A 112,923-nucleotide genomic window follows, 5' to 3' on the forward strand; every position below is an offset into this window, starting at 1 on the left:
ATCAGCGTCACTCCGCCTGGCCGCATCTACATCTTCATTATCCAATGGAGATGCGGTACGCTCAATATACGAGGTCCACCATTTCTACACGAACTCGGCGCTATGCGCGTGTCACCGGCGGCCCATCGATGGCGGATTACGGCGTTCCGCCTAATCCGCCCTACGTATACCCGCAGCGGATTTTCGGCCGCGACGCAAGAAGCAAGTTAAAACACGTGGGGCGGAGGAGCGAAGCGTAATCCGCCAAGCGCCGCCAGCGCCGCCGGCATTCACCACGCGTTAGAGCATCAGCACCGCATACAAGGACCGCACTTCGTGCGCCGATTCGACCATGATCGCATGCAAGGTGCCTTCGCCGACGACGAAGTCGATGGTGCGCGCGGCCGGCAACGTGGTGGCGCCCGGCCGCTGATACAGCGGCGACTGCACCGGCGACAAATCATTGGCCAGCAGCAGCGTGTCGCCCAGGGTTTCCGGCGGCAAGGCGCGCAAGCCCCGCCACATCGCCTCGATCGACTGATACACGCCGTCCGGCACGCCCAGCTGGGTCAGCACGCCGCGGCCGATCTCGACCTCGCCATGCTCGACCCAATCCTCCGGCTCGCCTTCCATCACCTCCGGATACGCGCCCGCGCACGACAGCATGTAGAACCCGGCCACCTCGTGCACGATGCCGGCGAACAGCGCCGTGTCCGGGTCGACATGGGTGACGCGGCGCGCGATGACCTGCGCCAGCGCGGCAACGTGCGCCGTGTGTTCCCACAATTGATTGATCTTGGCCTGAAGGACCGGCTCGGTGACCTGGCTGCCGATCTGGCGCACGATCAGCGCCGCGACCAGCGATTGCAAGGTGCGCACGCCGAGCCGCTGGACGGCCGCGCGCACGCTGGAAATTTCAGTACCGGAACGGTTGTAGGCGACCGAGTTGGCGATGGCGACGCTGCGCGCGGCCAGCAACGGGTCTGCCTGGATCAGTTTGGCCGCCGCTTCGACGTGGCAGTCCGGATCGCTCAGCGCCTGCTGCAGCCGCAGCGAGGCGTTGACGTTGGCCGGGAACGTCAGTTCCCCCCGGCTCGCCTGGGCGGCGATGGCTTTGAAGGCGTCGAGTCTGTCCATCAAAAAAATTATACTCCCGAATATTGCTTTGAGGCACTTTTCGGGAAAATACTTTCATGCCGCGCCACACACGCCAACCGCCGCCAGCCGCCCCGCCAGGGGCGGGATTACTGCTGTTCGCTGAAGATGGCGTCGCAGCCTTCGACGATGTCGTCGGAGTCCTGCAGTTCGTCGGTCAGGCCGAGGTCGAACAGCTCCTCGATGGCGTTCATGAAGCTATTGTGCTTGGTGGCGCCGATCAGGCGGTAGATCTCGCCGTCCTCGTTGCGCACGCCGATCAGCAGCTTTTCCTTGCGCACCTCGTCCGGGGTATCGACGTTGAGCAGCAGGTTGCCGATGATGTGTTTGTCGAATTTGGCTGGCTTTTTGCCTTCGAGCAGAGTCGTTTTCAAATGTTTTCCTTGGTTGGGTCGGGGGTGGACGGGCATCCGGGATGGCTGGCCATGATCACAGTTTTGAGCTTGGACAGGTTTTTTTCAAGGGCCGCGAGATCTTCCTCGCGGTAATCCGCAAACAGCATCCTGCCCATCTCCACCATCTTGGGGAAGGCGGCGTTGAACGTCGCCTCGCCGTCGGCCGTCAGGCGGACAAAGAAAGAACGTTTGTCGCAGTCGTTGCGCTGACGCTCCACCAGTCCTTTCTGTTCCAGCCGTTCGATCACGCCGGTCAGCGTGCCCTTGGTGATCAGCGTCTTTTCGCCCAGCTCCTTATACGACATGCCGGGCGTGTTGCCCAGCGTGGCGATAATGTCGAACTGCGGATGCGTCAGACCGCTCCGGCGCGCCCGTTCGCTGGAGAGCCGTTCAAAGCCCTGCATGCATTCCGCCAGCAACCGGATACTTTTCAGATATCGTTCACCCATAGACCGTGATTATAGCCGGTTCGCAATTTGCGGCCCGGGCGGGTACACTATGCGCCACAATAATTCATAACCGATGACGATCCCCGATGTCCTTCGCTAACCTTTCCCCGCTCGCCCAGCAACGCCCCCTGCGCATGCTGCTGGTGAACGCGGGCGAGGCCGATGCCATCACCTGGGCCGGACTGGTGCAGCCGCTGCGCTTGGCCGCGACCATCCTCGGCAAGGATGCCTTGCATCTGGAAACCATGACTCCGGCGCAGGTGGCGCCGGCCCCACCGGGGCAGCACCACCTGGCGCTGCTGGTGGCCGACGAGAACCAGGCGCCGATGGCGCCCGAGCTGAGCCGCGCCGTGATCGAGCGCTGCCGCTCGGCCGACTACTGGGGCGGCGTCGGCGCCGGCGTATTGTGGCTGGCCGAGGCCGGCTTGATGGCGGGTGTGCGCGTCGCGCTGCCGTGGGCGCTGTACGCCGATACCGAGCACATCAACGACCGCGCGATCCTGACCCCGCACTTGTTCGAGCTCGACGGGCGCCACCTGAGCTGCTGCGGCGGCGCCGCCAGCATCGACTTTTCGCTGACCCTGATCGACTGCCTGTTCGGCGCGACGGTGCAGGCCGCCATCAAGGAAGCCCTGTGCATCGAGCGCGTGCGCGGCCACGAGGAGCGCCAGCGGGTGGCGTTGCAGGCCCGCTTCGGCGCCCTGCAGCCGCGCCTGTCCGAGGCGGTCACCTTGATGGAAACCAATATCGAAGAGCCGCTGTCGACCGACGACATCGCCAACCTGGTCGGGCTGTCGCGCCGCCAGCTCGAGCGCCTGTTCAAGCAATACCTGAACAGCCTGCCGTCGCGCTATTACCTGGAGCTCAGGCTGCAACGCGCGCGGCAACTGCTGCTCGACACCAACCACTCGATCGTCCAGGTCGGGCTGATGTGCGGCTTCTCGTCCGGCTCGCATTTTTCGACCGCCTTCGGCGCGCTGTTCGGCAACACCCCGCGCGAGGAGCGCCAGCGCAAGCTGGCCAACCGGCCCGCCTGAGCCACCCGTCCGGCCGGTGTTGAAGTTGCTTTACTCCCCTTGCCAGAAGTCCTTGAACGTGGCGTTGCGGAACTTGATGTCGGAGAATTGCGCGCTGAACCCGTCGCCGGCCGGCGATTGCGACGAGAAGCCGACTTTCGCGGTGGCCGCCCCCGGCAGGCTGAAGCTGCGCACCATGCTCCAGTCGCGCCCGTCCGGCGAGGTGTAGAACACGAACATGTCCTTGCGCCGCAGCACTTTCAGGAAGACCGCGCCGCCCGGGCGCACGCCATGGTGGGCGTCGTCGCCGACGCCCTTGGCGACGGTGGACGAGATGCCCGCCGCGCCGGTCTTGGCGAACTCGAACAGCAGCTTGCCCCAGTTGGCCTTGTCGTTGTAGACGATCAGCGCGCCGCCGTTGAACGCATGGTTGACGCCGGCGGTGACCTTGGCCGAGAAGATGAAGTCGCCGACCGGCTGGAACAGCACGCGCGGCGTTTTGTCGGCGATCTCGGTGCCGTCCGTGTTGGCGTATAGATCGGTGCCTTTTTTGGCCTGCAACACCAGCGCCTTGTCCTTGACGCTGGCCGCGCCCAGGTCGAGCTGCGATTCGAGCGCGAACGGCAGCGTGTCGATCGCCAGCTGGCCGTCCTTGAGCGTGGCCTCGCTGGCGTGCGCCTGCGCCGCCATCAGCGCCGCCGCCATGGCAACCGCGCCGAGTACGAATTTCTTATCTTGCAACATGATGATGCCTTCCGTTGTGGTTGGCGTCCGCGCGCCCAGGGCCGCCTTCCGGGAATGGAAGCGCTCCCATATGTTAAAAGAAAAATAACATAAGGAGTGTTGCGATGTCAACAAAAGATGGCGCTTCTCCTATGGCGCGGCCGTCGGGCTACGTGGCGAATTTGAAAATGCCTGTCGCGTATCCGAAAGAAGCGTTTTGCCGTCCTGCCTATAATGGCGCAACGTCAGCGGATTTCTGCTGGTCGCCCCACTAAACATTGATAGGGAATGCCATGAACGCCAAGCTAGATACGACCGTAACGACCCGTCCTGTGACTCGTCAGACTTTTGATGAAGTCCTGGTGCCTACCTACGCACCCGCAGCGATGGTTCCGGTCCGAGGCGCTGGCCTGGACCTGTGGGACCAGAATGGCAAACACTATCTGGACTTCACGTCCGGCATCGCCGTGGCCTCGCTGGGCCACTGCAACCCGATCGTGGTCGAGGCGCTGACCCGCCAGGCCAACACCCTGTGGCACCTCGGTAACGGCTACACCAACGAGCCGGTGCTGCGCCTGGGCACCGCGCTGACCGAAGCGACCTTCGCCGACCGCGCCTTCTTCTGCAACTCCGGCGCGGAAGCCAACGAGGCGGCGCTGAAGCTGGCGCGCAAATACGCGCACACCAAATTCGGCGCGCACAAATCGCGCATCATCTCGTGCTACCAGTCGTTCCACGGCCGCACCTTGTTCACCGTATCCGTCGGCGGCCAGTCGAAGTACACCGAAGGCTTCGAGCCGCTGCCGCCGTCGATCGACCATATCGTCTATAACGATATCGAAGCGGCGCGCGCCGCCATCGGCGACGACGTCTGCGCCGTCATCGTCGAACCGCTGCAAGGCGAGGGCGGCGTGGTCCCGGCCGACAAGGCCTACCTGCAGGAGCTGCGCGACCTGTGCACCAAGACCGGCGCGCTGCTGATCTTCGACGAAGTCCAGTGCGGCATGGGCCGCACCGGCGACCTGTTCCACTACATGACCTACGGCATCACGCCGGACGTGCTGACCTCCGCCAAGGCGCTGGGCAACGGCTATCCGATCGGCGCCATGCTGACCACCCACGAACTGGCCGCGACCCTGGGCGTCGGCTCGCACGGCACCACCTACGGCGGCAACCCGCTGGCCGCGACCGTGGCGCTGACGGTGCTCGAGACGATCAACCAGCCGGCCTTCCTGGCGCGGGTGAAGGAAGCCGGGGCCAAGCTGCGCGGCACGATGGAAAAGCTGATCGCCGACTACCCGCAAGTGTTCACGCAGGTGCGCGGCGCCGGCCTGTTGCTGGGCATGGTCGTCACCGACGCCTGGAAGGGCCGCTCGAAGGATATCCAGAAGGCCGCCGAAGCCAATGGCTTGATGGTGCTGATCGCGGGCATGGATGTGGTGCGCCTGGCGCCGGCGCTGATCGTCTCCGACGCGCAGATCGCTGAAGTCGACCGCATCCTGCGCCTGTCGCTGGACGGCATGATCGCCGCAGCCTAGGAAGTACTTGCGGCGGACCTGGTTCCGCCGCTGTTCATTTGGGACCCGGCGCATTCCGATGCGCCGGGTCGCTTGCGTTGAATTACCGAAGGAGCTCCCATGTATGTAGTCCGTCCGGTCGAACTTGCGGATATCGCTGCCCTCGAAGCACTGGCGGCGGTGCCCATGCCGGGAGTGCATACCCTGCCGAAGACGCGCGAGAAAATCCTCGCCATGATCGAGCGTTCGATCGCGTCGTTCGCCGCCCACGTGGATATCCCGAGCGAAGAGGCGTATCTGCTGGTGCTCGAGTCGTTGGGCGATGGGTCGCCGGCCGATAAAACCATCGTCGGCACCGCCGCGATCTTCGCCGCCGCCGGCTCCAACGGCACCTATTTCTCGTTCCGCAACGACGTGATCCAGCAGGTGTCGCGCGACCTGAACATCAGCCACAGCGTGCACGCGCTGACGCTTTGCTCGGAGCTGACCGGCTATTCGCAGCTGTCCAGTTTTTACGTCGGCGAGCGCGAATACGGCACGCCGGAGGCGGCGCTGCTGTCGCGCGCGCGGCTGATGTTCGCCGTGCTGGCGCCGCACCGCTTCTCCGACCGCTTCTTCGTGCCGCTGGCCGGCGTGACCGACGACGCCGGCGGCTCGCCGTTCTGGGACGCGCTGGGCCGTAAGTTCTTCCAGATGGATTTCCTCGACGCCGAACGCGTGATCGGCGGCGCCCGCAACCGCACCCTGATCGTCGAGCTGATGCCGCACTATCCGGTCTACGTGCCGCTGCTGCCGGGAGACGCGCAGGCGGCCATGGGCCAGATCCATCCGTCGGGCGAGCTGGCGTTCAACCTGCTGACGGCCGAAGGCTTCGAGGCCGACGATTACATCGACATCTTCGACGGCGGTCCGATCCTGCAGGCGCACAAGAATTCGCTGCGCACCTTCAGCGGCGCGCTGCAGCGCCGCGTCGGCACCGCGCCGGAGTCGCGCGACCGTGGCCGCGAACCGCAGCTGCGCTACGCGGTGTCGTCGGGCGCCGAGCATAACTTCCGCGCCGTGATCACCCATTGCGCCGCGCTGGAATCGCAAGTCACCGCCGCGCTGCCGGCCGATGTGCTGGAAGCGCTGCAAGTCGCCGACGGCGACACCGTCATCTGCGTCAGAATCTGAGAGTGGACAACCTATGCTAGTAGTACGCGCAATCAAAGCCGACGACCTCGACGCCCTGTACGTGATGGCCACCCAGGTCGGCAGTGGCATGACCACCCTCAAGCCGGACATGAAGATGATGGGCGACCGCGTGGCGATCGCCGTCGCCTCGTTCGCCGAAACCATCCCGCCCGAAAAGCGCGACTACATGTTCGTGATGGAGGATACCGACTCGGGCCGCCTGGCCGGCGTGTGCGCGATCAAAGGCGCGGTCGGGCTGAACGAGCCGTTTTATAACTACCGCATCGGCACCCTGGTGCATTCGAGCCGCGAGCTTGATGTGTTCACGCGCATGGAAACGCTGTACCTGTCGAACGACCTGACCGGCAGCACCGAACTGTGTTCGCTGTTCCTGCACCCGGACTACCGCACCGGCAACAACGGCAAGTTGCTGTCGAAAAGCCGCTTCCTGTTCATCGCGCAGTTCCCGCATCTGTTCACCGAAAAGCTGATCGCCGAAATGCGCGGCTACCAGGAGGAGGGCGGCCGCTCGCCGTTCTACGAGGGACTGGGCCGCCATTTCTTCAAGATGGATTTCGACCACGTCGACGACCTGACCGCCGTCGGCAAGAAGTCCTTCATCGCGGAGTTGATGCCGCGCCAGCCGCTGTACGTCGCCTATCTGCCGGAGGACGCGCAGCAGGTGATCGGCAAGGTTCACACCTCGACCGCGCCGGCGCGCCGCCTGCTGGAGCAGGAGGGTCTGTACTTCGAAGGCTACGTCGACATCTTCGACGCCGGGCCGGTGCTGCAGGCGCGCGTGTCGGAGCTGCGCGCCATGCGCGACAGCACGCTGGCCGAAATCGGTCCGGTCTCCGATCTGGCCTCGGCGTGCGCGCCGGAGGCGCCGGCGGATGAACCGATGCTGGTGTCGAACACCACGCTGAGCGATTTCCGCATGATCCTGTCGCAGTCGGTGCCCGTCAACGGCACCCTGGAGCTGCCCGTCGCGGAGCAGGACGCCTTGTGCTGCAAGGCCGGCGATACCGTCCGCACCCTGACTCTCAATTTGAGGAAGAATCCCCATGTTTAACGCATCGCCCAACGCATCGAACACCGCACTCAGTAACTTCATCAACGGCGAATGGCTGCCGGGCAGCGGCGCCGAAATTTCGACCATCGATCCATCGAACGGCCAGCAGACCTGGGCCAGCAATGAATCGATGCCGCAAGACGTGGCGCAAGCCTGCGCCGCCGCGCGCGAGGCCTTCGAAGCCTGGGCGTTGACGCCGCTGGACGAGCGCATCGCCGTCTGCACCCGTTTCCGCGACCTGCTCAAGCAGGATGCCGAGGCACTGGCGCTACTGATCTCCGAGGAAGTGGGCAAGCCGCTGTGGGAAGCGCGCACCGAAGTGGCGACGATGGCCAACAAGATCGATATCTCGGTGCAGGCCTATGGCGCGCGCACCGGCGAGTCGCACAACAAGGTCGCCGACGGCGAGGCGGTGCTGCGCCACCGTCCGCACGGCGTGTTCGGCGTTTTCGGTCCGTATAACTTCCCCGGCCACCTGCCGAACGGCCATATCGTGCCTGCGCTGATCGCCGGTAACACGGTGGTGTTCAAGCCGAGCGAATACGCGCCGCGCACCGCCGTCAAGACCGTGCAGCTGTGGGAACAAGCCGGCGTGCCGAAAGGCGTGATCAATCTGGTCAACGGCGGCCGCGATACCGGCGTCGCGCTGGGCCAGAATTCGCTGCTCGACGGCGTGCTGTTCACCGGCAGCTGCCAGACCGGCTCCGCGCTGCACAAGCAGTTCGGCGGCCAGCCGGGCAAGATGCTCGCGCTGGAAATGGGCGGTAACAATCCTCTGGTGATCTGGGACGTCAAAGATATCGACGCCGCCGTTTTCATGGCGATTTCGTCGGCCTTCATTTCGGCCGGCCAGCGCTGCACCTGCGCGCGCCGCCTGATCCTTCCGGCCGGCGCGGCGGGTGATGCGATCGTCGCGCGCCTGGTCGACGTGGCCAGCCGCCTGACCATCGGCGCCTCGAATGCCGAACCGGCGCCGTTCATGGGCCCTGTCGTGTCGTCGGCGGTGGCCAAACGCCTGGTGCGGGCGCAGGAGGACATGGTGTCCAAGGGCGGCAAGCTGCTGCTGGAGATGCGCCATCTGGACGCCGCCAGCGGCTTCGTCTCGGCCGGCATCGTCGATGTCACCGACGCCGAGGGCATCCCGGATGAAGAGTGGTTCGGTCCTCTGCTGCAGGTGATCCGCGTGGCCGATTTCGACAGCGCCATCAACGCCGCCAACGCCACCGAGTTCGGCCTGGCGTCGGCGCTGATCTCGAACGACGAAAACCTGTGGAAGATCTTCCAGGTGCGCGCACGCGCCGGCATCGTCAACTGGAACCGTCCGACCACGGGAGCCGCCAGCACCGCGCCGTTCGGCGGCGTCGGCAAATCGGGCAACCATCGTCCGAGCGCCTACTACGCGGCCGACTACTGCGCCTATCCGGTGGCGTCGATCGAAAACAATGTACTTGAAATGCCTGCGAAGCTTTCGCCGGGCATGCACTTCTAAGGATCTGAAATGCGCGCACGCGAATTCAACTTCGACGGCCTGGTAGGTCCATCGCATAACTACGCCGGTCTGTCGTTCGGCAATGTGGCTTCGTTCAGCAACGTCAAGAGCGCGTCCAACCCCAAGCTGGCGGCGTTGCAGGGGCTGGCCAAGATGCGGGCGCTGGCAGCGCGCGGTTTTGGCCAGGCTTTGCTGCCACCGCAGGACCGGCCGAACTTCCGCCTGCTGCGCAGCATCGGTTTTACCGGCAGCGATGCGGATGTGCTGGCGAAGGCGGCCAAGGAAGCGCCGGTGATCCTGGCGTGCGCGTATTCGGCCTCGCCGATGTGGACCGCCAACGCTGCGACGGTCAGCCCGTCCGCCGACAGCGCCGACGGCCGCACGCATTTCACCGCCGCCAATTTGAACAACAAGCTGCATCGCGCTTTCGAGCACGCGCAGTCGGCGCGCAGCCTGCGCGCCATCTTCCACAATATCGACCACTTCGCGGTGCATGATGCGCTGCCCGGCACGCCGGCTTTCGGCGACGAGGGCGCGGCCAATCACACCCGCCTGTGCAAGGACCACGGCAGCGCGGCGGTCGAGATGTTTGTGTATGGCCGCACCGAGTTCGACGCGTCGGCGTCGGCGCCTAAGAAGTATCCGGCGCGGCAAACGCTGGAGGCTTCGCAGGCCGTCGCGCGTTTGCACGGCCTGTCGGCCGAGCGCACCGTTTATATCCAGCAGAACCCGGACGTGATCGACCAGGGCGTGTTCCACAACGACGTCATCGCGGTGGGCAACGGCAATGTGCTGTTCTATCACGACCAGGCGTTCGCCGACGAAGCGGGCAGCCTCGATCAACTGCGCCGGGCGATGGACGGCGTTGGCGCGGAGTTGAACGCGATTCGCGTCGACACCGGCGCGGTGTCGGTGGCCGATGCGGTGGCCAGCTATCTGTTCAACAGCCAACTGCTGTCCAAGGACAACGGCAAGATGGCGCTGGTGATCCCGCAGGAGTGCGAGGAGAACGCCGCCGTCGCCGCGTACCTGCAAGGACTGGTCGCCAGCGGCAACGCGGTCGACGAGCTGATTCATTTCGATCTGCGCCAGTCGATGCGTAACGGCGGCGGGCCGGCGTGCCTGCGCCTGCGCGTGGCGCTGACCGATGCCGAAGCGGCCGCCATGCATCAAGGCGTGGTGATGACCGAGGCGCTGTATCACACGCTGGTGGCGTGGGTGGAGAAGCACTACCGCGACCGGCTCGATCCGTCCGACCTCGCCGATCCTTCATTGGCGATCGAAGTGCACACCGCGCTGGAGGACTTGAGCCGGATTCTTGGACTGCCAAACCTCTACGATTTTTAAAATTGAGACGCTCGAATAATCGTGCTCCATTGATTCGATTTGTAATGCACTATTTCGTCCCCATCTGGTTTAATAGTGCCCGTATCGCCCGACCCTACGCCGCGTAGCCACAAGCCGGCGCGGCGTCCTGCAACATAAAATACTCATAACGTATTGGAGAAGCAACGATGAAACAAATGCCACAAGACCTGCGCGTTCAGACGCTGGATTTGATCAACGCCAGCAAGCCGGCCAGCGACACCAGCCAAGTCCCCGCGCTCATCAGCGCCTGGCTCGGTTCACTGGACGACGAAGACCTGACCGGCACCGTGCCCGGTAGTTTGGCGCCGGTTTTGTGGGACGGTTTCACGCAAGCCTCCAAGCGCGCCGGCGGCGGTGCGCAAATCGCCAAGCTGCGCTACGAAGATGGCCGCGGCGGCATGGCCACCGCGCTGCTGATCCTCAACGACGACATGCCATACCTGGTCGATTCGATCGTCATGGCCATGCGCAAACTGCGCATCGTCGCCAACGGCGTATTGAACTCGGTGCTGCCGGTCGCCCGCAACGCCGAAGGCGTGATCACCGCCGTCGGCCAGAGTGGCGACAAACTCGAATCCTACGTCCTGTGCCTGCTGGCCGACGATTTGTCGGAAGCGGAACTGGGGATGCTGGTCGACCGCATCGAGATGGTGTCGCGCGACGCCGCCGTGGTCCGCCGCGACAAGGCCGCGATGCAGGAACACTTCAGCCGCATCGGCGCCGAGGCGGCCGCCAACGGCGAAGAGGGCCAGGAAGTCGCCGCCTTCCTGGAGTGGGCGCGCACCGAAGGCTTCGAGCCGTTCGGCTACGCCTACTACCAGGTCAAACCGGGCGTGCGCGAGCTGGAACGCGACATCCCGAGCCGCATCGGCGTGCTGCAGGACACCACGCACCCGGTCTACGGCACCTGCCTGGCCAACATCCCCGGCGACTTCGACACGCTGTCGAAACGCGCGCACACGCTGTCGATCGTCAAGGCCGACGTCGAAGGCACCTTGCACCGCGACCAGGCGCTGGACTTCATCGGTATCCGCCATACCGATCCGCAAGGCGCCATCCTCGGCGAATACTGCTTCGTCGGCCTGTTCACCCGCGCCGCCACGGCCACGCCGCTGAACCGCCTGCCGTTCGCGCGCGGCCGCATCGCCAAGGTGCTGAGCATTGCCGGCGTGCGCCAGGAAGGCTTCCGCGCCGAGAAATTCATCGAGATCCTCGAATCGCTGCCACGCACCGAAGCGCTGGAAGCCGAGCCGGAATGGCTGGCCGAAGTCTGCGGCGCCGTCGTCTCGCTGTACAAGCAGCCGCGCACCAAGGTGTTCGCCCGCCGCGACGTCTACGCGCGCCACCTGAATGTGCTGGTGTACCTGCCGCGCGAGCGTTACAGCGCAAGCGTCGCCTCCGCGCTGGCGAAGGCGCTGCAAGCCAGTTCCGGCGCCCATCACGTCAGCTCGCAGACCCTGGTGGCCGACGGCCCGTTGGCCCGCGTGTACCTGATCGCCCACGGCGCGCGTTATCCGCTGGATCTGGAAACCGATATCCAGCAACCGCTGTTGTCGGTCCTCGACGGCTGGCATGACAGCTTCTCGAAGCTGGCGGACGCCGTCTCGAACGTTCCGATGCGCGCCCACCTGCGCAAAATGTGCGCGACCCTGCCGACCGATTACGTCGCCTCGACCCCGCCCGTCGCCGCCTTCTACGACCTGCAAACCATTTTGCAGAACACCGATCCGTCGCGCGTCGACGTGCGCGTGGACGCGGCGGCCGACGCCACCACCATCCGCCTGTACTCGGTGGACCGCGTGCCGTCGCTGTCGACCATCCTGCCGGCGCTGCACAATGCCGGCGTGGCCATCGACCGCGAACAGGCGCACTCGATCCGCATGGACGGCAAGCGCCACTTCGTCACCAGCCTGTCGGTCGATGAAGCCAGCGCCGCCAGCCTGGCCAAGCCGGAAGTGATTCCGGTCGCGCAGGAGCTGTTCGCGTCGCTGTTCAACAACGAAGCCGAAGACGGCCGCCTGAATGGCCTGGTCATCGAAGGCGGCTTGAGCCTGCGCCAGGTGCAACTGGTGCGCGCCTACATGAGCTACTGGCGCCAGACCGGCAGCCAGTTCTCGGTGCGCTACATCGCCGAGACGCTGCGCAAGCAGCCGGCCATCGTCAAGCAACTGGTGGACGCCTTCCTGCAGCGTTTCAATCCCGCGCTGGACCAAGCCACCCGCGAAGCCGCGCTGGAATCGCTGGCCGCCATCAAGGGCCGCCTGCCGTCGATCAACCACGCCGACAGCGAAGAAGTGCTGGGCGCCCTGACCGACCTGATGACCGCGACCCTGCGCACCAACTACTTCCAGAACAATCAAAAGGGCGACAAGATCATCTTCAAGTTCGACACCAGCAATCTGTCGCTGGTGCCGGAGCCGCGTCCGTTCCGCGAGATCTTCGTGTTCTCGCGCCGCTTCGAAGGCGTGCACCTGCGCGGCGGCCCGGTCGCCCGTGGCGGCTTGCGCTGGTCGGACCGCATGGAAGACTACCGCACCGAGGTCCTGGGCTTGGTGAAGGCGCAGATGGTGAAGAACGCCGTTATCGTGCCGGCCGGCGCCAAGGGCGGCTTCGTGTGCAAGCAGATGCCGAAGGACGCCGTGCGTGAAACCATCGCGGCCGAAGGCGAAGCGGTCTACCGCCTGTTCATCTCCAGTCTGCTGGAAATGACCGACAACCGCGTGCTGGGCAAGATCGTGCCGCCGGCGGATACCGTCTGCTACGACGGCGCCGATCCGTACCTGGTGGTGGCCGCCGACAAGGGCACCGCGACCTTCTCCGACATCGCCAACGGCATCGCCGTGCAGCGCGGCTTCTGGCTGGGCGACGCCTTCGCGTCGGGCGGCTCGAACGGCTACGACCACAAGAAGATGGGCATCACCGCCAAGGGCGCGTTCGAAGCCGTCAAGCGCCACTTCTACGAAATGGACCACGACATCCACGCCACCCCGGTGACGATGGTCGGCGTGGGCGACATGTCGGGCGACGTATTCGGCAACGGCGCGCTGCTGTCGCGCAAACTGCAGATCATCGCCGCGTTCGACCACCGCCACATCTTCCTCGACCCGACGCCGGACATGGAAAAATCCTTCGTCGAGCGCGAGCGCATGTTCGCGCTGCCGCGCTCCTCGTGGGACGACTACAACAAGGAACTGATCTCGGCGGGTGGGGGCGTTTATCCACGCACCTCGCGCACGATAGAGCTGTCGCCGCAGATCCGCGCCGCGCTGGACATCGAGGAAACCTCGCTGCCGCCGGAGGAACTGATGCACCGCATCCTGAAGGCGCCGGTCGACCTGTTCTACAACGGCGGTATCGGCACCTACATCAAGGCGTCGACCGAATCGCACGCGCAGGTCAAGGACCGCGCCAACGACAACATCCGGGTCGACGGCAACCAGCTGCGCTGCAAGGTCGTCGCCGAAGGCGGCAACCTGGGCGCCACGCAAGCGGGCCGTATCGAATTCGCGCTGGCCGGCGGCCGCATCTTCACCGATGCGATCGACAACTCGGCCGGTGTGGATTGCTCCGACCATGAAGTGAACGCGAAGATGTGGCTGGACGTGGAAATGAACGCCGGCCTGCTGACCGAGGCGGACCGCAATCGCACCTTGAATGAAATGACCGCCGACATCGAGCGCCTGGTCCTGCGCGACAACACGCTGCAAACGCAGTTGCTGGTGCGCGAGGCGCAGGCGCAGACCGACGCCGCGGTGCAAGACGGTTACGCCTCGCTGATCGCCTTCCTGGAAGAAGAGGGCGCGCTGTCGCGCGATCTGGAGCAGCTGCCGTCGGTGGCCGAACTGGCGCGCCGCAAGGCCGACGGCCGTGGCTTGACGACGCCGGAACTGGCGGTCGTCATCGCCAACGTCAAGAACCGCTACAAGCGCATCCTGTCGGCGCTGCCGCTGACGGAAAACAGCTGGGCCGAATCGGTGCTCAAGCCGTACTTCCCGGACCTGCTGGTGGCGACGCGTCCGGCGCTGGCGCACCCGCTGGCCAACGCCATCCTGGCGACCGTGCTGGCCAACGAATCGGTCAACCGTTGCGGCCCGCTGATGCTGCGCCAACTGGCCGGCGAACATGGCGTGGACGAAGCGGACGTCATCCTGGCGTGGGGCCAGGCATGGTCCGCGCTGAACCTGGCGCCGATCTTCTCGACCCTGGACGCCGACGCGCTGAAAGTGCCGCGCGCCGTCTCGATCAAGGTCGATGGCCGCACCCGCGTGCTGCAAAAAGCCGTTATCGAAGGCGCGCTGACGGTGCCCGCCGACCAGTTGAAGGACGGCGTGGCCGAGTTGACCCGCCTGTTCGCCAAGCCGGAGACGCTGGTCCAACTGAGCTCCGACGACGGCCAGTCCGATGCCGAGCTCACCGCCGGCCTGCGTCCGGAATTCGTCGCCGCCTGGAAGGCGGTCGACGCGATCGAATCGGTGGCGGCGTTTGTGTTCGCGGCGCTGTCGGTCACGCGTCCGGCCGGTATGGACTTGCCGGCCTTCTTGCAAGTCGGCCTGGCGCTGCGCGCGCAGGTTGGTATCGACACGCTGGAACGCGGCCTGAAGTTGCCGGCCACCAGCCGTTCGCAGGAACAGCTGCGCAGCTACGCGCAGAACGCGCTGCGCCGCACGCAGCAACGCCTGTTGTCGCAGGTGCTGCAGCATGCCACCGGCGACCATACGGGGGCGGAGGCGGTCGAGGTGGTCGCCAACACGCTTGGCCTGTCCGGCTACGCGGTGGCGACCGATCTGGAACAGGCGATGCTGGACGTGTGGGCGCTGTCCGAGGCGACCAACTCCGGCAACACCACGCTGGCGGTGTAGGCGTATGAGCGAGCGTATCGACGCTTTGCCGACAGCTTTACCGGAGGCGGTGCGTGCGCTCGCCGAAGCCGATTTCAGCGCCGTGGCGCGGCGCTTCTCGGCTGCCGGCTTCGCTGTCACGCAGCCGGCCGACGGCATCCTCACCATCAAGGGGGCGGGCGACCGTCCCGCGATGCTGATCTCCGTCGGTGTGCACGGCGACGAGACCGGGCCGATCGAGATGGTCGCCTACCTGTTGGACGCCTTGTCGCGGCAACCGCAGGCGCTGGCAGTCAATCTGATGCTCTGCGTGGGTAACATCGGCGCCATCCGCGCCGGCAAGCGCTTTATCGACGCGGACTTGAACCGCATGTTCCGCGCCGAACGCGGCACCCTGGCCGGCACCGCCGAAGCCACGCGTGCCGACGTGATGATCGCCGCCACCACGGCCTTTTTCAGCGACGCGGGGCCGGTGCGCTGGCATCTGGACCTGCACACGGCCATTCGGCCGTCGGTGTACCCGACCTTCGCCATCGTCCCCGAGATCATCGCCGAGCATACGCGGCGCGCGTTGATTGAATGGTTGGGCCTTGCCGGTATCGGCGCGGTGATCATGAATCCGGCCTCGGTCGGCACTTACAGCTATTACTCGGCCGAGCATCATGGCGCCGCCGGCACCACGGTGGAGCTGGGGCGCATCGGTACCCTGGGCCAGAACGATCTGGCGCAATTCGCCGACGCCTCGCTGGCGCTGGACGATCTGCTGCGCGGCGCGCCCAAGCGCGAAGCGAAACAAGCTCCGCATGTCTTCAACACGGCGCGCCAGATCATCAAGTTGAGCGACAAGTTCCAGATGGCGTTCGGGAAGGACACGCACAACTTCACGGCGCTGAAGCAAGGCGAGGAGATCGCCCGCGACGGCGACACCGTTTACACCGTCCAGCATCCGGAGGAGCTGGTGGTGTTTCCCAATCCCGATGTCCGGGTCGGCCTGCGGGCTGGCTTGATGGTGGTTCGGGTCGATTGACCCCTTCGTCTTAACGCCGCTTTACCTCCCTTTACATTCCGCGCACTCATAGTTGGACGATTAAGTACGTTAACAGGTACAGCATTGTCCTTAACTATGGAGTAAGCACTATGACGACAGCAATCAGCGGTATTTCGGGAAGCCCCGGCGCGCAGGCGTTCGACCCTGCCAAGGGTGCGGCGCGTCTCGCCAACAAGGTGTTCGGCGAGATGGATGCCGACAAGGATGGCAAGGTAAAGAAGGAGGAATTCGTTTCCGGCCTGGAGTCGAAAGGCGTGTCTGCCGATGACGCGGCCAAGCAGTTCGACGCGATCGATAAGCAGAAGACCGGTTCGATCACGAAGACGGATCTGGAGACGGCGATCAAAAGCGGCGACTTTGCGCCGCCACGTCCTGCCGAAGGCGGCGCGCCCGCCGCGCAAGGAGGCGGCAAGGCGCAAGGGTCGGGAGGTGGTGGCGGGGCAAGCGCCGCCAGCAGCGCCACCAAGACCTACGAGGCGGCCGACACCAACGAGGACGGCACCGTGTCGCAGCAGGAGGAGCTGGTCTACAGCATCTCGCATCCATCGGAGAGCGCCTCGGACCCCAGCAAAATCGGCGGCAACATCAACGAAATAGCCTGACGGCCAGGGCGTCGAATAAACCGGCATATCACGTAGGGCGGATTAGCGAAGCGTAATCGGCCATGTATGAGTCGTCGGCGGCCCATAAATGGCCGATTACGGCGTTCCGCCTGATCCGCCCTACGTGTATCCGTGGTATCTCGTATATCCTTTAATTACGCGCGATGAGCACCGCCAGAATCGTCGCGGCGACGCCCAACACGGCGACCGCCGCGCCGACGACCGGATGAAAACGCCGCGAGACGGTAGGGATTTTTTGAACCGGCATGGATACTCCTTCTTGTCAGACTGTAATGTTGACTAAGATTAGCGTGCGTCCAGTATCCAATCTATACGTCGGCCTGTATCAAAAGTAAGCAACTGTAACCAAGCCTTGGTGGCGAGTGCGAATAAAGTTGTATTTGTGGCACAAATTACTTTGTGGCGATGGGGCTGGAAAGCCCTATAATCGCTTAGTTTTTTTGCCCCTATTTTCGCCCACACATCTCCCACAAGGATAGCCTGTGAACCAATCGCTGGTCCAGAAACTGACCCGTACCAAGCCGGTCGATACTACAGTTGAACACTTACCAGCTGAGCACACCCCAACCAGCAATGGCCTGCACCGCTCGATCGGCCTGTTCCCGCTGACGATGATCGGCGTCGGCGCCACCATCGGCACCGGCATCTTCTTCACGATGGTCGAAGCCGTGCCCAAGGCCGGCCCCTCCGTCATCCTGTCCTTCCTGATCGCCGCCATCACCGCCGGCCTGACGGCGCTGTGCTACGCCGAGTTGTCGTTCCGCATACCGGCGTCGGGCTCGTCGTACTCGTTCGCATATGCGACCGTTGGCGAATTCGCCGCCTTCATCATGGCCGCCTGCCTGCTGCTCGAATACGGGCTGGCGGCAAGCGCCACCGCCATCGGCTGGTCCGATTACCTGAACAACTTCCTCAACAACGCCTTCGGCTGGCACATCCCGGAGATGCTGCGTTCGCCGATGATCGTCTCCACCGCGCACGGCATTGAGATACGCGGCGGCCACGTCAACCTGCCGCCTATCATGCTGGTCGTGTTCTGCGGCCTGTTGCTGATACGCGGCACCAAGGAATCGGCCACGACCAACGCCATCATGGTGCTGATCAAGCTGGCGATCCTGATCTTCTTCATCGTCATCGCGTTTTCGGGTTTTGACATCAACAACTTCCATCCGTTCTTCAGCCCCGACAACGGCGTGCATTACACCGGCATGGCCGGGGTGACGGCGGCGGCGGCCACGGTGTTCTTCTCGTTCATCGGCCTCGACACCGTCGCCACGGCCGGCGAGGAGGTGCGCAACCCCAAGCGCAACGTGCCGATCGGCATACTGTCGGCGCTGGCGATCGTGACGGTGTTTTATATGCTGGTGGCGGTGGCGGCCATGGGCGCGCAGCCCGCGTCGAAGTTCGCCGGCCAGGAAGCCGGCCTCGCGGTGATCCTGCAAAACGTCACCGGCAAGACTTGGCCGGCGCTGGTGCTGGCGGCGGGCGCGGTGATTTCGGTGTTCAGCGTGACCCTGGTGACGATTTACGGCCAGACGCGGATTCTGTACGCGATCTCCAAGGACGGCCTGATTTCGAAATCGTTCCAGAAAGTGAATGCGAAGACGGCGTCGCCGGTGCAGAACACTTTGATCGTCTGCATCGTCGTCGGTCTGGTGGCGGGTTTTGTTGATGCGACCTTCCTGTGGGACATGGTCAGCATGGGTACGCTGACGGCCTTCATCGTGGTGTCGCTGGCGGTGCCGGTGATGCGCAAGAAGGAAAACGGTAAGGGCGTAAAGGGCTTCCGTGTGCCGTTCGGCCCGTATGTGGTGCCGGGCCTGAGTATCAGCGCCTGTCTGTATCTGATGTTCGGTCTGTCGCTGACGACTTACACGATCTTTATCATCTGGATGTCGGCCGCCGTCGTGACCTACTTCCTGTATGGAATGCGCAATTCGAAATTGAATCTGCTGAAATAACTTATTTAGACTATCCGCTACAAACTGAAAAGCCCCGGCACCGCGTTAGCGGCCGGGGCTTTTTGCTGTGGCGCGCACGGCTTATTCTGCGTCTTGGGTTGGCTTCGAGCCCAGGTACAGGCGCAGTACGATACCGGTTACGGCGATAGCGGCAGGCAGGTTTTCAATGATGGTCAGCATGGTGATTCTCCAGTGAGTAGTTAGTTGAGTGAACCGCGATTAACCGAAACGGGCTGCGATGTAGCGCAGTTCGGCGGCCAGGTTAGGCGAGTGGGCTTCCACGTCTTTAGCGGTGCTGCTCAGCCACCAGATGGTTTCATCGGCGCGTTCGGTGGTCGCTTCTGCAACAGCGGCTGGCTTCCGGGCAAACAGCGCAGCGAACAGTTGACGTACGGCGTTGGCGACATTGCCTGCGTAGTTGGCGTTGGTGTTAGTGTTGAAAGTAGTCGAGTTCATGAGAAGCTCCTGTAAATGTTCAATGTTCGTTTGATGCAGTGCAGTATGCGCCGTTTTCAGAAATAAAAAAAATTTTGATTTGTGATAGTCGCCATTAGTTTTTGGTATAACTTGATGTTTTCCCTATGAAACATCAGTTCTGAGTGGCAATAATTCTGTGAGGATTTTTTTCATGAGGAAGCAGCATTCGGTCATTGGAATGTGTGAATGGCAATAGTGGCTGTGACGCGCCGCCGGGAGTGATGGAGATATGCGCTATGCTGATAGCGGATATCGATTTGATTTGTCAGAACAATGACGGAGGCGGATGGGCGAGCATGGAATACACCGAACAACTACAAAACTAAAAAGCCCCGGCTCCGCGTTAGCGGCCGGGGCTTTTTGCTGCGGCGGGCACGGCTTATTCGGCGTCTTTGCCGGGACGGGCACCCAGATAGAGGCGCAGTACGAGGCCGGACACGGCGATAGCGGCAGGCAGGTTTTCGATAATGGTCAGCATGTGATTCCCCTTAAATAATTGTGTGATACCGCGATCAGCCGAAGCGGGCTGCGATGTAGCGCAGTTCGACGGCCAGCATAGGCGAGCGGGCTTCCAGGTCTTTAGCGGCGCTGCTCATCCACCAGCTGGCTACCTCTACGGGTTCCGCAGTCGCTTCGCTCGTCACTGCGACTGGCTTTCGTGCAAACAGCGCGGCGAACAGTTGACGTACGGCGTTGGCCACATTGCCCGCGTAGTTGGCGTTGGTGTGAGTGTTGAAAGTGGTCGAGTTCATGAGGAGCTCCTTGTAAATGTTCGTTTGATGCAGTGCAGTATGCGGCGCTTTCAGAAATAAAAAAAATTTTAATTTATGATACGTGCCATTCAAATTTTGTATAACCAAGTGTTTTGCCTATGAAACATTCGTTCTGAACGGTAACTTTTTATTGTGGTTTTTTTTCGGGGCTACACTGCCTTGGGCTATTATTGCTGTCCTATTGGCAATAATTGGATGGAGTTGGGATGTCCCTGCGTACGAAATTCATGCTGGCACTGCTGTTGACCGGATTGGCGGCGGTGGCGATGGTCGGCGGGCTCGCCTATGTGGGGATGACCAAGAAAGTCGACACCATTCGGCGAGAGCGGGCGGCGGAGCACTTCTACACCGCCGTGAGCGGATATTTGCACGCCTACGGCAGCTGGCAGGCGGCGATCGCCGTCGAACCCTTCGACAACTATATGCGGCGCTACCAGGATCTGCGCGGGGATCGGCGTCCGCCGCCCGGCGGGCAAGGGCCGGATGACGGGCGTGGCGCGGACCAGGGGCCAAGGCCCGAGCCCGGCGGCGAACCGGAGGCGGACGGTCCGCCGGACGCCAACGCGCGCCTGCCGCAAGCGCCGTTGCCGGGACAGGCGCCGCCGGTCGGCCGCCGCCCGCCACCGCCGCGCACCAATGGCGAGCCGCCGTTCCACTTCATCCTCGCGGATCAGGACTTCCGCGTTCTGCTGGGGGCCGGCGTGTACCGCCATGGCGAGGCGCTGCCGCCCGCCGCGCGCAAGAATGCGCGGCCGATCGAGGTGGACGGGCGCGTTGTCGCCTACGTCTCGCCGGAAGGCGTGATCACGCCGAGCAAACAGGAACTCCAGTATCTGCAGGCGATGCGCGAGGCGCTGCTGGCCGGCGTGACCGGCGCCGCCGCGCTGGCGCTGCTGCTGGGCGTTTTGCTCAGTCGCGGCATGAGCCGCAAGTTAAGCCATCTGACCGGCGCGGTGCGGGCGATGCATGGCGGCTCGCTGCTGCAGCGCGTGCCGGTCGAGGGCCGCGACGAGGTGGCGACGCTGGCCAGCGCCTTCAACGACATGAGCGAGAAGCTGGCCCGCACGCACGAGGAATTGCAGGCCTCGCACCAGACCATCCTGGCGCAGGCCGAGCAAATGCGTGAGCTGAGCGTGCGCGACGCGCTGACGAAGCTGCATAACCGCCGCCATTTCGACGAAAGGGCGACCACGCTGTTCAGCCACGCGGTGCGTCACAAGCAGCCATTCACGATGGTGATCGGGGATATCGACTTCTTCAAAAAGATCAATGACCAGTTCTCTCACGCCACCGGCGACGCCGTGCTGCGCCACGTTGGCGAGATCCTGCGCAGCCACATGCGCCTGAGCGATCTGGTGGCGCGCTACGGCGGCGAGGAATTCGTCCTGGCCTTGCCGGAGACCGAGCTGCCGCAGGCGGCGGCGCTGTGTGACAAGCTGCGCCACATGATAGAGCACTTCCCGTGGCACGAGGTCCATCCCGATCTGAAGGTCACCATGAGCATGGGCGTGTATGCCGACCTGGCGGCGGGGACGGCGGAGGCCATGCTGCAAAAGGCCGATGCGCTGCTGTACCGCGCCAAGCAGACGGGCCGCAACCGCGTCTGCTTCGGCTAGCGCGGTCGCGGGTCAGCTCCGGCGATCGAGCCAGCGGCCGCCGAACATGGTGCACATCAGCGACAGCACGATCAGCGCGATGCCGGCCCATTGCCAGCCGGTGACGACGTCGCCCAGCAGCAGCATGCCGGCGCTGATGCCGACCACCGGCACCCCAAGGCTGAACGGCGCCACGCGGTTGACCGGGTGGCGCTTGAGGAGCCGGGTCCACATGGCGTAGCCGAGGATGGTGGCCATCCAGCCCAGGTAGGCGACCGAGGCCCAGGTGGTCCACGGCGCGCCGGTCCAGTGCCAACGGGTGGCCGGGTCGTCGAACACCAGCGACAGGCCGATGAACGGCAGGATGGGCACCAGGCTGCACCAGACCATGAAGCTGACCACGTCGAATTCCGGCGTGGCTTGCTGCGCGCGGCGCACGACGATATTGGAGGCGGCCCACATCGCCGCCGCCATCAATGTCAGCACGAAGCCGCCGGCGGTGGTGCCGCCCGCGTGGCCAGGTTCCATATAGTTCATGCCGAAGCAGACCAGCCCCACGGCGGCCAGCAGCAACCCGCCCTTCAAGGCGCGGCTGGCGCGCTCGCGCAGCAAGACGAAACCGAAGAGGGCGGTGAAGAACACCTGCGTTTGCAGGATGACCGACGCCAGCGAGGCCGACATGCCGACCTTGAGCGACAGGAACAGCAGTCCGAACTGGCCGACGCCCTGGCACAGGCCATAGGCGATGATCCATTTGACGGGGAGTTTGGGCGGACGCACGATGAGGATCAGCGGCAGCACCGCGAACACATAGCGGGCGGCGCCCAGCTGGAATGGCGTCAGGTCCTTGAGGCCGATCTTCATCGCCACGAAGTTGGTGCCCCAGATCAGGACCACGGCCAGGGCCGAAGCGAGGTCGCGGGTGCTGAATGGGGCGGATGAAGAACTCATCGCCCCATGGTAGCAGTGTTAGGCGACGTTGCGGACGATGGCTTCACTGTGGACGATGATTTTTGCCGCATCGGCCTGCAGCAGGCGGATGCGGCGCTGCACCAAAGGCCAGCCCGACCACGGCACGGCGGTGGTGTCGGCTGCGCCGTGGGCCGGCGCCGGTGGCGCCAGCGCAGGCATAGGCGCCGGCGTCTGGACCGCATGCCGGTCGAGCGCCTGCGACAGGATGCCGACCACTTGAGCATGGCTCTCGTCCAGCATGGCGTTGACCGGCTCTTTCGGCAGCTCCGTCACATGGCGGCGCAGGATCGAGCGCAAGGCCGCCACGTGCGCCACCAGCAGATAGTTTTGCACGATGAACAGGTTGATGTCTTCCACCGCGCGCTGCTTGCTCGAGGGCTCGTCGAGCATGCGCACCAGCGCCGAGCTGAGCGAGGCGAGACTGTCCATCAAGCGTTTGCGCTCGATGCGGTAGGCGAAATCGTCCTTGCCTTTGCCTTGCAGCAGATCGAAGCTGGCCTGCATGTAGCGCAGGTTCACGTCCAGCACTTCGCGGATCAGGCGCGGGAGGGTTTGGTATTCCCAGTTGGCCAGCACGAAGCTGAAGGCTGTCGCCACCGCCGCGCCGATGAAGGTGTCGACCAGGCGCTCCATGATCAGGTCATTGTTCCCCGGCGCGATCAGGTGCATCTGCAGCAGGATCATGATGCTGACCGCGATGGCGGCGTAGCGGTAGCGCAGGTAGATGAAGGTGGGCGTGGCCACCGTCGCCAGCACCAGGATGCCGAGGATGAACGCGGGGTGGTTCAGGTAGCGGATCACCAGCGCGGTGATCACGCAGCCGATGACGGTGCCGATGATGCGGTCGCTGCGGCGCTGCTTGGTCATGCTGAAGCTGGGCTTGAGGATGATCACGATGGTCAGCACGATCCAGTAGCTGTGCGCCGCGTACGGCAGCCACGCGGCCACCGCCAAGCCGACCGAGATCGCCATCGCCACCCGCAGCGAGAAGCGGAAGATCGGCGAATCCATACGCAGGTGCGACAGGATCATGCGCAGCTCGTACTTTTGCTGCGACAGGAACGGCCCCATGTCGGCATCGACCCAGAACGGCGTGGTGTCGTAGGCTTTCTGGCTGGCCTGATGCAGCTCGCCGATCATCTTGATGATGGCGCGGATCTTGTTGCGCTGGGCGCGCAGCACCGCCAAGGCTTCCTGCTGCGGCTTGCCCTCGTCGATACGGCGCTGGATCGCGGCCAGTTCCGCCTCCACGGCGTCCAGCTCCGGCGTGTAGCTGATCTCCGCATACGAGGCCTTCTTGCGGGTGACGTCGTACGCCACCGATTCGATATCGCGCGCGGCCTTGTAGGCCAGGTCGTGCAAGGTGGCGAGCACCGGCGAATCGGCCAGGTGCATGCGCAGCTGCGCGTAGTCGGTGTGGGTCGACAGGATCAGCTCATACAGGTCCAGCATGCAGACGTGGACCTGCACGACGATGGCGTCCTTGCTGTTCTGGTGGGCGCGCAGGATCAGGTCGCGCGAGGCTTGCTGGCGGTCGGCCAGCACGCTTTGATGGCGCACCAGCTTGTTGAATTGTTCGTTCAGGTTGTAGCGGGTGTCGTAGAAGTCGGCCTTGATGTCGATGTAGGCGGCCAGCTCGAACAGCGCCTCGGCCAGCACCTGCTGCTTGATGCGGTGGCGCAGTATCCACGAGATGCCCATCGCGTACGCGAGATAAGCCACCGCGCCCAGCGTGAACAAGCCGGTGTGGATGAACGACTGCTTGACCGTCATCGAGTGTTCCATCGACATGGTCATGATGAACAGCGTGGCCAGTTGCAGCGGCATCGATTTTTTGCCGTAGACGACCATCATGCAGGCGAGGAAGCTGATTATCACCAGCATCGTCATCAACAGCCAGTGCAGCGGCGCGCATAGGCTGATCAGCAAGGTGACGGCGCTGCACAGCAGCACCGAGGCGCTCATCTCGTTGAACTTGTGGCGCAGGGGGCTGGGCATGTCCATCAGCGCGGTGCACAGGGCGCCGATACAGACCGTCATGGCGGTGGCCATGTCGGCGAACTGCAAGGTGATCAGGGTGACGCCGACCAGGCCCGCGGCGAAGCGCAGCCCAAGATAAAAATAATGGCTGTAGAAGAAAGTGCGCAGATTGAGTGCGTAGTGCATGGCTGTGACCTTGTGGGCAGCGGGTGCTCAAATGCTCATGTGCGCGCGGCGGGATCGCCGCCGCGCGCACGGGGAACGCGAAGTTAATTTATCAGGCTGTCTTTAGAAGACCGACAGCACCGGGTAACGGCGCCATTCCGGCTCCGCGTGGCGCTTGCCGTTTTCGAAGATGAAGCCCAACACCTTTTCCTGGTCCGACAGCAGCGCCGGATTGGCGGCCTTCCACGATTCGAACTTGGCCTTCAGTTCCGGCTCCGCTTCGAGCATTTCCAGCGCCAGGTCTTCGAACACGTAGTCGGAGAACGCTTCCTTCTTTTCCAGCACGCTGTTGAAGAAGCCCCAGCGGAAGAAGGAGTCGTGGCCTTGCGGTTCCAGGGTCTCGACGGCGTAGCGGGCGTTGGCCTGCTTGAGCGGGATGAACCAGTCGCCCGGCTGCACGGTGAAGCTACCGGTGCGCGCTTCCAGTTCCACGGCGTCGTGGTACATATGGCCTTCGTAGGCGTGCGGGCGCGAGGTCACGGACGCGATGTGATAGTACTGCGCCTCGATGGTCGACGCTTCGTCGAAGGCCGCCATCTCGACGCCGTTCCACTGCAGGCGCTCGATGGCTTCGCGCCAAGCCTGCGGCACGATGTAGCCCTTCGGCGCACGCACGGTGGCCGCCGGCACGAAGCTGTTGTAGTAGGCGATGTCCTTTTCCCACGGCTCGCTGCGATCGTAGGACAGGCGCTGGTAGTTGCCCAGCAGGCTGGCGCTGCGCTTGGCGGCGTAGCCCTTGAAGCGGAAGGTCGACGGATTGGTTTCATCCATTTTCCAGTTGACGGTCCATGCGCTGGCGTTGGCCGCCTGCTCTTTGGCGTCGGCGCGCAGCGCGCGGATTTGTTCGCCGTGGGCGACGGTGAAGGCCAGCGTCACGTCCAGCAGCGCGCGCATCGAGTCGTAACGGTCCTTGAAAGGCTTGAGCATGTGCGTCTCCGGCATGAAGCCGATGACGTGGTGCAGGGCCGCGAAGCCGGTCGAGAAGCGCGGCACTTCCAGGAATTCGGCGATGCCGTCGTCCGGGCTGTCCTTGACCGGGTTGACGTAGGGGCAGGTGGGCCAGCCCTTCGCTTCCATCTGCGCGTAGATGTGCGGCAGCATGGTCTCGCGCAGGAAGGGGCCGAGGCCGTAGCCCAGCTTGTCCGCCTGCGTGTGGATCAGGGTCATCGTGTACGGATAGTCGGCGCCGTTCGACGTGTGCGTGTCGACCATGACGTCCGGATCCCAGCTGGTCACCAGCTGGTTGAACAGGCGGGCGTTGAGCGTGTCGCACTTGATGAAGTCGCGGTTCAGGTCCAGGTGGCGGCTGTTGCCGCGGAAGCCGAACTGCTCCGGGCCGTCCTGGTTGACGCGCGAGGTGTTGGCGCGGTTCAGTGCGCCGTCGACGTTGTAGAGCGGCACGAACAGCAGCACGGCGTCGCCCAGCGCCGCCAGGCGGGCCGGATCGAAGCACAGGTCGCGCACGATGGCCATGCAGGCGTCCACGCCCTCGGGTTCGCCGGGGTGGATGCCGTTGTTGTTGAAGAAGACGGTGCGGCCCTCGGCCTTGATCTGCGAGCGGTCGAACACGCCGTCCGGGCTGACGATGCCGGCGTGCACCGGGATGCCACCGTCGGACACGCCGATCTGTTCAAACCGCAGCACCTGCGGGAAGCGCTGGGCCAGCTCCTCGTAGAACGCGATACATTCGGTCCACAGGGTGGTTTGATTTTGATTGCCTTTTTCATAAGGCGTCGGCATATCTGGGTGCATGGCAGTCTGGATCTCAGAGGAACGATGTGAAATTGCGCGCCACGCCTTGTGAGCGCATCGGCGTGCTGTCGAGGGCGCGATTGTATCATTCGTGCCCGCTTTTTGAGCGGGGGCAGGCCGCTGGCGAAGACCGGTTGAGTTGGTTCAAGGAAATAAATTGGGGTGATGGTCTACTGGAATTCTCGTCATGAACCAGGAGCCAGCGATGTGGAACGCGAGTGGACAAGGTGCGGTGCTGGTCGCTTTGCTGCTGGCGCTGGTGTGCAGGGCGGGGCTGGCGCAGATCGGGCCGCGCTATGTGATCGATGTGAAATCCGCCGGAGGGGTGGCGGTGGTCGGACCGGCCCAGGGCAGCGTGCAGCTGGTCGGCAAGGGACTGGCGCTGGTCCGCTTCCAGGGACTGCGCCTGCTGACGGTGGGCGCGGACGCCGATGCCTACAGCGCCGAGGCGGTGCGCGACTGGCCGCCGGTCGACCTGGTGCTGGTGACACCTGCCAGCGCGGGACGTTATGGCGGACTGGCGCCGCTGGCCGCTTTGCGCGGGCTGCCGGTGATCCTGGTGGAGCCGTCCGCCAGCGCGACGGTCCCGCCCATGCCGCTGCCATCGCCTGCGCCCGGCAGGAACGACGGCCCGCACTACTATCCGTTGCAAACCTGGGACGCACTGCATCTGCGCAAGGGCAAAGCGAAGAGCAAGGATAAGACCTGGCTGAGGGTGACGGCCATGCCCGGTCAACCGGGAACGGCGCATGTGGCGGGGTTTGTGCTGGAAATGGGCAACCGCCGCACATCGTACCGGCTGTACGTCAGCTGCGCGGCGCTAGCCGCCGACGAGATCGAAGGACTGTCGTTGCGCCTGCCTGGCGTCGACCTGGCGCTGTTGCCGGCGCGCGATGGGCCGCAGTTGTTGCCGCTGCACGCGGCGCAGGCGGCCGACAAGCCGGCCGCGCTGACGGTGGCCGGTTACGCGTTCAGGGCAATTCGGCGCTGACTACTTCCTGGCGTTGGTTTCCACCCAGGCCGCGAAGGCGTCGGCGAATTTCTTCAGGAACTCTTTGGTGCGGTCGTTGTTGATCTTGCCGTCGTCGCCCAACAGGCCGCCGGCGTTGCCGATGTAGGCCTCCGGCTGTTGCAGCACCGGCATGTCGAGGAACACGAGCGACTGGCGCAGATGATGGTTGGAACCGAAGCCGCCGACCGCGCCCGGCGAGACGGTGACCACGCCGGCCGGCTTGCCGCTCCAGGCGCTGTCGCCATACGGGCGCGAGCCGATATCGATGGCGTTCTTCAGCGGCGCCGGCACCGAGCGGTTGTACTCGGGCGTGACGAACAGCACGGCGTCGGCCTCCTTGATGCGCTGGCGGAAATGGGTCCACGCCTGCGGCGGCGTAACATCCTTCCCTTCCAGATCCTCGTTGTACAGGGCCATCTCGCCGATTTCAACGATGTTGAACTCCAGCGACGGCGGCGCCAGCGCGATCAGTTCGTGGGCGAACTTGCGGTTGATCGACTCCTTGCGCAGACTGCCGATCACTACGGCGACTTTTTTGGCGGGCATGACTTCTCCTGGTCTTGATGGGGGGAATGGAAATGCTACTGTACCGCAGCCGCAAAAAAAACCACGCCGCGTTGCCGGGGCGTGGTTTCGTCTGGCCGCCAGGAATTACTCGGCGTTCATTTCCTTCAGCAGATTGTCGGCGTGGTCGACGTGTTTCATGTTCCACAGGATGTAGCGCAGATCGACCTGGATGTCGCGCGTCATCGCCTTGTTGAAGTCCCAATCCGAGATGATCGAATCGAGCGTGCCGTCGAAGGCCAGGCCGATCCACTCGCCTTTGCTGTTCAGCGCGGCCGAGCCGGAGTTGCCGCCGGTGATGTCCAGCGTCGCCAGGTAGGCGACCGGCACCGACTTCAGCACCGGATCGACATACTTGCCGAAGTCCTTGGCCTTGATCGCATCCAGCTGCGCCTTCGGCGCGTTGAACTCGCCTTCGCCGGTGGCCTTGGCGGCGACGCCGGCCACGGTGGTAAAGGCTTTCCAGCTAGAACCATCGGCGCCCGGATCGCGGCCGGCGATCTTGCCGAAGGTCACGCGCAGGGTGCTGTTGGCGTCAGGATAGACCGCGCGGCCCTGGCTGTTCATGTAGGCGATCTTGGCCTTCATATAGTTGCCGTAGGCTTGTTGCAGTTTGCCGCCCAGTTCCTCCTCGGCCGCTTCTTCTTTCAGGTCGTTGTCGTACAGCGCCACGGCGGCCTTGACGAAGGCGTCGTCGCTGGACTTGAAGTCCTGCGGCTTCTTGTCCAGCCAGGCGGTACGGGCGGCCGCGTCGCCCAGCTTGCTGCCGGCGTACAGCTTGTCGAGCGCCGCTTGCAGGTCGGCGCGGCTCATGCCGTCCTTGATGCCGACTACGGCGTCGAAGGCGGCGCTGCGCTGCGCGGCCGGCTGGGCGGCGTACTTGGTCAGGCTGTTCATGACCAGCGCCTTGTCGACCTTCTCGTCGTAGTTGCGCAGCAGCGCGGCCACGCTGGACTTGATGCGCGGCACGTCGCGCACTTGATAGCCGGACTTGCGCTCGACGTCCGGCTTGGCGTTCTCGTTGGCCAGGCGGTACAGCACGCGCGCCGTGTTCAGCAGGCGCGGTTTGGATGTCGACAGGTAGTAGTCGCGTTTGGTCTCGGCGTCGCGCTGGGCGATCAGCTTCTCGACCAGTTCGATGTCGGACGCGTATTCCTTCTTGCGGGCGGCGTCGGCGTTGATCCAGGTCTTCAGCGCTTCGTGCTCGGCCGTTTTGCGGGCCAGCATATCGCTGTTGGCATACGAGTTCAGCATGCCTTGGCGGTTCTTGTAGTAATTGTTGATGCTGGCCACCTGGGACGCGTACTTCAGCGCGGTATCCTTGTCATCCTTGGTCATGGCGGCGATGGTCGCCAGGTTCTCGGCCGATGTTTTCACGAAGGCCGGATAGCTCCAGTCGAAGGTGAAGGCCACTTCCGACGGCAGGCGGTGGCGGTTGGTGCGGCCGGGGTAGCCCAGCACCATGATGAAATCGCCTTCCTTGCTGCCTTCCTTGGCCAGTTTCAGGTAATGCTGCGGCACGTAGGGGACGTTGTCCTTGCTGTAGTCGGCGGCCTTGCCGTCCTTGCTGACGTAGGCGCGGTAGAAACCGTAATCGCCGGTGTGGCGCGGCCACATCCAGTTATCGGTATCGCCGCCGAACTTGCCGACGCCCTCAGGGGGCGCGTGCACCAGGCGCACGTCGCGGATCTCGAGCTGCTTGCTCAGATAGAATTCCAGGCCGCCATAGAAAGACGACACGGTGCAGCGGTGGCCGGCGTCTTTTTCGCACTCGGCGGTGATGGCCTTGCTGTTTTTCTCGATCGCATCGCTGCGCTTCTTGCCGCTCAGTTTGGCGACGGCCGGCGTGACCACCTGTTTGGTCACGTCGGTGACGGCCTTGGTCACGAAGATGCGGCTGCCGGGGGCGGCCGGCAATTCCTCGCCGAAGTTCTTGGCCAGGAAACCGTTGGCCAGCAGATTGCGTTCCGGCGTCGAATTATGCGCCACGCTGCCGTAGACGCAATGGTGGTTGGTGGCAACGAGGCCTTGCGGCGACACGAACGACGCCGAGCAGCCGCCCAGGCTGACGATGGCGCCGGCCGGAAACTCGGTCAGCTTGGTCAGATTGGCGGGGTCGAGTTCGAGGCCGGCGGCTTTCAATTCCTTAGCCACTTGTGGCAGCTGTTGCGGCATCCACATGCCTTCGTCGGCATGGGCGGCAGTGCTCAGGATGGCGAGCGCGATCAGAGTCTTATGCATTTATATCGTTTCCAAAGTGGTGACGTGGGACAGCGCTGAGAGTATCCGCAGCATTGCCGTATACGTCAACCAGATTTTGACGATCTGAAAAGCAACTGCGGGGTCAAGTCTGTCATTCGGACACGAGCTCATCCGTGTGCCAGAGCCGATCGTAGTTGCCTTATAATCAATTCTCGTTATGGCGCCGGTAGCGAAGCCCGCTGGCATGTATGCACTCAACAGAAAAGTCCAAACCGCTATGAATGAACACGTCGAACACAATTGCCGCGACATCATCGAAATGCTGAGTTGCCACTACGCCGAACCCGAGGACGTGGAAGAGTCGGTGCCCACGCTATTGATGGCGTTGACCGATCCCGGCGCGTATATCGCAGCGTTTCCCGATTACGCATGGTTGGCCGAGACGTATGAGCGCGCGCTAACCGACCCCAAATTAGCTGAAGATTTGTTCGCGTGCGCATTATCCTGGGCCGTCAGTGGCTTTGGGGTGTCCGGCGACAAGGGGGACGAGATTTTTGAAGCCGTCGTGGATGTGCTTGACGACATGGACATCGAGATCGGCGAGCCTGATTTCGATAGGGGGAATTGGGCTGATTATGCTGAATTTATCGAAAACCAGTTGCTCAAGCTAAACGCGAATAAGCGATTGGTCGCTTTGGATATGGATTTTTCAGACAGTATCAGTGTGTTCGTTGTTGAAAGTGCCGACTACGACAAAATTCTGGGGTTGGTGCAATTCTTTAATTTGAAATTCGTCGATAGCGCCGCGCTTCCAAAATTCAATTCATAGCAAAACGGGGTCAAGTCTGTCATTCGGACATGAGCTCGTGTCCGAATGACAGACTTGACCCCGACGGTTTAGTCGGCTTTGATGGCTTCGATCTGGATCGCCAGTTTGACTTCCGGGGCGAAGGCCGGGGTGGCGTAGTTCAGGCCGAAATCGGTGCGCTTGAACTCGGCCGAGGCGTCGGCGCCGCACACTTCCTTCTTGTAGCGCGGGTGCATGATGCATTTGAATTTGTCGACCTTCAGCGCGACCGGCTTGGTCACGCCCAGCATCGTCAGTTCGCCGTCGACGCCGACCAGCTTGTCACCGTCGAATTTGAACGATTTGCTCTTGTAGGTGATCGTCGGGAATTTCTCGACGTTGAACATGTCCGGACCGCGCGCGTGGCTGTCCATCTTGTCGAAACCGAAGTTGATCGAGGCCGGGTCGATGGCGATGTCCAGCGAACCGGTCTTGGCCTTGGCGTCCAACGTCACGGTGCCGCTGGTTTTGTTGAACTTGCCGCGCCATACCGACAGACCCATGTGGTCGGCCTCGAAGCTCGGGAAGGTGTGCGTCGGGTCGATGTTGTAGGTGGCGGCGATGGCGGACGTGGCCGAGGCGGCCAGCAAGGTGGCGATCAAAATCTGCAGTTTCATGCGGTGGGTCTCCCTGGGTGGATAGGTGTAGAACTTATTGCGAACTTATCGATTAATTGCTTATTGGCCTGCTACTACGTGGAATTTGATGGTGACGTCGTCGGCCACCATGCTGGTGTCCTTCCATTCGCCTTCGCCGATGTTGTACGTCAGGCGTTTGATCGGCAGCGCGCCGTCGAACACTTGCTTGCCGCCCTCGGTCTTGACCGTCAGCGGGAACGTGATGTCGGTGGCCTTGCCTTTGATGGTCAGCTTGCCGGTGACGGTGAGCTTGCCGGCGCCGGCGCTTTTGATGGCGCTCGAGACGAAAGTGGCTTTCGGGAACTGTGCCGAGTTGAACCATTCTTTCTTGGCCACTTCCTTGTTGTACTCCGGATCGCCCATGTCCAGGCTGGCCGTCTCGACTTCGACCGTGGCCTTGGAGGCGTCCGGCTTGGCGGCGTCGTAGTCGATGGCGACCGTGTATTTCTTGAACTTCGATTCGATCGGCACGTTCATTTGCTTGAACGTGGCCGAGACCGAGCTCTTGGCCGGGTCGGTCTTCAGTACGGCGGCGCTGGCGGCCAGCGCGACACCCATCAGGGAGACGAGGGCGATTTTTTTCATGGTTTTCATTGTGGCTCCGGTAGGGTGGGGATTAGGGCAGCATGCGCTTGAGCGTGATGTCCCGGTCGATAAAGTGATGCTTCAGCGCGGCCAGCGCGTGGGCGACCACAACGCCCGCCATCGTCATGACCAAAACATAATGAACGGTTTTTAAAATTGCCTTAAGTTCAGGGTCCGGTCCGATCAGCGCCGGCAAGGTGACGAGCTTGAGGTAGACCACCGGCACGCCGGCCGCGCTGCCGTACAGGTAGCCGGAGATCGGCGCGGCGAACATCAGGAAATACAGCAGGTAGTGGACGCCGTCGGCGACCTTGTGCTGCCACGGCGGGATGCTCACCAGCGGCGCCGGCGGCTTGTTCGCCAGGCGCCACAGCAGCCGGACCGCGGCCAGCGCGAGCACCGTCACGCCCAGCCATTTGTGCCAGGAGAAGTATTTGAGCTTGGTCGGCGTGAAGCCGGGAATGGCGACCATCGTCAGGCCGAGGAAGAAGGCCGAGACGATCATCAGCGCGATCAGCCAGTGCAGCAGCATTGCCGTCTTGGTATAGCGTTGCATGGGGTGGTGCTCCGGAAAGTAGTACGTGTTAGGACCAATATACCAAAGAAACGCGGCGTGTGCTGGAGGGCAAGAAAAAAGCCTCCGGGACTGGCGTCGCGGAGGCTAGTGTATGACATATTGCTAATTTACATTAGATGGCTTTTGCCAGAGCAGGGGCGATGCCGATGTAATTGGCGGGCGTCATGTCCAGCAACAGGTCTTTGGCTTCCTGAGGGATGCTCAGGCCGAGGATGAACTCGCGCAGCGCGTCCTTTGAGATGCCCTTGCCGCGCGTCAGTTCCTTCAATTGCTCGTACGGATTCTCGATGCCGTAGCGGCGCATCACCGTTTGCACCGGCTCGGCCAACACTTCCCAGTTGGCGTCGAGGTCGGCGGCCAGGCGGGCGTGGTTCACTTCCAGCTTGTTGAGGCCGCGCAGGCAGCTGTCGTAGGCCAGCAAGGTGTAGCCGAAGCCGACGCCGATGTTGCGCAGCACGGTCGAGTCGGTCAAATCGCGCTGCATGCGCGAGACCGGCAGTTTTTCCGACAGGTGCTTGAGCACGGCGTTGGCCAGGCCCAGGTTGCCTTCGGAGTTTTCGAAGTCGATCGGGTTGACCTTGTGCGGCATGGTCGACGAGCCGATTTCGCCGGCCTTGGTCTTTTGCTTGAAGTAACCCAGCGAGACGTAGCTCCAGATGTCGCGGTTCAGGTCCAGCAGGATGGTGTTGACGCGGGCGAAGGCGTCGAACAGTTCGGCCATGTAGTCGTGCGGTTCGATCTGGATGGTGTACGGGTTGAACACCAGGCCCAGGCGCTGCTCGATGACGTCCTTGGAGAACGCCGCCCAGTTGAACGACGGGTAGGCCGACAGGTGGGCGTTGTAGTTGCCGACCGCGCCGTTCATTTTACCGAGGATCTCGACCTGCTCAATGCGCTTGATGGCGCGCTGCAGGCGGGCGACGACGTTGGCCATCTCCTTGCCCAAGGTGGTCGGGCTGGCGGTCTGGCCGTGGGTGCGCGACAGCATCGGCACGTCGGCGTTGGCGATGGCGATCTCGGTCAGGCGGGCGATGACGTTGCGCAGCGACGGCAGCATGACGCCGTCGCGGGCGGCCTTGAGCATCATGCCGTGCGAGGTGTTGTTGATGTCTTCCGAGGTGCAGGCGAAGTGGATGAACTCCGACGCGGCGACCAGTTCCGGCACGTCCTTGACCTGTTCCTTGAGCCAGTATTCCACCGCCTTGACGTCGTGGTTGGTGACCGCCTCGATTTCCTTGATGCGGGCGGCGTCGCTTTCCTTGAACTCGTTGGCGATCTTGTCGAGCAGCGCGGTGCCGGCGGCCGAAAACGGCTTGATCTCGGCGAAACCGGCCAGCGACAGCGCTTGCAGCCAGGAGATTTCCACTTTGACGCGGTGGTGCATGAAGCCCGATTCGGACAGGATGGGACGCAGCAGGTCGGTTTTGCCGGCGTAGCGGCCGTCCAGCGGCGACAGCGCCGACAACGTGGAGTAAGCAGGTGTGGTCATGATCGAGGAGGGGAAGTTGAAGAAGGCAAAACGTGATTTTACCATTGGCCGCCGGTGACCCCGCCGATGTTATACTGTCCGCTAACCTTCTACTCTGTGCATCCATGAAACTAATCGGTTCCCTCGCCAGTCCTTTTGTTCGCAAAGTCCGTATCGTCCTGGCCGAAAAAAAGCTCGATTGCCAGTTCGAGCTGGAAAACGTGTGGGCGCCCGATACGACCATCAGTACCGTCAATCCACTCGGTAAGGTGCCGGCCCTGGTCATGGAGGACGGCAGCGTGATGATCGATTCGCGCGTCATGGTCGAGTATCTGGACACGCTGACGCCGGTGTGCAAGCTGCTGCCGCCCAACGGTCGCGACCGCGCCGACGTCAAGTGCTGGGAGGCGCTGGCCGACGGCATCATTGACGCGGCCGTCATCGCGCGCCTGGAGCGCACCCAGCGTCCGATCAAGCTGCAGAGCGAGGACTGGATCGCGCGCCAGATGCGTAAAGTCGACCTGGGCCTGGCGGCGCTGTCGGAAAAGCTCGGCGAGCAGGCCTACTGCGCCGGTAAGAACTATTCGCTGGCCGACGTGGCGGTCGGCTGCACCCTGGGCTGGCTGTCGTTCCGCTTCCCCGAGATCACCTGGCGCGACGACCACGCCAACCTGGCCAAGCTGTTCGACAAATTGTCGGAGCGCCAGTCGTTCAAAGACACCGTGCCAACCGCCTGATTCCCGAAGTTAGCCATGCCTAAAACGATGCCGCCCGACGCGGACAGCGCCTCCGCGCAACAGCGGCGGTTGCAAATGGCCGATATCGCCCGGCTGGCCGGCGTCTCCACGTCGACCGTCTCGCGCGCGCTGGCCGGCAGCAAATTGGTCAGCGAGGAGACGCGCGTGCGCATCATGGAGCTGGCGCGCTCGCTCAAATACACCATCAACATCGGCGCGCAGAACCTGCGCATGAAGCAGAACCGCACCGTCGGCGTGGTGATCCCGTACGACCCGACCACGCGCCAGCATTTGTCCGATCCGTTTTTCCTGGGGATGCTGGGCAGCCTCGCCGACGCGCTCACCGAGCAGGGTTTCGACATGCTGGTCTCGCGCGTCAATGCCGAGGAGCTGGACGCGGCGGCCGGGCCGTTCGACACCGGCCGCGTGATCGGCATCGTGTTGATCGGCCAGTGGCGTCACCACGAACAATTGAACCAGCTGGCGGCGCGCCATGTGCCGATCGTGGTGTGGGGCGCGCAATTGCCGCAGCAGCTGTACTGCACGGTCGGCGGCGACAACCTGACTGGCGGCGAGCTGGCCGTCACCCATTTGCTGGAGGAGGGCCGCAAGCGCATCGCCTTCTTCGGCGATATCAACCTGCCCGAGGTCGGGCAGCGTTATGAGGGCTATTGCGCCGCGCTGCGCAAGGCCGGCATCGAGGTCGATCCGGCGTTGCAGGTGTCCGTGTCGTTCTTGCCCGAGGGTGGACGCGAGGCGGTCGACACGCTGCTGGCGCGCGGCGTGCCGTTCGACGCCATCTTCGCCGGCAGCGATCTGCTGGCCATGACCGCCATTAATACGATGCGCGAACATGGATTGTTCGTGCCGGGGCAGGTGGCCGTCGTCGGCTATGACGATATCGAGCTGTCGACCTATTTCCATCCGCCGCTGACCACCGTGCAGCAGCCGATCCGCGAGGCCGGCCAGGCGCTGGTGGCGTCGCTACTGGAGCTGGTCGAGGGCCGGCCGTCGCCGTCGCTGCAACTGCCGACCAAGCTGGTGGTGCGCGCGAGCAGCCGCACCGTCTGACGCGGTGGCGCGCCCAAGCGCCGTCGGCGCCTCATGGCGGATTACGGCGTTCCGCCTAATCCGCCCTACGAAATGCCAATTGTCTTATTTCCGCAACCGATTGCATAAATATTGTGCTGCGACGCAGCATTAATCTCTCGTTGCGCGCAAATTTTTCTTAAGTTGTCAGATTCCATCTAGTGCAGAAAATGCCCAGAAAACATATTGCGCCGCACATATGCAATCGATTGCATTAAATTCGTGTTCAAGGAATAATGGCGTACCTGCTCAACGAAACAGCAGGGCAAAACGACAATATCTGGAGACCACCATGAAACACCGCACCATCAGACTGGCCGCCATGACGGCCGCCGTCGCCGCCGCCGTCCTGCACATGGGCGTCGCCGCCGCGCAGGAAGCCGCCGCTCCCGCCTCCGCCGCCGCACCCGCCGACGGTTTGAACATGGAACGCGTGGTGGTCACGGGCACCACCACCGGCTCGTCGAAAATGAAAACCAGCGTTTCGATCAGTACCATCGAGGGTGACGTCATCAAGAATTCGGCGGCGCTGAGCGCGGCGGAAGTGCTGCGCGCCGTGCCTGGTGTGCGCGCCGAATCGTCGGGCGGCGAGGGCAACGCCAACATCACCGTGCGCGGCGTGCCGGTATCGGCCGGCGGCGCGCGCTATGTGCAGATCCAGGAGGACGGCCTGCCGGTCCTGCAGTCGGGCGACTTCAATTTCATCACGCCGGACAGCTACGTCAAGATCGACGGCACGCTCGACCACCTGGAAGTGGTGCGCGGCGGCTCGGCATCGACCCTGGCGACCAACGCGCCGGGCGGCATCATCAACTTCATCACCAAGACCGGCGAGGAGAAGGGCGGCCATATCGGCATCAGCCGCGGCCTCGGTTACGACGAGACCCGCTACGATTTCGACTACGGCTCGCCGATCTCGGACAAGACCCGCTTCTTCATCGGCGGCAGCTACCGCACCGGCGAGGGCGTGCGCGATAGCGGCATGAGCACCGCCAGCGGCGGCCAGATTCGCGGCAATATCACGCATGACCTGGACAATGGCTTCATCCGCCTGTCGTTCAAGCACGTCGACGACAAGTCGCCGACCGCGTTGCCGGTGCCGGTGCGCGTGGTGAACCGGAAAATCACCGAGATCCCGGGCATCGATCCACGCACGGTGAGCTTCTATTCGCCGAACTGGGTGCGCGATGTCACGCTGGGCAAGAACAACACGCCGGTGTCGACCGACGTCAACGACGGCCTGCATGTGAAGAGCAATTCGATCGGCCTGGAAGGCTCGTTCGACCTGGGCGACGGCTGGAACCTGAGTAACAAGTTCCGCGCCTCCGACAATAGCGGCCGCTTCACCGGCGTCTTCGCCGGTAACAACGGCGTGAACGGCAACTACACCTTCGCCACCGGCCCGAATCGCGGCCAGGCTTACAACGGCGCCGCCTTCTCGGCGGTGGTGTTCAACACCTCGATCGACGACGCCGGCAATACGCTCAACGACACCAAGCTGTCGAAGACCTTCAAGCTGGCCGACGGCTCCAAGCTGACCACCACCGCCGGCCTGTATCTGTCGAACCAGAAGCTGGCGCTGACGTGGAATTTCAACGAGTACCTGATGCAGCTGAGTGGCGACAAGCCTTCGCTGCTGCAAACGGCCAGCACCACGCCGGGCCTGGTCGGTCCGGCCTTCGGCGGCTGCTGCATGCGCGCGGTCGACATGGAATACAAACTGACGTCGCCTTACCTGAACGTCGGCTACGAGGCGGGCCCGCTGAACCTGGACGCGAGCGTGCGCCAGGACCGCCAGGAAGCCAACGGCACCGCCAACATCGCCACCGGTGGTCTGCGCTACGATCCGGCCACCGAGCAGATGGTCAACTACAAGATCAACCACACCTCGTATTCGGTCGGTGGCAACTACCGCATCACCAACAACCTGGCTGCGTTCGCGCGCGTCAGCGATGGCGTGGCGTTCAATGCGGACCGTATTCTGTTCGGCACCCCGCTGGATGGTTCGGCGCCGATCAACATCAACACCGTCAAGCAGTTGGAGGGCGGTGTGAAATGGCGTAGCGGCGGTTTGAGCACCTTCGTGACGCTGTTCCAGGCCAAGACCGACGAGAGCAACTACGAGGCGACCACGCAGCGCAGCACCTCCAACAAGTACGACGCAAAGGGTGTGGAGCTGGAAGGCGCATATTCGATCGGCGACTTCCGCATCAGTGGCGGCGCGACATATACGCATGCCAAGATCACCGGCACGGCCGCCGCCGACGTGGCCAATATCGGCAATTCGCCGCGCCGCCAGGCCAAGTGGATTTACCAGATCGCGCCGACCTACACCATCGGCGACGCGACAATTGGCGCCAGCGTGATCGGCACCGGCAAGTCGTGGGGCGACGATGCGCACACCATCGAGATGCCGGCGTATGCCGTGGTCAACGCATTCGTCAACTACCGCGTGACCGAAAAGGCCACCGTGTCGCTGAGCGCCAATAACCTGTTCAACAAGATCGGTTATACCGAAGTGGAAGGCGACGGACATGCAGCACGCTCGATCACCGGCCGCGCCGCCAAGGTCACGCTGTCGTATGCCTTCTAAGCAGGACCGGGCGTCAATCTGAAACACGTAGGGCGGATTAGCGCAGCGTAATCCGCCATGCATGCACCGTCGACGGCTCATGCATGGCCGATTACGGCGTTCCGCCTAATCCGCCCTACGTGTCTTATCAACGGCTCATGGACCACGAATCAATCACCAAGCTTTTACTATGCCCTCTCAAGTAACCCCAAACCGCCTGCTCGCCGTCCTTCCCGAAGATCTCCGGCCGCAGGCGGCCGAACGCCTGAAAACGGCCGAGCCGGTGCTGCGCCGCCTGCTGGCCGGCCTGTACGGCGGCCACGCCGGCTTCGACGCTTGGCTGGGCAAACTGATGGAATCCCTGGGCAAGCTGTACGCCGAGCGCGCCCCCGAGCTGCGCGCGCTCGACCTCCAGCGCGCCGCGCAACCTGATTGGTTCCTCAACCAGCGCATGCTGGGCTACTGCGCCTACGTGCAGAACTTCGGCGGAAGCTTGAACGGCGTCGCGGACCGCATCCCGTATCTTGAAGAGCTAGGCGTCAGCTACCTGCACCTGCTGCCGTTCCTGCGCCCGCGCGCAGGCGAAAACGACGGCGGCTTCGCCGTCACCAGCTTCGACGAAGTCGATCCGGCGCTGGGCACCAACGCCGACCTGCACGCGCTGACCACGCGCCTGCGCACCGCCGGCATCAGCCTGTGCTCCGATTTCATCCTGAACCACGTCGCCGACGACAATCGGTGGGCGCTGGCCGCGAAAGCCGGCGATGCCAAGGCGCGCGCGATGTTCCATGTCTTCCCCGACCGCGACATGCCGGACCGCCACGAGCGCACCCTGGGCCAGGTGTTCCCGCAAGTCGCGCCGGGCAATTTCACCTTCGTCGAAGCGATGGGCGGCTGGGTATGGACCACGTTCTACCCGTACCAGTGGGACATGAACTGGTCCAACCCCGACGTTTTCGCCGAGATGGCGGCGGCCATGCTGCGCCTGGCCAATCGCGGCATCGAAGTGTTCCGCCTCGATTCGACCGCCTTCCTGTGGAAGCGCGAAGGCACCAACAGCATGAACCAGCCGGAGGCGCACCAAATCCTGCAAGCGCTGCGCGCCGTCGTCGACATCGTCGCGCCGGGCGTGCTGCTGAAGGCCGAGGCCATCGTGCCGACGCGCGAGCTGCCCGCCTATCTGGGCAGCGCCGCCGCGCCGGAATGCCATATCGCCTATCACAGCAGCCTGATGGCGGCCGGCTGGGTCGCGCTGGCCGAACAAAACACCGGCGTGCTGCGCGAGGTGATCCGCAATACGCCGGCGCTGCCGTCGGCCGCGACCTGGCTCAGTTATGTGCGCTGCCACGACGACATCGGCTGGAACGTGCTGCGCGCCGAAGCGGAAGCCGGTTCGACCGCCGGCAGCGCTGCGCGGCTGGCCGGCGCTGCGCGCTTCTTCAGCGGCGCCGAGGGCAGTTACGCCAGCGGCGCCGCCTTCCAGAGCACCGATCCGAACGCGGCCCACGGCAGCAACGGCATGGCCGCGTCGCTGACCGGCTTGCAGACCGCGACCAACGAGGAGGAGCGTTCGCTGGCGCTACGCCGCATGCAGTTGCTGCATGGCCTGGCGTTGAGCTTTGGCGCGCTGCCGGTGCTGTACATGGGCGACGAGCTGGCGATGGAAAACGACTACAGTTATCTGGATCGCCCGCAGCACGCGATGGACAGCCGCTGGCTGCAGCGACCCGTGTTCGACGAGCAGCGCTGGAAGCACCGCTACGATAAAAGCAGCGCGCCGGGCATCATGTTCCAGGGCCTGGCCAATCTGATACGTGTACGCCGCAAGCAGGATGCGCTGGCCGCCAACGCGCCGCGCGCGCTGCTGGCAGACGCGCCGGATGGCGTGCTGGCGCTGGCGCGCGGCGACAGCTTCCTGGCGTTGATGAACTTCACCGGGCAGCCGCGCGACTACCCGCTGCAAGGCGTGTGGAGCGATTGCGCGGCGCCGGACCGTGTCGAAGGAACGATCACCCTGGCGCCTTACGCGATGCACTGGCTGGCACGCGAATAATATAAAATCGCCCGAGAGGGCGTGGAGACATGCATGAACCATAAAACCATAGCCGTATTCGGCGAAGCGCTGGTAGACGATTTCATCACCGAGCAGGTCGTCGGTGGTGCCCCCTTCAACGTCGCGCGCAATCTGGCGGCGTTCGGCGTGGCCACGTTGATGGTCACGCGCATCGGAGAGGACAAGAACGGTGCGCTGATGCGCGCGGAGTTCGAGCGCTTCGGCATGAGCCAGGCCGGCTTGCAGGTCGATCCGAACGAGGCCACCGGCCGCGTGGTGGTCGAGCGCAACGAGCAGGGCCACCGTTTCATCATCCTGCCCGACCAGGCGTACGACTATGTGCAGACGGGTCCCGCGCTGGCGGCGCTGGCCGAGGCCAGGCCTGGTGTCATCTACTTCGGCACGATGGCGCAGCGCCACGAGTGTTCGCGCAAGACTGTGCGCGAGATGCTGCGCAATTCCGACGCCACGCGCTATCTGGACCTGAACGTGCGCGACGGGCAGGTGACGGAACGCTGCGCCTTCGAGTCGCTTCACCTGGCCGACATCGTCAAGGTCAACGAGGAAGAGCTCAAGGATTTATTCAGCTGGTACACGCACACCAAACCGGGCACGAAGGCGATCGACAGCCCGGAGATGGTGGAGGCCTGCCAGGCGCTGATGCGCATCTTCTCGCTCAAGGGATTGATCGTCACGCTAGGCGAGCGCGGCGCGCTGCACTTCGGCGCCGACGGCGCCGTCACCGCCAACCAGGAATGCCACGCGCCGGCGCGCATCGTCGATACGGTCGGCGCGGGCGACGCCTTCTCGGCAGTGTTCCTGTTCGGCCGGTCGCAGGGCTGGTCGCTGCCGCTCACCCTGGCGCGCGCCAACGCCTTCGCCGGCGCCATCTGCGGCATTTCCGGCGCGGTGCCGGACGATGTCGCCTTCTATCAGCCGTGGATCGCCTGCTGGCACAGCGGCGGCGTGTTGCCGTCGCAAGCCGGGGCGGTGGTATGAGCGGCGGCGCGGGCGGCATGAAGCCGCATCTGTCGTTCTGGCAGATCATCAATATGAACATCGGCTTCTTCGGCATCCAGTTCAGCTTTGGCCTGCAGCAAAGCAGCATGAGTCCCATCTACAAATACCTGGGCGCCGACGAGGCGAGCCTGCCGTATCTGTGGCTGGCCGGGCCGATGACCGGGCTGCTGGTGCAGCCGCTGATCGGCGCGATGAGCGACCGCACCGTGACGCGTTGGGGGCGGCGCACGCCGTACTTCCTGATCGGCGCGATCCTGTGCAGCCTTGGCCTGCTGGCGATGCCGTTCAGCCCCACGTTGTGGATGGCGGCCAGCCTGCTGTGGATTTTGGACGCGGCCAACAACGTGACCATGGAGCCGTACCGCGCCTTCGTCAGCGACAAGCTGGCGCCGAAGCAGCACTCATTGGGCTTCCTGACGCAGAGCGCCTTCACCGGCCTGGGGCAAACGCTGGCCTACCTGACGCCGTCCTTGCTGGTCTGGCTGGGCATGAACAAGGACGCCGTCAACGGCAGCCATATTCCGCACATCGTCATCGTCGCCTTTTTGATCGGCGCGGTGTTCTCGATCAGTTCCGTGCTGTGGACCCTGAAGACGACGCCCGAACATCCGCTGACCGAGCAGGAACTGGCGGAGATCCGTTCGCGGCCCGCCGGCTGGCGCCATACCCTGGGCGACATCGCCAGCGCGGTGCGCGAGATGCCGTCGACGATGAAGCAGCTGGCGTGGGTCAAGCTGTTCCAGTGGTACGCGATGTTCTGCTACTGGCAGTACATCATGCTGTCGCTGTCGACCACTTTGTACGGCACCACCGACCAGGCGTCGCAGGGGTTCCGCGATGCCGGTTTGCTGGCCGGGCAGGTGGGGGCGTTTTACAACTTCATCGCGTTCATCGGCGCGCTGGCGCTGGTGCCGTTCACGCGCAAGTACGGACCGAAGCTGACGCACAGCGTTTGCCTGATGCTGGCCGGTTTCGCGATGCTGAGTATTCCGATGATCCACTCCCCGGCGCTGTTGTTCGTGCCGATGGTCGGTATCGGCCTGGCGTGGGCTTCCATCATGGGCAATCCGTATGTGATGCTGGCCGGGTGCATTCCGCCGGCGCGCACCGGGGTTTATATGGGCATCTTCAATATGTTCATCGTGATTCCGATGATCATCCAGATCTTCACCTTGCCTTTGTACTACCGCAGCCTGCTGGGCGGCAATCCGGAGAACGTGATCCGGCTGGCCGGTGGCCTGATGCTGTGCGGCGCGGTGGCCGTGTTGTTCGTGAAATTGAAAAAGCCGCAGGCGGAGGGCCTGCGGCTTGATGATGGCAAGGTGACCGGCGCGGCGTGACGGCGCTGGTCGTTATGCTGCCATTTACTCTTCGATGATCTGGCTTTGCAGGTAGTTCTGAATGCCGATCTTGCCGATCAGGTCCAGCTGCGTTTCGAGCCAGTCGATGTGCTCTTCGGTGTCTTCCAAAATCATCAGCAGCAGGTCGCGCGAGACGTAGTCGCCGGCCTTCTCGGCGGTGGCGATGCCTTCCTTGACGGTCAGCTGGGCGCCTTTTTCCAGCGCCAGGTCGCAGCCGATCATTTCCTCGGTGTGCTCGCCGATCATGATCTTGTGCATCGCTTGCAGGTTCGGCAGGCCGTCGAGCATCAGGATGCGGTCGATCAGCTTGTCGGCGTGCTTCATTTCGCCGATCGATTCTTCGTATTCTTTCTTCGCGATCTTTTCCAGGCCCCAGTGCTTGTACATGCGCGCGTGGAGGAAATACTGGTTGATGGCGGTGAGTTCGTTGGTCAGCTGTGCGTTCAACAAACGGATGACTTCTGGGTCGCCCTTCATGGCTTGCTTTCTAAAATGGTGTCGAATACCCGCATTCTGCCACGAACGGGCTTACGAGGCGTAGCGCCACGGCCATAAATCGTGCTCGGCGGCGTAAAACTGTATCAATATCCCCGGAGTGAGATTGTTGGCGTTAATGAAAACAATTAACATTCGCACCATCACGTGGCGCCAGTGTGTGGCAACCCACCGAATGCTGGCGCCGCCAGGGCTAACATGGGTGTTCCACTTATCAGCACTTATCAGGAGCGCGCCATGGATTCGATCAATGCCAACCAGCCGGAACAAAACCATCAGGATCTGATCGGCGAGGATGCCGTCAAGAAAATCAAGGACTTCGTCGATAGCACGTCGGGCTGCTTCTTCTGCACCAACGATGGCGACGGCGGTCCCGGCGACGCGCGGCCCATGACGGCGCTGCAGGTCGACGATCTGGGTAATATCTGGTTCATCAGCGCCAGCGACAGTTTGAAGAACCAGGAGCTGGCGATCGATCCGTCGGCCACCTTGTACTTCCAGGGTTCGGCCCATTCGGAGTTCATGCACATCGAGGGCGTGGCCACCGTGCTGCGCGACCGCGCCAAGCTCAAGGAGTTGTGGAGCTTTACGATGAAGACGTGGTTCACCGAGGGCGAGGACGATCCGCGCATCACGCTGATCAAGTTCGCGCCGACGTATGGTTATTATTGGGATACCAAGCATGGCCGCGCGGTGGCGGGCGTGAAGATGCTGATCGGCGCGGTCATCGGCAAGACGCTCGACGATTCGATCGAGGGACGGTTGGATCTTTGATTGAGGGGCCGCTGGCGGAGCGTGGCGGATTACTCTGCGCTAATCCGCCCTACGTGGTTCAGATTTCGGACCGGGCGCGTTGCATCCGCGGAGACACGTAGGGCGGATTAGCCGAAGGCGTAATCCGCCACGCGCCGCCGGCATCGGCCACCGATCAACCCAACTGGAAATTGATCGGCACCAGCGCGTACACCGGAATGGCCTTGCCATCCTCGATATACGGTTTGTACAGCGCGCGCATGACGGCCTGGCGGCCGGCTTCGTCGAGCTTCTCGGAGCCCGACGATTTTTGGATCGTCACTTGCTCCGCCTGGCCTTTTTCCCCGATCAGCACACGCAGCATCACCACGCCGCTCTCGCCCATGCGACGGGCCATGCTCGGGTACACCGGCTGCGGGGCGCGGATATATTCCACTCCTGTGATGGTTTTGGGCGCGGCGGGCGCCGCCGGCGCCGGCGTCGGCGGCGCCACCGGTCCGGCGACGGCCGGCGTGGACGGCTGGTTGGTGCGCGGCGTCGGCGGCGCGACGGTGATCGTCGGCTCGACCTGCGGCGTGGCCAGTTGCGGCATCGGTGGAATGTACGTCGGCGTCAGCTTCACGACCGGCACCGTCTTCGGCGGCGGCGGGGCCGGCTTGAGCGGCTCGGGCGAGGCGACGAAGGTCACCGTGACCACCTTGGGCATGACCGCGACGGCGATCTTGCTCATCATCCCCGAACTGATCGCGTAAAACATCAGCGCATGACCCACGACGATCGCCGCCAGCGGCGCGAACCGGCGTCCCCGCGCCTTCAGTTGGCGCAGTCCGGCGTCGTTCACGGACAGCGAGGGCGCCGTCCGGCTATAGGTCATGGTGTTCATAATTAGTTGGTGAAGACGGGGCGCTTCAGCACAGTTTCTTTGATCTCTGCGGTGGCCTGGATCGTTGCCAGATGCTCGTTGAGGATTTGTTCGGCGCAGTCGAAGCATTGGCCGCAGCAGGTCGACACGCCCAGGTCGCGGCGCAGTTCTTCGATCGAGGCCACGCCCAGCTCCACGGCTTGACGAATTTCACGATCAGATATGTTGTTGCAGACACATACAATCATTGACGCACCTTCTGGCTAGCTGCTGAAACGGTCGGTAAAAAACCCACAAGAGCAATAAAGACATGATTGCAAGTAACTTAATGCGAATCATTATCATTAATCGTATACTGCCTCAACTCGGCGGCCGATGCAAGCGTAAATAGTAGTAATTCGCATTACCGTTTATAATGCTAGTATCTTATTTCCGGCGAGAACGCGCTCTTGCGAACCGCCGGGCGCGTCGCCGCCCACCGGCGGCGCATCCTGACCGGACTTAGCCCATGACGCCTGCTGTTCCCCTGATCACCCTGGACGCGCTGACGACCGGCGCCGCCGCCACCGTGGTGCGCGTGTCGCCCGGCGGCGACGCCGATGACGGCGCCGGCCTGGCGCGGCGCCTGATGGAGCTGGGCTTCGTCCCCGGCGAAAAGGTCCGCCTGCTCAAGCGCGGCATGCCCGGCGGCGAGCCGCTGGCCATCAAGGTCGGCAACTCCACTTTTGCGTTGCGCCGCTTCGAAGCCGCGCTGATTTCGATTCAACCGGACCAATAAACAATGGGTGCAGTAGAAACAGCGGCGCCGCGGGCGCCAATGACGTCCCAGGCGCCCATCGTGGCCCTGCTGGGCAATCCGAATTGCGGCAAGACCGCCTTGTTCAACCGTCTGACCGGCTCGCGCCAGAAGGTCGCCAACTACGCCGGCGTGACCATCGAGCGCAAGGAAGGCTCGTTCAGCTCGCCCAGCGGCCACGCCTTCCGCGTGCTCGACCTGCCGGGCGCCTATAGTTTGTCGGCCCACACGCCGGACGAGGAAATCACGCGCGACGTCGTCGCCGGCCTGCGCGCCGGCGAGGCCGCGCCGGACGTCGTGGTCTGCGTGGTCAACGCCACCAACCTGCGCCTGAACCTGCGCCTGGTATTGGAGATCAAGCGTCTGGGCTTGCCGATGGTGCTGGCGCTGAACATGGTCGACGTGGCCAAGAAGCGTGGCATCGAGATCGACGCCGACCTGCTGGCCGATGAACTGGGCATGCCGGTGGTGGAGACGGTGGCGGTGCAGGCCGGCGGCGAGAAGTCGCTGGTGCGCGCGCTCGAACTGATGCTGCCGCTGCCGGCCACGAAACCGAATCCGCTGTCGGCGATCGACGCCGTCTCGGTCGAGGATACGCAGCGCGAGGTGCGCCGCATCCTGGCCGCCGTCAGCAACGACGTCCACGACACCGGCAACCTGACCGAAAAGATCGACAACGTGGTGATGCACCCGGTGGTCGGCCCGATCATCCTGGCGCTGCTGATGTTCCTGGTGTTCCAGGCGGTGTTCAGTTGGGCGGCGGTGCCGATGGAGATGATCTCCGGCGGCGTCGAAAGCCTGGGCAAGGTGCTGGGCGACTTCCTGCCCGACGGCATGCTGCGCAGCCTGCTGGTGGAGGGCATCATGGGCGGCGCCGGCATGGTGCTGGTGTTCCTGCCGCAGATTTTGATCCTGTTCTTCTTCATCCTGATGCTGGAGGACTGCGGCTACCTGCCGCGCGCGGCCTTCCTGCTGGATCGGCTGATGGGCGGCGTGGGCCTGTCGGGCCGCGCCTTCATCCCGCTGTTGTCCAGTTTCGCGTGCGCGATCCCGGGCGTGATGGCCGCGCGCACGATCCAGAACAAACGCGACCGGCTGGTGACGATCATGATCGCGCCGCTGATGACGTGTTCCGCGCGCCTGCCGGTGTATGCGCTGGTGATCGCCGCCTTCATTCCGGAGCGCGAAGTGGGCGGTTTCATGAACCTTCAGGGGCTGGTGCTGTTCATCCTGTACTTCGCCGGCATCATCTCGGCGATGGCGGTGGCGTACTTCATGAAGCGCGCCATGGGCTCGACGCACAAGCAGCCGCTGATGTTGGAGCTGCCGGCCTATCACTGGCCGCACATGCGCAACCTGGCGCTGGGTCTGTGGGAGCGCGCGCGCATCTTCCTGACGCGCGTCGGTACCGTGATTCTGACGTTGATGATTTTGGTCTGGTTCCTCAGCACCTTCCCGGGCGCGCCGGAAGGCGCCACGCATCCGCCTATCTATTACAGCGTCGCCGGCATGATCGGCCGCGCGTTGGAGTACGTGTTCGCGCCCATCGGCTTCAACTGGCAGATCTGCATCGCGCTGGTGCCGGGCATGGCCGCGCGTGAAGTGGCGGTCGGCGCGCTGGGCACCGTGTACGCGTTGTCGCAGAGCGGCGACGACCTGGCGCAGTCGCTGACGCCGATCATCGCCGCATCGTGGGCGCTGCCGACCGCATTGTCGCTGCTGGCGTGGTACGTGTTCGCGCCGCAGTGCTTGTCGACGTTGAGCGTGGTGCGCCGCGAGACCAACAGCATCCGCTACGCGTTGCTGATGGCGGGTTATATGTTCGCGCTGGCTTACGTGGCGTCATTCCTGACGTACCGTATCTCGATGGCGCTGATAGGCTGACAGGAGGCTGATATGTGGCAGCAGATTATTGTTGGATTGATCGTCGCGGCGGCGGTGCTGCACTTTTGCACCAAGTACCTGCCGGCGGCCTGGCGCCAGCAGATCGTGTATTTCCTGACGCGGCGCGGCTTCGATCAAAACAAGATGGCCAAGTTGTTCAAGACGCAGGCCAATTGCGGCGATGGCTGCGGCAGCTGCGGGTCGTGCGAGACGTCGGCGCCGGCGGCGTCGTCCACTCCATCGCCCCCGGACTCCTCGACGCCGCACAAGCGCGTCATCAAGCTGCACGTCCAGCGCTGACAGGCGGGGAGGGGATATCGTCCCGGCCACCACTATCTCGAATTTCGCGGAAACACGTAGGGCGGATTAGGCGGAACGCCGTAATCCGCCATCCATGCGCCGCCAACGGAGCACGCATTGGCGGATTACGCTGCGCTAATCCGCCCTACGTGGAATCCGTGTCGTTCAGCATAACGGATTGAACGACTCCGCCTGCGCCATCGGCCAGTACAAGCCGAACACCGGCGGCAGGCGGGCCAGCTGGCTCGGGTCGAGCAGCTGTCCGGCCTCCAGATACGGCAGCAACTGCGACACCAGCTTGACCTGGTTGGGCGAAATGCGCCGCACCAGGTGGCGTGGCTTGAGCTGCGACGGGTGCGTCAGGCCGGCGGCGGCGATCAGCTGCGCCAGCGCGGCCATGGTGTTTTGATGGAAGTGCGTCACGCGCCGCATCTTGTCGGGCACCACCAGCGCCCGTTGCCGGTTCTGGTCCTGCGTGGCGACGCCGGTCGGGCATTTGTCGGTATGGCAGCTTTGCGACTGGATGCACCCGAGCGCGAACATGAAGCCGCGCGCCGAGTTGCACCAGTCGGCGCCGATGGCGATGATGCGGGCGACGTCGAACGCGGTGATGATTTTTCCCGACGCGCCGATCTTGATCTTGTCGCGCAAATTGGCGCCCACCAGCGTGTTATGCACCAGCAGCAGCGCCTCCTGCAGCGGCGTGCCGACATGGTCGGTGAATTCCAGCGGCGCGGCGCCGGTGCCGCCCTCGCCGCCGTCGACGACGATGAAGTCCGGCGTGATGCCGGTCGCCAGCATCGCCTTGACGATGCCGAAAAACTCCCACGGATGGCCGATGGCGAGCTTGAAGCCGGTCGGCTTGCCACCGGACAGATTGCGCAGCCTGTCGATAAACGCCAGCATTTCGAGCGGCGTGCTAAAAGCGGAGTGGCTCGACGGCGAGACGCAGTCCACCCCCAGGGTGACGCCGCGCGTGGTGGCGATTTCGATGGTCACCTTGGCGCCCGGCAGTACGCCGCCGTGGCCCGGCTTGGCCCCCTGCGAGAGCTTCAATTCGATCATCTTCACTTGCGGGGAGGTGGCGTTGGCGACGAAGTTCGCCTCGGAGAAGCGGCCGTCGGCGTCGCGGCAGCCGAAGTAGCCCGAGCCGATCTCCCATACCAGGTCGCCGCCGTTCTGGCGGTGGTAGGGGCTGATGCTGCCCTCGCCGGTGTCGTGCATGAAGCCGCCGGCCTTGGCGCCGCCGTTGAGCGCCAGGATGGCGTTGGCCGATAACGCGCCAAAGCTCATCGCCGAGATGTTGAACACGCTGGCCGAATAGGGTTGCGCGCGCGGGCAGTCCGGGTGGTTGCCGATCTCGATGCGGAAGTCGTGGCCCTGCTCCTGGGCCGGCACAATGGCGTGGTTGATCCATTCGTAGCCGGGCGCGTAGACGTCGAGCTGGGTGCCGAAGGGGCGCTTGTCGGTGTCCATCTTGGCGCGCTGGTAGACGATGCTGCGCTGGTTGCGCGAGAACGGCGCGGCCACCGTGTCGTCCTCCAGCAGGTATTGGCGGATCTCGGGGCGGATCGCCTCGAAGAAGAAGCGGAAGTGCGCCAGGATCGGGTAGTTGCGGCGCAGCGCGCGCTTGGTTTGCAGCAGGTCGGCGACGCCGACGACGGTGAGCGCGGCGGCGATCAACGGGATCCACCACGGCGCCCCCAGGGCCAGCGAGGCGAGCAGGGTGACGACGGCGGCGACGAAGGCGAGGTAGCGCGGGGAAAACATATTCATGGGCGGTCCGGATGGCGGCGGCTGAGAAGTCGAGTGTACTGCTGTTTCTCGCAGGAATCCATTACCGAACGGTCAGCGACGCCTGCCGGCCAATAATGCTAAGCTAGCGCGTCGCGGCGCACGGCCGTTCTTTTTTCGGGAAACCACCATGATCGTCGTCCACCACCTCAACAATTCGCGCTCGCAGCGCGTGCTCTGGCTGCTCGAGGAACTGGGGCTGGACTACGAGATCGTGCGCTACCAGCGCGATCCGAAGACGATGCTGGCGCCGCCGGAGCTGCGCGCGGTGCACCCGCTGGGCAAGTCGCCGGTGATCACCGATGACGGCGTCGTCGTGGCCGAGTCGGGCGCGATCGTCGAATACCTGGTCGAGACCTATGGCAACGGCCGCCTGGCGCCGCCGGCCGGCACCGCCGAGCGCCGCCGCTGGACCTATTTCCTGCACTTCGCCGAAGGCTCGGCGATGGCGCCGCTGCTGATGAAGCTGGTGTTCGACCGGGTCGAAACCAGTCCGGCGCCGCTCTTCGTCAAGCCGATCGCCAAGGCCATCGCGCGCAAGGTCAAGGGCAGCTATATCCTGCCGCAGATCGAGGCGCAGCTGACGTACCTGGAAAACGAGTTGGCGGCGTCGCCGTGGTTCGCCGGCGCCGAGTTCAGCGCGGCCGACATCCAGATGAGTTTCCCGCTGGAGGCGGCCGCCGCCCGTGGCGGGCTCGACGCCAGCCGCCCCAGGCTGACCGATTTCCTCAAGCGTATCCACGCCCGCCCGGCCTTTCAGCGCGCGATCGAGCGCGGCGGGCCGTATGAGCTGTTGAAGTAAGCTTAAGCCACGTCGGGTAAAATGGCGGCTTGATCAAGCCCGGATGATGTTGAACATGGGTAGACTCCTTGCCATCGACGGCCTCAATATCGTGCGCCGCGTCTACGAAGCCAGCCCCGAACCCGATAGCGCCGAGAAGGCCGACATCGCGCTGCGCCACGCGCTGTCGTCGTTCCGCACCCTGCTGCACGACCACGAGCCGACCCACGTGCTGCCGGCCTTCGACTTCGGCGGGCGCACCTGGCGCCACGACCTGTACGCCGGCTACCGCGAGGGCCGCGCGCCGATGCCGTCGCCGCTGCGCGAGGCGCTGCCGGCGTTCTACGACAAGCTCGCCGGCTTCGGCATGCACGTGGTCTCGCTGCCCGAGGTCGAGGCCGACGACGTCATCGGCACCGTGGTGCTGCGCTGGCTGGCCGACGGCCGCGGCGAGGCCACCATCGCCACCACCGACAAGGACCTGCACGGCCTGATCGCCCACGGCGCGCGCGTGTGGGACCATTTCAAGAGCGAATGGCACGACCACGCCTGGGTCGAGCGCAAGTGGGGCGTGCCGGCCGAGCAGTTGCCGGACCTGCTGGCGCTGATGGGCGACGTCACCGACTCGATCCCCGGCGTGTCCAAGGTGGGCGTCAAGACGGCGGCCCGACTGTTGCGTACTTACGGCAATCTGGACGCCATCATGGCCGGGGCCGGCATTCTGAAGGACACGCTGGGCGAAACTCTACGAAAAGAGCGCGAAATGCTGTATCTTTCCAGACAATTGGTGCAATTGAAAACAGACGTGCGGGTCGGCGTGACCTGGAATATGCTGGCCTGGGACCGGCGATAACCGGTGGCGCGCGCACTCAACAGAACAAGGTTTGCAAGATGTTAAAAGCGGTCATTATCGATTCCAGCGCGGTCGCGCGCGGCCTGCTCAACACGGTGCTGCTCGACGGCGGCTACGACGTGGTGGGCCAGAGCCACACCTGCGCCGCCGGCTTGGCGCTGCTGATCAAGTTCAATCCGCACATCGTCTGCATCGCCCGCGAGCAGATGGAAAACGGCGAGGACGTGGTGCAGGAAATCAGGACCAAATGGCCCAAGACCTTGATCTTCATGGTCTCGAGCGAATTCGACGCCGCCACCATCCAGGCGGCGCACGCGATGGGCGTGAGCGGCTTCATCGTCAAGCCGTTCAAGGCCGACACGGTGCTCAACACGATCCGCAACGTGGTCATCGCGATGGTCAAGCGCCAGCGCGCGGCGATGGCGGGGAAGGACGCCGCGCCCGACGCCGGCGAGGCCTAACCCGCGGCGAAGGTCGAGCTGTCGATGATGCCGCCGCCGAGGCACACGTCGCCGTCGTACAGCACGGCCGACTGGCCCGGCGTGACCGCCCATTGGGCATCCATGAATTTCAACGCGAAGTCCGAGTCGCCCTCGGGCGCGATCTCGCACGCCACGTCGGCCTGGCGGTAGCGCGTCTTGGCCGCCATCGCGCGCGGCGACGGCGCCTCGCCGGCGATCCAGCTGGCCTGGTCGGCGCGCAGGTCCGACGACAGCAGCCACGGATGCTCGTGGCCCTGCACGATGTACAGCGTGTTGTTGGCCACGTCCTTGCGCGCCACATACCAGGCGTCGCTGCTGCCGTCCGGGTTCTTGTACGCCTTCATGCCGCCCACGCCGATGCCTTTGCGCTGGCCCAGCGTGTAGAACGACAGCCCGACATGCTCGCCGACGGTCTTGCCGTCGTCGGTCTTCATCGGTCCCGGCTTGTACGACAGGTAGCGGTTTAAAAATTCGCGGAACGGACGCTCGCCGATGAAGCAGATGCCGGTCGAATCCTTCTTGGCGGCGTTGGGCAGCTTGAGTTGCTCGGCGATGCGGCGCACCTCGGTCTTGGGGATCTCGCCCAGCGGGAACAGGGTCTTGGACAACTGCGCCTGGTTCAGGCGGTGCAGGAAGTAGCTCTGGTCCTTGGTGTGGTCGACGGCTTTGAGAAGCTCGAACTTCTGGCCGTTCTGGCGCACGCGCGCGTAGTGGCCGGTGGCGATCAAGTCGGCGCCCAGGTGCATCGCGTGGTCGAGGAAGGCCTTGAATTTGATCTCGGCGTTGCACAGCACATCCGGGTTCGGCGTGCGGCCGGCCTGGTACTCGCGCAGGAAGTCGGCGAACACGCGGTCCTTGTATTCGCTGGCGAAGTTGACCGCCTCGATGTCGACGCCGATGACGTCGGCCACGCTGGCCGCGTCGATCCAGTCCTGCCGCGTCGAGCAGTATTCGGAGTCGTCGTCGTCCTCCCAGTTCTTCATGAACAGGCCGACCACGTCGTAGCCCTGTTCCTTCAGCATCCAGGCCGCGACCGAGGAATCGACCCCGCCCGACATGCCGATCACGACTTTTTTCTTGCTCATGCTACTTCCTATCTCTGCCTATCCATTGGCGGTGCTCACCGCCTCCTTGAACACGGAGGCGTGTGTTTGTATCAGTTCCAGCGGGGCGCGGCGCCCGGCCAGGTATTCGTCGACGCATTGCAGCACCGTGGGGCTGCGGTGGCGGTCGGCGCAGGCGGCCAGTTCGTCGCGCGTGAGCCACATCGTGCGCAGGATGCCCTCGTCGAGCGGGCGGTCGTGCTGCGCGCCGGGCGTGCCGCAGAACGTGAAGCGCAAATACGTGACCTCCTCGCCGGTGCGGTTGGAGGTGTAGCGCGACATGTACATGCCCACCAGCGCCGTCGGCGTGAAGTCGTAGGCCGTCTCCTCCAGCGTCTCGCGGATCACGGCCTGCTCGAGCGACTCGTGCGGGTCGAGGTGGCCGGCCGGCTGGTTGATGCGGATGCCGTCGCTGGTCTCTTCTTCGATCAGCAGGAATTTGCCATCTTTTTCGACGATGGCGGCAACAGTAACAGAGGGTTTCCAGATACGCGGCATGAGTCATCCTTGAAAGAGCCGACATTTTAGCCTGTTCCGGACGTTTGGTTTGAAACCCCGATGCCTAAAAGATGAGTTCGTGTTGAACAAAAACAAGGTTTGTTCGGATAAACCGTGATTGACTGGGTGGTTTGCGCCAGATCCAGCATTTTCGACGGTGTTTCATGACAAATAGTCATGAATGAAGTGATAAAAGGGCTATGTATTGATAAATACACATTCAGTATGATGGTTCCCCGGACGGCCGCAGGCCCGCATTTCCGTGTTAGATTCTAGTCAGTTTGTTAATCATTGGAGGCACCATGAGAATAAGCGTACCGGCCGAGACAAGGCCGGGGGAGACCCGGGTCGCGGCCACACCCGAAACAGTCAAGAAGCTGGCGGCCAAACATGAGGTGCTGGTGCAAGCGGGCGCCGGGCTGGCCGCCTCGGTCACCGACGAGGCCTACGTGGCGGCCGGCGCGCGCATCGTCGACGCGGCCGAGGCCTACTCCGCCGACGTGGTGCTCAAGGTGCGCGCCCCCAATGCCGAAGAACGCGCGCAGATCAAATCCGGCACCGTGTTGATCGGCATGCTCAACCCCTTCGACGCCGACAACAACGCGGCCATGGCCACGGCCGGCCTGCAGGCCTTCGCGCTCGAGGCGGTGCCGCGCATCACGCGCGCGCAGTCGATGGACGTGCTGTCGTCGCAGGCCAACATCGCCGGTTACAAGGCGGTGCTGGTGGCGGCCAACACCTACCAGCGCTTCATGCCGATGCTGATGACGGCGGCCGGCACGGTCAAGGCGGCGCGGGTGCTGATCATGGGCGTGGGCGTGGCCGGGCTGCAAGCCATCGCCACGGCCAAGCGGCTCGGCGCCGTCATCGAGGCGTCCGACGTGCGCCCGCCGGTCAAGGAGCAGGTCGAATCTTTGGGCGCGAAGTTCATCGACGTGCCCTTCATCACCGACGAGGAAAAAGAGATCGCGCAGGGTGTGGGCGGCTACGCGCGGCCGATGCCGGCCGACTGGATGCGCCGCCAGGCGGAGCTGGTGCACGAACGCGCCAAGCTGGCCGACATCATCATCACCACCGCGCTGATCCCTGGACGCCCGGCGCCGGTGCTGATCTCCGAGGAGACGGTCAAGGCGATGAAGCCCGGTTCCGTGATCGTCGACCTGGCCGTCTCGCAGGGCGGCAACTGTCCGCTGTCGGAGCTCAATAAAACGGTGGTCAAGCACGGCGTGCACATCGTCGGCGAGCCCGATCTGGCAACGCTGGTGGCGGCCGACGCCTCGGCGCTGTACGCGCGCAACGTGCTCGATTTCCTCAAGCTGATCATCGACAAGGAAGACAAGTTGGTGATCGACCGCGAGGACGAGATCATCAAGGCGACCCTGCTGTGCGCCGGCGGCGAACTCTTAAGAAAATAACGAAGAAAATACAACGGAGAACATCATGGAAGTCAGTCACACCATCATCAATCTCATCATCTTCGTGCTGGCGATCTACGTCGGCTACCACGTGGTCTGGACCGTCACGCCGGCGCTGCACACGCCGCTGATGGCGGTGACCAACGCCGTCTCGGCGATCATCATCGTCGGCGCCATGCTGGCCGCCTCGCTGACCGAGGGCGTGATCGGGCAGGTCGCCGGCACCGTCGCCGTGGCGCTGGCCGCCGTCAACGTGTTCGGCGGCTTCCTGGTCACGCAGCGCATGCTGGAGATGTTCCGCAAGAAGGAGCCGAAGGCCAAGCCTGCGGCGGCCAAGCCGGGAGATCACGCATGAATTTCATCTCCATGAACCTGGTGACGATGATGTATCTCATCGCATCGGTGTGCTTCATCCAGGCGCTCAAAGGGTTGTCGTCGCCGGGCACGGCGCGCACCGGCAACGCCTTCGGCATGTCGGGCATGGCGATCGCCGTGGTGACGACGATCGCGCTGATCCTCAAGCTGCGCGCGGACGCGGTGGCGGCGGGCGTTGGAACGGGAAGCGGCATGGGACTCGGCCTGGTGCTGGTCGGTGTGGTGGTCGGCGGCGGCATCGGCGCGGTGCTGGCCAAAAAAGTCGAGATGACCAAGATGCCGGAGCTGGTGGCGGCGATGCATTCGCTGATCGGTCTCGCGGCGGTGTGCATCGCCGTGGCGGCGGTGTCGGAGCCGCACGCCTTCGGCATCGCGGCCGTCGGCACGCCGCTGCCGTTCGGGAACCGCATCGAACTGTTCATCGGCACCTTCGTCGGCGCGATCACCTTCTCCGGATCGGTGATCGCCTTCGGCAAGCTGTCGGGCAAATACAAGTTCCGCCTGTTCCAGGGCGCGCCGGTCAGCTTCGCCGGCCAGCACATGCTCAATCTGATCCTGGCCATCGTCATGGTCGGCCTCGGGCTGGTGTTCTGCTTCGCCGGCGGCGTCGAACCGGCGTGGACGCCGTTCCTGGTGATGACCGCGATCGCCTTCGTGCTGGGCGTGTTGATCATCATCCCGATCGGCGGCGCCGACATGCCGGTGGTGGTGTCGATGCTGAACTCCTACTCCGGCTGGGCGGCGGCGGGGATCGGCTTCTCGCTCAACAACGCGATGCTGATCATCGCCGGTTCGCTGGTCGGCTCGTCCGGCGCGATCCTGTCGTACATCATGTGCAAGGCGATGAACCGCTCGTTCTTCAACGTGATTTTGGGCGGCTTCGGCGGCGCGCCGGCGGAGGCGGGCGGCGGCGGGGCCAAGGAGCAGCGCCCGGTCAAATCCGGCTCGGCGGACGACGCCTCCTTCATCATGGCCAACGCGGAAAGCGTGATCATCGTGCCGGGCTACGGCTTGGCGGTGGCGCGCGCGCAGCACTCGCTCAAGGAGCTGGTCGAGAAGCTGACGCACAAGGGCGTGAGCGTGAAGTACGCGATCCACCCGGTGGCGGGGCGCATGCCGGGCCACATGAACGTGCTGCTGGCCGAGGCCGAAGTGCCGTACGACCAGGTGTTCGAGATGGAGGACATCAACGGCGAATTCGGACAGACCGACGTGGTGCTGATTTTGGGCGCGAACGACGTGGTCAACCCGGCCGCCAAGGATCCAAAGTCGCCGATCGCCGGCATGCCGATCCTGGAGGCGTACAAGGCCAAGAGCATCATCGTCAACAAGCGCTCGATGGCCTCCGGCTATGCGGGCCTCGATAACGAGCTGTTCTACCAAGCCAATACGATGATGGTCTTTGGCGACGCCAAGAAGGTCATCGAGGACATGGTCAAGGCTGTCGAGTAGTGGATTCAATTCATATTTTGTGAATGGTCTATTGTTGTTTGGCCGATTGATGGTTGGGTTAGTGAATCTTATGATGGCTTCACTAACCCACCACAAGGAGTCTCAAAATGAACCGCTTACAAAACAAAGTCGCAATCGTCACTGGCGCTTCCTCCGGCATTGGCCGCGCCACCGCCAAACTGTTCGCCGCCGAAGGCGCCAAGGTTGTCGTCGCGGCGCGCCGCGAGGCCGAACTGGCCACGTTGGTCGCTGAAATCGAAGCCGATGGCGGTCACGCCATCGCGCTCGCCGGCGATGTCACTTCGGAGGCATTCAACGCGCAACTGGTCGCCGCCGCCGTCGAGGCGTATGGCCGGCTCGATATCGCCTACAACAACGCCGGCACCTTGGGCGAGATGGGCGACACGACCGGCGTGTCGGAGCAGGGCTGGAACGACACCTTGGCCGCCAACCTGACCAGCGCCTTCCTCGGTGCCAAGCACCAGATTCCAGAGATGATCAAGCATGGCGGCGGTTCGGTGATTTTCACCTCGACCTTTGTCGGCTACAGCTTCGCGTTTCCGGGTGTGGCGGCTTACGCGGCCAGCAAGGCGGGGTTGATCGGGTTGACGCAGGCGCTGGCGGCGGAATATGGACCGAAAGGCGTGCGCGTGAATTCGGTGTTGCCTGGCGCGGTCGATACGCAGATGTACCGCGACATGAACGACACGCCGGAAGCGGCGTCCTTCATCACCAATCTGCATGCGTTGAAACGCGTCGCGCAACCGGAGGAATTGGCGCGCTCGGTGTTGTACCTGGCGTCGGACGACTCGTCGTTCGTGACCGGCACCGCGTCGCTGATCGACGGCGGCGCCTCCATCACCCGCACCTGATGAGTCACCTCGGTGACACGTAGGGCGGATTAGGCGGAACGCCGTAATCCGCCAATGCGTGAGCCGTCGAAACGCACGCATTGGCGGATTACGCTGCGCTAATCCGCCCTACGTGATTCCGGGTTACGCAGGCCAGCAGGCCATAGCGGCCACTGTGGTAAACCTTCGCTTTTCTCCTCTCCTTTCTTCTATTTCTTTCTCTTTTCATCGCTAATTTTGAGAAGAGGGGGAAAGCGCGAAAAATAGAAGAAAAGAGAAGTCGAAATAGAAGGTTTACCACACGGAGCCGCGTGGGGAGGCGCCACCCGCAGCTCTCAGCGGCGGCCGTACATCATCAGCTCGGCCAGCACGCCGCGCGCGGGGCCTGCCATGTCGATGGCGGCCAGCGACAGCCCCAACAGCGCCTGCGCCGGCGAGTCGTTGGCGAAGATCCTCGCCATCGTGTCGGTCAGTCGTACCGTTGTGGTCCGGTCCTGCCGGCGAAGTTCGGTGAACTGTGACAGCATCGCCGGCGTAGCGCCTTGCGCCAGCAGTCGCGCCAGCACGGCGACGTCGCGCAGGCCGAGATTCAAGCCCTGTCCCGCGACCGGATGCAAGGTCTGTGCGGCGTTGCCGATGGCGACCGTGCGGGCGGTCGCGCGCGGATCGGCATTCAATCCAAGCGGGAAGGCCAGGCGTGGCGAAGCGTGCGTAAAGCGGCCGACGCGCTCGCCGAAGGCCTCGCCCAGCGCCGCCAAAAAGGCGGTGTCGTCCAATGCCTGCAACGTCGCGGCAAACTCGGGACGCACACACCACACCAGCGAATACTCATCCCCCTGCGGCAGCAGCGCCAGCGGTCCTTGTTCGGTGAACCGTTCGAAAGCACGGTGCGCGATCGGCCGGCTGCTGCGCACCTGCGCGATGATCGCCGTCTGTTGGTAATCACGCCGCTGCGGGCGGTTTTCCTGGTCGTTGAACAAGCCGCCTTCGGCCTGCACGACGATGGAAGCGCTCAACGACTTCGCTTCCGCGGTCGCGGTGTCGGTGATGGTCAGTACCACCGAATCGGACAGCTCGTCGAGCGCTTCCACCCGGGCGGGACGTAGCGTCGCGATGCCGGCCCGTTCGCAGGCTGCGCCCAATGCCGTCACCAGATCGCCGTAGCGGGTGACGTAGCCGAGCGCCGGCAGTTTGTGTTCGTCGCGGTCGATCAGGCTGCGGCCGAACTGACCGCGCCGCGAGACGTGGATCTGATGGATGGCCGTCGCCGGCACCGGCCAGGCGCCGATTTCCTCGAGTATCTGGCGGCTGCCGTAGGACAACGCGATCGAGCGCGGGTCCTTGCCGGCCTGCGCCAGCGACTTGGCGTCGACCAGCGTGATGCGCGAGGCGGTCATGCCGCGTTTGGCCAGCAGCGCGGCCAGCGCCATGCCGGCCGGCCCGGCGCCGCAGATGGCGACGTCGCTGTCGTTTTGAAAATCCGTCATCGCTGCTGCATTACTTCTTCAATCTCCGCCACCGTTTTCGGCGCGGCCGCGCTCAGGATGGTGTGGCCGTCGGCGCCGACCAGCACATCGTCCTCGATGCGGATGCCGGTGTTCCAGTATTCCTCCGGCACGCGGTCGGCCGGACGCACGTAGATGCCCGGTTCGACCGTCAGCACCATGCCCGGTTGCAGCGCGCGCGAAGGTTTGCCGGCCGCGTTCACGTCGCGATACAGGCCGACATCGTGCACGTCCATGCCCAGCCAATGCCCGGTGCCGTGCATGTAGAACTGCATATAGTGCTTGCTGGCGATGACGTCGTCCACGCCGCCGTGGACGTCCGTGTTCAGCAGGCCCAGATCGAGCATGCCTTGGGACAGCACGCGCAAGGCGGCGTCGTGCGCGCCGGAATACGGCAGGCCGGGCGCGATGGCCTCGAGCGCGGCCGATTGCGCCGCCAGCACCAGTTCATACAAACGCTTTTGCGGCGCCGAGTAACGGCCGTTGACCGGATAGGTGCGGGTGATGTCTGAGGCATAGCCATCGAGCTCGCAGCCGGCGTCGATCAGCACGAGGTCTCCGTCGCGGGTCTGGGCGTTGTTGGCGCTGTAGTGCAGCACGCAGGCGTTGGCGCCGGCGGCGACGATCGAGTTGTAGGCCGGCGCCTGGGCGCCGTTGCGGCGGAATTCGTACAGCAGTTCCGCTTCGATCTCGTATTCGTACATGCCGGGGCGCGAGGCGCGCATCGCCCGCGCGTGCGCCGCGCTGGAGATGGTGGCCGCGCGCAGCATGGTGGCTTGCTCGCCGTCGTCCTTCAACAGGCGCATCTCGTCGAGCAGCGGCAACAGGTCGACCGCGCTGGCCGGCGGCGTCACGCCGGTGCGCGCCATGCGCCGCACATTGCCCAGCCAAAGCTTGATCTGCGCGTCGAGCGACGGGTTGCTGGCCAGCGCGCAGTACAGCGCCGGCGCGTCGGCCAGCAGCTTGGTGATTTCGCCGTCGAGGTCTTCGATCGGGAACGCCGCGTCGAAGCCGAAGGCCGCGCGCGCGGTATCCGGGCCGTAGCGGAAGCCGTCCCAGATTTCGCGCTCGACGTTCTTCTGGCGGCAAAACAGGATGGCGCGCGCCGGCGCGTCGTCGCCGCGCGCGGCCACCAGCACCACCACGCTTTCCGGCTCGGCAAAGCCGGTCAGGTAATAGAAATAGCTGTCGTGCCGGTACGGATAGTCGCTGTCGCTGTTGCGCGCCACTTCCGGCGCCGTGCCCAGCACGGCCACCGCGCCGGCCGGCATCGCCGCCAGCACGCGCGCGCGGCGCGCGGCGTATGCCTCCATCCCGCGCGGCGAGGTGGCCGACATCAGCGCGCGCCCCTGGCGCCGGACGCCATCGACGCCAACGGCGCGTTCAGCTTCTCCAGCTGTTCGACGGTGCCGACGTTGTGCCACTCGCCCTCATACACTTCGCCGCCGACCTGCTTGCTGTCGATGAACGCGCGGATCAACGGCCCCAGCTTGGCGTGCTCGCCCGGCGCGATGCCGTCGAACATGTCCGGCCGGTAGACGCCGATATTGCCGAAGGTCCACTTCGGCGCGCCGTCGGCGGTGTCGTTGGTCAGCGAGTACATCGTCAGGCCGAAGTCGCCCTCCGGATGGAAGTCCGGATTGGGCACCAGGTACAGCCAGCAAACGTCGCGCTGGTCGGCAGCGTAGGGCTTGCCCCACATGTCCTCGTCCTTGAGCACGTCCTTGACCTGCTCGAAGTCGAAGTACGGGCAGTAGATGTCGCCCGACACGGCCACGAACGGCTCCTCGCCCAGCAGGTGGCGCGCGGTGGCCACGCCGCCGGCCGTCTCCAGCGCCGTTGCTTCGCGCGAGTACAGCAATTTCGCGCCGTACTTGCCGCCGTCGCCCAGCTCCCGCTCGATGACATCGCCCAGGTGGGCGGTGTTGATGACGATCTCGGTGATGCCGGCCCGCACCAGATTGACGATGTGCCAGACGATCAGCGGCCGCCCGCGCACCTTGAGCAGCGGCTTGGGGCAGCTGTCGGTCAGCGGGCGCATGCGCTCGCCGCGGCCGGCGGCGAAGATCATCGCTTTCATACGCGCCCCGTCATCAGAACGTGTAGCCGACTTGCGGCTGCTTGTCCTCGAGCGTGTCGAGCAGGCGCACCAGCGGCTTGAGGTCCTTGTAGCGGTTGGCCGTCTTGCGCACGTAGTCCATCACCGTCGGCAGGTCGCCCAGGTACTGGGCCTTGCCGTCGCGGTGGTACAGGCGGCAGAACAGGCCGAGGATCTTCAGGTGGCGCTGCAGGCCCATGTACTCGAAGTCTTTATAAAAGGCGTCGATGTCCTGGTTGACCGGCAGCCCGGCCGACTTGGCGTGCTGCCAGTAGCGGATCGCCCAGTCCAGCACCAGCTCCTCGTCCCACTGCACATAGGCGTCGCGCAGCAGCGAGGCCAGGTCGTAGGTGACCGGACCGTACAGCGCGTCCTGGAAGTCGAGCACGCCGGGGTTGCCGGCGTCCATCCACATCAGGTTGCGCGAGTGGAAGTCCCGGTGCACGAACACCTGCTGCTGCGCCGTCACGTTGGCCAAGATCGCCTCGAACACGCCCTGCAGCTCGGCGCTTTGCTTGTCGGTCAGCGTGGCGCCCAGGTGCTTGCCGATGTACCACTCGGGGAACAGGTTCATTTCGCGCAGCAGGAAGGCGCGGTCGTATTCGGGCAGCACGTCCGGCGCGCTGGTGGCCTGGAACCGCACCAGCGACCCGAGCGCCTCGGCGTACAGCGTCGAGGCGTTGTCGTGGTCGAGCACCTGCAGGTAGGTCGTCACGCCCAGGTCCGACATCAGCATGAAGCCGCGCTCGTAGTCGGTGGCGACGATGCGCGGCACCGTGACGCCGGCGTGCGTGAGCATTTCGTCAACCTTGACGAAGGCCAGCACGTTTTCGCGCTCCGGCGGCGCGTCCATGACGATCAGCGTGGCGCCGAGCGCGGCGCGGTGCGCGGCCAGCACGTCGACCCGGAAGTAGCGGCGGAAGCTGGCGTCGGCCGAGGCCGGGCGCGCCGTTGCCACATCGACCACGTCCAAGGTGGCCAGCCAGGCGGTCAGTTGCGCCAGGCGGGGATCGCCGGGCGGGGTTGCTCCAGATGTATCTGAAGTTAAATTCTGTAATAAAGACATTAAGCGAACCGTGGAAACCGGCGTAAGGTGAAGATTCCCATATAATAAGGGATTCAAATCAAAAAATCGCCTGTCATGGTGTTATCCCTCTTCTTTTCATGAGCTGCATGCGCTGGCTACTGGCCCCCCCCACTTCGCACCGCTGGGCATATGCCCTGACCGCCATCGTCACCGTCTCGGCGGTGCCGTCGCACGCCTACGCCCAGGCCGGCGCGCCCAAGCCGCGCGCGCCGCGCGTAGAGGACCCGAACGCCGTCACCACCGTCATGGCCGAGGACATCAGCGGGCGCCCGGAGCGCGAGGTCGTGCTCGAACGCAACGCCGAGGTCGTCAAGGACAAGACCAAGGTGCAGTCCGATTACGCCTGCTACCGCCAGGTCGAGAACGAGGTCGAGGCCAAGGGCGCCGTCAAGATCTGGCGCTACGGCGACTACTACACCGGCACCGAGCTCAAGCTCAACATGGACACCGGCAAGGGCTACATGCTGCAGCCGACCTACCGCATGGAGGCCAACAACGCCCAGGGTAGCGCCGAGCGCATCAACTTCATCAACGAGGACGAGGCGGTCGTCGTCAACGGCACCTACAGCACCTGCGAGGGCACCGATCCCGACTGGTACCTGCGCTCGAGCACGCTCAACCTCGATTCCGGGCGCGACGTCGGCACCGCCAGCCACACGGTGGTGTATTTCAAGGACGTGCCGATCCTGGGCACGCCGGCGCTGTCGTTCTCGCTGTCGGGCGCGCGCCGCTCCGGCTGGCTCTCGCCGACCCCCGGTGTCGGCTCGCGCACCGGCCCCGAGCTGGTGGTGCCGTATTACTTCAACATCGCCCCCAACCGCGACCTGACCCTGTTCCCGAAGATCATCACGCGGCGCGGCTTCCAGCTCGGCGCGCACGGGCGTTACATGGGCGAGACCGAGGGCGGCCTGTATCAGGGCGACACCTACGCCGAGTACCTGCCGCACGACAAGAAATACGTGCCGGAGAAGCCGGGCGGCTCGACCGACCGCTGGACGGTGCGCTCCAACCACAAGCAGGACATCACCGAGGACTGGGCGTTCTCGTGGAACCTGCGCGCCTCGTCGGACAACAACTATCCGAACGATTTCTCCAAGACCGTCTCGAGCTCGACCGAGCGCCAGCTGCTGCGCGAATTGCGCACCGACTACCACGGCGACATCTGGACCCTGACGGCGCGCGTGCAGAAGTACCAGGTGCTGCAGGACCCGGCCTCGGTGACCGATTCGTCGCTGTTCGTCACGCGCCCGTACGACCGCCTGCCGGCGATCAACTTCCACGCCGCCCAGTACGACGTCGCCGGCGGCTTCGACTGGGCCTTCGACAGCGAGCTGACCCGCTTTAGCCACCCGACCCTGATCAACGGCACGCGCCTGGTGGGCATTCCGCAGCTGAGCTATCCGATCGTCGGGCCCAGCTACTTCATCACGCCCAAGGTCATGGTCAACCTGGCCAGCTACTCGCTCGACAGCTATGCCGGACAGGCGTCGCGCAACGATTCGCGCGTGGTGCCGACGGTGTCGCTCGACTCGGGCCTGGTGTTCGAGCGCGACGTCACCTTCCAGAACAAGGCGATGACGCAAACGCTCGAGCCGCGGCTGTTCTATGTCAAGACGCCGTACCGCGACCAGAGCCGGCTGCCGACCTTCGACACCGACGCGGCCACGTTCAACTTCAGCCAGATCTTCAGCGAGAACCGCTTCGTCGGCTCGGACCGCATCGGCGACGCCAACCAGCTCACCGCCGCGCTGGTGTCGCGCTTCCTCGACGCCTCCGGCGCCGAGCAGCTGCGCCTGGCGTTCGGCCAGCGCTTCTATTTCGAGGACCAGCGCGTGCAGCTCGACGCCAGCACGCCGGTGAGCCAGTCCCGCTCCGACATGCTGCTCGCCGCCAGCGGCCGCATCTCCGAGCACTGGGGCTTCGACAGCGCGGTGCAGTACAATCCGAGCCAGAGGCAGGTGGTGTCGCAAAGCTACACGGCGCAATGGATCCCGGCGCCCAAGAAGGTGCTCAACGTCGGCTACCGCTACCTGCGCGACAATTTCAAGAACATCGAGCTCTCCAGCCAGTGGCCGATCTTCAAGCGCTGGTACGGCGTCGGCCGGGTCAGCTACTCGCTGCAGGACAGCAAGATCCTCGAGAGCCTGATCGGCCTCGAATACAAGGCCGACTGCTGGGTGTTCCGCGTGGGCGGACAGCGCTTCGTGACCACCTCGACGACGGCGTCGACGCCGATCTTCTTCCAGCTCGAGCTCAACGGCCTGTCGCACCTGGGCGTGGGCAGCCCGATCGAGGCGATGAAAAACAGTATTCCGGGGTATCAGCGTTTGAACGAGGGCTACGGCCGCTAAGCAAGGCATCCGGGCGCGCGCCGCCGTTCCCCTGTTCGGGGCGCGCGCCTTTTGATTTTTTTACACCTGACTCATGAGCGTTCTACCATGCGTAATGCCAGTATGTACCAAATGAAGCTACTCGCCGTCCTGTTGTGCACCACCGCCTTGGGCGGTTGCAGCCTGTTCTCGAAGAAGCCGGCGCCGGCCGCCCCCGCCACCACCGCGGCCCCCGCCGCCAACGCGGCCACCGCCGCCACACCCGGCGCGGCCGCCGCCAAGCCGGACGCGAAAGCCGACGGCAAGGGCTTCATTCCGCCCGGCTCGTCGAGCAACGTCGCCATCGACTCCATCGTCGTCGTCGTCAACGACGACGTCATCACCCAGCGCGAGCTGGCCAACCGCATCAAGACCGTCACCGCCCGCATGAAGGCGCAGAACGTGCAGATGCCGGCCGCCACCGACCTGCAGCGCCAGCTGCTCGAGCGCATGATCGTCGAGCGCGCGCAACTGCAGATGGCCAAGGAAATGGGCGTGCGCGTCGACGACACCCAGCTCGACCGCGCGATCGGCCGCATCGCCGAGGCGCAAAAGCTCAGCGTGCAGGACTTCCGCAACCAGATGGAAAAGGACGGCACGCCGTTCGCCGCGTTCCGCGAGGAAATCCGCGAAGAGATCATCATGCAGCGCCTGCGCGAGCACGAGGTCGACTCCAAGATCCAGATCTCCGACGCCGAGGTCGACAGTTTCATCGCCGCCGAGAAGGCCGCCGCCGCCGAGCAGTTCGAGATCAACATCGCGCAAATCATGGTGCGCATCCCGGACAACGCCACGGCCGAGGTGATCGCCCAGCGCCGCGCGCGCGCCGAGGAAGTGATGCGCCAGCTGCGCACCGGCGCCGACTTCGCCAAGATGGCCGCCACCTACTCGGACGCCAGCGACGCGCTGGAGGGCGGCGCGGTCGGCTGGCGCCTGCCCGAGCGGCTGCCGCCGGTGTTCGCCGAGGCGCTGGTCAAACTCAAACCGGGCCAGGTCACGCCTATCATCAAAAGCACCGGCGCCTTCCACATCCTGAAGGCGGTGGACCGCCGCAGCGTGGCCGAGGCGCAGGCCGCCCAGTCGGTGCAGCAGACCCACGCGCGCCACATCCTGATCAAGGTCACGCCGACGATGAGCGCGGCCGACGCCAAGCGCAAGCTGGCCGAACTGAAGGAACGCCTCGACAACAACGCCGCCAAGTTCGAGGACCTGGCGCGCCTGGTGTCGAACGACGGCTCGGCCGCCAAGGGCGGCGACCTGGGCTGGCTGTACCCGGGCGACACGATGCCCGAGTTCGAGGCCGCGATGAACAACCTGAAAATCGGCGAGGTGTCGCAACCGGTCGAGACCAGCTTCGGCGTGCACCTGATCGAGGTGCTCGAGCGCAAGAGCGACGACGTCTCCAAGGAGCGCGAGCGCAACAACGCGCGCCAGGCCATCCGCGAGCGCAAGATGGAAGAGGCGGCCGAGAGCTGGCAGCGCGAAGTGCGCGACCGCGCCTACGTCGAGTTCCGCACCGAAGAGGGCGCCGCCGCCGCGGCGGCCGCGAAACAGTAACCACGCCGCGACAGGGGAGCACATGAGCGCCACTTCATCCACCGGGCGCGCAGAAGCGGCCCCCCTGCCCGGCGCCGGCGCCGGCCCCCGCGTCCGCGCCCGCCGCCAGGGGCGGCCGGTGCTGGCCGTCACCGTCGGCGAGCCGGCCGGCATCGGCCCGGAAATCTCGATCCGCGCCGCCTGGGCGCGCCGGCACGAGGTAGACTGCGTGCTGCTGGGCGACGCCGCCTTCCTCTCCATGATCGCCGCCGACATCGACCCGGCCATCCGGCTGTCGGCGCTGTCCTTGCAGGCGGTGCGCAACGGCGGCCTGCCGCGCTTCGGCCCCGAACGGATCAGCGTGATCGACGTCCCGCTCGACGCCCACGTGGTGCCGGGCAAGCTGGACAAGAACAACGGCCGCGCCGTGCTGGCCACGCTGGACGCCGCCATCGAAGGCGTGCGCGCCGGCTGGTTCGAGGCGGTGGTCACCGCGCCGCTGCAAAAGAGCACGATCAACGACGCCGGCGTCAAATTTTCCGGCCACACCGAATACTTCGCCGACCAGACCGGCACCGCGCAAGTGGTGATGATGCTGGCCGGCCAGCCGCAGGCGCCGGCCGGTGGAACGATGCCGCCGCCGCTGCGGGTGGCGCTGGCCACCACCCACCTGGCGCTCAAGGACGTCGCCGCCGCCCTCACGCGGGACGGCCTGGCGCGCATCCTCGACATCATCGACGACGATCTGAAGACCAAGTTCGGCATCGCCGCCCCGCGCATCCTGCTGTGCGGCCTGAACCCGCACGCGGGCGAGGGCGGCTACCTGGGGCGCGAGGACATCGACGTCATCGCGCCGGCCATCGCGGCGGCGCAAGCGCGCGGCATCGACGCGCGCGGCCCGTACCCGGCCGACACGCTGTTCCAGCCCAAATACCTGAAGGACGCCGACTGCGTGCTGGCCATGTACCACGACCAGGGCCTGCCGGTCCTGAAATACGCCACGTTCGGCCAGGGCGTCAACATCACGCTCGGCCTGCCGTTGATCCGCACCTCGGTCGACCACGGCACGGCGCTCGACCTGGCCGCGCAAGGGCTCGGCCTGGCCGACTGCGGCAGCATGGAGGCGGCCATCGCCACCGCGCTGGCGATGGCCGACGCCGTCGCCGGCCTTTAAAATTCACTCGATAAAAGAACAACCATGAAACACGTAGCCCGCAAACGCTTTGGCCAGAACTTCCTGCACGACAAATACGTCCTGTCGAGCATCACCGAGGCGATCGCGCCGGCGCCGGACGACGCCATGGTCGAGATCGGCCCCGGCCTGGGCGCCATGACCGAGCAGCTGATGCGCACGCTCAAGATGATGCACGTCGTCGAGCTCGACCGCGACCTGGTCGCCCGCCTGGAAAAGACCTACAACCCGGCCAAGCTGACCATCCACGCCGGCGACGCGCTCAAGTTCGACTACGGCACGATCCCGGTGCCGGAAGGGCAGAAGCTGCGCATCGTCGGCAACCTGCCGTACAACATCTCCAGCCCGTTGCTGTTCCACCTGGCCACGTTCGCGCCGCTGGTCAAGGACCAGCACTTCATGCTGCAAAAAGAGGTGGTCGAGCGCATGGTGGCCGAGCCGGGCAGCAAGACCTACGGCCGCCTGTCGGTGATGCTGCAATGGCGCTATGACATGTCGCTGTTGTTCGTGGTGCCGCCGGAAGCGTTCGATCCGCCGCCGAAGGTCGAATCGGCGATCGTGCGCATGATCCCGGTGGCCGAGCAGCTGCCGTGCGACGGCCCGACCTTGGAAGCGGTGGTATTGAAGGCGTTCTCGCAGCGGCGCAAGGTGATCCGCAACTGCCTGGCCGGCATGTTCACGGAAGCGCAGATCGTCGCAGCGGGCATCGACCCGACGCACCGTCCGGAAACGGTCGGGCTGGCCCAGTACGTCGCCCTCGCCAACCTGCTCAAATAACCCCCACCACCCCGGGGTCAGTGCCGACATTCGGACACGACCTCGTCCTTAGAACCAGCGGTAAGGTTGAGTCCGTGTCCGAATGTCGGACCTGACCCCGCTGTTATTTACAGAACGACAGGCAAAAAAAAGCCCGCTGGTTAAAGCGGGCTAAATCCAATTCCTTTGCAAGAAGTGGAGGAGACAAGTACAGTATGCTGCGTCGCGGCATATCACGCCACTTTATTTTTCACATATCAAACATCAGATATGTGAATATCTGTCGTCTCCCCTTCCGCTTTATTTCGGATTGCACTGCACCAGCAGATTGGTCACGGCGGCCTCGCCCATGACGCCCACGCCATTTTTCACCGTGCAGGTGATGTCGGCCGAGGTCAGGGTGGCGTCCGGATGGATCGTCACGCCATACGCCTGGCCGTCCGCCACGGTGGTGGGGAACGCGAAATCGCCGGCGCCGCTGCCATCCGCCGGGCTGGTCAGGGTGACCGCGCCGCCGGCCGAGCCGTTCAACAGGGTCACGGTGCGGTTAGCGACGGCGGTCGCGCCGGACGCGGGAACCTGGAACAGGCCGGTGAACTGGCCACCCACCGTGTAGACCCTGCGCGCACACGCGATCCCCACCGAGATCGATACCGTCTGGCCGGCCGAACCGGTGTTGATGGAGGTGAACTGGCAGACCATATGTTCAGGCTGCTGGGCGAAGCCGACGTTGTAGCTGGTGCCGTAGCCGATCTGGCGCGGGAAGGTGAAGGTGGTCGCGCCGGCCGGCACGGAAATGGTTTCGCCGCCATTGGTCAGCATCAGTCCCGGCGTGGCCAGCCCGCTAATCGTGCCCTGCACCGAGTACTGCGCCTTGCCGCCGCAACCGGCCACCAGGGCCGCCGCCACGCTCACCGCCAGGATGGCGCCCAGATACGATAATTTCATGTAATTCTCCAAAGATTTAGCAGACGCGCGCGGCGCGTTTATTTTGCGACGCAAGTGATGACCAACTTGTCGTAGTTACCAGCAGGCATCAGGCCGGTGCTGGGGGCCGCGACCGTGCAGGTCCGGCTGGCCGGCTGCGCCAGCACGGTCACGCCGAACGGCGAGCCGTCGCCGACGAAGCTGGCAAAGGAGAACAGCACGTCGCCGCCGGCGACGGTCGTCGATGGCGCGACATACACGGTGTCCGGTCCGTTGGCCAGGGTTACGCCGTCGGTGTTGCCGGCCACGCCGTCGTCGGCCAGGCCCTTCACCACGCCGCCGAGCACCCAGGGGTTGACCTGGCAGCTGATCTGCACGCGGACGGACGTGAAGACGTTGGCCTTGTTGATGTTGTCCGTGGCGATGCATTTGGCGCCGGTTGGCTGCGTGTCGATGTCGACGTTGAAATTCTCGTCGGTCGCCAGGTAGCGGGTGAAAAGGAAGCTGTTCGCGCCGCTGGCGACGGTCAGTTTTTCGCCGGTGTTCTTGTTGATCAGCACCAGGCCGGGCTTGGTCAGGCCGTTGATGCTGCCCGCCAGTTGCAGGTTACCGTCATTGCCGCCGCCGCAGGCGCTCAGAATCACGGCACACAGCAGGGCCAGGCCCGCACGCGGATACACACTTTTCATAAAATCTTCTCCAAAACGAATAGGGCCGGCAGCACGCACGGGTGCAGCATCTTACACGGATTTGCCCCGTATTTTAGTGCATTTGGTAACACCAGTGCCCCCAATGGATGTAACAGCTTGTTAGGGACGCGTCGGGACGCGCACGGCGACGGCGCCCGATCGGTGCGACAATAGCCCGGAGTCCACTTATTTTTTCCGCCCATGACACCACGCCCACCGCAAGCCCTGCTGTTCGATCTGGACGACACCCTGTGGCCGATCGGCCCGGTCATCGCTGCGGCCGAAACCGGCTGGCATGCCTGGCTGGCCGAGCGCGCGCCGGCCGTCACCGGCAAGTATTCGGTCGAGGCGCTGCGCGCGCTGCGCCTGGCGCTGCTGGAAAAACAGCCGGAGCTGACGGCCGACCTGTACCGGCTGCGCCGTGTCGCGCTCGAGGCGGTGTTCGCCGAGACCGGCGAGGACACGGCCCACATCGACGGCGCGATGCAACACTTCAACGTGCTGCGCAACGCTGTCACCCTGTTCGACGACGTGGCGCCCGTGCTCGCCGAGCTGGGCGGCATGCTGCGGCTGGGCGTGATCACCAACGGCAACGCCGACCTTGAAGTCATCGGCCTGCACCACCATTTCGAGGTGGCGCTGGCCTCGGCCCGCTTCGGCGTCGCCAAGCCCGACCCGTCCATCTTCCTGGCCGCCTGCGAGGCGATGGGCGTGGCGCCGGCCGACGCGGTCTATGTCGGCGACGACCTGCGCCTGGACGTGCGCGGCGCGCAGGCGGTGGGCATGCGGGCGGTGTGGATGAACCGCACCGGCAGCACCGCCCACCTCGACGCCGGCATCGCGCCGGACGCCATTTGCGCCGATTTCCACGCGCTGCTGGCATGGGTGAGGCAACAACTGGGTGATTGATGTCACACGACAGCCCCCGGCCGGCGCGGAGCGTGCATAATAGACAAATACGGCAACTCTCGGCAAATAAGATATACAGTATGCAACTCGACACACGCGCTCAAACCCTGCTCAAAGCCCTGGTGGAACGCTATATCGCGGACGGCCAGCCGGTCGGCTCGCGCGCGCTCTCCAAGATCTCCGGCCTTGACCTGTCGCCGGCGACGATCCGCAACATCATGGCCGACCTCGAGGAGCTCGGCTATGTCGCCAGCCCGCACACCTCGGCCGGCCGGGTGCCGACGCCGCGCGGCTACCGTATCTTTGTCGATACCTTGCTGACGGTGCAACATCTGGACGAGCAATCGGTCGAGGGCCGCATGCGCCTGCAAGCGCCGCAGCCGCAGAAAATGATTTCCAACGCGGCGCAGATGCTGTCGTCGCTGTCGCAGTTCGCCGGCGTGGTGCTCAGCCCGCGCCGCGAATCGGTGTTCCAGCAGATCGAATTCCTGCGGCTGGGGGAGAAGCGCATCCTGCTGGTGATCGTCGGCCCCACCGGCGACGTGCAAAACCGCCTGCTGCTGACCGATGTCGATTACAGCCCCACGCAGCTGATCCAGTCGGCCAACTACATCAACCAGAACTACGGCGGCCTGGCCTTCGACGAGGTGCACACGCGATTGCAGACCGAGGTACGCCAATTGCGCGACGACATGGGCCGGCTGATGCAGGCGGCGGTGGAGGCGGGCAGCGAGGCGATGGCGGACAACTCGGACGACATGGTCATCGCCGGCGAGCGCAACCTGCTGTCGGTGAGCGATTTGTCGTCGAACATGACGTCGCTGCGGCAGATGTTCGACATGTTCGAGCAAAAGACGGGCTTGATGCAGCTGCTCGACGTGTCGAGCAAGGCCAGCGGTGTGCAGATTTATATCGGCGGAGAATCGAGCCTGGTGCCGATGGACGAGATGAGCGTGGTGACCGCGCCGTACATGGCCAACGGCAAGATCGTCGGCACCCTGGGGGTGATCGGCCCCACCCGCATGGCCTATGAGCGCGTGATACCGATCGTCGATATCACGGCCAAGTTGTTGTCGAACGCCCTGAGTCATAATTGACACCGATAGCGTATCTGACCACGTAGGGCGGATTAGCGCAGCGTAATCGGCCATGCATGCATGCCGGCGGCTCAAAGATGGCCGATTACGGCGTGCCGCCTAATCCGCCCTACGTGTTTTCGTGGTTTTACGCGGCGATTACGGCCGGTGCGGGCAGGCCGTCTTGATGCAATTGCCATAAATCGCCAGCGCGTGCTCGGCGATCTTGAAGCCGCGCTCCTTGGCGACCATCTGCTGGCGCGTTTCGATCTCTTCGTCGAAGAACTCCTCTACCCGGCCGCAGTCCAGGCACACCAGGTGGTCGTGGTGCGATCCCTCGTTGAGCTCGAAGATGGCCTTGCCGGTTTCAAAGTGGTTGCGGTTCAGCAGGCCGGCCTGTTCGAACTGGGTCAGCACGCGGTAGACGGTGGCCAGGCCGACGTCCATATTGTCGGCCAGCAGGATCTTGTAGACATCCTCGGCCGTCAGGTGGCGGACGTCGCTGTTCTGGAAGATGTCCAGGATTTTAAGGCGAGGCAGGGTGGCTTTGAGGCCGCTGGCCTTCAGATCGGTTGGATTGTTACCCATGTTGGACACTCTTATTCTGGTTGGCGATAGCTAGCCCACAGTTTAACGCACTCCGCGCCGCGCCGCACTCATTGCCTCCACTTATTGCGGCCTTTATCGCGGCCCTTATTGCGGCATCGGCGGGCGGACCGCGTTTGCAAACATTTACACTTGCGCCTTGCAAAACAAGGACATATCCCGGGTTTTACAGGATAATGCTGTCACTTCGCGTGCCCGCGCGGCCCCATCTCGCACCATGTGCTTTATGATATAGCGTTTTTCGGCATTTCCGCTCGACCAGATTGAGGACACTTATGCGCGTCACCCCGGCTTTATTGCAGTCTTTGTCGCACCGTTTTACCCGCCGTGCTCCGTTGCTCGCAGGCGCCGTCTGCGTCGCGCTGGCCGCCGGCGGCTGTGCTTCCAACACCACCTTGGGCGAGAAATCGAACCAGGTCAAGGAAACCGGGATCACCCTGGACGCCAGCAAGGGCGCGCAAACGACCACCATCACCCCGCTGCAAAAGTTCATGTGGTTCTTCTCGCCATACCGTCCTGATATTCAGCAAGGCAACTTTGTATCCGAGGAAATGTTGGCGCAGTTGAAAGTTGGCATGACGCGCGACCAGGTCCGCTTCATCTTCGGCACCGCGCTGCTGACCGATCCGTTCCACGCCAACCGCTGGGACTACGCGTTCCGCATGGCCAAGGGCAACGGCGAAGTCACCACCAGCCGCGTCATCGTCTTCTTCGACAACGACGGCAAGGTCGCGCGCTGGGAAGGCGGCAACCTGCCGACCGAGAAAGAATACATCGCCCGCATCGCCGGCCCGGCGCCGAAGATCAAGAAAAACCCGGACGCGCCGGAGAACAAGCCGTCGCCGACGGCGCCGCCTCCGACGACGGGGACCGACAACGCCGCGCCCGCGCCGGTTGGCGTCACGGTGGGCAACCAGAACAAATAAGGAAGCACGCATGACCGCAATGAATATCGCCATCGCCGGCGCCAGTGGCCGCATGGGCCGCATCCTGATCGAAGCCGTCGAGAACGCGCCGGACGCGCGCCTGGCCGGCGCCCTGGACCGCGCCGGTTCGGCCGGCGTCGGCGGCGACGCCGCCGCCTTCCTCGGCAAGCCGGGCGGCGTGCTGGTGCAGTCGGACCTGGCGCAAGGCTTGGCCGGCGCCCAGTACCTGATCGACTTCACCCGTCCCGAGGGCACGCTGGAGCATCTGGCCTACTGCGCCGAGCACGGCATCAAACTGGTCATCGGCACCACCGGTTTCGACGACGCCGGCAAGGCCGCCATCGCCGAAGCGGCCAAGAAGACCGCGATCGTGTTCTCGCCCAACTTCAGCGTCGGCGTCAATGTCACGATGAAGCTGCTCGAGCAGGCCGCCAAGGCGCTGTCGAACGGCTACGACATCGAAGTGATCGAGGCGCACCACCGCTTCAAGGTCGACGCGCCGTCCGGCACCGCCCTGAAGATGGGCGAAGTGATCGCCGGCGCGCTGGGCCGCGACTTGAAAGAGTGCGCCGTCTACGCGCGCGAAGGCGTCACCGGCGAGCGCGATCCGTCGTCGATCGGCTTTGCCACCATCCGTGGCGGCGACATCGTCGGCGACCACACCGTGCTGTTTGCCGGCATCGGCGAGCGCATCGAAATCAGCCACAAATCGAGCAGCCGCGCGACCTACGCGCACGGCGCGCTGCGCGCCTGCCGCTTCCTGGCCGACAAGCCGACCGGTTTGTTCGACATGTATGACGTGCTGTCGCTGAACGGATGACGCCCGCCGTCGCCAACCAGTTCACCCTGGCCCATTACTGGGAGCAGGGCGACGGCATCAGCCACGCGGTGGCGTTCGTGCTGCTGGCGATGTCGCTGGTGAGCTGGTTCTTCATCCTGTCGAAGGCCTTCGCGGCCTGGCGCGTGCGCCGCAGCTCCCCGGCCGTGCAGGCCTTCTGGGAAGCGCCGACGATGGGGGACGGCGTGGCCGCGCTGGAACTGGCCGACCCGGAAAAAATCTACCTGCCGCTGGCGCAGCAGGGCGCGGCGCAAATCAAGGTGGCCGAACGGCCGTCGCTGGGCGGCGAGATGGACCGCGCCGCGCAAGTCACGCGCGTGCTGCGGGTGGCGATCCAGCGCTCGACCAACCGCCTCGAAGGCGGCCTGACCGTGCTGGCGTCGATCGGCGCGACCGCGCCGTTCGTCGGCCTGCTGGGCACCGTCTGGGGCATTTACCACGCGCTGGCCAATGTCTCGGCCAGCGGCACCGTGCAAATCGACAAAGTGGCCGGCCCGGTCGGCGAGGCGCTGGTCATGACCGCCATCGGCCTGACGGTGGCGATTCCGGCGGTGCTGGCGTTTAACGCCTTCAACCGCGTCAACCGCCTGACCCTGGCGGAGCTGGACGCGTTCGCGCACGACCTGCACGCCTATCTGACCACCGGCGCGCGCGCCGGCAAATAACTGTTCAATTTGAGCCGGGAGCAAGCATGAGCTTTGGCGCATTCAACCACCACCGCCAGCCGGGGCCGATGGCCGACATCAACGTCACGCCGATGGTCGACGTGATGCTGGTGCTGCTGGTGATCTTCATCCTGGGCGCGCCGATGTTCACCAGCGCGGTCAAGCTCGACCTGCCGAAGGCGCAGGCGCCCACCAGCCAGCAGCAGGCCGAGGCGGCCACCGTCACCTTGGCCATCGACGGCAAGGGCAAGATCTTCTGGAACAACGAGCCGCTTGAACGGGAGGCGCTGGAGGCGCGCCTGGTCGAAGCGGCCGGGCAGGACCCGCAGCCGGAGCTGCAACTGCGCGCCGACAAGGACACCCGCTACGAAGTGGTGGCGCAGGTGATGGCGGCGGCGCAGACCAATGGATTAACGAAACTGGGGTTCGTCACCGACCCGAAGAAAGTAGAGAAGAAATAATGGCAACCGCAGAATTGAACGGCGCGGCGATCACCGATATGGACAGCTTCCACGCGGCCTGCAAGGCGGCGATGGGCTTTCCCGACACGTATGGCGCGACGATGGACGCGTGGGTCGATTGCCTGAGCTATCTGCGCGACGACGACGGCATGAGCAAATTCCGCCTCAAGCCCAACGAGGTGCTGGAGATCGTCATCAAGGACGCCGATGCGATGAAGGCCGCCGCGCCGGATATCCTGGAAGAGGTGACGTACTGCGTGGCCGGCATCAACGAGCGGTATGAGGATTACGGCGAGAAGCCGGCCTTGAAGCTGACGTTGAAGTAAACGAAGCGCCGCCACTAAAACACGTAGGGCGGATTAGCGCAGCGTAATCCGCCGTGCATGCGCCGTCGGCGGCTCAACGATGGCCGATTACGGCGTTCCGCCTAATCCGCCCTACGTGTCTCCGTTGTTTAGCCCACGATCGGGATCTGTGCCTTGGCGCCGGTCTCGCCGGGCGCCAGGGTCAACACCTCGAACCCGGTCTCGGTCACCAGCACCATATGCTCCCATTGCGCCGACAGCGATTTGTCGCGCGTCTCGACGGTCCAGCCGTCGTCCAGTTCCTTCGTGGCCGCGCGGCCGGCGTTGATCATCGGTTCGATCGTAAACAGCATGCCCGGCTTGAGCACCACGCCCTGGCCCGGACGGCCGTAGTGCGTCACTTGCGGCTCCTCGTGGTAGACCTGGCCGATACCGTGGCCGCAATAATCGAGCACCACGCTGAAGCCGGCCTTCTCCGCCACCGTCTGAATCGCGAAACCGACGTCGCCCAGGGTCGCGCGCGGCTTGACGGCGCGGATGCCGGCCCACATCGCCGCATACGTCGTCTCGACCAGCTTGCGCGCCGCCTTCGACGGCTCGCCGACGTAGTACATGCGGCTGGTGTCGCCGTGCCAGCCATCCTTGATGACGGCGACGTCGATGTTGATGATGTCGCCGTCCTTCAGCACTTCCTCTGGCGAGGGGATGCCGTGGCAGACCACGTGGTTGATCGAGCTGCATACGGTGGCAGGGAAGCCGCCGTAGCCGACGTTGGCCGGGATCACTTGCTGCACGTTGACGATGTAGTCGTTGCACAGCTGGTCGAGGTAGGCCGTGGTCACGCCGGCCTTGATGTGCGGGCCGATCATCGTCAGCACGTCGGCCGCCAGCTGGGCGGCGACGCGCGCCATGACGATTTGTTCGGGCGACTTGATCATATTGGCGTTACGGCGGGACATGGACTACCTTTTTCTTTTCGAAGGGGCGTAGTTTGCCACAAACTGGCGGTAAAGCCGAACCACGGAAACACGTAGGGCGGATTAGCGAAGCGTAATCGGCCAACGCGTGCTTCGTCGGCGGCTCATCGATGGCCGATTACGGCGTTCCGCCTAATCCGCCCTACGTGGAACAGCGGTAATTTGGATGGCACCGGCCTTAGCGTACCTCTTTCACGTCGAAATGCGGGTTGTAAATCAGGCACAATAAATTGCCGAACGGGTCCGCCAATTCGACCGTTTTGATGTTTTCGCCGACATCCTGGACGGCGCCGTGGATGGTCGCGCCCAGCGCCACGATGCGTTCGACTTCCGCCTGGATGTCGTCGACGCCCCAGTACACCATGCCGCCGGCCGTGGCCGGCCGCCCATCCGGGATCAGGCCCAGTTCAAAGCCGCCGACGCTGAAGCCGACATAAAACGGCTGGTCGAAGTAGGGCGCGGTGTCGAATACTTTTGCGTACCACTCCTTGGCCGCCGCCAGATCGGCCACCGGATACACCAATGTGCGTAGTCCCTTGATCATGATGATAGTCTCCATAACGATGTCTAAAACATCATCTTGGCATATCCGCGGCGGCGGCGATTGTAAAAATGGAAGCTGAGCGCCTAGCCGGCCCGCAAAAAGCCTTCCGGCGCGCTGCCGGCGAATTCCTGGAAATCGTGGATCAGGTGGGACTGGTCGAAGTAGCCGCATTCGAGCGCCAGCCGCGCCCAATCCGGCGCCGGCGACGCCTTGAGTGCCGCCGTGGCCCGCCGGAAGCGGCAGATGCGCGCGTACAGTTTGGGCGACAGGCCGACCCGCGTGCGGAACTGCGCCGCCAGGTGCTGGCGCGAGACGCCTAATCGCGCCGCCAGATCGTCGATCCGCACGTCGCCGGCACTGGCATCGAGCACGCCCAGCGCGCTCCGCACCAGCGCTCCCCCGCCGGGCGTCGACCCGACATCGCGCAGCCGCCGCAATAATTGTGTTTCAATTAATGCAATGCGCTCGCGGTCGGAGAGTTCATGGGTCCACAGCGCGTCGGCCAGCCGGTCGGCGTCGCCGCGTCCCCACAGCAGGTCGATATCGGCCCGCTGATCGGTCAGCGCATGCAGCGGCGTCGCCAGAAAGGCCCCGGCCGCCCCCGGCTTGAAGCGCACCGCCACCGTGCCCACCGGCCCGGCGCTGGCCACCACAATGGCGCTGCTCATCATGCCGACGGCGAAAGCGGGCCGGCCGCCGTCCTGCCACAGGATGTCGACGCAGTTATCGGGCAGCACCCGGTGCGTATGCGCCCGCCCGGGCGCGACGGCGAGCACGCGCGCCGTCCACATGCAGTCGACATGGGCGCTCAACGCCGGGTGGGGAGGGTATTCGCGGTAAAGCATGCGGTTATCTTACCGTCCGGACGGCGCCAAGGGGCCACTCTCGTGCGCTGGAGGCGGTTGAGCCAGTATAATGTCCGGTTCATATTCCTTTTTTGCCGGGCCACGCCGGCCGCACACCACCATGCAAGATAAATATAGTCCCGCCGACGTTGAACAAGCCGCGCAATCCCACTGGAAGGCCATCGACGCCTATAAAGCCGTCGAGCACGATCCGCGTTTCCCGAAAGGGAAGTACTACGCCTGCTCGATGCTGCCTTACCCGTCGGGCAAACTGCACATGGGCCACGTCCGCAACTATACGATCAACGACGTGATGTACCGCTACCTGCGCATGAACGGCTATAACGTGCTGATGCCGATGGGCTGGGACGCGTTCGGCATGCCGGCGGAAAACGCGGCGATGGCCAACAACGTGCCGCCGGCGCAGTGGACCTATTCGAACATCGCCCACATGCGCGAGCAGATGGAGTCCATGGGCCTGGCGATCGACTGGTCGCGCGAGATGACCGCCTGCAAGCCGGAATACTACAAGTGGAACCAGTGGATGTTCCTCAAGATGCTCGAAAAAGGCATCATCTACAAAAAGACCGGCACCGTGAACTGGGATCCGATCGACCAGACCGTGTTGGCCAACGAGCAGGTCATCGACGGCCGCGGCTGGCGTTCGGGCGCGCTGATCGAAAAGCGCGAGATCCCGATGTACTACGCCCGCATCACCGACTACGCCGACGAGCTGCTCGAACACGTCGACAGCAAGCTGCCCGGCTGGCCGGAGCGCGTGCGCACCATGCAGGCCAACTGGATCGGCAAGTCGACCGGCGTGCGTTTCGCCTTCCCGCACCAGATCAAGGACGCCGACGGCCAGTTGATCCAGGACGGCAAAATGTACGTCTTCACCACCCGCCCGGACACGATCATGGGCGTGACCTTCTGCGCCGTGGCGGCCGAGCATCCGCTGGCGATCCACGCCGCGCAGACCAACCCCGAGCTGGCGGCCTTCAACGCCGAGTGCAAACTGGGTTCCGTGATCGAGGCCGACATGGCGACGATGGAGAAGAAGGGCATGCCGACCGGCCTGTTCGTCACCCATCCGCTGACCGGCGAGCAGGTTGAGGTCTGGGTCGGCAACTACGTGTTGATCACCTACGGCGACGGCGCCGTCATGGGCGTGCCGGCGCACGACGAGCGCGACTTCGCCTTCGCCAAAAAATACAAGCTGCCGATCAAGCAGGTCATTCAGGTCGAGGGCCAGCAATTCTCGACCGACGCATGGCAGGAGTGGTACGGCGACAAGGCCGTCTCCATCGTCACCAACTCGGGTAAGTACGACGGCCTGTCCTACGCCGACGCGGTCGACGCGGTGGCCGCCGACATGGCCGCCAAGGGCCTGGGCGAGAAGAAGATCACCTTCCGCCTGCGCGACTGGGGCATCTCCCGCCAGCGTTATTGGGGCACGCCTATCCCGATGATCAACTGCGCCGATTGCGGCTCGGTGCCGGTACCGGAAAAAGACCTGCCGGTGGTGCTGCCGGAAGACTGCGTACCGGACGGCAGCGGCAATCCGCTGAACAAATACGAAGCCTTCCTCAAGTGCGATTGCCCGCAGTGCGGCAAGCCTGCGCGCCGCGAGACCGACACCATGGACACCTTCGTCGATTCGTCGTGGTACTACATGCGCTATACGTCGCCGGGCGCCAACGAATCCATGGTCGATGAGCGCAACGATTACTGGATGCCGATGGACCAGTATATCGGCGGCATCGAGCACGCTGTTTTGCACTTGTTATATGCGCGCTTCTGGACCAAGGTGATGCGCGACTTCGGCATCGTCAAGTTCGACGAGCCGTTCACCAACCTGCTGACGCAGGGCATGGTGCTGAACGAAACCTACTTCCGTGAGGATGAAGCGGGCAAGAAGACCTGGTTCAATCCGGCCGACGTCGAAGTGACGCTGGACGACAAGGGCCGTCCGCAAGGCGCCGTGTCCAGGGACGACGGCCAGCCGGTGCAGATCGGCGGCACCGAGAAGATGTCGAAGTCGAAGAACAACGGCATCGATCCGGCCGCGCAGATCGGCCAGTACGGCGCCGACACCGCGCGCCTGTTCACGATGTTCGCCTCGCCGCCGGAGCAAACGCTGGAATGGTCGGGCAGCGGCGTCGAAGGCGCCAACCGCTTCCTGCGCCGCGTTTGGGCGTTCGGTTACGCGCAGGCGTCGCGCATCGAAGCGGCATTGAACGGTCCCGCCGCTCCTGTCGCCACCGAACCGCAGAAAACCCTGCGCCGCGAACTGCACAAAATCCTGCAGCAGGCCGACTATGACCTCAAGCGCATCCAGTACAACACCGTCGTTTCGGCCTGCATGAAGATGCTCAACACGATCGAATCGGCGAAGCTGGACGACAGCGCCGAATCGAACGCGCTGGTGGCCGAGGGCTTCTCGATCTTCCTGCGCTTGCTGAATCCCGTGGCTCCGCACATCACCCACGTGTTGTGGGAGGAGCTGGGTTACGGCAAGGCGCATGGCGACATCCTCAACGCGCAGTGGCCGCAGGTCGATCCGGCGGCGTTGGAACAAGCCGAGATCGAGATGATGATCCAGGTGAACGGCAAACTGCGCGGCAGCGTGGTCGTCGCCAAGGGCGCCGACAAGGCCACCATCGAGGCGGCGGCGCTGGCCAGCGAAGCGGTACAGAAATTCATCGAGGGCACGCCGAAGAAGGTCATCGTCGTGCCGGGCAAATTGGTCAACATCGTTGTTTAACAGATTAGCGGACGGATCTCGGATGACTAACATGGCAAGCAGGTCCCGGTTGTTCCAGCGCGCGCGCCTGTGCGGTGTTGTGCTGGCGGTGTCGCTGACGGTGTCGGCATGCGGCTTCCATCTGCGCGGCGACGGCGGCCACTACACGCTGCCGTTCCCGACGATGTACGTGGGACTGCCCGAGTCGTCGCCGCTGGCGGTCGATTTGAAGCGCAACATCAACGCCAACGGCAGCACCACCGTCGTCAAGACGGCGAAGGAGGCCGACGGCATCGTCGAGGTGATCTCCAATCCGGAGCACACCAAGACCAAGACCATCCTGTCGCTTAACAGCAATGGTCGCGTGCGCCAGTACCTGCTTCAGTACAGCATCGTGTTCCGCGTGTTGGACAAGCAGGGCGCCGTGCTGCTGCCGCCGACGTCGATCGCGCTGAGCCGTCCGATCGACTTCAACGAAACCCAGTTGCTGGCCAAGGAGCAGGAAGAGGCTTTGCTGTACAAGGATATGCAGACCGACCTGGTACAGCAAATGATGCGCCGTATCGCCGCCATTAAATTGACGCGCATGTCGGTGCCGGCATCTACGCCGAATCCGGCGCCGACCCAGTCGGCACCGGCCGTGCCGATCCTGTAAGGGCACGTTATGCAATTGCGGTTGGAAGCGCTGGACGGCCATTTGACGAAGTCGTTGTCCCAGCTGTACGTCATCACCAGCGACGAGCATCTGCTGGCGCTGGAGGCGGCCGACAAGATCCGCCGCGCCGCGCGCGCGCAGGGCTATTCGGAGCGCGACGTGCTGACCGTCGAGCGTAGCTTCAAATGGGGCGAACTGCTGGCGGCCAATCAGGCGCTGTCGCTGTTCGGCGATAAGAAGCTGATCGAGCTGCGCATCCCGACCGGAAAACCCGGCAAGGACGGCGGCGCGGCGCTGCAGAACTATGTGAAGGATCTGAGTCCGGACAACCTGACCTTGATCACCCTGCCCAAGCTGGATTGGCAGACGCAGAAGGCGGCCTGGGTGGCCGCGCTGCAGCAGGCGGCGGTGTATATCGACATCGCGCAGATCGAACGGGCACATTTGCCCAACTGGATAGGCCAGCGCCTTGCCGCGCAGGGGCAAAGCGCGGACCGGCAAAGCGTGGACTTCATCGCCGACCGTGTCGAGGGCAACCTGCTGGCGGCGCACCAGGAGATCCAGAAGCTGGCCCTGTTGCACGAACCGGGCAAGCTGACCTACGAGCAGGTGCACGACGCGGTGCTCAACGTGGCGCGCTACGACGTGTTCAAGCTCAGTGAGGCGATGTTGTCGGGCGATCCGGCGCGGCTGGTGCGCATGCTCGAAGGCCTGAAAGGCGAGGGCGAGGCGCTGCCGCTGGTGCTGTGGGCGGTGTCGGAGGAGATCCGCACGCTATTGAAACTGAAGTCGGGCATGGCGCAGGGCAGGCCGCTCGGCGCGCTGCTCAAGGAATACCGCATCTGGGGGCCGAAAGAGCGCATGATGGACCCGGCGTTGCGGCGCATCTCGCTGCCAACCCTGGAGGCGGCGATGAAGGACGCGGCACAGGTGGACAAGATGATCAAGGGCCTGCGCGCCAAGGCGCACAACGGCGATGCCTGGGACGCCATGCTGCAGCTGGCGTTGAAAGTGGCGCGCGGCTGAAGTTTTAAGAACGCAGTGAACATCGTGGGATGAACATGGATATCAAGCACTACATGGAACAACTGGGCCAGCAGGCGCGCAAGGCATCGCGCGCGATGGCCCGTGCCGACAGCGCCACCCGCAACCGCGCGCTGACCCTGATCGCCGACGCCATCGAACGCGACGCCGACCAGCTGCGCGCCGCCAATCAGCTCGACATGGACGCGGCGGCCGCCAACGGCCTGGCTCCGGCGATGCTGGACCGCCTGGCGCTGTCCGACAAGGCGATCGCCACGATGGTGGAAGGCCTGCGCCAGATCGTCGCGCTGTCCGATCCCATCGGCGAGATCTCCGGTTTGAAATTCCGCCCCTCGGGTATCCAGGTCGGCCAGATGCGCGTGCCGCTGGGCGTGATCGGCATCATCTACGAATCGCGTCCCAATGTCACCGTCGACGCGGCGGGGCTGTGCATCAAGAGCGGCAACGCCACCATCCTGCGCGGCGGCTCGGAAGCGATCCACTGCAACCGCGCCCTGGCCAAACTGGTCAAGGAAGGACTGGCCGGCGCCGGCCTGCCCGAAGACGGCGTGCAGGTGGTCGACACCACCGACCGCGCCGCCGTCGGCGCGCTGATCACCATGCCGCAGTATGTGGACGTGATCGTGCCGCGCGGCGGCAAGGGCTTGATCGCGCGCCTGATGGAAGAGGCGACCGTGCCGATGATCAAACACCTGGACGGCATCTGCCACGTCTACATCGACGCCAAGGCCGATCTGAAGAAGGCCGTGGACATCGGCTTCAACGCCAAGTGCCACCGCTACGGCACCTGCAACACGATGGAAACCCTGCTGGTCGCGCGCGCGATCGCGCCGACGGTGCTGCCGCAACTGGCCGCGCTGTACGCCACCAAGGAAGTCGAGCTGCGCGCCGATGCCGAAGCGCTGGCGATCCTGTCGGCGGCCGGCTACCCTCATCTGGCGGCCGCCACCGAGGAGGACTGGTCGACCGAGTACCTGGCCGCGATCCTGTCGGTGAAAATCGTCGACGGCATCGACCAGGCGATGGAGCACATCAACCAGTACTCGTCCAAACACACGGAATCGATCATCACCGAGGACCACAGCGACGCCATGCGCTTCCTGCGCGAAGTCGATTCGGCGTCGGTGATGATCAACGCCTCGACGCGCTTCGCCGACGGCTTCGAATATGGCCTGGGCGCCGAAATCGGCATCTCGAACGACAAGCTGCACGCGCGCGGTCCGGTCGGGCTGGAAGGTTTAACGTCGTTGAAATACGTGGTATTCGGTCACGGTGAAGTTCGTCAATAAAGGATAGCTATGCTCTGGATTAAGGCGCTGCACATTTTCTTCGTCATCTGCTGGATGGCCGGCGTGTTCTACCTGCCGCGCATCTTCGTCAACCTGGCGATGGAAACCAACGCCGCCACCACCGAGCGCCTGACGCTCATGGCGCGCAAGTTGTACCGGTTTTCGATGTGGTTGTCGGTGTTCGCCGTGGTGTTCGGCGCGATCCTGGTCTACATGCAGTACGGCGCGAAAATGCCGGGCTGGATGCACGCCAAGCTGCTGCTGGTGGTGCTGGTGGTCGGTTATCACCACGCCTGCGGTTCGCTCCTGAAGAAGTTCGAGAAGGGCGTCAACACGCGCAGCCACAAGTGGTTCCGCGTCTTTAATGAAGTACCGGTGTTCATGCTGTTGGCCATCGTGATCCTGGTTGTCGTCAAACCGTTCTGATCGGAGCATCATGAGCAAAGTCTGTCAGTATTTTTTCGCCATTCATTCGCCGTGGACCTATCTGGGACATGAGCGCTTTATCGCGATCGCGCGCCAGCACGCGGTGCAGATCGAGGTGCGTCCTTTCGATCTGGGCAAGGTGTTCGGCGTCTCCGGCGGCCTGCCGCTGGCCAAGCGCGCGCCGCAGCGCCAGGCCTACCGGCTGGTCGAACTGACGCGCTGGTCGGAGTTCCTCGGCGTGCCGATGAACGTGCAGCCGAAGTTTTTCCCGGTGTCGCCCGACCTGGCCAACCGCATGGTGATCGCCGCGCGCCTGACGCACGGCGTCGACGTCGCGCTGGAACTGGCCGGCGCCATCATGCGCGGCCTGTGGGCAGAAGAGAAGAACATCGGCGACGAGGACACGCTGGCGCAGATCGCCGGCGGTTGCGATCTCGATGGCCGCGCGCTGATCAAATCGTCGGAGACGGCCAGCGTGCAGGCCGAGTACGACCGCAACACCGAGGACGCCACCGCCGCCAATGTATTCGGCTCGCCGTGGTATGTGCTCGATGGGGAAAGCTTCTGGGGCCAGGACCGCCTGGACTTCCTGGAGCGCGCAATGCGGAAGTAAAGCAGCACCGTAGCAAACGAAGTAACGGTTTTTGGTTTTTCAACGGACAAAAGGTACACCTATGGCATCCTATTTTTGCCCATGCCCGCGCGGCATGGAAGCGGCGCTGGCCGAAGAACTGGGCGAAATCGCCCTTCTGAGCACCACCATGAAGGTGCACAACCAGGTCCCTGGCGGCGTGCACTGCTCCGGCGACCTGCTTGACTCCTACCGCATCAACCTGCACTCGCGCATCGCCTCGCGCGTGTTGATGCGCATGGCCGTCACCGGCTACCAGAACGAGAACGACATCTACGACCTGGTGCTGGCGCAGCAGTGGGAAGACTGGTTCACCTACGACCACACGATCCGTGTCGACGTCACCGCCGTCAAATCCCCGCTGAAAAGCCTGGAGTTCACCACCCTGAAGATCAAGGACGCGATCTGCGACCGCTTCCGCGACCAGTTCGACAAGCGTCCGTCGGTCAACACCAAGGAACCGGACATGCGCATCGTCGGCTTCCTCGACGCGCGCCAGTTCATCATCTATCTGGATACCTCGGGCGAGGCGCTGTTCAAGCGCGGCTGGCGCGAGGAAACCGGCGACGCGCCGCTGCGCGAGAACCTGGCCGCCGGCCTGCTGCGCGTGTCGGGCTGGAAGCCTGGCATGCCGCTGTTCGACCCGATGTGCGGTTCCGGCACCATCCTGTGCGAGGCGGCGCAAATGGTGCAGGGCATCCCGCCGGGCGCGCGCCGCCGGTTCGCCTTCGAAGCGTTCAACGACTTCGATCCGGCGCCGTGGAACGAGATGAAGAATTCGATCAAGGCCAATCCGCTGCCGGCATCGCCGACCATCTTCGGCTCCGACATCTCGGGCGACATGGTGGCGATGACCCGCCACAACCTGAAGTGCGCCGGCATCATGTTCGACGTGCCGCTCAAGCAGATCGAGGCGCAGGAAGTGAAGGCGCCGACCGAGCAGCCGGGCATCCTGCTGACCAATCCTCCGTACGGCGAACGTATCGGCGTGCGCGGCGACAGCTCGCTGCCCGAGGATGAACTGGCCAGCGGCTTCTATTCGGCGCTGAGCACCACGCTCAAGCAGCGCTTCGCCGGCTGGACGGTGTTCCTGTTCACCGCCGACCTGGGGCTGCCGAAGATGCTGCGCCTGAAGGAGTCGCGCAAGACGCCGTTCTTCAACGGCGCCCTCGAATGCCGTCTGTTCCGCTTCGATATGGTGGCGGGCTTCAACCGCCGCGAAGCGGCCAAGCCCAAAGAAGCGTAAAACAAGGCCCCAACGATGTTCCCGACACCTCCCGCCAACCTCCCGCCCGATCCTGTCGAGGACATCCCGCCGCCGCCGCCGTCGCACATGAAGGTGCTCAGCGCGGCCGGGCTGGCGACCATGCTGGCGGCGATGTCGATGCTGGGGCCGTTCTCGATCGACGCCTACCTGCCGGCCTTCCCCAACATCCAGGCCTCGCTGGGCGCCACGCCGCTCGAAGTGCAGCAAAGCCTGACGTTCTACATGCTGGCCTTCGCCGCCATGGTGCTGTGGCACGGCGCCCTGGCCGACGCCTTCGGGCGCCGCAACGTGGTGCTGGTGTCGCTGGTGATGTTCGCCATCGGCACCCTGGGCTGCGCCTCCGCGCACACGGTCCATTACCTGTGGGTGTTCCGCGTCATGCAGGGCGTGTCGGCCGGCGCCGGGGTGGTGGTGGGGCGCGCCATCATCCGCGACCTGTACGATGACGCCGCCGCCGCGCGGCTGCTGTCGCTGGTGACGATGATCTTCTCGATCGCGCCGGCCATCGCGCCCATCCTCGGCGGCTGGATCGTCACCTTGTTCGACTGGCGCGCGATCTTCCTGTCGCTGCTGGCCTACACGATCCTGCTGTTCATCTACTGCTACCGGCGCCTGCCGGAGACGCTGCCGCCGCACAAGCGCCAGCCGTTCAATCCGCGCTACCTGGCGCGCAACTATGGCGACATCCTGCGCTCGCCGCTGTTCCTCATGAAGTCCGGCGTGGTGGCGCTCAACTTCGCCGGCCTGTTCGTGTACATCGCGGCGGCGCCGGAGTTCCTGCCCCAGCACCTCGGCCTGGGGCCGTCGCAATTCGGCTGGCTGTTCATTCCGGCGGTGTCCGGGATCTTCCTGGGCGCGCTGGCGGCCAACCGCATGGCCGGGAAAATGACATTCTCGCGACAGATCGGCATCGGCTTCTGTTTCCTGATCGCGGCCCCGGTGGTGAACGTTTTGTATCATCTGTGGCTGCCGCCGGCGCTGCCATGGTCGGTCGCACCTCTGCTTTTCTACAATTTCGGCATGTCGGTCGTGGCGCCCGCCGCCACGCTGCTGGCGATGGACCTGTTCCCGCACATCCGGGGCACCGTGGCCTCGTGCCAATCGTTCGCGCTGACCATGCTCGGCGCGCTGGTGGCGGGCGTGATCGCGCCGTTCCTATCACACTCCGTGCTCTGGTTAGCCGCCGGACAGCTGGCTTTTAGTGCCTCTGCTCTCGTTTTGTGGTTGACGTCGCGCCATTACCGGCGCATGCTTCTACGCCATCCAGGTTAACACTTATTTACGGTGGGAAATTGAATTAGTTTAGAATGAAAGATTGATATCCGCTTGATAGCTGCTAAGTTATCATGATACTTTATGCTAATATAACTTTTCCAGACGTAATTTCAAGCCTAAAACCTGCCTGAAATACTGATGAAAAAATAACTTTTTGCGGTACTGAGCCGTTGAGTACCTCCCCTTATTCGACGACCACTGGCGGCAAAGCTGGATACGATGCATCAACCTGACCATGATATTCGCAATCGATTGCTGATTGCCCGTCTGCCGGCCATGCCGCAGATACTCATTAAGTTGATCGAGCACTTGCAGGCGGATGACGCCGGCATGCCGGAGCTCGCCGCATTGATCGCCAAGGACGCGGCGATGACCAGCAAGATCCTCACCGTCGCCAACAGCTCGGCCTTCCACCGCAACGCCCGCACGGTCGGCCTGGAGCAGTCGCTGGTGTCGCTCGGCACCGACATGATCAAGACCTTGGTGATCAGCGAATCGGTGTTCCAGACCTTTAACAGCTTCCCCCATTCCGGCAGCACCGACTTGCGCGGTTTCTGGAAAGGCTCGCTGACGACCGCCGTCATCGCGCGCGACATCGCCCGCAAGATGGAGTACCCGCACGTCGAGGAGGCCTACCTGGCCGGCCTGCTGCACAACGTCGGCCGCCTGGCGCTGCTGGCGACCGCGCCCAAGGAATACGGCTTCAACTTCATGGCGCGCGACGACGAGGACCTGTGCGCCGTCGAACAGCGCACCTTGCAGATCACGCACGCGGAGGCGGGCGCCTGGCTGATCGAGCGCTGGCACCTGGACTCCTTCCTGGCCGACAGCGTGCTGTATCACCACGAGCCGCTGGCGCGCCTGGAGTCTTCGCATCCGCTAATCCGCATCGTGCGCCTGGCGCACCTGCTGTGCGGCCATGAAGACCAGCAGGAGGCGATCGAGAGCGGCGCGCATCTGTGCGGGCTCGATGGCGAGGTGCTGGAGCAGATCATCAACAACGCCGCGCGCCAGGTGGAAAAGTCGGCCGATTACCTGGGCATCGACCTCACCGGCGTCGACGACGTGCCGGTGCCGGCCGCCTACGCGCCGCCGGTGGTCGATCCGGTGCAGCAGCGGCTGTCGGAAGAGGTGCGCAACATGGTGCTGGTGTCCGAGATGGGCCAGTCCTTCGCGCGCCAGAACGGCGAGGCCGGCCTGCTCGAATCGATGACGCGTTCGGCGCGCATCCTGTTCGACTTCGAGAACGCGCTGGTGCTGCTGGAGAATCCAACCGGCCACGCGCTGCACGGCACCGCCACCGGCGACCAGCAGCTGCGTTTTTCCGAATTCATCATCCCGCTCAACAAGGGCGGCTTGGTGGCGGCGTGCGCGCTGGAACGCAAGCTGGCCATCATCAGCCGCGACGGCCAACAACAGCCGCCATTGAGCGTGGCCGAGGACCAGTTGTTCCGCATCCTCGGCACCGAGAGCATGGTATGCCTGCCGCTGGTGGCCAACCAGCGCTGCCTCGGGGTGCTGATCGGCGGCGCGCCGGCCTGGCAGATGGCCAGCTACCAGAAGCGCGCGCGCTTCCTTCAATCGTTCGGCACCCAGGCGGCGGCCGCGCTGGAGACGGCCATCAGCGAGCGCGGTCACGCCAAGCGCCAGATCGCCCATGTCGCCGAAGAGTACCGCGAAGCGTCGCGCCGCGTGGTGCACGAGGTGAACAACCCGCTGTCGATCATCAAGAACTACCTGTCGGTCCTCGACAGCAAGCTGGCAAGGCGCGAGCCGGTGGTCGGCGAGATGTCGATCCTGAACGAGGAGATCGACCGCGTCGGACAATTGATCAACGGCCTGGCCGACCTGCAGCCGACCGAAACCACGCGCGCCACCGATGTCGCGCGCGTGGTCGACGACGTGCTGCGCCTGTTCCGCGCCACCGACTTCGTTCCGGCGTCGGTGCAGATCGTGGTGCGCATGCAGGAGGAGCCGGCCGACATCGAGGGCGACGCCGACCTGCTCAAACAGATCCTGGTGAACCTGATCAAGAACGCGGTCGAGGCCATGCCCGACGGCGGCAAGATCGAAATCGCCAACCGCGGCCACGTCAACCGCGAGCGCAAGCTGTATCTGGAGCTGGTCATCGGCGACACCGGTCCGGGGCTGTCGGCCGACGTGCTGGCCAACCTGTTCTCCCAGGTGCGCAGCACCAAGGAAGGTCCGCACCATGGCTTGGGCCTGTCGATCGTCCACGGCCTGGTGAAGAAGATGCAGGGCCTGATCACCTGCCGATCCGGCAAGGCGGGAACCACTTTCGAAATTTTGCTGCCCGCGCGTAGCAGTTCCAGTCCCGTCGGCGGCGTGCAAACGCGGTTGATGGATTCAGTTTAAGGCCATGATGAACCTGACTCCCGCCGGCCACGCCGCCCCAGAAACGAGTTCGGACGACCTAACCCCCGTCGCCCACGCCGCCGATAATTGGCCCCGCATCCTGCTGGTGGACGACGAGCCACGCCTGCTGTCGTCGTTGTACGAGCTGCTGCGCGATCGCGACTACCACCTGGTGACCGCGACCTGCGGCAGCGAGGCCCTGGCCCAGCTGACCAAACTGAAATTCGATCTGATCCTGCTCGACCTGCGCCTGCCCGACATGAGCGGCCACGAGATCATGGACTTCATCAACGCCAAGGGCATCGACGGCGACGTCATCGTCATGAGCGGAGAGGTCGGCATCGACGCCGCCATCGGCGCGCTCAAACGCGGTGCCTACGACTACCTGCGCAAACCGTACAGCCGCGAAGAGCTGCTCAAGACGGTGGAGAACGCGCTGCAAAAGCGCCGCCTGGCCGTCGACAACGAGCGCATCGCCTCCAAGCTGGAAAACTCGGAGAAGATGTACCGCTACCTGGTCGACAGCTCGCCGGACATCATCTATACGCTGAACCACGAAGGCAAGTTCACCTTCATCAACGACCGCGTGCAGCAGCTGCTCGGCTTCACCCGCGAAGAACTGATCGGCAAGCACTACTCGATCCTGGTGCACGACGAGGACCAGGAGCGCGCCCGCTACGCCTTCAACGAGCGCCGCGTCGACGAACGGGCTTCGCGCAACGTCGAACTGCGCCTCAAGTGCAACACCGGCGGCGGCATCGAGCGCACCTTCAACAACACGCTGATGACGATTTCGCTCAACGCCATCGGCATGCACGTCCCCGACCACAGCGTCAAGAAGCATGAATTCTTCGGCACCTATGGCGTCGCCCGCGACATCACGGACCGCAAGCGCGCCGAGGAGGTGATCTCCTACCAGGCCTACCATGACATCCTGACCGACCTGCCGAACCGCATGCTGTTCAAGGACCGCCTGGGCTTGGCCGTGATCCAGGCCAAGCGCAAACTGACCGAGCTGGCGGTGATGTTCATCGACCTTGACCGCTTCAAGCTGGTCAACGATACGCTGGGCCATGTCAAGGGCGACGAACTGCTGCAGCAGGTGTCGCAGCGGCTCAAGGAATGCCTGCGCCGGGGCGACACGCTGGCGCGCCAGGGCGGCGACGAATTCACCATCGTGCTGCCGGAGCTGCGCGACCGCCAGGACGCCAAGGCCATCGCCGACAAGTTCCTCGAAAGCCTGCACGAACCGTTCGACCTCGATGGCCACCAGGTGCACATCTCCGCCTCGATCGGCATCGCCATCTATCCGAACGACGGCGAGACCATCGACGAGCTGCTGCGCCACGCCGACATCGCCATGTACCAGGTCAAGGCGCTGGGCAAGAATGGCCACAGCTTCTATCACGATTCGATGCTCGACGTGTCGCACCAGAAGATCGCGCTGGAACAAAGCCTGCGCAAGGCGCTGGAGTTGAACGAGCTGGAAATGTACTACCAGCCGCAGCTCGACGTCGCCACCGGCCGCATCATCGGCGCCGAGGGCCTGATGCGCTGGAACCATCCGCAGCGCGGGTTGCTGTCGGCCGGCGAGTTCCTGCCGTTCGCCGAGGAAAACGGCTTGATGCTGCCGATCTCGGACTGGATGCTGGGCGCGCTGTGCCGCGACCTGCTGCAGTGGAACGCCGCCGGCGGCGAGGCGATACGCCTGTCGCTGAACCTGTCGCCGCAGTATCTGGACCGGGGCGACTTCTTCGAGAAGATGCGCGGCGCGCTGACGCGCTACGGCATCTCGCCGGCGCAGATCGAAGTCGAGATCACCGAAAACATCTGCATCCGCAATCCGCAGTACGCGATCGAACAGTTGAACAAACTTTGCCAGCTGGGCGTGTCGGTGGCGATCGACGATTTCGGCACCGGTTATTCGTCGCTGTCGTATCTGCACCGCTTCCCCATCCACACTATCAAGATCGACCAGTCGTTCGTCAAGGAGATCCACGACGAGAACGGCCACTACCCGGTGATCCTGGCGATCATCTCGATCGCGCGCGGCCTTGGCCTGCATCTGGTGGCGGAAGGCGTGGAGACCGACGTGCAGGCGCGCTACCTGCAGGCCAACGGCTGCACCACGATGCAGGGCTATTTCTACCACCGCCCGATCTCGCTGCTCAGTTTTATCGACGTGCTGCTGGACCAGAACCGCTTGTCGGCTTCCTCCGCGCCGTCACCCAACGCGGCGAAGACGCCGACTACAGACACCCAACCGGCCATGGTCGCAATCCAGGCTTGAACAATCAGTGAAGCAGCATGACGAAATACACGCCTGACGGACCCGATGCCAATAAAGGCGGCACCTACACAGCCGAGTTCCTGCGTGTCAAGCAGCAAGCCGAACGTGGTATCGCCAACGCCCAGCACAGCCTGGGCTTTATGTACTTCAACGGCCAGGGCGTGGCGCAAAGCTTCGAGCTGGCGGTGGTCTGGTATCGCCAGGCCGCGATGCAGGGGCTGGAGCACGCGCAGTACAACCTCGGCGTGATGTTCCAGAAGGGCCAGGGCGTCGAGCAGAATTACGAGGAAGCGGCGGCCTGGTACAAGCTGGCCGCCGAGCAGGGATACGCCGCAGCCCAGTACAACCTGGGCTGGCTGTACGCCAAGGGCCAGGGCCTTGAGGCGGATACGCAGAAAGCCATGCACTGGTTCAGCAAGGCCGCCGAGCAGGGCGACGCCGGCGCGCAAAACAATCTGGGCATGATGTACGACACCGGCAAGGGCGTGCCGCAGGATTTCAAGCAGGCCATCGCCTGGTACCGCAAAGCGGCGGAGCAGGGCTATGCGCGCGCGCAGTTCAACCTTGGCCTGCGCTACGATAACGGCCAGGGCGTGCCGCAGGACGTGGGCCAGGCGATGTCGTGGTACCGCAAGGCGGCCGACCAGGGTTACGCGCCGGCGCAGTTCAATCTGGCGCTGCGCTTCGACAAGGGCGACGGCATCGCGCAGGACAGCCAGAAGGCCATCCTGTGGTATCGCCGCGCGGCGGAACAGGATCACGCCAGCTCGCAGTTCAATCTTGGCCTCATCTACGACAACGGCCAGGGCGTGCCGCGCGACGAGCAGAAGGCGCTGGACTGGTACCGCAAGGCGGCCGAGCAGGGTCACGCGGGGGCGCAGAACAATCTGGGGCTGCGCTACGACCACGGCCAGGGCGTGCCGCAGGATCATGGACAGGCGCAGCTCTGGTACCGCAAGGCGGCGGAACAGGGCTATCCCGGCGCGCAGTACCATCTTGGATTGCTGTACGACGCCGGCCACGGCGTGCCGATGGATCACCAGGAGGCGATTTTCTGGTATCGCAAGGCGGCCGACCAGGGCCACCTGCGGGCGCAGTTCGACCTGGGCCTGCGCTACGAGACGGGACGCGGCGTGCCGAAGGATTTGCGCAAGGCGATGCTGTGGTACCGCCGCGCGGCGGAGCAGGATTACGCGGCGGCGCAGTACAACCTCGCGCTGCTGTTCGATAACGACGAGGGACCGCAGCCCGATAGCGCGCAGGCCAACGGCTGGTATGCCAAGGCGGCGGCGCAGGGGCATACCCTGGCGCAGTTCGCGCTCGGTCTGCGCTACGACAACGGCCAGGGCATGCCGCAGGATTATGCGCAGGCCCACCATTGGTATTTGCAGGCGGCCGGGCAGGGGCACTTGCGCGCGCAGTTCAATCTTGGATTGATGTATCTTGTGGGGCAGGGCGTGCGGGCCGACGTGGCGCAGGCGTGGTTATGGCTGGCGATGGCGGAACGCGGCGGCTTCGGCGCCGCCGAGCGGTATCTGAAAACGGCGGCGTCGCGCATGGACGGTGAACAATTGGCGCAGGCGCGCCAGCGGTTGCAGGCGCCGCACCTCACGTAAAATTGCGACCATGAACGATCTCGAATTCGCCGAGCTGGTCTCCACCCGAATCGCATCGGTCTACGGCGTCGCCAAACGCAGCCAGCATCAATTCCCCGCACACGCGCTCATTCAGACGCGGGCGCTTGCCAGTTTATGCTGCGACATGCTCTATCCCTACGACAGCGAGTGGAAGCTGGGCTTGGAGGGAAAGATCAATATGCTCGTCAAGTCGCATTTGATCAACGCGGACATTCAAGAACTTCTGCATAAGTTGCGGCGTTGGGGAAATTGGGCGGCGCATCCGGAGGAAAGTCTGCGGCGCGAGGAACAACTGCAAGCCATGGCCAATCAGGCGCTCGTCGACGTGATGGCGCTGCTGGAAGTTGTCTATCGTCAGAAAAATCGCGGGGCTAAAGTACCAGACTACCTCATCGTCGATGAAAGCCCGGACGAACTGAGCGCGGTGTGCTACCGGGCGTTGTTTGAAAGCCGCCCCACGGACCAGTACCGGGCCGCGATGCTGCTGCTGAAGCAGTCGGCGTCCAACTCCTCGATGACGGAACGGGCGCTTGACCTGCTCCGCTACGCCAGCGACGCTGGCTACACCCCGGCGCGCTACCAATATGGGCTCGCATTGTCAGAGGGGAAAAGCGGGCAAGAGAATATCGGCCGAGGCGTCGATCTCATCGAGATGGCCTGCCGGGATGGCGACATAGATGCCCTCGCATGGTGCGGTCGCTCGGCACTGTTGGGCCTGCATGAGGGACCAATTGACCATGCCCGGGCCAGGGATTATTTAGAGCGCGCGGCCGCTGAAGACCATCCACTTGCACTCGTTCTGCTTTCCACGATCTATCGGGAAGGGCAGGGCGTGGCGGCCGACGTCAAGACCGCGTTCGATTTGACATTGCGCGCCGCGGAGGCGGGCTACCCCATCGGCCAATATCAAGCGGGCCAGGCTTTGTATCACGGCGAAGGCGTGGCGGCGAACCAACCGGCTGCGCTCACCTGGCTCCAACGGGCAAGCGATGCGGGCCTTCACATCGCCCAGCGCGCGGTTGGCGTCCTTATCCGCAATGGCTCATTGCCGGGGGGATTCACCAAAGCAGAAGAGCTCCTCCAACGCGCCATGCCAAAAGTCAACCAAGCCCACCTGGACCTTGCCGACCTTTATATGTCGCGGGAAGAGCCGGGAAAATGGATCGAAGCGCTCGCTTTGGTACAGAGGGCTTTCGAGAACGCGGTCGGCGACAAGGACGAGGCGACCGCCGATCAAGCGTTGCAGATGGCACCGGGCTTGATCGACAGACTCGTGGCGTCGCGCGTCAAGATGTCCGCTGCGGAGCTTGAGAGTTTTGCGTTGACGCGCCTCTTGTTCGACGAGCAGGGACGGCCGTGTCCGAACCGCGAAGCGCGTATGCGCGATTTCGTCACTAACGCAATCTCGTTGTCACGAATCCAAAGCGACAATGCAAAGGAAGAAACAAGCGCGTTGCGTCCGGCCGAGCTGGCGGCCGTCAAACAACGCATCACCCATGAAAAGGTTGGCCGCAACGAGCCTTGCCCTTGCGGTAGCGGGAAAAAGTACAAGGCTTGCTGCGGCTTATAGATTAGCATCGGGGCGGCTATTCGCGGACATATGCCTGCCTTAAAAAAGTCATGTGGGATGGGCGTTTCCTTGTTATTATTGATTGCCAACTTAATAAGTTAAAAACCACAAGTCAGGAGAGTTTATGAACAAGATGATTTTAGCCGCGGCACTGATGACGATGTTCGTCCTGACGGGATGCGCCGCCACGGACCGGGCCGAGGAAACGCCGGCCGCCGCCGAGGCCGGCCCGGTCAAGCTGCGCGACCAGCCGGTGGTCACCGGTAGCCGTATTCCCGGCGTGCGCAGCGCGGTGGTCTCGGCCACCGATGCCGCCGACGCCAACCGGCAGATGCGCGACAACGCCACGCCGTTCGCCCTCAAACAACAGTAGCCTGTTCCCGGGCCGCTACCGCCCCGGCGCCGACACGTGGCCGACGCGGTAATGCAGCGCGTCGCCATCGGCCGGCTGCGCATCGCGCCACAGGCACAGGCGCACCACGCTCCACCTCACGGGCTCGAAGCCGATCACCACCGCCAGCGCGCCACGTTCCAGCGCCTGGCGCGCATAGTCTTCTTCCTTGACGCGCAGCGCAGCCAGATCGCTGTGCGGCATGATCGACACCGTGGCGCGCGTGGCATGGCGCGCCTCGCGCACCTCGGCGTCCACATCGGCGAGCCACGGCGTCCAGGTGCGCACCGAAGGCCAACCGAAGGCCCGCGCCACGCCCGCGAACCCGGCGCCGTTGAGGAAGCCATGCATCGATTCCTCGTCGCGCCACAGGTAGAACGGCGCGTACAGGTTTTCGGCCGATTCGCCGTGCTCCGCGTACAGGTAGGCCTTGAACACCAGTCCCGGCAAATTATCCAGCAGCGGCCCCTTGGTGGCGATCCGTTCGCGCACGATGGCCATGTCGTAGTCGGCCGGCAGCACAAAGCTGTACTGCATCGCGATCATGATGCAACTCCCCGCAGCAGCGGCGCCGCCGGCGCGCCGCCACTGAACGACCACTCGTCGCCGAGCGTGGTGGTGATGACCACCATCACATCCCTCGGGTTGATCCCCGGCGCCTCGGCCAGGCGCTCCACCAGCCGGCGGTAGAACGCCTGCTTGACCTCCGTGCCGCGTGGCTTGCCGGCCGTGATCGCGATCAGCACAAAGTCGTCGGAGCGCGGACCACCCTCGCTTTCATAGTCGCGGTCGAAAATCAGTTCGTTCGGCTCGTGCTGGTGGACGATCTGGAAGCGGTCCGTTGGCGGCACGTTGAAGGCCTCCACCATGGCGGCGTGCAGGCCGTCGCTCAACGCGCGCAAATAGTCGGGCGACTTTCCTTTTAGCAGGGAGATGCGGCTCATGGGCATGATGTCCTCCGTTTGTTTGATTGACAGCCTCACGATACCGGATTAAATTAATACTGAAAATCAGGAATATTTTGATTGATGCTTCGATAAAACGGGATGGTTATGCGAAAGATCACCTTTGACCTTGATGTGCTGCGCACCTTCGTCACCGGCGTGGAGCTGGGCAGCTTCGCCAAGGCGGCGGACCGTTTGGGGCGCTCCACCTCCGCCGTCAGCGCCCAGTTGAAAAAGCTGGAGGACCAGTTGGAGGCGCCGGTGCTGCGCAAGGCCGGACGCGGTATGGAGCCCACACTGGCGGGCGAGACCTTGCTGGCCTACGCGCGCCGCCTGCTGGAATTGAACGACGAGGCGGTAACGGCGTTGCGCGGTGCCGATCTGGCGGGCACCGTTCGCCTCGGCATGCAGCAGGATTTCGGCGAGCATCTGTTGACCGAGGTGCTGGGCCGCTTTGCCCGCGCGCACGCGCAGGTCAGCATCGAGGCGCGGGTGGGGCGCAACGCGCAATTGATCGAACAAGTGGGGGCGGGCCAGCTCGATCTGGCGCTGGCGTGGGACAGGACGGGCGATTGGCCGTACGCGCATCGTCTGGGTCAGCTGCCGATGCGCTGGCTGGCGGGCGCGCACGTCGAGCTGCCGGCGTACGGCCACAGCACGCCGCTGCCGCTCGTGATGCTCGACGCGCCTTGTCTGATGCGCTCGGCGGCGATCGACGCGCTGGACCGGGCGGGCATCGCCTGGCGCATCGTCTTCACCAGCACCAGCCTGTCGGGTGTGTGGGCGGCCGTCGCGGCCGGCCTGGGCGTGACGGTCCGGACGTCGGTCGGCATGCCGGCCGGCTTGCGCCTGCTCGATCCGGCGTTGCTGCCGCCATTGCCGCACATCGGCTTGAGCCTGCTGCAATCGGAAGCGCAACTCAAGCCGGTGGCGCAAAGGCTGCGCGAGATCGTGCTGGAAGCGGTGGCCCCGGCGTTAAGCTAGAAACCCGGCACGGGATTGGCGATGCGCCGTAGAAACACGTAGGGCGGATTAGCGCAGCGTAATCCGCCAAGCTGCTCCGGCGGCTCATGTCGGATTACGCCGTGCCGGCTAATCCGACCTACGGTTCTCCGCAGCGGATATTACGTAGCGTGACTATTGGAGAGATTTCCGGCGCCACAAACCCCTATAATTGCCACGAAGAAATTTACTTGCAAAATATCAATTTGCAGACGACTTTGGTCCATTCACCACTTAGGGGCAACATGAATACTCTGAACACCGGCAAATTGCTGGCCGCCGCGCTGATCGTTTCGGCCTTGGCCGGCTGCGCCACCGAATCGTCGCGCGCCATCGCCGTGCCGGCCGCCGCGAGCGCCGCGCGTCCATATGTCGGCCCGCGCACTTTGGTCGCCGTCGGCAAATTCGACAACCGCTCCAGCTTCATGCGCGGCATCTTCTCGGACGGCGTCGACCGTCTGGGCAGCCAGTCGAAAACCATTCTCATCGCGCAACTGCAGCAGACCAACCGCTTCAACGTGCTTGACCGCGACAATATGTCCGAGCTCAAGCAGGAATCCGAGTACAAGAAGCAGGGCCAGAACATCAAGGGCGCCGATTTCATCATCACCGGCGACGTGACCGAGTTTGGCCGCAAGGAAGTGGGCGATCATCAACTGTTCGGTATCGCCGGCCGTGGCAAGACCCAGGTCGCTTATGCCAAGGTGACGCTCAACGTGGTCAATATCGCGACGTCGGAAGTGGTGTATTCGACCCAGGGCGCCGGCGAATTCAGCCTGTCGAACCGCGAAGTGCTCGGCTTCGGCGGCACCGCCAGCTACGATGCCACGCTCAACGGCAAGGTGCTGGACCTGGCCATGCGCGAGGCGGTCGACCGCCTGGTCTCCGGCGCCGAAGCCGGTGCATTGACTGCGCCAAAACAATAAGGACCGCCATGAAACCGACGAAGAACCTCAAGCGCGCGGCCCTGCTGGCGCTGGCCGCCGCCGTGCTGACCGGCTGCGCTACGCCGCCCAAGACCCTGTACCAGTGGGAAGGCTACCAGCCGCAGGTCTACCAATACCTCAAGGGCGAGAGCCCTGAGCAGCAAATCGCCGCGATGGAAAAGGACTTGCAGACCATCAGCGCCAAGGGCAACAACGTGCCGCCGGGCTTCCACGCCCATCTGGGCATGCTGTACTCGGTGGCCGGCAAGCCGGACCAGGTGGTGACGCAGTTCGAGGACGAGAAAAAACTGTTCCCGGAATCGGCCGCGTATATGGACTTCCTGCTGGGTAAAATGAAAAAGGGTGAGAAATTATGATGTCGCGTTTTCTGAAAATGGCCGCCTGCCTGGCGCCGGCGGTCTTCCTGTTCGGCTGCGCGACCAAGGCGCCGTCGTATGACTACACCGCGTTCAAGGCGGCCAAACCGCGCTCGATCGTGGTGCTGCCGCCGCTGAACAATTCGCCGGAGGTCAACGCCGGCAACAGCGTGTACGCGCAGGTGACGTATCCGCTTGCCGAGGCCGGCTATTATGTGTTGCCGGTGGCGGTGGTCGCCGAGACCTTCAAGCAAAACGGGTTGACCGGCGCCGCCGATATCCAAGGCGTCGATCCGAAGAAGCTACAGGAGATTTTCGGCGCCGACGCCGGGCTGTACATGACGATTTCGAAGTACGGCTCCACCTACAATGTCATCAACAGCGTGTCGGTGGTCGCGGTCGACGCCAAGCTGGTCGACCTGAAAACCGGCACGGTGTTGTGGACGGGCGCGGCCAGCGCGTCGGACAACGAAGGCGGCAACAACAGTGGCGGTGGCCTGATCGGCGCGCTGATCACGGCGGCCGTCAAGCAGATCATCAACACCACCACCGACGCGTCGCACCCCGTGGCGGGCGTCGCCAACGCCCGCCTGCTGAGCGCCGGCTACAGCAACGGTCTGCTATACGGGCCGCGCTCGAAGAACTACGCGGCCCAGTAACTACTTCGTGTAGTTACTCGTGTAGCTACTTTTTGACTCGCACACCGGCCAGCTGGGCCACGCCCGCCAGGGTGGTCTGCGCCGCGTTCAAGCCCAGCAGGAAGTCCTTGTCCGAGAAGTTGGCGTACAGGTCGGTCGGCTGGTGCCAGTGCGGGTCCCAGCCGGAGCCGATCTGCTGGCCGCGCTCGTTCTCGCGCAGCGAAATCGACGGCACCAGATCCATGAACGGCGTCGAATCGGTGTTGGTCATGTGGAAGCCGACGGCGGCCGGATAGTGGGTCGCGTACTTGTCGTTGGCGGCGCGGAAGGCCCAGGCCAGTTTGGCCGAGGCGTCGGCCTGCTTGGACACCGACTGGTATTCGATATTGACGTCCGCCTCCAGGCGCTGCTCGGGCGGCGCAACGAACACCGGCTTGCCATGCTCGTCGACCACCGGCTTGCCGTAGCCGTCGATCCGTTGGAACGGCATGCCGTGATCGAACAGCATCATGTCGTGCTGGATCATGCCCAGCCATTTAGGTTCCGGATATTTGCCCGACCCCTTGGGCGATTCGATCCCCTGCAAATCCTTGCGCTGGTTGACGTAGGCGGTCGCGCCGTTCAAGCCGCTCTCCTCGTTGTTGAACAAGATGAAGCGGATCGAGCGGTCGGTCTCGACACCGGGCGCGCTGAAGATGCGCGCCAGCTCCATCACCAGCGCGGTGCCGGAGCCGTCGTCGTTGGCCGCCTCGCCGAAGCCGATGCCGTCCATGTGCGCGCTGACGATGTACATCTCCTCCGGATGCTTGCTGCCGACCTTGGTGCAGTAGACGTTCTCGCGCTGCGAGGTGCCGACCGGCGTCAACTCGGAGTTCAACGCGCGCAGCTTCTCGTCGGGCTGGGCCATCGGGTCGTTGTTGACGCCGGTCGCAATGCGGTTGCCGAACAAGGTGCTGCCGCCCTGGCCGGGAGGGCCGCCGGCGCCGCCGCTGGGAATGCCGGGCGCGCGCTTGGGTACGGGATCGCCGGGGGCCGCTTGCGTGTACTGGTATTGCAGGCGTTCGGTGTTGGCGCAGCCGTAGGACTTCAGTTGCGCCTCGATCCAGTCGAGCGCCTGGCGGTTGCGTTCCGTTCCCTGGCGGCGGTCGCCGAACTTGGTCAGGCTCTTGATGGTGGCCTTGTATTTTTCCAGGTCGAGCCGGCCCACCAGCGAGGAGATCGGGTCGGCGGCGGCCGCCGTCGGGGCCGGAGCCTGGGCCTGGGCGGCGCACCCGGCGCAGGCCAGCGCCATGCTCAATGCTACTACTGGTTTCATGGATTTCCTCTCGGCAGGGTCAATAAGCTCTGCCATTCTGCATCACACCGCAGGATTTGAGAAGTTATCTCTCTTGGAACCGGGGCAGCTTGTCCAAGGTGATCACGTCCGGATGGTTGTAGACCTTGCGCTTGTGGGCGTTGGTGTTGAAGTGTTCGCCGGTCCAGAAATTGTTGGGCGAGCTCACGCCGGCCGGGCCGTCGCCGTCGTTCCAGGTCATGAACCACAGCCACCACGCGCCGTCGGCCCGCATCTTGTCCGGGTCCGGGATGTAGCTGTTCTCGGTCAGCGCGATTGGTTTCTTCTCGGCCGAGACTTGCGCCGTTTGCCGGTACTTGGCGATCTGCGAGCCGTAGGTCTTGTTGTCTGTGTCGTCGTAGATGTCGAAGCTGGCGATGTCGACCACATCGTCGCCGGGATACCAGGCCGGGTCCTGGCCGTTCCATACCCAGATCAGGTTGTGGATGCCGTGCACCTTGACCAGGCGGTCGTACATGTGGCGCCAAAGCAGGATGTTGGCGTAGGCCTGCGGCACGCCGTCGGCGCGCGCGCGTCCCCACCAGAACCAGCCGTCGCCGTTGTTGCCCGAGGCTTCGTGTAGCGGACGCCACAGCACGGTCACGTTGGCGTCGGACAGGCGTTTGAGCTGCACCGCCACCAGGTCGATGCCATCGTTGATCTGCTGATAGGCAGGGCTGGCGGTGTCCAGTGCGCCGTTGGCGACCGGGATGGTGAATGTGGTGTTCTTGCTCGTGTCCGGCTCGCGCACGTAGAAGCGCGCCTTATCGACCTGTGCGGTCTTCAGCAGCGAAGGATCGCGCCAGTGCCAGTGGAAGGTCACCAGGCCGCCCTTGTTGGCGAAGGCGATCGCCTCTTCGGTTTGGCGCTGGCCCGCATGCGGGGCGGTCATGCCGTAGTCCATGAAGTCGAAACCCATGAGCGCCGGGTATTTGCCGGTGTCGGCGTGGACGCGTTCGGCCATGTCGATGGAATCGTTCCAGGACAGGTCGGTTTGCCCCGCGATGATGCTTTTGCCCCAGATGCCGCGCAGCCAGGCATAGGTGGCGCGGGTCTTGGCGTTGGCGCCGGGATCGACGGGAACCTCCCGGGTGGCGATGGTGGGCGCGATGGTGCGGTTGTCCGGGCAGAAATTGCGCGCCACGCAGTATTGACCTTTCTCGAACGACCAGCGGCCGTTGTCGTTGCCGCACAGGGGCCAGGATTTGCCGTTGATCGTGCAGCTTTCCGCGGCGGCGGCGGCGCCCGACAACGTCAGCAACGCCGACAGGGCTAGCAGTTTGATGGCCGCGGTGGCGGAAGATGGCATCGGAGTTCCTGTTGGTTGAGTGGTCAGCCCACAATGTAGCCGCGCCTCGGGAGCATTTCAACCGGGACAGGTTTTTGGGTGCTTGTTTAGCCGAGATGACGCGCATGTTTAACGCGGCGCGTTCCGCTGTGCCTTGGGGGGCGCCACATGATACTCGCGTTGCCGGCGCTTGGCGGCACACCGCCGGCCGCATGCGATATATATAATCGACAACAATTTCCCCACATCAGGATAGTCATGAACAGCCCTTCGTTCCGGTTCACCGTAGGCCGTAGTCTGGTCGTGTTGTCGCTGTGCGCGCTAAGCGTCGCGCCGGCGTGGTCGCAAACCGAATCGGTGCCGCCGGCTGAGCAGATCGAGGCCGTCGCGGGTGAGGGCGTCATTGCGGAGACCATCCTGGTGGCGGGGCAGCGGCCCGGTCCGGGTCTGTGGAAAGTGTCGAAGGGCGATCATGTGCTGTGGGTATTCGGCACCTACTCGCCGCTGCCGAAGAAAATGGAATGGCGCTCGCAGGAAGTGGAAACCATTCTGGCGCAGTCGCAGGAATATCTGCGGCCGCCTGGCGCGACGGCCGACGTGGGATTTTTCCGCCAGATGACGCTGCTGCCGTTCGCGATCGGCTTCAAGAAGAATCCGGATGGGGCCGAGCTCAAGGATCTGCTGCCGGCGCCGGTCTACGCGCGCTGGCTGGTGCTGAAGAAAAAGTACATCGGCGACGACGACGGCATCGAGCGCGAACGGCCGATCTTCGCCGCCGACACCTTGTTCCGCAAGGGCCTGGAGCAGGCCGGCCTGGGTTCGGGCGGACGCGAGGTGCGCGAGACGATCGAAAAGCTCGTCAAGAAAAACAAGCTTAAGATGACGTCGACCGAGGCCAAGCTGGAGATCGACGATCCGGTCAAGATGCTCAGGGAGTTCAAGAAGGTGCCGCTGGACGACGTCGCCTGTTTCTCCAACACGATGGCGCGGCTGGAAGACGACATCGACGCCATGCGCGTGCGCGCCAACGCCTGGGCCAAGGGCGATCTCGAGGCGATCCAGAAGATCAGCTACGCGGACCGCGACGGCGCCTGCGATTCGGCGGTTCTCAACAGCGCCTTGCTCCAAAGCCGGCCGGGGTTGAAGTCGGTGCAGCAGAAGATTCAGGATAGCTGGGTGGCGGCCGCCGAGAAATCGCTGGCGGCCAACGCCTCCACTTTCGCGACGTTGCCGGTGAAGGATTTGCTGGACCCCAAGGGATTTGTCGCGGCGCTGGAGGCGAAGGGGTATGTGGTGCAGAAGCCGGAGTAACTTCCTGCTCCTAGGTCTAAATCAATACTGGCCTGAACAGTCTGACCTACGCTTTGAATTCTGGCGGTTTCCAGAAGGCAAGTCGCAACAAAGGAGGTTCAATGACTGCAGCCAATTTCATACACAAGCCCGACCACACGCGTCTGCCGCGGAGCGACAAAGAACTAAGTGGCGCAAAATGGGCGCAACAGTTCCCCGGCGGGACTCGTATTAGCGACCTGGCTGGTACTTTCCGTCATGCAGTAGACGATTTCGTTTGTGCCATGACTGAAGCAGGTATCAAAGTGAAAATTGATGCGACATACCGGCCTTTCCCGCGCGCATACATGATGCACTGGTCCTGGCGAATAGTGAACGACGGGGTTGATCCGGCGACGATACCGGCAATGGCAGGTGTGGAAATCGAATGGCAACACCCAACTTCTGCGGCCTCGCTGAAAGCAGCGAATGACATGGTAGACGCGTTGTCTATACGCAGACTTCGAACTCAACCGGCTCTTCGATCTCAACACAATTTGCGTTTGGCGATCGACATGTCGCTGTCTTGGAGCGGGACGGTATCGGTGATGGATGCGAGCCGCAGACTCATTCACATCGCCAGCTTGCCACGCACCGGCATGAATCGACAACTGATCGAAATCGGTGCTACCTATGGTGTGAAGAAATACGTGGGCGGTAGTAAGGACGTGCCGCATTGGTCTAACAATGGACGCTAGTTGAGGGAGCGATTATGGGAATGAAGACAGTGGCATTGGTTGCCTGTTTTTTCGTGTCCACTGCGGCGCTCGCCAAGGGACCAATACCGAAAGATGTGCAAGCCTTCATCGAGAACGCCGAGGCGTGCGAGCACTTCGCCGGGGAATTTGATGGTGGCCTTAGTAAGCAGCGACAAAAGGAAATTGAGCGCGGTGTGGTTCGGTACTGTCAACCTGCTCAAAAACAGCTCAAGCGACTTATTGAAAAATACAAGAATGACCCGAAGGTCACGGAAATCATTCGCAGCCACGCAAATGATTCGGTCACCAGTTTCAGATGAGTGGTCCACGGACTATCCAGTCGAATCCACGTGATTAGTTTGGGAAGTTGTCAACAGTGCGTAAAGCCGCGTAGAATACGGCCAACGCGGGTGTAGCTCAATGGTAGAGCAGAAGCTTCCCAAGCTTACGACGAGGGTTCGATTCCCTTCACCCGCTCCAGATCCCATTGCGTCCCCACTGATTGCCTCTCCAATACGCCCAAGGCTGCTTCGCCACGGGTGTTCATACTATTCATCGTTTCACGAAACGTGAACATGGCGTAAGTAGTGAACGAGAACTTCTCGCACGTTGCGCATCACATCAAAGCAGTCTTTAATATGATGCCACGGTATTAAAGAAAACTTTAATTGCGCTGAAGAGACCTATGGGACGGCCCCCAAACGAAACAAGGCCGGCCACATGGGGCCGGCCTTGCCGTCAAATCACGCCAACGCTGATTACGTCAGTATCGCGATCAGGATGATGATGGGCAGTGGGATGCCGAGCAGCAGTAGCAGTATCGAGCGCATAGTATTCTCCTTGGATTAGATGACGGTGCGCGTGACGACACGCGCGTGATCGCGGTTGCGGCCGCCGATGGTGGCGCACAGGCTGGCGACGAAGGCGCCCAGCAGCAGCGCGAAGGTCATCCACAGTGCCGAACGGGCTGCCGCCTTGCGTGCCGCTTCGGCCGCCGCCATGGCCTTGGCTTTCACTTCCGCCGCCGCCTGCTTGGCTTGTGCATAAATCGCGTCGACACGCTGTTCCGCCTCCGGTTGCGACAGGCCGCTGCGTTTGGCCACCAGCTGCGCCATGTAGTTGCGGTCGTCGGCGCTGATTTTGCCCGCCGCCAGATCGGCGACCAGGATGCGCGTGATCTCTTCACGTTCCGATGCCGTGGCGCCCTGGCCGTTCGGCGAACGCAGAAGCATGTCGGCGAAGTAGTCGTTCGAGCGCGGGTTGTCGGCAACGGCCGATGCTCCCGTCGCCAGTGCCGGTGCCGCAGCGGCGCCGGCGTCGATGGTGCCGCTGAGGACAGCGCGCGCGCCGCCCGCCAGCACCGCCACCGTGATCAAGGTCGCCACCGCCCATGCCAGCAGGCCGTGCGCGGTATCGCGGAAGTGCACTTCGTCGCCATGGATGCTGGCCCATTTGACGCGCAGCCGGCCGGCCACGTAGCCGCCGATGCCCGACGCCGCCAATTGCGTGAAGGCGATCCAGACGATCGCGGCGACGCCCAGCGGCGCGGCGTTGTACTCGTACGGCGAGACCGACGACAGGCCGAGGCCCATGCCGAGGATCAGCAGGAGGAACGAGAGTGCGGCGGCCGCCGCCGCTCCGGCGAAGATGGCGCCCCAGGAGACGCCGGAGGCGTAGCCGTCGTCGCCATCGCGGCTGACCACCGCGCCGGGTGTGAATGGTTGAGTCTGCATGATTTTTCCTTATGATTGTTGAACAACACGGAACCGATCATGCGCCAACAGGCCCGAGCCCAATGTGAGCGCTCGCACTGATGCACTGTTTTCGTGCGGATTTTGTTGCTAGCTGCTTGCCGTTGTGACTTGCCGTATACTTAAAGGTTGAAATCGCCTTACACTACCCCGGAAAATCTCCCATGAATTCAGTCGGCCCGAAACAGCGCCTGTCCACTCGTCTTGCCTTTCTTGCCGCCGGCCTGGCCATGTCGGCCTGGGCGCCGCTGGTGCCGTTCGCCAAGGAACGCCTGGCGCTGGGCGAGGCGGACCTGGGCCTGCTGCTGCTGTGCCTTGGCGCCGGTTCGCTGATGGCGATGCCGGTGACCGGCTTGCTGGCGTCGCGCTTCGGCTGCCGCGTCGTGGTGCTGGTGTCGGGCGCCTTTGTCTGCATGGTGCTGCCAGGGTTGGCGATCGCGCCCACGCCGATGCTGCTGGGGGCCACGCTGTTCACGTTCGGCGCGGCGCTCGGCACGCTCGACGTGGCGATGAATGTGCAGGCGGTGATCGTCGAGCGCGAGAGCGGCGGGGCGCTGATGTCTGGCTTCCATGGACTGTTCAGTGTCGGTGGCTTCATCGGCGCCGGCTTGATGGCGCTGATGCTGTGGGCGGGCATGACCCCGGTCGGCGCCAGCGTGGCGGTGTCGTTGCTGGTGGCGCTGTCGCTGCTGGCCGGCGCGCCGCATCTGTTGCGCGAGCCCGATGCGGCCGATGGCCACGGGTCGATGTTCGTCGTGCCGCACGGCGCGGTGATCTTCATCGGCGTGCTGTGCTTCCTCTGCTTCCTGGCCGAGGGGGCGATCCTCGACTGGAGCGCCTTGTTGCTGACGTCGGAGCAGGGCATGGACGCCACCCGCGCGGGCCTGGGCTATGCGGCCTTCGCGGCGGCGATGACGGTGGGCCGGCTGACCGGCGACCGCGTGGTCAGCCGGCTCGGTGGCAAACGCGTACTGCTGCTGGGCGGGCTGTGTGGCGCGGCGGGCTTCTTCGCCGCAGTGCTGGCGCCCTCCGCGCCGCTGGCGCTGGTGGGCTTCTTGCTGGTGGGGCTGGGCGCGTCGAACGTGGTGCCGATCCTGTTCACCGCCGCCGGCAACCAAAGCGCGATGCCGGCGGGGCTGGCGATCGGCGCCATCACCACCCTCGGCTATGCGGGCATACTCGCCGGGCCGGCGGTGATCGGCTTTGTCGCCCACGCGGTCAGTTTGAACCTCGCCTTCGCCGGCTTGGGCGGCGCGATGCTGGTGATCGCGGCCAGCGCCAGGCTGGGCGCCGCGCGGGCCTGACAACGTCCGAAAACCACTCCGAACAGCCAATCAACAAGAAAAACACCGATAGGGTGATTTTTAGTTTGACATCCCGATTGATAACTCGGTATTATGAAATCGATTTCAAGGCGAAGGAAAACGATTGCACTTTATTTGAAAACGTTTTCATTTTGTCTTTGAGCAGCATGCAAAAGTTTCATGTAGTCCAGTGTTGTCTGTGGTCTTATGGCTCCTCGTCCTCCAAGTCGAGGGGCTTTTTTTTGAACTAAAATATCTTCGGTGGGACTAACTTCGAAACCAGGTCGCGGCGCTGTGTCGCATCGGAGGCGCAATGCGGCATATTTTTCGCTGGAGTTCGATTGACGGGGTGGGGACCGAGTATTTGGACGTCGATTTCGCCGCCGACGGCACTGTGGCGAGCGGCGTGGTGGTGGGCGAAGACGAGGGCGTCCCTTACGGACTGGTCTATACCGTCCGCACCGATGCCGAATGGCGAACCCGGGCGGTGGAGGTTGCCCATCCAGCGGACGGGCGGCGCTTGCGACTGCTGTCGGACGGCGAGGGCCGCTGGAGCGATGCGCTCACCGGCGAGTATTTGCCGCTGCTGGACGGTTGCATCGATGTCGATATTGCTGCGACGCCCTTCACCAATACGCTGCCCATCCGCCGCCGCACATGGACCCACGGACTAAGCCGCACCTTCAGCATGGCCTATGTGTCGGTACCGGAGCTGGTCGCGAGCAAGAAAGAGCAGCGCTACACATGCATAGAGGAAAAGAAGAGGTTTCTATTTGAAACCTTGCCCCCCGTCTTTCAAGCCGAGCTCACCATCGATGCGCATGGCTTGGTCGTGGACTACCCCGGCTTGTTCCGGCGGCTGCCCTAGCGCAGTTTGATCGTGACGGCCATCGTCTCGTCGCGCACGTCGATGGCGGCGTCGGTGAAGTCCGGCGGGCCGAACTTGCCGCGCGCGTCGCGGCTGAAGCCGTAGTTTTCGCTGGGGATGCCGATCAGGTTGCGGTCCAGCTTGTCGTTCTGGTTCTCGTCCTGGTAGGCGAGCACCGCCCAGGTGCCTTTCGGCACGTTCTGTATCGTGACGACGGTGTCGTTGGCCTGCGCCGGCGCCGAGCCGCTGTACAGGCAATCCTTCAAGAATCGCTCCTTGTCGCACACGGCGACATTCACTTTGCCTCTACCGCCGACGACCGACGATACCTTCACCTCGATCGTGGCGGCCGATGCGGTGGCGGCCAGCACGACGGTGGAAATGAACAACGATGGCTTGATCAGTGATTGCATGGGTTTCCTTTTCTTGGCTACGTTGAATGGCAAAGGCGAGTCGCTGGCGCTGCGGAAATAGCGGCTATGGTAGGCTGTGTCCATCGCTGTTTTCACCAGCGCCGCTTCTACCTGACCGACGATCGTAACGACCCATGATATTGAACACGCTCATCGTCCTGATCACCATTGTATTGATGGAATTGTTTTCTATTGTCGCGCACAAATATGTGATGCATGGTTTCGGTTGGGGATGGCACCGCTCGCACCATGAACCGCGCACCGGCTGGTTCGAGAAGAACGATCTGTATGCCGTGGTTTTCGCCGGGGTGGCAATCGCGCTGATTTATTTCGGTACCGAAGGCTATCATCCCCTCGAATGGATAGGCGCCGGCATGACCGCCTACGGTTTCCTGTACTTTGTCGCGCACGACGGCCTGGTTCACCGCCGCTGGCCGTTTCAATACACGCCCCGCAGCGGCTATCTGAAGCGGCTTTACCAGGCGCACCGCATGCACCACGCCGTCGAAGGGAAAGAGGGTGCAGTCTCGTTTGGATTCCTGTACGCGCCGCCGGTCGATGAACTCAAGCGTCAACTGCGCGTGCTGCACGATGGCCCCCTGCGCCAACGTGGTCGGGCCGCTGCCATAACCCCCGCGGACGCGGCGACATCCGCCGAAGACGCGAAGTAAGCGCACTGGCGCCTCCCTTCGCGAGCAGCCATAGTTTGGTCGCGCGCGACGTGCCGACCCGCTCATCCCAGGCGTGCGCACCGCGCGCTTTGACGTTGATGCCGATCTGCCTGTACACATTGCGCGCCGTGGCGATTGCCCACGCGCAGCGCAGTGGCAGGGCGATGATGCCCTGGTTGGCCGAAGCGTAATACGGTTCGGCGTAGTCGACCAGCCGCGCCGCCACGACTGCCAGGGCCGCCCGGTGCTTGGGCAACGCCACTTCGTTCACAGGGATGCCCGCTTCGAGCAGCCATTCGGCGGGTACGTAGCAGCGCCCCATGCGCGCATCCTCGACGATGTCGCGCGCGATATTGGTCAGCTGAAAAGCCAGGCCAAGGTCGCAGGCGCGGTCCAGCACCGTTGCCTTGCTGGCGCCCATGATCGATGCCATCATCAGGCCGACCACGCCGGCCACGTGATAGCAGTAGCGTAGCGTGTCGTCGATGGTCTCGTAGCGCGCCTGTTCGACGTCCATGGCGAAACCGGCCAGGTGGTCGAAGGCGAAATGCGGTTCTATCTTGTGGCGCAGCGCCACCTCCTGGAACGCGGCGAAGGCCGGATCGGACATCTTTTCGCCGGCATAGGCGCGCCGGGTCCGGTCTTCGAGTTCCGCCAGTTTTTCGGCGGCGTCGTCCTGCGCCAGTGCCACCGCGCCGAAACCCAGCTCCTGGCCGTCGACCACGTCGTCACAGTGGCGGCACCACGCGTACAGCATCAACACACTGCGCCTGACGTCGGCCGGAAACAGCTTTGCCGCCGCCGCGAAGCTTTTCGATCCGACCTTGATGGTCTGGGTCGCGTGGTCCAGCAAGGCCTCGCTCATCGCCCGAACTCCTCGATCATCAGGCCGGCCGTCGCCTTGGCAGAGCCGATCACGCCCGGCACGCCGGCGCCGGGATGGGTGCCGGCGCCGACCAGGTACAGATTCGCCAGCTCGCTGTCGCGGTTGTGCGGGCGGAACCAGGCGCTCTGCGTCAGGATGGGCTCCAGCGAGAACGCCGAGCCGACGTGCGCATTGAGCTCGTCGCGGAAATCGATCGGTGTGAAGATGCGGCTGGTGACCAGTTGGTCGCGCAGGCCTGGCATATAGCGGCGCTCCAGGTATTCGAAGATGCGGTCGCGGTAGCGCGGGCCTTCGACTGCCCAGTCGATATCCGCGTTGCCCAGGTGAGGCACCGGCGCCAGCACGTAGTGGCTGCCGCAACCCGGCGGCGCCAGCGACGGATCGGTGATGCAGGGCGCATGCAGGTACAGCGAGAAATCCTCGGCCAGCGTTTTGCCGCCGAAGATCTCGGTGATCAGTTCTTTGTAGCGCGGCCCGAAGCAGACGGTGTGATGCTGCAGCTGGCTATGGTGATGATCGAGCCCGAAGTACAGCACGAACAGCGAGTTGCTGAAGCGTTTTTTGCGCAACGCGCCGGCCTCCGACGGTCCGCGCGGATGTTGTGACAACAGATCCGCGTAGGTGTGGACGACGTCGGCGTTGGATGCCACCGCTTGCGCGGGGAAGTGGCGCCCGTCCGCCAGGCGCACGCCGTTGACGCGCGCGCCGCTCGCCTCGATCGCCGCCACGTCGGCATTCAGTTCGATGCGGCCGCCGATATCCTGGAACAGGCGCACCATGCCGTTCACCAGCGCGCCGGTGCCGCCGCGCGGGAACCAGACGCCCCAGCGCCGTTCCAGCGCGTGGATCAAGGTGTAGATCGACGAGGTGGCGAACGGGTTGCCGCCGACCAGCAGCGAGTGGAACGAAAACGCCTGCCGCAGATGTTCGTTCTGAATGAACTTCGAGACGATGCTGTAGACGCTGCGCCATGCCTGCAGCTTCGCCAGTTGCGGGCCGGCCGCGATCATGTCGCGGAACGACAGGAAGGGCACGGCGCCGAGCTTCAGGTAGCCCTCGTCGAACACCGCCTTGGAGTACGCGAGGAAGCGCTGGTAGCCCTGCACGTCGGCCGGGTTGAGCGCGTGGATCTGGCGGTCCAGCGACTCCTGGTCGTTGGCGTAGTCGAAATGGCTGCCGTCCTCCCAGCACAGGCGGTAGAACGGCGCCACCGGCAGCATCTCGACGTAATCCGACAAACGTTTGCCGGCGACGGTGAACAGCTCCTCGATCGCCGACGGATCGGTGATGACGGTGGGGCCCGCGTCGAAGGTGAAGCCCTGGTCCTGATAGACGTAGGCGCGGCCGCCCGGCTTGTCGCGCTTTTCGAGCAAGGTGGTTTGAATCCCGCTCGCTTGCAGACGGATGGCCAGCGCCAGGCCGCCGAAGCCGGCGCCGACAACCACTGCCTGTTTTGTTTCGTTCATTCGGGTTTCCTGATTTGGTGGGGATGGATTTTGCGTGCGGCCGATATGGCCTGGCCGACCGGCACCGGCGGCTTTCCCGACAGAAGGCGCGCCTTGTCGCCAAGGGTAGGGCGGCCGGCGTAAAAGCGCGCGATCAGCGGCGCCGGTAAATGGTAAAAACGCTGCATCACACGCCAGCGGCTGTCGGCGTCGCCGGCCAGGAACAGCATGCGATTGAGCAGGCGGAAGAAGCGCTGTCCGCGCCATTCGTGCAGCGCGGTCTCCCGTATGGCGTGGAACAACGCCGGGGCGCGCAAGTCATCCAGCGTCGCGATCCGCTCGGCCAGCCGCACAGCATGGGGCAGCGAATAGCCGGTCGTGGGATGGAACAGGCCGGCCCGCAGGCCGGACGTCGGTTGTCCGTTCAGATCCGACCAGAATTGATCGACGTCGCCGGCCAGCACGATCGGCAGCGAGCCATGTTCCTCACGGATCAACTCTTCGATGTGCCAGTTACGGGAGGCGGCATAGGCGGCGATATTGGCACGCAGCCGTGCCGGCTCCCACACGCCGGTGTCGACGTAGTGCGTGTCTTCGATCAGCAGGCGGTCGGGCGCGAAAGGCAGCACGTAGACGAAACGGTAGCCTCCTTGCTGCGCGACGCTGGCGTCCATGATGGTGGGCGAGGTCAGTCCATGCGGCGCGGCGAGGCGTACTTCCTGTCCGAGGAAGGTTTGGTAGCCCAATGCCAGCCGCTCGGATGGGCGCGGACCCCGGCCGTCGATGACGGCGCCCGCATGCAGCATTTCGCCGCCGGCCAATCGCACCGTGGTCGGCGTTAGCTCCTCTATCCGGGCGCCGAGCCGCAGCGCGTCGCCCAGCGCGGCTTCGATGACGCGGGCGAAATCGTCGGAGGCGATGCTGGCGTACCCGCCGTCGAGCGTTCTGGCGTGCTCCGGGAAGATGACATCGTAGTCCGGCCAGTGCGCCGAGACCAGCGGCGCGAGCCACTGCCGCTGCGACGCATCGAGGTCGCTGTCATGAAACGACCAGGTATGGTTTCCACCTATCCGGTCATCCCGCTCGAGCAGCAGGATTCGTAGCGACGGGCGCGTGGTCCGCAGCCGCCACGCGATCAGCGCGTTG

The 112,923-nt window shown here is 64.0% G+C and carries 104 protein-coding genes and 1 tRNA gene (1 of these 105 only partly in view); 65 read left to right on the forward strand and 40 right to left on the reverse strand.

The window, feature by feature from the left end:
* Positions 1-279: 279 nt before the first annotated feature.
* From AC07P1_RS26910 to AC07P1_RS26920, 3 genes are all read right to left on the reverse strand, one after another.
* Complete coding sequence (locus AC07P1_RS26910) at positions 280-1,116, reverse strand: HDOD domain-containing protein (RefSeq protein WP_494698726.1); 837 nt, start codon at positions 1,114-1,116, stop codon at positions 280-282.
* A 107-nt stretch (positions 1,117-1,223) separates the two neighbouring features.
* Positions 1,224-1,508 carry a hypothetical protein gene (locus tag AC07P1_RS26915; protein WP_494698727.1) on the reverse strand — a complete coding sequence of 95 codons (285 nt, stop codon included), beginning with the start codon at positions 1,506-1,508 and terminating at the stop codon, positions 1,224-1,226.
* Positions 1,505-1,933, reverse strand: coding sequence for a MarR family winged helix-turn-helix transcriptional regulator (locus tag AC07P1_RS26920; protein WP_494698728.1), 429 nt, complete (start codon positions 1,931-1,933; stop codon positions 1,505-1,507). Before AC07P1_RS26920 ends, AC07P1_RS26915 begins: the two co-directional genes overlap by 4 nt.
* A gap of 131 nt (positions 1,934-2,064) precedes the next feature.
* Between AC07P1_RS26920 and AC07P1_RS26925 the strand changes: the two genes are divergently transcribed.
* On the forward strand, positions 2,065-3,015 hold the full coding sequence (locus tag AC07P1_RS26925; RefSeq protein ID WP_494698729.1) for a GlxA family transcriptional regulator: 951 nt from the start codon (positions 2,065-2,067) through the stop codon (positions 3,013-3,015).
* A 30-nt stretch (positions 3,016-3,045) separates the two neighbouring features.
* Here the strand turns inward: AC07P1_RS26925 and AC07P1_RS26930 are convergent, their stop codons facing one another.
* Positions 3,046-3,738, reverse strand: a complete 693-nt coding sequence (locus tag AC07P1_RS26930; RefSeq protein WP_494698730.1) for a DUF1349 domain-containing protein — start codon at positions 3,736-3,738, stop codon at positions 3,046-3,048.
* Positions 3,739-4,010: 272 nt separating this feature from the next.
* Here AC07P1_RS26930 and AC07P1_RS26935 point away from each other — a divergent pair, with 272 nt between their 5' ends.
* The 9 genes from AC07P1_RS26935 (at position 4,011) to AC07P1_RS26975 (ending at position 18,806) form a co-directional block, all read left to right on the forward strand.
* Entirely contained in the window at positions 4,011-5,255 is a 1,245-nt protein-coding gene (locus AC07P1_RS26935; protein WP_494698731.1) for an acetylornithine/succinyldiaminopimelate transaminase, read from the forward strand.
* Positions 5,256-5,354: 99 nt separating this feature from the next.
* Complete coding sequence (locus AC07P1_RS26940; RefSeq protein WP_494698732.1) at positions 5,355-6,407, forward strand: arginine N-succinyltransferase; 1,053 nt, start codon at positions 5,355-5,357, stop codon at positions 6,405-6,407.
* Positions 6,408-6,420: 13 nt separating this feature from the next.
* Positions 6,421-7,479 (forward strand): arginine N-succinyltransferase, encoded by a 1,059-nt coding sequence (gene astA, locus AC07P1_RS26945; protein WP_494698733.1) that lies wholly within the window; start codon positions 6,421-6,423, stop codon positions 7,477-7,479.
* Complete coding sequence (gene astD, locus AC07P1_RS26950) at positions 7,472-8,968, forward strand: succinylglutamate-semialdehyde dehydrogenase (protein ID WP_494698734.1); 1,497 nt, start codon at positions 7,472-7,474, stop codon at positions 8,966-8,968. The genes astA and astD overlap by 8 nt, the downstream gene beginning before the upstream one ends.
* A 9-nt stretch (positions 8,969-8,977) precedes the next feature.
* A complete protein-coding gene (gene astB / locus AC07P1_RS26955) occupies positions 8,978-10,315 on the forward strand; it encodes an N-succinylarginine dihydrolase (protein ID WP_494698735.1) in 1,338 nt (445 codons plus the stop codon).
* Between the two features lie 167 nt (positions 10,316-10,482).
* Positions 10,483-15,195 carry an NAD-glutamate dehydrogenase domain-containing protein gene (locus AC07P1_RS26960; protein ID WP_494698736.1) on the forward strand — a complete coding sequence of 1,571 codons (4,713 nt, stop codon included), beginning with the start codon at positions 10,483-10,485 and terminating at the stop codon, positions 15,193-15,195.
* A 4-nt stretch (positions 15,196-15,199) separates the two neighbouring features.
* Positions 15,200-16,201: a succinylglutamate desuccinylase gene (locus tag AC07P1_RS26965; protein ID WP_494698737.1), complete on the forward strand. Its 1,002-nt coding sequence runs from the start codon at positions 15,200-15,202 to the stop codon at positions 16,199-16,201.
* A 110-nt stretch (positions 16,202-16,311) separates the two neighbouring features.
* Positions 16,312-16,824: an EF-hand domain-containing protein gene (locus tag AC07P1_RS26970; RefSeq protein WP_494698738.1), complete on the forward strand. Its 513-nt coding sequence runs from the start codon at positions 16,312-16,314 to the stop codon at positions 16,822-16,824.
* A gap of 503 nt (positions 16,825-17,327) precedes the next feature.
* Positions 17,328-18,806 (forward strand): APC family permease, encoded by a 1,479-nt coding sequence (locus AC07P1_RS26975; protein ID WP_494698739.1) that lies wholly within the window; start codon positions 17,328-17,330, stop codon positions 18,804-18,806.
* A 219-nt stretch (positions 18,807-19,025) separates the two neighbouring features.
* Here the strand turns inward: AC07P1_RS26975 and AC07P1_RS26980 are convergent, their stop codons facing one another.
* Together AC07P1_RS26980 and AC07P1_RS26985 are read right to left on the reverse strand one after the other, a co-directional pair.
* Positions 19,026-19,262, reverse strand: a complete 237-nt coding sequence (locus AC07P1_RS26980; RefSeq protein ID WP_363499897.1) for a hypothetical protein — start codon at positions 19,260-19,262, stop codon at positions 19,026-19,028.
* 533 nt (positions 19,263-19,795) lie between these two features.
* Positions 19,796-20,035: a hypothetical protein gene (locus AC07P1_RS26985; RefSeq protein WP_494698740.1), complete on the reverse strand. Its 240-nt coding sequence runs from the start codon at positions 20,033-20,035 to the stop codon at positions 19,796-19,798.
* A gap of 227 nt (positions 20,036-20,262) precedes the next feature.
* On the opposite strand from AC07P1_RS26985, the gene AC07P1_RS26990 reads away from it, so the two are divergent.
* The gene (locus AC07P1_RS26990) at positions 20,263-21,672 is read left to right on the forward strand and encodes a sensor domain-containing diguanylate cyclase (RefSeq protein ID WP_494698741.1); all 1,410 of its coding nucleotides are present in this window, start codon (positions 20,263-20,265) and stop codon (positions 21,670-21,672) included.
* Positions 21,673-21,684: 12 nt separating this feature from the next.
* On the opposite strand, the gene AC07P1_RS26995 is transcribed toward AC07P1_RS26990, so the two are convergent.
* The 3 genes from AC07P1_RS26995 to AC07P1_RS27005 all read right to left on the reverse strand — a co-directional run bounded on the left by AC07P1_RS26995 (position 21,685) and on the right by AC07P1_RS27005 (position 26,580).
* Positions 21,685-22,602, reverse strand: a complete 918-nt coding sequence (locus AC07P1_RS26995) for an EamA family transporter (protein WP_494698742.1) — start codon at positions 22,600-22,602, stop codon at positions 21,685-21,687.
* Between the two features lie 18 nt (positions 22,603-22,620).
* Positions 22,621-24,789, reverse strand: coding sequence for an FUSC family protein (locus tag AC07P1_RS27000; protein WP_494698743.1), 2,169 nt, complete (start codon positions 24,787-24,789; stop codon positions 22,621-22,623).
* A 102-nt stretch (positions 24,790-24,891) separates the two neighbouring features.
* Entirely contained in the window at positions 24,892-26,580 is a 1,689-nt protein-coding gene (locus AC07P1_RS27005) for a M14 family zinc carboxypeptidase (RefSeq protein WP_494698744.1), read from the reverse strand.
* Positions 26,581-26,767: 187 nt separating this feature from the next.
* On the opposite strand from AC07P1_RS27005, the gene AC07P1_RS27010 reads away from it, so the two are divergent.
* A complete protein-coding gene (locus AC07P1_RS27010; RefSeq protein ID WP_494698745.1) occupies positions 26,768-27,571 on the forward strand; it encodes a hypothetical protein in 804 nt (267 codons plus the stop codon).
* Here the strand turns inward: AC07P1_RS27010 and AC07P1_RS27015 are convergent, their stop codons facing one another.
* Positions 27,572-28,138 (reverse strand): NADPH-dependent FMN reductase, encoded by a 567-nt coding sequence (locus AC07P1_RS27015; RefSeq protein WP_494698746.1) that lies wholly within the window; start codon positions 28,136-28,138, stop codon positions 27,572-27,574.
* Between the two features lie 105 nt (positions 28,139-28,243).
* Positions 28,244-30,397: a S46 family peptidase gene (locus tag AC07P1_RS27020; RefSeq protein WP_494698747.1), complete on the reverse strand. Its 2,154-nt coding sequence runs from the start codon at positions 30,395-30,397 to the stop codon at positions 28,244-28,246.
* A gap of 238 nt (positions 30,398-30,635) precedes the next feature.
* On the opposite strand from AC07P1_RS27020, the gene AC07P1_RS27025 reads away from it, so the two are divergent.
* On the forward strand, positions 30,636-31,187 hold the full coding sequence (locus AC07P1_RS27025; RefSeq protein WP_363499917.1) for a hypothetical protein: 552 nt from the start codon (positions 30,636-30,638) through the stop codon (positions 31,185-31,187).
* Between the two features lie 68 nt (positions 31,188-31,255).
* Here the strand turns inward: AC07P1_RS27025 and AC07P1_RS27030 are convergent, their stop codons facing one another.
* The 4 genes from AC07P1_RS27030 to purB all read right to left on the reverse strand — a co-directional run bounded on the left by AC07P1_RS27030 (position 31,256) and on the right by purB (position 34,494).
* On the reverse strand, positions 31,256-31,822 hold the full coding sequence (locus AC07P1_RS27030) for a YceI family protein (RefSeq protein WP_494698748.1): 567 nt from the start codon (positions 31,820-31,822) through the stop codon (positions 31,256-31,258).
* Positions 31,823-31,882: 60 nt separating this feature from the next.
* On the reverse strand, positions 31,883-32,437 hold the full coding sequence (locus tag AC07P1_RS27035) for a YceI family protein (protein WP_090324967.1): 555 nt from the start codon (positions 32,435-32,437) through the stop codon (positions 31,883-31,885).
* A 22-nt stretch (positions 32,438-32,459) separates the two neighbouring features.
* Positions 32,460-32,984, reverse strand: a complete 525-nt coding sequence (locus AC07P1_RS27040) for a cytochrome b (RefSeq protein ID WP_494698749.1) — start codon at positions 32,982-32,984, stop codon at positions 32,460-32,462.
* A 133-nt stretch (positions 32,985-33,117) separates the two neighbouring features.
* Positions 33,118-34,494, reverse strand: a complete 1,377-nt coding sequence (purB, locus tag AC07P1_RS27045) for an adenylosuccinate lyase (RefSeq protein WP_494698944.1) — start codon at positions 34,492-34,494, stop codon at positions 33,118-33,120.
* A gap of 104 nt (positions 34,495-34,598) precedes the next feature.
* Here purB and AC07P1_RS27050 point away from each other — a divergent pair, with 104 nt between their 5' ends.
* From AC07P1_RS27050 to AC07P1_RS27075, 6 genes are all read left to right on the forward strand, one after another.
* On the forward strand, positions 34,599-35,210 hold the full coding sequence (locus tag AC07P1_RS27050; RefSeq protein WP_494698750.1) for a glutathione S-transferase N-terminal domain-containing protein: 612 nt from the start codon (positions 34,599-34,601) through the stop codon (positions 35,208-35,210).
* A gap of 15 nt (positions 35,211-35,225) precedes the next feature.
* Complete coding sequence (locus AC07P1_RS27055) at positions 35,226-36,281, forward strand: LacI family DNA-binding transcriptional regulator (protein ID WP_494698751.1); 1,056 nt, start codon at positions 35,226-35,228, stop codon at positions 36,279-36,281.
* Between the two features lie 310 nt (positions 36,282-36,591).
* Positions 36,592-38,892, forward strand: coding sequence for a TonB-dependent receptor (locus AC07P1_RS27060; RefSeq protein ID WP_494698752.1), 2,301 nt, complete (start codon positions 36,592-36,594; stop codon positions 38,890-38,892).
* A 169-nt stretch (positions 38,893-39,061) separates the two neighbouring features.
* On the forward strand, positions 39,062-40,924 hold the full coding sequence (locus AC07P1_RS27065; protein WP_494698753.1) for an alpha-amylase family protein: 1,863 nt from the start codon (positions 39,062-39,064) through the stop codon (positions 40,922-40,924).
* A gap of 33 nt (positions 40,925-40,957) precedes the next feature.
* Positions 40,958-41,923, forward strand: coding sequence for a PfkB family carbohydrate kinase (locus AC07P1_RS27070; RefSeq protein ID WP_494698754.1), 966 nt, complete (start codon positions 40,958-40,960; stop codon positions 41,921-41,923).
* Positions 41,920-43,284 (forward strand): MFS transporter, encoded by a 1,365-nt coding sequence (locus AC07P1_RS27075; RefSeq protein WP_494698755.1) that lies wholly within the window; start codon positions 41,920-41,922, stop codon positions 43,282-43,284. Before AC07P1_RS27070 ends, AC07P1_RS27075 begins: the two co-directional genes overlap by 4 nt.
* Positions 43,285-43,308: 24 nt before the next feature.
* On the opposite strand, the gene bfr is transcribed toward AC07P1_RS27075, so the two are convergent.
* Positions 43,309-43,782, reverse strand: coding sequence for a bacterioferritin (gene bfr, locus AC07P1_RS27080; RefSeq protein ID WP_463453030.1), 474 nt, complete (start codon positions 43,780-43,782; stop codon positions 43,309-43,311).
* Between the two features lie 255 nt (positions 43,783-44,037).
* On the opposite strand from bfr, the gene AC07P1_RS27085 reads away from it, so the two are divergent.
* Entirely contained in the window at positions 44,038-44,574 is a 537-nt protein-coding gene (locus tag AC07P1_RS27085; protein ID WP_494698756.1) for a pyridoxamine 5'-phosphate oxidase family protein, read from the forward strand.
* A gap of 154 nt (positions 44,575-44,728) precedes the next feature.
* Here AC07P1_RS27085 and AC07P1_RS27090 read toward each other — a convergent pair whose 3' ends face one another.
* On the reverse strand, positions 44,729-45,436 hold the full coding sequence (locus tag AC07P1_RS27090; protein ID WP_494698757.1) for an energy transducer TonB: 708 nt from the start codon (positions 45,434-45,436) through the stop codon (positions 44,729-44,731).
* 2 nt (positions 45,437-45,438) lie between these two features.
* Complete coding sequence (locus AC07P1_RS27095; RefSeq protein WP_090324999.1) at positions 45,439-45,663, reverse strand: (2Fe-2S)-binding protein; 225 nt, start codon at positions 45,661-45,663, stop codon at positions 45,439-45,441.
* A 260-nt stretch (positions 45,664-45,923) separates the two neighbouring features.
* On the opposite strand from AC07P1_RS27095, the gene AC07P1_RS27100 reads away from it, so the two are divergent.
* From AC07P1_RS27100 to AC07P1_RS27110, 3 genes are read left to right on the forward strand one after another with little or no spacing between them, the layout of a single operon-like run.
* Positions 45,924-46,193 (forward strand): FeoA family protein, encoded by a 270-nt coding sequence (locus tag AC07P1_RS27100; protein WP_494698758.1) that lies wholly within the window; start codon positions 45,924-45,926, stop codon positions 46,191-46,193.
* 3 nt (positions 46,194-46,196) lie between these two features.
* On the forward strand, positions 46,197-48,095 hold the full coding sequence (feoB, locus tag AC07P1_RS27105; RefSeq protein ID WP_494698759.1) for a ferrous iron transporter B: 1,899 nt from the start codon (positions 46,197-46,199) through the stop codon (positions 48,093-48,095).
* A gap of 12 nt (positions 48,096-48,107) precedes the next feature.
* A complete protein-coding gene (locus AC07P1_RS27110) occupies positions 48,108-48,395 on the forward strand; it encodes a DUF6587 family protein (RefSeq protein ID WP_494698760.1) in 288 nt (95 codons plus the stop codon).
* 165 nt (positions 48,396-48,560) lie between these two features.
* Here the strand turns inward: AC07P1_RS27110 and AC07P1_RS27115 are convergent, their stop codons facing one another.
* The gene (locus tag AC07P1_RS27115; protein WP_494698945.1) at positions 48,561-50,165 is read right to left on the reverse strand and encodes an FMN-binding glutamate synthase family protein; all 1,605 of its coding nucleotides are present in this window, start codon (positions 50,163-50,165) and stop codon (positions 48,561-48,563) included.
* A gap of 154 nt (positions 50,166-50,319) precedes the next feature.
* On the opposite strand from AC07P1_RS27115, the gene AC07P1_RS27120 reads away from it, so the two are divergent.
* From AC07P1_RS27120 to AC07P1_RS27130, 3 genes are read left to right on the forward strand one after another with little or no spacing between them, the layout of a single operon-like run.
* Entirely contained in the window at positions 50,320-50,991 is a 672-nt protein-coding gene (locus AC07P1_RS27120; protein ID WP_494698761.1) for a glutathione S-transferase family protein, read from the forward strand.
* A 55-nt stretch (positions 50,992-51,046) separates the two neighbouring features.
* Positions 51,047-51,823, forward strand: a complete 777-nt coding sequence (locus tag AC07P1_RS27125; RefSeq protein ID WP_494698762.1) for a 5'-3' exonuclease — start codon at positions 51,047-51,049, stop codon at positions 51,821-51,823.
* Positions 51,824-51,861: 38 nt separating this feature from the next.
* Complete coding sequence (locus AC07P1_RS27130) at positions 51,862-52,284, forward strand: response regulator (protein WP_494698763.1); 423 nt, start codon at positions 51,862-51,864, stop codon at positions 52,282-52,284.
* Here AC07P1_RS27130 and mnmA read toward each other — a convergent pair.
* Complete coding sequence (mnmA, locus tag AC07P1_RS27135) at positions 52,281-53,390, reverse strand: tRNA 2-thiouridine(34) synthase MnmA (RefSeq protein WP_494698764.1); 1,110 nt, start codon at positions 53,388-53,390, stop codon at positions 52,281-52,283. The genes AC07P1_RS27130 and mnmA overlap by 4 nt on opposite strands.
* Positions 53,391-53,408: 18 nt before the next feature.
* Positions 53,409-53,906 (reverse strand): NUDIX hydrolase, encoded by a 498-nt coding sequence (locus tag AC07P1_RS27140; protein WP_090325030.1) that lies wholly within the window; start codon positions 53,904-53,906, stop codon positions 53,409-53,411.
* A 302-nt stretch (positions 53,907-54,208) separates the two neighbouring features.
* Here AC07P1_RS27140 and AC07P1_RS27145 point away from each other — a divergent pair, with 302 nt between their 5' ends.
* The 4 genes from AC07P1_RS27145 (at position 54,209) to AC07P1_RS27160 (ending at position 58,020) form a co-directional block, all read left to right on the forward strand.
* Positions 54,209-55,321, forward strand: a complete 1,113-nt coding sequence (locus tag AC07P1_RS27145) for a Re/Si-specific NAD(P)(+) transhydrogenase subunit alpha (protein ID WP_494698765.1) — start codon at positions 54,209-54,211, stop codon at positions 55,319-55,321.
* Between the two features lie 25 nt (positions 55,322-55,346).
* The gene (locus AC07P1_RS27150; protein ID WP_315220118.1) at positions 55,347-55,676 is read left to right on the forward strand and encodes a proton-translocating transhydrogenase family protein; all 330 of its coding nucleotides are present in this window, start codon (positions 55,347-55,349) and stop codon (positions 55,674-55,676) included.
* On the forward strand, positions 55,673-57,148 hold the full coding sequence (locus tag AC07P1_RS27155; RefSeq protein WP_471703791.1) for an NAD(P)(+) transhydrogenase (Re/Si-specific) subunit beta: 1,476 nt from the start codon (positions 55,673-55,675) through the stop codon (positions 57,146-57,148). Before AC07P1_RS27150 ends, AC07P1_RS27155 begins: the two co-directional genes overlap by 4 nt.
* Before the next feature lie 107 nt (positions 57,149-57,255).
* Entirely contained in the window at positions 57,256-58,020 is a 765-nt protein-coding gene (locus AC07P1_RS27160) for an SDR family oxidoreductase (RefSeq protein WP_315220123.1), read from the forward strand.
* 314 nt (positions 58,021-58,334) lie between these two features.
* On the opposite strand, the gene AC07P1_RS27165 is transcribed toward AC07P1_RS27160, so the two are convergent.
* The 4 genes from AC07P1_RS27165 to AC07P1_RS27180 are packed head-to-tail and all read right to left on the reverse strand — an operon-like array spanning position 58,335 to position 62,668.
* The gene (locus tag AC07P1_RS27165) at positions 58,335-59,486 is read right to left on the reverse strand and encodes a UbiH/UbiF/VisC/COQ6 family ubiquinone biosynthesis hydroxylase (RefSeq protein WP_494698766.1); all 1,152 of its coding nucleotides are present in this window, start codon (positions 59,484-59,486) and stop codon (positions 58,335-58,337) included.
* Positions 59,483-60,817 (reverse strand): aminopeptidase P N-terminal domain-containing protein, encoded by a 1,335-nt coding sequence (locus AC07P1_RS27170; protein WP_494698946.1) that lies wholly within the window; start codon positions 60,815-60,817, stop codon positions 59,483-59,485. The genes AC07P1_RS27165 and AC07P1_RS27170 overlap by 4 nt, the downstream gene beginning before the upstream one ends.
* A gap of 23 nt (positions 60,818-60,840) precedes the next feature.
* Positions 60,841-61,584, reverse strand: a complete 744-nt coding sequence (gene murU / locus AC07P1_RS27175; protein WP_494698767.1) for an N-acetylmuramate alpha-1-phosphate uridylyltransferase MurU — start codon at positions 61,582-61,584, stop codon at positions 60,841-60,843.
* Positions 61,585-61,597: 13 nt separating this feature from the next.
* Positions 61,598-62,668 (reverse strand): aminoglycoside phosphotransferase family protein, encoded by a 1,071-nt coding sequence (locus AC07P1_RS27180; RefSeq protein WP_494698768.1) that lies wholly within the window; start codon positions 62,666-62,668, stop codon positions 61,598-61,600.
* A gap of 107 nt (positions 62,669-62,775) precedes the next feature.
* Between AC07P1_RS27180 and AC07P1_RS27185 the strand changes: the two genes are divergently transcribed.
* From AC07P1_RS27185 to rsmA, 4 genes are all read left to right on the forward strand, one after another.
* The gene (locus AC07P1_RS27185) at positions 62,776-65,040 is read left to right on the forward strand and encodes an LPS-assembly protein LptD (protein WP_494698769.1); all 2,265 of its coding nucleotides are present in this window, start codon (positions 62,776-62,778) and stop codon (positions 65,038-65,040) included.
* Positions 65,041-65,151: 111 nt separating this feature from the next.
* A complete protein-coding gene (locus AC07P1_RS27190) occupies positions 65,152-66,615 on the forward strand; it encodes a peptidylprolyl isomerase (protein ID WP_494698770.1) in 1,464 nt (487 codons plus the stop codon).
* A 22-nt stretch (positions 66,616-66,637) separates the two neighbouring features.
* Complete coding sequence (pdxA, locus tag AC07P1_RS27195; RefSeq protein WP_494698771.1) at positions 66,638-67,768, forward strand: 4-hydroxythreonine-4-phosphate dehydrogenase PdxA; 1,131 nt, start codon at positions 66,638-66,640, stop codon at positions 67,766-67,768.
* Positions 67,769-67,792: 24 nt separating this feature from the next.
* Positions 67,793-68,563: a 16S rRNA (adenine(1518)-N(6)/adenine(1519)-N(6))-dimethyltransferase RsmA gene (rsmA, locus tag AC07P1_RS27200; protein WP_494698772.1), complete on the forward strand. Its 771-nt coding sequence runs from the start codon at positions 67,793-67,795 to the stop codon at positions 68,561-68,563.
* Between the two features lie 279 nt (positions 68,564-68,842).
* Here the strand turns inward: rsmA and AC07P1_RS27205 are convergent, their stop codons facing one another.
* Both AC07P1_RS27205 and AC07P1_RS27210 read right to left on the reverse strand, forming a co-directional pair.
* Positions 68,843-69,490, reverse strand: a complete 648-nt coding sequence (locus tag AC07P1_RS27205; RefSeq protein ID WP_494698773.1) for a hypothetical protein — start codon at positions 69,488-69,490, stop codon at positions 68,843-68,845.
* A 38-nt stretch (positions 69,491-69,528) separates the two neighbouring features.
* Positions 69,529-70,158, reverse strand: a complete 630-nt coding sequence (locus tag AC07P1_RS27210) for a hypothetical protein (protein WP_494698774.1) — start codon at positions 70,156-70,158, stop codon at positions 69,529-69,531.
* Positions 70,159-70,359: 201 nt separating this feature from the next.
* Here AC07P1_RS27210 and AC07P1_RS27215 point away from each other — a divergent pair, with 201 nt between their 5' ends.
* Positions 70,360-71,067, forward strand: coding sequence for an HAD family hydrolase (locus AC07P1_RS27215; RefSeq protein ID WP_494698775.1), 708 nt, complete (start codon positions 70,360-70,362; stop codon positions 71,065-71,067).
* An 80-nt stretch (positions 71,068-71,147) separates the two neighbouring features.
* Positions 71,148-72,164, forward strand: a complete 1,017-nt coding sequence (gene hrcA, locus AC07P1_RS27220; protein WP_315220145.1) for a heat-inducible transcriptional repressor HrcA — start codon at positions 71,148-71,150, stop codon at positions 72,162-72,164.
* A 138-nt stretch (positions 72,165-72,302) separates the two neighbouring features.
* Here the strand turns inward: hrcA and fur are convergent, their stop codons facing one another.
* Positions 72,303-72,731: a ferric iron uptake transcriptional regulator gene (fur, locus tag AC07P1_RS27225; protein ID WP_090325074.1), complete on the reverse strand. Its 429-nt coding sequence runs from the start codon at positions 72,729-72,731 to the stop codon at positions 72,303-72,305.
* Positions 72,732-73,024: 293 nt separating this feature from the next.
* Between fur and AC07P1_RS27230 the strand changes: the two genes are divergently transcribed.
* The 5 genes from AC07P1_RS27230 to AC07P1_RS27250 are packed head-to-tail and all read left to right on the forward strand — an operon-like array spanning position 73,025 to position 75,965.
* Positions 73,025-73,675 (forward strand): outer membrane protein assembly factor BamE, encoded by a 651-nt coding sequence (locus tag AC07P1_RS27230; protein ID WP_494698776.1) that lies wholly within the window; start codon positions 73,025-73,027, stop codon positions 73,673-73,675.
* A gap of 10 nt (positions 73,676-73,685) precedes the next feature.
* Positions 73,686-74,495: a 4-hydroxy-tetrahydrodipicolinate reductase gene (dapB, locus tag AC07P1_RS27235; protein WP_494698777.1), complete on the forward strand. Its 810-nt coding sequence runs from the start codon at positions 73,686-73,688 to the stop codon at positions 74,493-74,495.
* The gene (locus AC07P1_RS27240) at positions 74,492-75,178 is read left to right on the forward strand and encodes a MotA/TolQ/ExbB proton channel family protein (protein WP_494698778.1); all 687 of its coding nucleotides are present in this window, start codon (positions 74,492-74,494) and stop codon (positions 75,176-75,178) included. The genes dapB and AC07P1_RS27240 overlap by 4 nt, the downstream gene beginning before the upstream one ends.
* Positions 75,179-75,204: 26 nt before the next feature.
* A complete protein-coding gene (locus AC07P1_RS27245; protein ID WP_494698779.1) occupies positions 75,205-75,639 on the forward strand; it encodes an ExbD/TolR family protein in 435 nt (144 codons plus the stop codon).
* Entirely contained in the window at positions 75,639-75,965 is a 327-nt protein-coding gene (locus AC07P1_RS27250; protein ID WP_494698780.1) for a barstar family protein, read from the forward strand. Before AC07P1_RS27245 ends, AC07P1_RS27250 begins: the two co-directional genes overlap by 1 nt.
* Positions 75,966-76,093: 128 nt before the next feature.
* On the opposite strand, the gene map is transcribed toward AC07P1_RS27250, so the two are convergent.
* The 3 genes from map to AC07P1_RS27265 form a co-directional block, all read right to left on the reverse strand.
* The gene (map, locus tag AC07P1_RS27255; protein WP_494698781.1) at positions 76,094-76,903 is read right to left on the reverse strand and encodes a type I methionyl aminopeptidase; all 810 of its coding nucleotides are present in this window, start codon (positions 76,901-76,903) and stop codon (positions 76,094-76,096) included.
* Positions 76,904-77,099: 196 nt separating this feature from the next.
* Positions 77,100-77,465 (reverse strand): VOC family protein, encoded by a 366-nt coding sequence (locus tag AC07P1_RS27260; RefSeq protein ID WP_494698782.1) that lies wholly within the window; start codon positions 77,463-77,465, stop codon positions 77,100-77,102.
* Between the two features lie 83 nt (positions 77,466-77,548).
* On the reverse strand, positions 77,549-78,310 hold the full coding sequence (locus AC07P1_RS27265; protein WP_494698783.1) for an AraC family transcriptional regulator: 762 nt from the start codon (positions 78,308-78,310) through the stop codon (positions 77,549-77,551).
* 121 nt (positions 78,311-78,431) lie between these two features.
* Here AC07P1_RS27265 and leuS point away from each other — a divergent pair, with 121 nt between their 5' ends.
* The 13 genes from leuS to AC07P1_RS27330 all read left to right on the forward strand — a co-directional run bounded on the left by leuS (position 78,432) and on the right by AC07P1_RS27330 (position 95,886).
* Positions 78,432-81,074, forward strand: coding sequence for a leucine--tRNA ligase (gene leuS / locus AC07P1_RS27270; RefSeq protein WP_494698784.1), 2,643 nt, complete (start codon positions 78,432-78,434; stop codon positions 81,072-81,074).
* Positions 81,075-81,105: 31 nt separating this feature from the next.
* A complete protein-coding gene (locus AC07P1_RS27275; protein ID WP_494698785.1) occupies positions 81,106-81,708 on the forward strand; it encodes an LPS-assembly lipoprotein LptE in 603 nt (200 codons plus the stop codon).
* Positions 81,709-81,717: 9 nt separating this feature from the next.
* Entirely contained in the window at positions 81,718-82,734 is a 1,017-nt protein-coding gene (gene holA / locus AC07P1_RS27280; protein WP_090325103.1) for a DNA polymerase III subunit delta, read from the forward strand.
* A gap of 35 nt (positions 82,735-82,769) precedes the next feature.
* A complete protein-coding gene (locus AC07P1_RS27285) occupies positions 82,770-84,041 on the forward strand; it encodes a glutamate-5-semialdehyde dehydrogenase (RefSeq protein WP_494698786.1) in 1,272 nt (423 codons plus the stop codon).
* 9 nt (positions 84,042-84,050) lie between these two features.
* Positions 84,051-84,467: a CopD family protein gene (locus AC07P1_RS27290; protein WP_494698787.1), complete on the forward strand. Its 417-nt coding sequence runs from the start codon at positions 84,051-84,053 to the stop codon at positions 84,465-84,467.
* Positions 84,468-84,477: 10 nt separating this feature from the next.
* Entirely contained in the window at positions 84,478-85,080 is a 603-nt protein-coding gene (locus AC07P1_RS27295; RefSeq protein ID WP_494698788.1) for a 2-hydroxychromene-2-carboxylate isomerase, read from the forward strand.
* Between the two features lie 61 nt (positions 85,081-85,141).
* On the forward strand, positions 85,142-86,344 hold the full coding sequence (locus AC07P1_RS27300) for a THUMP domain-containing class I SAM-dependent RNA methyltransferase (protein WP_494698789.1): 1,203 nt from the start codon (positions 85,142-85,144) through the stop codon (positions 86,342-86,344).
* Between the two features lie 15 nt (positions 86,345-86,359).
* Positions 86,360-87,637, forward strand: a complete 1,278-nt coding sequence (locus tag AC07P1_RS27305) for a multidrug effflux MFS transporter (protein WP_494698790.1) — start codon at positions 86,360-86,362, stop codon at positions 87,635-87,637.
* A gap of 222 nt (positions 87,638-87,859) precedes the next feature.
* Positions 87,860-90,016: an HDOD domain-containing protein gene (locus tag AC07P1_RS27310; protein ID WP_494698791.1), complete on the forward strand. Its 2,157-nt coding sequence runs from the start codon at positions 87,860-87,862 to the stop codon at positions 90,014-90,016.
* Positions 90,017-90,023: 7 nt separating this feature from the next.
* Positions 90,024-92,306, forward strand: a complete 2,283-nt coding sequence (locus tag AC07P1_RS27315) for an EAL domain-containing protein (protein WP_494698792.1) — start codon at positions 90,024-90,026, stop codon at positions 92,304-92,306.
* A 17-nt stretch (positions 92,307-92,323) separates the two neighbouring features.
* Positions 92,324-93,922, forward strand: coding sequence for an SEL1-like repeat protein (locus AC07P1_RS27320; RefSeq protein WP_494698793.1), 1,599 nt, complete (start codon positions 92,324-92,326; stop codon positions 93,920-93,922).
* Between the two features lie 10 nt (positions 93,923-93,932).
* Positions 93,933-95,513 (forward strand): SEC-C metal-binding domain-containing protein, encoded by a 1,581-nt coding sequence (locus AC07P1_RS27325; protein WP_494698794.1) that lies wholly within the window; start codon positions 93,933-93,935, stop codon positions 95,511-95,513.
* Positions 95,514-95,637: 124 nt separating this feature from the next.
* Positions 95,638-95,886, forward strand: a complete 249-nt coding sequence (locus tag AC07P1_RS27330; protein ID WP_494698795.1) for a hypothetical protein — start codon at positions 95,638-95,640, stop codon at positions 95,884-95,886.
* A gap of 15 nt (positions 95,887-95,901) precedes the next feature.
* On the opposite strand, the gene AC07P1_RS27335 is transcribed toward AC07P1_RS27330, so the two are convergent.
* The gene (locus AC07P1_RS27335) at positions 95,902-96,450 is read right to left on the reverse strand and encodes a DUF4865 family protein (RefSeq protein ID WP_494698796.1); all 549 of its coding nucleotides are present in this window, start codon (positions 96,448-96,450) and stop codon (positions 95,902-95,904) included.
* Positions 96,447-96,848: a tautomerase family protein gene (locus AC07P1_RS27340; RefSeq protein ID WP_494698797.1), complete on the reverse strand. Its 402-nt coding sequence runs from the start codon at positions 96,846-96,848 to the stop codon at positions 96,447-96,449. The genes AC07P1_RS27335 and AC07P1_RS27340 overlap by 4 nt, the downstream gene beginning before the upstream one ends.
* A gap of 108 nt (positions 96,849-96,956) precedes the next feature.
* Here AC07P1_RS27340 and AC07P1_RS27345 point away from each other — a divergent pair, with 108 nt between their 5' ends.
* From AC07P1_RS27345 to AC07P1_RS27360, 4 genes are all read left to right on the forward strand, one after another.
* Positions 96,957-97,832 (forward strand): LysR substrate-binding domain-containing protein, encoded by an 876-nt coding sequence (locus tag AC07P1_RS27345; protein ID WP_494698798.1) that lies wholly within the window; start codon positions 96,957-96,959, stop codon positions 97,830-97,832.
* A 263-nt stretch (positions 97,833-98,095) separates the two neighbouring features.
* Positions 98,096-98,776, forward strand: coding sequence for a CsgG/HfaB family protein (locus AC07P1_RS27350; RefSeq protein WP_494698799.1), 681 nt, complete (start codon positions 98,096-98,098; stop codon positions 98,774-98,776).
* An 8-nt stretch (positions 98,777-98,784) separates the two neighbouring features.
* Positions 98,785-99,153, forward strand: coding sequence for a DUF4810 domain-containing protein (locus tag AC07P1_RS27355; protein WP_494698800.1), 369 nt, complete (start codon positions 98,785-98,787; stop codon positions 99,151-99,153).
* Positions 99,150-99,812 carry a DUF799 domain-containing protein gene (locus AC07P1_RS27360; protein ID WP_494698801.1) on the forward strand — a complete coding sequence of 221 codons (663 nt, stop codon included), beginning with the start codon at positions 99,150-99,152 and terminating at the stop codon, positions 99,810-99,812. The genes AC07P1_RS27355 and AC07P1_RS27360 overlap by 4 nt, the downstream gene beginning before the upstream one ends.
* A 25-nt stretch (positions 99,813-99,837) precedes the next feature.
* Here the strand turns inward: AC07P1_RS27360 and AC07P1_RS27365 are convergent, their stop codons facing one another.
* A complete protein-coding gene (locus tag AC07P1_RS27365) occupies positions 99,838-101,106 on the reverse strand; it encodes a M28 family peptidase (RefSeq protein ID WP_494698802.1) in 1,269 nt (422 codons plus the stop codon).
* 64 nt (positions 101,107-101,170) lie between these two features.
* Entirely contained in the window at positions 101,171-102,433 is a 1,263-nt protein-coding gene (locus tag AC07P1_RS27370; protein WP_494698803.1) for a glycosyl hydrolase, read from the reverse strand.
* Positions 102,434-102,670: 237 nt separating this feature from the next.
* Between AC07P1_RS27370 and AC07P1_RS27375 the strand changes: the two genes are divergently transcribed.
* The 4 genes from AC07P1_RS27375 to AC07P1_RS27390 all read left to right on the forward strand — a co-directional run bounded on the left by AC07P1_RS27375 (position 102,671) and on the right by AC07P1_RS27390 (position 104,919).
* On the forward strand, positions 102,671-103,723 hold the full coding sequence (locus tag AC07P1_RS27375) for a TraB/GumN family protein (protein WP_494698804.1): 1,053 nt from the start codon (positions 102,671-102,673) through the stop codon (positions 103,721-103,723).
* A gap of 101 nt (positions 103,724-103,824) precedes the next feature.
* The gene (locus AC07P1_RS27380; protein WP_494698805.1) at positions 103,825-104,439 is read left to right on the forward strand and encodes a hypothetical protein; all 615 of its coding nucleotides are present in this window, start codon (positions 103,825-103,827) and stop codon (positions 104,437-104,439) included.
* Positions 104,440-104,459: 20 nt separating this feature from the next.
* On the forward strand, positions 104,460-104,759 hold the full coding sequence (locus AC07P1_RS27385) for a hypothetical protein (protein ID WP_494698806.1): 300 nt from the start codon (positions 104,460-104,462) through the stop codon (positions 104,757-104,759).
* A gap of 86 nt (positions 104,760-104,845) precedes the next feature.
* Positions 104,846-104,919, forward strand: a tRNA-Gly gene (locus AC07P1_RS27390).
* A gap of 365 nt (positions 104,920-105,284) precedes the next feature.
* Here AC07P1_RS27390 and AC07P1_RS27395 read toward each other — a convergent pair.
* Positions 105,285-106,172 (reverse strand): hypothetical protein, encoded by an 888-nt coding sequence (locus AC07P1_RS27395; protein WP_494698807.1) that lies wholly within the window; start codon positions 106,170-106,172, stop codon positions 105,285-105,287.
* A gap of 182 nt (positions 106,173-106,354) precedes the next feature.
* Between AC07P1_RS27395 and AC07P1_RS27400 the strand changes: the two genes are divergently transcribed.
* Together AC07P1_RS27400 and AC07P1_RS27405 are read left to right on the forward strand one after the other, a co-directional pair.
* Positions 106,355-107,494: an MFS transporter gene (locus AC07P1_RS27400; protein WP_494698808.1), complete on the forward strand. Its 1,140-nt coding sequence runs from the start codon at positions 106,355-106,357 to the stop codon at positions 107,492-107,494.
* 313 nt (positions 107,495-107,807) lie between these two features.
* Positions 107,808-108,362, forward strand: coding sequence for a putative glycolipid-binding domain-containing protein (locus AC07P1_RS27405; RefSeq protein ID WP_363500050.1), 555 nt, complete (start codon positions 107,808-107,810; stop codon positions 108,360-108,362).
* Here the strand turns inward: AC07P1_RS27405 and AC07P1_RS27410 are convergent.
* On the reverse strand, positions 108,359-108,775 hold the full coding sequence (locus AC07P1_RS27410; protein ID WP_363500052.1) for a DUF2141 domain-containing protein: 417 nt from the start codon (positions 108,773-108,775) through the stop codon (positions 108,359-108,361). The two genes, AC07P1_RS27405 and AC07P1_RS27410, sit on opposite strands and share 4 nt — an antisense overlap.
* A 134-nt stretch (positions 108,776-108,909) precedes the next feature.
* On the opposite strand from AC07P1_RS27410, the gene AC07P1_RS27415 reads away from it, so the two are divergent.
* Positions 108,910-109,446 carry a sterol desaturase family protein gene (locus AC07P1_RS27415; RefSeq protein WP_494698809.1) on the forward strand — a complete coding sequence of 179 codons (537 nt, stop codon included), beginning with the start codon at positions 108,910-108,912 and terminating at the stop codon, positions 109,444-109,446.
* Here AC07P1_RS27415 and crtB read toward each other — a convergent pair.
* The 3 genes in view from crtB to crtY are tightly spaced (each overlapping or abutting the next) and all read right to left on the reverse strand, a layout consistent with a single transcriptional unit that may run on beyond the window.
* The gene (crtB, locus tag AC07P1_RS27420; protein WP_494698810.1) at positions 109,340-110,311 is read right to left on the reverse strand and encodes a 15-cis-phytoene synthase CrtB; all 972 of its coding nucleotides are present in this window, start codon (positions 110,309-110,311) and stop codon (positions 109,340-109,342) included. The two genes, AC07P1_RS27415 and crtB, sit on opposite strands and share 107 nt — an antisense overlap.
* The gene (locus AC07P1_RS27425) at positions 110,308-111,798 is read right to left on the reverse strand and encodes a phytoene desaturase (RefSeq protein WP_494698811.1); all 1,491 of its coding nucleotides are present in this window, start codon (positions 111,796-111,798) and stop codon (positions 110,308-110,310) included. The genes crtB and AC07P1_RS27425 overlap by 4 nt, the downstream gene beginning before the upstream one ends.
* Positions 111,795-112,923: the 3' portion of a lycopene beta-cyclase CrtY gene (crtY, locus tag AC07P1_RS27430; protein ID WP_494698812.1), read on the reverse strand. 47 nt of this gene lie beyond the right edge of the window; the window shows 1,129 of its 1,176 coding nt (coding positions 48-1,176); its start codon lies beyond the right edge, outside the window; its stop codon occupies positions 111,795-111,797. The genes AC07P1_RS27425 and crtY overlap by 4 nt, the downstream gene beginning before the upstream one ends.

This window comes from Duganella sp. GW821-FHT07F09 (assembly GCF_059418705.1).

Excerpts from the sequence above, each read along its gene's own strand:
- AC07P1_RS26910 (WP_494698726.1), bottom strand. The coding sequence starts at position 1,116 with ATGGACAGACTCGACGCCTTCAAAGCCATCGCCGCCCAGGCGAGCCGG.
- AC07P1_RS26920 (WP_494698728.1), bottom strand. The coding sequence starts at position 1,933 with ATGCAGGGCTTTGAACGGCTCTCCAGCGAACGGGCGCGCCGGAGCGGT.
- AC07P1_RS26925 (WP_494698729.1), top strand. The coding sequence starts at position 2,065 with ATGTCCTTCGCTAACCTTTCCCCGCTCGCCCAGCAACGCCCCCTGCGC.
- AC07P1_RS26930 (WP_494698730.1), bottom strand. The coding sequence starts at position 3,738 with ATGTTGCAAGATAAGAAATTCGTACTCGGCGCGGTTGCCATGGCGGCG.
- AC07P1_RS26935 (WP_494698731.1), top strand. The coding sequence starts at position 4,011 with ATGAACGCCAAGCTAGATACGACCGTAACGACCCGTCCTGTGACTCGT.
- AC07P1_RS26940 (WP_494698732.1), top strand. The coding sequence starts at position 5,355 with ATGTATGTAGTCCGTCCGGTCGAACTTGCGGATATCGCTGCCCTCGAA.
- astA (WP_494698733.1), top strand. The coding sequence starts at position 6,421 with ATGCTAGTAGTACGCGCAATCAAAGCCGACGACCTCGACGCCCTGTAC.
- astD (WP_494698734.1), top strand. The coding sequence starts at position 7,472 with ATGTTTAACGCATCGCCCAACGCATCGAACACCGCACTCAGTAACTTC.
- astB (WP_494698735.1), top strand. The coding sequence starts at position 8,978 with ATGCGCGCACGCGAATTCAACTTCGACGGCCTGGTAGGTCCATCGCAT.
- AC07P1_RS26960 (WP_494698736.1), top strand. The coding sequence starts at position 10,483 with ATGAAACAAATGCCACAAGACCTGCGCGTTCAGACGCTGGATTTGATC.
- AC07P1_RS26965 (WP_494698737.1), top strand. The coding sequence starts at position 15,200 with ATGAGCGAGCGTATCGACGCTTTGCCGACAGCTTTACCGGAGGCGGTG.
- AC07P1_RS26970 (WP_494698738.1), top strand. The coding sequence starts at position 16,312 with ATGACGACAGCAATCAGCGGTATTTCGGGAAGCCCCGGCGCGCAGGCG.
- AC07P1_RS26980 (WP_363499897.1), bottom strand. The coding sequence starts at position 19,262 with ATGAACTCGACTACTTTCAACACTAACACCAACGCCAACTACGCAGGC.
- AC07P1_RS26985 (WP_494698740.1), bottom strand. The coding sequence starts at position 20,035 with ATGAACTCGACCACTTTCAACACTCACACCAACGCCAACTACGCGGGC.
- AC07P1_RS26990 (WP_494698741.1), top strand. The coding sequence starts at position 20,263 with ATGTCCCTGCGTACGAAATTCATGCTGGCACTGCTGTTGACCGGATTG.
- AC07P1_RS26995 (WP_494698742.1), bottom strand. The coding sequence starts at position 22,602 with ATGAGTTCTTCATCCGCCCCATTCAGCACCCGCGACCTCGCTTCGGCC.
- AC07P1_RS27000 (WP_494698743.1), bottom strand. The coding sequence starts at position 24,789 with ATGCACTACGCACTCAATCTGCGCACTTTCTTCTACAGCCATTATTTT.
- AC07P1_RS27005 (WP_494698744.1), bottom strand. The coding sequence starts at position 26,580 with ATGCACCCAGATATGCCGACGCCTTATGAAAAAGGCAATCAAAATCAA.
- AC07P1_RS27010 (WP_494698745.1), top strand. The coding sequence starts at position 26,768 with ATGAACCAGGAGCCAGCGATGTGGAACGCGAGTGGACAAGGTGCGGTG.
- AC07P1_RS27015 (WP_494698746.1), bottom strand. The coding sequence starts at position 28,138 with ATGCCCGCCAAAAAAGTCGCCGTAGTGATCGGCAGTCTGCGCAAGGAG.
- AC07P1_RS27020 (WP_494698747.1), bottom strand. The coding sequence starts at position 30,397 with ATGCATAAGACTCTGATCGCGCTCGCCATCCTGAGCACTGCCGCCCAT.
- AC07P1_RS27025 (WP_363499917.1), top strand. The coding sequence starts at position 30,636 with ATGAATGAACACGTCGAACACAATTGCCGCGACATCATCGAAATGCTG.
- AC07P1_RS27030 (WP_494698748.1), bottom strand. The coding sequence starts at position 31,822 with ATGAAACTGCAGATTTTGATCGCCACCTTGCTGGCCGCCTCGGCCACG.
- AC07P1_RS27035 (WP_090324967.1), bottom strand. The coding sequence starts at position 32,437 with ATGAAAACCATGAAAAAAATCGCCCTCGTCTCCCTGATGGGTGTCGCG.
- AC07P1_RS27040 (WP_494698749.1), bottom strand. The coding sequence starts at position 32,984 with ATGCAACGCTATACCAAGACGGCAATGCTGCTGCACTGGCTGATCGCG.
- purB (WP_494698944.1), bottom strand. The coding sequence starts at position 34,494 with ATGACCACACCTGCTTACTCCACGTTGTCGGCGCTGTCGCCGCTGGAC.
- AC07P1_RS27050 (WP_494698750.1), top strand. The coding sequence starts at position 34,599 with ATGAAACTAATCGGTTCCCTCGCCAGTCCTTTTGTTCGCAAAGTCCGT.
- AC07P1_RS27055 (WP_494698751.1), top strand. The coding sequence starts at position 35,226 with ATGCCTAAAACGATGCCGCCCGACGCGGACAGCGCCTCCGCGCAACAG.
- AC07P1_RS27060 (WP_494698752.1), top strand. The coding sequence starts at position 36,592 with ATGAAACACCGCACCATCAGACTGGCCGCCATGACGGCCGCCGTCGCC.
- AC07P1_RS27065 (WP_494698753.1), top strand. The coding sequence starts at position 39,062 with ATGCCCTCTCAAGTAACCCCAAACCGCCTGCTCGCCGTCCTTCCCGAA.
- AC07P1_RS27070 (WP_494698754.1), top strand. The coding sequence starts at position 40,958 with ATGAACCATAAAACCATAGCCGTATTCGGCGAAGCGCTGGTAGACGAT.
- AC07P1_RS27075 (WP_494698755.1), top strand. The coding sequence starts at position 41,920 with ATGAGCGGCGGCGCGGGCGGCATGAAGCCGCATCTGTCGTTCTGGCAG.
- bfr (WP_463453030.1), bottom strand. The coding sequence starts at position 43,782 with ATGAAGGGCGACCCAGAAGTCATCCGTTTGTTGAACGCACAGCTGACC.
- AC07P1_RS27085 (WP_494698756.1), top strand. The coding sequence starts at position 44,038 with ATGGATTCGATCAATGCCAACCAGCCGGAACAAAACCATCAGGATCTG.
- AC07P1_RS27090 (WP_494698757.1), bottom strand. The coding sequence starts at position 45,436 with ATGAACACCATGACCTATAGCCGGACGGCGCCCTCGCTGTCCGTGAAC.
- AC07P1_RS27095 (WP_090324999.1), bottom strand. The coding sequence starts at position 45,663 with ATGATTGTATGTGTCTGCAACAACATATCTGATCGTGAAATTCGTCAA.
- AC07P1_RS27100 (WP_494698758.1), top strand. The coding sequence starts at position 45,924 with ATGACGCCTGCTGTTCCCCTGATCACCCTGGACGCGCTGACGACCGGC.
- feoB (WP_494698759.1), top strand. The coding sequence starts at position 46,197 with ATGGGTGCAGTAGAAACAGCGGCGCCGCGGGCGCCAATGACGTCCCAG.
- AC07P1_RS27110 (WP_494698760.1), top strand. The coding sequence starts at position 48,108 with ATGTGGCAGCAGATTATTGTTGGATTGATCGTCGCGGCGGCGGTGCTG.
- AC07P1_RS27115 (WP_494698945.1), bottom strand. The coding sequence starts at position 50,165 with ATGTTTTCCCCGCGCTACCTCGCCTTCGTCGCCGCCGTCGTCACCCTG.
- AC07P1_RS27120 (WP_494698761.1), top strand. The coding sequence starts at position 50,320 with ATGATCGTCGTCCACCACCTCAACAATTCGCGCTCGCAGCGCGTGCTC.
- AC07P1_RS27125 (WP_494698762.1), top strand. The coding sequence starts at position 51,047 with ATGGGTAGACTCCTTGCCATCGACGGCCTCAATATCGTGCGCCGCGTC.
- AC07P1_RS27130 (WP_494698763.1), top strand. The coding sequence starts at position 51,862 with ATGTTAAAAGCGGTCATTATCGATTCCAGCGCGGTCGCGCGCGGCCTG.
- mnmA (WP_494698764.1), bottom strand. The coding sequence starts at position 53,390 with ATGAGCAAGAAAAAAGTCGTGATCGGCATGTCGGGCGGGGTCGATTCC.
- AC07P1_RS27140 (WP_090325030.1), bottom strand. The coding sequence starts at position 53,906 with ATGCCGCGTATCTGGAAACCCTCTGTTACTGTTGCCGCCATCGTCGAA.
- AC07P1_RS27145 (WP_494698765.1), top strand. The coding sequence starts at position 54,209 with ATGAGAATAAGCGTACCGGCCGAGACAAGGCCGGGGGAGACCCGGGTC.
- AC07P1_RS27150 (WP_315220118.1), top strand. The coding sequence starts at position 55,347 with ATGGAAGTCAGTCACACCATCATCAATCTCATCATCTTCGTGCTGGCG.
- AC07P1_RS27155 (WP_471703791.1), top strand. The coding sequence starts at position 55,673 with ATGAATTTCATCTCCATGAACCTGGTGACGATGATGTATCTCATCGCA.
- AC07P1_RS27160 (WP_315220123.1), top strand. The coding sequence starts at position 57,256 with ATGAACCGCTTACAAAACAAAGTCGCAATCGTCACTGGCGCTTCCTCC.
- AC07P1_RS27165 (WP_494698766.1), bottom strand. The coding sequence starts at position 59,486 with ATGACGGATTTTCAAAACGACAGCGACGTCGCCATCTGCGGCGCCGGG.
- AC07P1_RS27170 (WP_494698946.1), bottom strand. The coding sequence starts at position 60,817 with ATGGAGGCATACGCCGCGCGCCGCGCGCGCGTGCTGGCGGCGATGCCG.
- murU (WP_494698767.1), bottom strand. The coding sequence starts at position 61,584 with ATGAAAGCGATGATCTTCGCCGCCGGCCGCGGCGAGCGCATGCGCCCG.
- AC07P1_RS27180 (WP_494698768.1), bottom strand. The coding sequence starts at position 62,668 with ATGTCTTTATTACAGAATTTAACTTCAGATACATCTGGAGCAACCCCG.
- AC07P1_RS27185 (WP_494698769.1), top strand. The coding sequence starts at position 62,776 with ATGCGCTGGCTACTGGCCCCCCCCACTTCGCACCGCTGGGCATATGCC.
- AC07P1_RS27190 (WP_494698770.1), top strand. The coding sequence starts at position 65,152 with ATGAAGCTACTCGCCGTCCTGTTGTGCACCACCGCCTTGGGCGGTTGC.
- pdxA (WP_494698771.1), top strand. The coding sequence starts at position 66,638 with ATGAGCGCCACTTCATCCACCGGGCGCGCAGAAGCGGCCCCCCTGCCC.
- rsmA (WP_494698772.1), top strand. The coding sequence starts at position 67,793 with ATGAAACACGTAGCCCGCAAACGCTTTGGCCAGAACTTCCTGCACGAC.
- AC07P1_RS27205 (WP_494698773.1), bottom strand. The coding sequence starts at position 69,490 with ATGAAATTATCGTATCTGGGCGCCATCCTGGCGGTGAGCGTGGCGGCG.
- AC07P1_RS27210 (WP_494698774.1), bottom strand. The coding sequence starts at position 70,158 with ATGAAAAGTGTGTATCCGCGTGCGGGCCTGGCCCTGCTGTGTGCCGTG.
- AC07P1_RS27215 (WP_494698775.1), top strand. The coding sequence starts at position 70,360 with ATGACACCACGCCCACCGCAAGCCCTGCTGTTCGATCTGGACGACACC.
- hrcA (WP_315220145.1), top strand. The coding sequence starts at position 71,148 with ATGCAACTCGACACACGCGCTCAAACCCTGCTCAAAGCCCTGGTGGAA.
- fur (WP_090325074.1), bottom strand. The coding sequence starts at position 72,731 with ATGGGTAACAATCCAACCGATCTGAAGGCCAGCGGCCTCAAAGCCACC.
- AC07P1_RS27230 (WP_494698776.1), top strand. The coding sequence starts at position 73,025 with ATGCGCGTCACCCCGGCTTTATTGCAGTCTTTGTCGCACCGTTTTACC.
- dapB (WP_494698777.1), top strand. The coding sequence starts at position 73,686 with ATGACCGCAATGAATATCGCCATCGCCGGCGCCAGTGGCCGCATGGGC.
- AC07P1_RS27240 (WP_494698778.1), top strand. The coding sequence starts at position 74,492 with ATGACGCCCGCCGTCGCCAACCAGTTCACCCTGGCCCATTACTGGGAG.
- AC07P1_RS27245 (WP_494698779.1), top strand. The coding sequence starts at position 75,205 with ATGAGCTTTGGCGCATTCAACCACCACCGCCAGCCGGGGCCGATGGCC.
- AC07P1_RS27250 (WP_494698780.1), top strand. The coding sequence starts at position 75,639 with ATGGCAACCGCAGAATTGAACGGCGCGGCGATCACCGATATGGACAGC.
- map (WP_494698781.1), bottom strand. The coding sequence starts at position 76,903 with ATGTCCCGCCGTAACGCCAATATGATCAAGTCGCCCGAACAAATCGTC.
- AC07P1_RS27260 (WP_494698782.1), bottom strand. The coding sequence starts at position 77,465 with ATGATCAAGGGACTACGCACATTGGTGTATCCGGTGGCCGATCTGGCG.
- AC07P1_RS27265 (WP_494698783.1), bottom strand. The coding sequence starts at position 78,310 with ATGCTTTACCGCGAATACCCTCCCCACCCGGCGTTGAGCGCCCATGTC.
- leuS (WP_494698784.1), top strand. The coding sequence starts at position 78,432 with ATGCAAGATAAATATAGTCCCGCCGACGTTGAACAAGCCGCGCAATCC.
- AC07P1_RS27275 (WP_494698785.1), top strand. The coding sequence starts at position 81,106 with ATGGCAAGCAGGTCCCGGTTGTTCCAGCGCGCGCGCCTGTGCGGTGTT.
- holA (WP_090325103.1), top strand. The coding sequence starts at position 81,718 with ATGCAATTGCGGTTGGAAGCGCTGGACGGCCATTTGACGAAGTCGTTG.
- AC07P1_RS27285 (WP_494698786.1), top strand. The coding sequence starts at position 82,770 with ATGGATATCAAGCACTACATGGAACAACTGGGCCAGCAGGCGCGCAAG.
- AC07P1_RS27290 (WP_494698787.1), top strand. The coding sequence starts at position 84,051 with ATGCTCTGGATTAAGGCGCTGCACATTTTCTTCGTCATCTGCTGGATG.
- AC07P1_RS27295 (WP_494698788.1), top strand. The coding sequence starts at position 84,478 with ATGAGCAAAGTCTGTCAGTATTTTTTCGCCATTCATTCGCCGTGGACC.
- AC07P1_RS27300 (WP_494698789.1), top strand. The coding sequence starts at position 85,142 with ATGGCATCCTATTTTTGCCCATGCCCGCGCGGCATGGAAGCGGCGCTG.
- AC07P1_RS27305 (WP_494698790.1), top strand. The coding sequence starts at position 86,360 with ATGTTCCCGACACCTCCCGCCAACCTCCCGCCCGATCCTGTCGAGGAC.
- AC07P1_RS27310 (WP_494698791.1), top strand. The coding sequence starts at position 87,860 with ATGCATCAACCTGACCATGATATTCGCAATCGATTGCTGATTGCCCGT.
- AC07P1_RS27315 (WP_494698792.1), top strand. The coding sequence starts at position 90,024 with ATGAACCTGACTCCCGCCGGCCACGCCGCCCCAGAAACGAGTTCGGAC.
- AC07P1_RS27320 (WP_494698793.1), top strand. The coding sequence starts at position 92,324 with ATGACGAAATACACGCCTGACGGACCCGATGCCAATAAAGGCGGCACC.
- AC07P1_RS27325 (WP_494698794.1), top strand. The coding sequence starts at position 93,933 with ATGAACGATCTCGAATTCGCCGAGCTGGTCTCCACCCGAATCGCATCG.
- AC07P1_RS27330 (WP_494698795.1), top strand. The coding sequence starts at position 95,638 with ATGAACAAGATGATTTTAGCCGCGGCACTGATGACGATGTTCGTCCTG.
- AC07P1_RS27335 (WP_494698796.1), bottom strand. The coding sequence starts at position 96,450 with ATGATCGCGATGCAGTACAGCTTTGTGCTGCCGGCCGACTACGACATG.
- AC07P1_RS27340 (WP_494698797.1), bottom strand. The coding sequence starts at position 96,848 with ATGAGCCGCATCTCCCTGCTAAAAGGAAAGTCGCCCGACTATTTGCGC.
- AC07P1_RS27345 (WP_494698798.1), top strand. The coding sequence starts at position 96,957 with ATGCGAAAGATCACCTTTGACCTTGATGTGCTGCGCACCTTCGTCACC.
- AC07P1_RS27350 (WP_494698799.1), top strand. The coding sequence starts at position 98,096 with ATGAATACTCTGAACACCGGCAAATTGCTGGCCGCCGCGCTGATCGTT.
- AC07P1_RS27355 (WP_494698800.1), top strand. The coding sequence starts at position 98,785 with ATGAAACCGACGAAGAACCTCAAGCGCGCGGCCCTGCTGGCGCTGGCC.
- AC07P1_RS27360 (WP_494698801.1), top strand. The coding sequence starts at position 99,150 with ATGATGTCGCGTTTTCTGAAAATGGCCGCCTGCCTGGCGCCGGCGGTC.
- AC07P1_RS27365 (WP_494698802.1), bottom strand. The coding sequence starts at position 101,106 with ATGAAACCAGTAGTAGCATTGAGCATGGCGCTGGCCTGCGCCGGGTGC.
- AC07P1_RS27370 (WP_494698803.1), bottom strand. The coding sequence starts at position 102,433 with ATGCCATCTTCCGCCACCGCGGCCATCAAACTGCTAGCCCTGTCGGCG.
- AC07P1_RS27375 (WP_494698804.1), top strand. The coding sequence starts at position 102,671 with ATGAACAGCCCTTCGTTCCGGTTCACCGTAGGCCGTAGTCTGGTCGTG.
- AC07P1_RS27380 (WP_494698805.1), top strand. The coding sequence starts at position 103,825 with ATGACTGCAGCCAATTTCATACACAAGCCCGACCACACGCGTCTGCCG.
- AC07P1_RS27385 (WP_494698806.1), top strand. The coding sequence starts at position 104,460 with ATGAAGACAGTGGCATTGGTTGCCTGTTTTTTCGTGTCCACTGCGGCG.
- AC07P1_RS27395 (WP_494698807.1), bottom strand. The coding sequence starts at position 106,172 with ATGCAGACTCAACCATTCACACCCGGCGCGGTGGTCAGCCGCGATGGC.
- AC07P1_RS27400 (WP_494698808.1), top strand. The coding sequence starts at position 106,355 with ATGAATTCAGTCGGCCCGAAACAGCGCCTGTCCACTCGTCTTGCCTTT.
- AC07P1_RS27405 (WP_363500050.1), top strand. The coding sequence starts at position 107,808 with ATGCGGCATATTTTTCGCTGGAGTTCGATTGACGGGGTGGGGACCGAG.
- AC07P1_RS27410 (WP_363500052.1), bottom strand. The coding sequence starts at position 108,775 with ATGCAATCACTGATCAAGCCATCGTTGTTCATTTCCACCGTCGTGCTG.
- AC07P1_RS27415 (WP_494698809.1), top strand. The coding sequence starts at position 108,910 with ATGATATTGAACACGCTCATCGTCCTGATCACCATTGTATTGATGGAA.
- crtB (WP_494698810.1), bottom strand. The coding sequence starts at position 110,311 with ATGAGCGAGGCCTTGCTGGACCACGCGACCCAGACCATCAAGGTCGGA.
- AC07P1_RS27425 (WP_494698811.1), bottom strand. The coding sequence starts at position 111,798 with ATGAACGAAACAAAACAGGCAGTGGTTGTCGGCGCCGGCTTCGGCGGC.